The sequence below is a fragment of the Mesorhizobium sp. M0051 genome (assembly GCF_040323235.1).
In the GTDB taxonomy this organism is placed as follows: Bacteria; Pseudomonadota; Alphaproteobacteria; order Rhizobiales; family Rhizobiaceae; genus Mesorhizobium.
The window spans coordinates 1-115,343 of sequence record NZ_JAMYUT010000008.1; the positions used below are offsets into that span (position 1 = coordinate 1).

The 115,343-nt window shown below is 63.2% G+C and carries 99 protein-coding genes and 2 pseudogenes (1 of these 101 running past the window's edge); 57 read left to right on the forward strand and 44 right to left on the reverse strand.

All coding sequences use genetic code 11. From position 1 onward, the window contains the following. The first annotated feature begins 230 nt into the window (after positions 1-230). Together NKJ90_RS10200 and NKJ90_RS10205 are read left to right on the forward strand one after the other, a co-directional pair. A complete protein-coding gene (locus tag NKJ90_RS10200; protein WP_023760077.1) occupies positions 231-1,280 on the forward strand; it encodes a LacI family DNA-binding transcriptional regulator in 1,050 nt (349 codons plus the stop codon). Positions 1,281-1,374: 94 nt separating this feature from the next. Further along, entirely contained in the window at positions 1,375-1,584 is a 210-nt protein-coding gene (locus NKJ90_RS10205; protein WP_023760078.1) for a hypothetical protein, read from the forward strand. 50 nt (positions 1,585-1,634) lie between these two features. On the opposite strand, the gene NKJ90_RS10210 is transcribed toward NKJ90_RS10205, so the two are convergent. Continuing rightward, positions 1,635-2,861, reverse strand: a complete 1,227-nt coding sequence (locus NKJ90_RS10210) for an FAD-dependent oxidoreductase (protein ID WP_023760079.1) — start codon at positions 2,859-2,861, stop codon at positions 1,635-1,637. Between the two features lie 116 nt (positions 2,862-2,977). Next, positions 2,978-4,474 carry a glucosamine inositolphosphorylceramide transferase family protein gene (locus tag NKJ90_RS10215; RefSeq protein ID WP_023760080.1) on the reverse strand — a complete coding sequence of 499 codons (1,497 nt, stop codon included), beginning with the start codon at positions 4,472-4,474 and terminating at the stop codon, positions 2,978-2,980. 227 nt (positions 4,475-4,701) lie between these two features. Here NKJ90_RS10215 and NKJ90_RS10220 point away from each other — a divergent pair, with 227 nt between their 5' ends. Beyond that, a complete protein-coding gene (locus tag NKJ90_RS10220) occupies positions 4,702-6,795 on the forward strand; it encodes a GumC family protein (protein WP_031260448.1) in 2,094 nt (697 codons plus the stop codon). A gap of 1 nt (position 6,796) precedes the next feature. Further along, on the forward strand, positions 6,797-8,152 hold the full coding sequence (locus NKJ90_RS10225) for a VpsF family polysaccharide biosynthesis protein (protein ID WP_352486082.1): 1,356 nt from the start codon (positions 6,797-6,799) through the stop codon (positions 8,150-8,152). Here NKJ90_RS10225 and NKJ90_RS10230 read toward each other — a convergent pair. Together NKJ90_RS10230 and NKJ90_RS10235 are read right to left on the reverse strand one after the other, a co-directional pair. Beyond that, entirely contained in the window at positions 8,115-9,377 is a 1,263-nt protein-coding gene (locus tag NKJ90_RS10230) for a glycoside hydrolase family 5 protein (RefSeq protein WP_023760083.1), read from the reverse strand. The two genes, NKJ90_RS10225 and NKJ90_RS10230, sit on opposite strands and share 38 nt — an antisense overlap. Continuing rightward, a complete protein-coding gene (locus tag NKJ90_RS10235; protein WP_031260451.1) occupies positions 9,374-10,543 on the reverse strand; it encodes a DUF1972 domain-containing protein in 1,170 nt (389 codons plus the stop codon). Before NKJ90_RS10235 ends, NKJ90_RS10230 begins: the two co-directional genes overlap by 4 nt. A gap of 315 nt (positions 10,544-10,858) precedes the next feature. Between NKJ90_RS10235 and NKJ90_RS10240 the strand changes: the two genes are divergently transcribed. The 11 genes and pseudogenes from NKJ90_RS10240 to NKJ90_RS10290 all read left to right on the forward strand — a co-directional run bounded on the left by NKJ90_RS10240 (position 10,859) and on the right by NKJ90_RS10290 (position 23,515). Further along, positions 10,859-12,028 carry a glycosyltransferase gene (locus NKJ90_RS10240; protein WP_023760085.1) on the forward strand — a complete coding sequence of 390 codons (1,170 nt, stop codon included), beginning with the start codon at positions 10,859-10,861 and terminating at the stop codon, positions 12,026-12,028. Further along, entirely contained in the window at positions 12,025-13,332 is a 1,308-nt protein-coding gene (locus tag NKJ90_RS10245) for a lipopolysaccharide biosynthesis protein (protein WP_031260453.1), read from the forward strand. The genes NKJ90_RS10240 and NKJ90_RS10245 overlap by 4 nt, the downstream gene beginning before the upstream one ends. Positions 13,333-13,340: 8 nt before the next feature. Next, positions 13,341-14,558, forward strand: a complete 1,218-nt coding sequence (locus NKJ90_RS10250; protein WP_023760087.1) for a GNAT family N-acetyltransferase — start codon at positions 13,341-13,343, stop codon at positions 14,556-14,558. Between the two features lie 104 nt (positions 14,559-14,662). After that, positions 14,663-14,977 (forward strand): DUF6959 family protein, encoded by a 315-nt coding sequence (locus tag NKJ90_RS10255; RefSeq protein WP_023760088.1) that lies wholly within the window; start codon positions 14,663-14,665, stop codon positions 14,975-14,977. 117 nt (positions 14,978-15,094) lie between these two features. Further along, positions 15,095-15,319, forward strand: coding sequence for a hypothetical protein (locus NKJ90_RS10260; RefSeq protein ID WP_031260456.1), 225 nt, complete (start codon positions 15,095-15,097; stop codon positions 15,317-15,319). 112 nt (positions 15,320-15,431) lie between these two features. Then, positions 15,432-17,912 carry a DNA ligase D gene (gene ligD, locus NKJ90_RS10265; RefSeq protein ID WP_023760090.1) on the forward strand — a complete coding sequence of 827 codons (2,481 nt, stop codon included), beginning with the start codon at positions 15,432-15,434 and terminating at the stop codon, positions 17,910-17,912. A 439-nt stretch (positions 17,913-18,351) separates the two neighbouring features. Further along, positions 18,352-19,257 (forward strand): non-homologous end joining protein Ku, encoded by a 906-nt coding sequence (gene ku / locus NKJ90_RS10270; RefSeq protein WP_031260458.1) that lies wholly within the window; start codon positions 18,352-18,354, stop codon positions 19,255-19,257. Next, positions 19,254-20,372, forward strand: a pseudogene (locus tag NKJ90_RS10275) (tetratricopeptide repeat protein); the annotation flags it as partial. The gene ku and the pseudogene NKJ90_RS10275, both read left to right, overlap by 4 nt. Before the next feature lie 46 nt (positions 20,373-20,418). Further along, positions 20,419-21,063, forward strand: coding sequence for an alpha/beta hydrolase family protein (locus NKJ90_RS10280; RefSeq protein WP_023760093.1), 645 nt, complete (start codon positions 20,419-20,421; stop codon positions 21,061-21,063). Between the two features lie 6 nt (positions 21,064-21,069). After that, entirely contained in the window at positions 21,070-21,840 is a 771-nt protein-coding gene (locus tag NKJ90_RS10285) for an exodeoxyribonuclease III (protein WP_023760094.1), read from the forward strand. 1,372 nt (positions 21,841-23,212) lie between these two features. Beyond that, the gene (locus NKJ90_RS10290) at positions 23,213-23,515 is read left to right on the forward strand and encodes a DUF1236 domain-containing protein (protein WP_031260460.1); all 303 of its coding nucleotides are present in this window, start codon (positions 23,213-23,215) and stop codon (positions 23,513-23,515) included. Between the two features lie 195 nt (positions 23,516-23,710). On the opposite strand, the gene yghU is transcribed toward NKJ90_RS10290, so the two are convergent. After that, on the reverse strand, positions 23,711-24,577 hold the full coding sequence (gene yghU, locus NKJ90_RS10295; RefSeq protein WP_023760097.1) for a glutathione-dependent disulfide-bond oxidoreductase: 867 nt from the start codon (positions 24,575-24,577) through the stop codon (positions 23,711-23,713). Between the two features lie 227 nt (positions 24,578-24,804). Here yghU and NKJ90_RS10300 point away from each other — a divergent pair, with 227 nt between their 5' ends. The 4 genes from NKJ90_RS10300 to NKJ90_RS10320 all read left to right on the forward strand — a co-directional run bounded on the left by NKJ90_RS10300 (position 24,805) and on the right by NKJ90_RS10320 (position 28,871). After that, positions 24,805-25,710, forward strand: coding sequence for a S1C family serine protease (locus NKJ90_RS10300; protein WP_023760098.1), 906 nt, complete (start codon positions 24,805-24,807; stop codon positions 25,708-25,710). A 189-nt stretch (positions 25,711-25,899) separates the two neighbouring features. Next, a complete protein-coding gene (locus NKJ90_RS10305; protein ID WP_023760099.1) occupies positions 25,900-26,496 on the forward strand; it encodes a YdeI/OmpD-associated family protein in 597 nt (198 codons plus the stop codon). A gap of 326 nt (positions 26,497-26,822) precedes the next feature. After that, on the forward strand, positions 26,823-28,445 hold the full coding sequence (locus tag NKJ90_RS10315) for an ABC-F family ATP-binding cassette domain-containing protein (RefSeq protein ID WP_023760100.1): 1,623 nt from the start codon (positions 26,823-26,825) through the stop codon (positions 28,443-28,445). Positions 28,446-28,514: 69 nt separating this feature from the next. Continuing rightward, positions 28,515-28,871 (forward strand): hypothetical protein, encoded by a 357-nt coding sequence (locus NKJ90_RS10320; protein WP_031260462.1) that lies wholly within the window; start codon positions 28,515-28,517, stop codon positions 28,869-28,871. Between the two features lie 54 nt (positions 28,872-28,925). Here the strand turns inward: NKJ90_RS10320 and NKJ90_RS10325 are convergent, their stop codons facing one another. From NKJ90_RS10325 to NKJ90_RS10355, 7 genes are all read right to left on the reverse strand, one after another. After that, positions 28,926-29,171, reverse strand: a complete 246-nt coding sequence (locus NKJ90_RS10325; protein ID WP_031260464.1) for a MoaD/ThiS family protein — start codon at positions 29,169-29,171, stop codon at positions 28,926-28,928. Continuing rightward, positions 29,171-31,432 (reverse strand): xanthine dehydrogenase family protein molybdopterin-binding subunit, encoded by a 2,262-nt coding sequence (locus NKJ90_RS10330; RefSeq protein WP_352486083.1) that lies wholly within the window; start codon positions 31,430-31,432, stop codon positions 29,171-29,173. The genes NKJ90_RS10325 and NKJ90_RS10330 overlap by 1 nt, the downstream gene beginning before the upstream one ends. 2 nt (positions 31,433-31,434) lie before the next feature. Then, positions 31,435-31,911, reverse strand: coding sequence for a (2Fe-2S)-binding protein (locus tag NKJ90_RS10335; RefSeq protein ID WP_031260466.1), 477 nt, complete (start codon positions 31,909-31,911; stop codon positions 31,435-31,437). After that, entirely contained in the window at positions 31,911-32,771 is an 861-nt protein-coding gene (locus NKJ90_RS10340; RefSeq protein ID WP_023760104.1) for an FAD binding domain-containing protein, read from the reverse strand. The genes NKJ90_RS10335 and NKJ90_RS10340 overlap by 1 nt, the downstream gene beginning before the upstream one ends. A 386-nt stretch (positions 32,772-33,157) precedes the next feature. After that, positions 33,158-33,829, reverse strand: coding sequence for a hypothetical protein (locus NKJ90_RS10345; protein ID WP_245266681.1), 672 nt, complete (start codon positions 33,827-33,829; stop codon positions 33,158-33,160). 253 nt (positions 33,830-34,082) lie between these two features. Next, positions 34,083-36,716: a bifunctional diguanylate cyclase/phosphodiesterase gene (locus NKJ90_RS10350; protein ID WP_031260469.1), complete on the reverse strand. Its 2,634-nt coding sequence runs from the start codon at positions 36,714-36,716 to the stop codon at positions 34,083-34,085. Between the two features lie 153 nt (positions 36,717-36,869). Continuing rightward, positions 36,870-37,568: a response regulator transcription factor gene (locus NKJ90_RS10355; RefSeq protein ID WP_023760107.1), complete on the reverse strand. Its 699-nt coding sequence runs from the start codon at positions 37,566-37,568 to the stop codon at positions 36,870-36,872. Positions 37,569-38,406: 838 nt separating this feature from the next. Here NKJ90_RS10355 and NKJ90_RS10360 point away from each other — a divergent pair. The 3 genes from NKJ90_RS10360 to NKJ90_RS10370 all read left to right on the forward strand — a co-directional run bounded on the left by NKJ90_RS10360 (position 38,407) and on the right by NKJ90_RS10370 (position 44,252). After that, positions 38,407-40,923, forward strand: coding sequence for a hypothetical protein (locus NKJ90_RS10360; protein ID WP_352486084.1), 2,517 nt, complete (start codon positions 38,407-38,409; stop codon positions 40,921-40,923). 216 nt (positions 40,924-41,139) lie between these two features. Continuing rightward, the gene (locus tag NKJ90_RS10365) at positions 41,140-42,945 is read left to right on the forward strand and encodes a type I secretion system permease/ATPase (protein WP_050589546.1); all 1,806 of its coding nucleotides are present in this window, start codon (positions 41,140-41,142) and stop codon (positions 42,943-42,945) included. A gap of 11 nt (positions 42,946-42,956) precedes the next feature. Then, on the forward strand, positions 42,957-44,252 hold the full coding sequence (locus tag NKJ90_RS10370; RefSeq protein ID WP_050589545.1) for an HlyD family type I secretion periplasmic adaptor subunit: 1,296 nt from the start codon (positions 42,957-42,959) through the stop codon (positions 44,250-44,252). Positions 44,253-44,289: 37 nt separating this feature from the next. On the opposite strand, the gene NKJ90_RS10375 is transcribed toward NKJ90_RS10370, so the two are convergent. Next, positions 44,290-45,183, reverse strand: coding sequence for a LysR family transcriptional regulator (locus NKJ90_RS10375; RefSeq protein ID WP_023760111.1), 894 nt, complete (start codon positions 45,181-45,183; stop codon positions 44,290-44,292). A gap of 103 nt (positions 45,184-45,286) precedes the next feature. Between NKJ90_RS10375 and NKJ90_RS10380 the strand changes: the two genes are divergently transcribed. Together NKJ90_RS10380 and NKJ90_RS10385 are read left to right on the forward strand one after the other, a co-directional pair. Continuing rightward, a complete protein-coding gene (locus tag NKJ90_RS10380; RefSeq protein ID WP_023760112.1) occupies positions 45,287-46,027 on the forward strand; it encodes an SDR family oxidoreductase in 741 nt (246 codons plus the stop codon). Between the two features lie 69 nt (positions 46,028-46,096). Next, a complete protein-coding gene (locus NKJ90_RS10385) occupies positions 46,097-46,309 on the forward strand; it encodes a tautomerase family protein (protein WP_023760113.1) in 213 nt (70 codons plus the stop codon). Between the two features lie 273 nt (positions 46,310-46,582). Here NKJ90_RS10385 and NKJ90_RS10390 read toward each other — a convergent pair whose 3' ends face one another. After that, a complete protein-coding gene (locus tag NKJ90_RS10390) occupies positions 46,583-47,494 on the reverse strand; it encodes a transcriptional regulator GcvA (RefSeq protein ID WP_023760114.1) in 912 nt (303 codons plus the stop codon). A 216-nt stretch (positions 47,495-47,710) separates the two neighbouring features. On the opposite strand from NKJ90_RS10390, the gene NKJ90_RS10395 reads away from it, so the two are divergent. Further along, positions 47,711-47,893, forward strand: coding sequence for a YjiS-like domain-containing protein (locus NKJ90_RS10395; protein ID WP_023760116.1), 183 nt, complete (start codon positions 47,711-47,713; stop codon positions 47,891-47,893). Then, a complete protein-coding gene (locus NKJ90_RS10400; RefSeq protein WP_023760117.1) occupies positions 47,890-48,792 on the forward strand; it encodes an NmrA family NAD(P)-binding protein in 903 nt (300 codons plus the stop codon). Before NKJ90_RS10395 ends, NKJ90_RS10400 begins: the two co-directional genes overlap by 4 nt. Before the next feature lie 32 nt (positions 48,793-48,824). Here NKJ90_RS10400 and NKJ90_RS10405 read toward each other — a convergent pair whose 3' ends face one another. After that, positions 48,825-49,733 (reverse strand): hypothetical protein, encoded by a 909-nt coding sequence (locus NKJ90_RS10405; protein ID WP_245266685.1) that lies wholly within the window; start codon positions 49,731-49,733, stop codon positions 48,825-48,827. Positions 49,734-50,049: 316 nt separating this feature from the next. Here NKJ90_RS10405 and NKJ90_RS10410 point away from each other — a divergent pair, with 316 nt between their 5' ends. Beyond that, positions 50,050-50,331 carry a hypothetical protein gene (locus NKJ90_RS10410; RefSeq protein WP_023760119.1) on the forward strand — a complete coding sequence of 94 codons (282 nt, stop codon included), beginning with the start codon at positions 50,050-50,052 and terminating at the stop codon, positions 50,329-50,331. A gap of 535 nt (positions 50,332-50,866) precedes the next feature. Beyond that, positions 50,867-51,976, forward strand: coding sequence for a KamA family radical SAM protein (locus NKJ90_RS10415; RefSeq protein ID WP_023760120.1), 1,110 nt, complete (start codon positions 50,867-50,869; stop codon positions 51,974-51,976). A gap of 2 nt (positions 51,977-51,978) precedes the next feature. Here the strand turns inward: NKJ90_RS10415 and NKJ90_RS10420 are convergent, their stop codons facing one another. Genes NKJ90_RS10420 through NKJ90_RS10430 form a run of 3 tightly spaced genes read right to left on the reverse strand, consistent with a single transcriptional unit; the run spans position 51,979 to position 57,225 of the window. After that, positions 51,979-52,584 (reverse strand): 4'-phosphopantetheinyl transferase family protein, encoded by a 606-nt coding sequence (locus tag NKJ90_RS10420; protein WP_050589547.1) that lies wholly within the window; start codon positions 52,582-52,584, stop codon positions 51,979-51,981. Positions 52,585-52,631: 47 nt separating this feature from the next. Then, complete coding sequence (locus NKJ90_RS10425; RefSeq protein WP_023760122.1) at positions 52,632-53,135, reverse strand: GNAT family N-acetyltransferase; 504 nt, start codon at positions 53,133-53,135, stop codon at positions 52,632-52,634. Further along, positions 53,113-57,225 (reverse strand): Pls/PosA family non-ribosomal peptide synthetase, encoded by a 4,113-nt coding sequence (locus NKJ90_RS10430; protein ID WP_023760123.1) that lies wholly within the window; start codon positions 57,223-57,225, stop codon positions 53,113-53,115. The genes NKJ90_RS10425 and NKJ90_RS10430 overlap by 23 nt, the downstream gene beginning before the upstream one ends. Before the next feature lie 249 nt (positions 57,226-57,474). Between NKJ90_RS10430 and NKJ90_RS10435 the strand changes: the two genes are divergently transcribed. The 3 genes from NKJ90_RS10435 (at position 57,475) to NKJ90_RS10445 (ending at position 58,705) form a co-directional block, all read left to right on the forward strand. Further along, positions 57,475-58,098, forward strand: coding sequence for a BA14K family protein (locus NKJ90_RS10435; RefSeq protein WP_023760124.1), 624 nt, complete (start codon positions 57,475-57,477; stop codon positions 58,096-58,098). Positions 58,099-58,217: 119 nt separating this feature from the next. Further along, on the forward strand, positions 58,218-58,559 hold the full coding sequence (locus NKJ90_RS10440) for a DUF2934 domain-containing protein (RefSeq protein WP_023760125.1): 342 nt from the start codon (positions 58,218-58,220) through the stop codon (positions 58,557-58,559). Next, positions 58,556-58,705, forward strand: a complete 150-nt coding sequence (locus NKJ90_RS10445) for a hypothetical protein (RefSeq protein WP_010910556.1) — start codon at positions 58,556-58,558, stop codon at positions 58,703-58,705. Before NKJ90_RS10440 ends, NKJ90_RS10445 begins: the two co-directional genes overlap by 4 nt. A gap of 50 nt (positions 58,706-58,755) precedes the next feature. Here NKJ90_RS10445 and NKJ90_RS10450 read toward each other — a convergent pair whose 3' ends face one another. The 3 genes and pseudogenes from NKJ90_RS10450 to NKJ90_RS10460 form a co-directional block, all read right to left on the reverse strand. Continuing rightward, on the reverse strand, positions 58,756-60,618 hold the full coding sequence (locus NKJ90_RS10450; RefSeq protein ID WP_023760126.1) for a CHASE2 domain-containing protein: 1,863 nt from the start codon (positions 60,616-60,618) through the stop codon (positions 58,756-58,758). A gap of 6 nt (positions 60,619-60,624) precedes the next feature. Further along, the gene (locus NKJ90_RS10455; RefSeq protein ID WP_031260479.1) at positions 60,625-61,155 is read right to left on the reverse strand and encodes a FecR domain-containing protein; all 531 of its coding nucleotides are present in this window, start codon (positions 61,153-61,155) and stop codon (positions 60,625-60,627) included. 494 nt (positions 61,156-61,649) lie between these two features. Further along, positions 61,650-62,799 (reverse strand): annotated as a pseudogene (locus tag NKJ90_RS10460) (sulfite oxidase). A 351-nt stretch (positions 62,800-63,150) separates the two neighbouring features. Here NKJ90_RS10460 and NKJ90_RS10465 point away from each other — a divergent pair. Together NKJ90_RS10465 and NKJ90_RS10470 are read left to right on the forward strand one after the other, a co-directional pair. Further along, positions 63,151-63,303 carry a hypothetical protein gene (locus tag NKJ90_RS10465; protein WP_023760129.1) on the forward strand — a complete coding sequence of 51 codons (153 nt, stop codon included), beginning with the start codon at positions 63,151-63,153 and terminating at the stop codon, positions 63,301-63,303. A 14-nt stretch (positions 63,304-63,317) separates the two neighbouring features. Next, the gene (locus NKJ90_RS10470; RefSeq protein ID WP_198032236.1) at positions 63,318-63,494 is read left to right on the forward strand and encodes a hypothetical protein; all 177 of its coding nucleotides are present in this window, start codon (positions 63,318-63,320) and stop codon (positions 63,492-63,494) included. A 74-nt stretch (positions 63,495-63,568) separates the two neighbouring features. Here the strand turns inward: NKJ90_RS10470 and NKJ90_RS10475 are convergent, their stop codons facing one another. The 3 genes from NKJ90_RS10475 to NKJ90_RS10485 all read right to left on the reverse strand — a co-directional run bounded on the left by NKJ90_RS10475 (position 63,569) and on the right by NKJ90_RS10485 (position 66,581). Then, the gene (locus NKJ90_RS10475; protein ID WP_023760131.1) at positions 63,569-64,747 is read right to left on the reverse strand and encodes a PIN domain-containing protein; all 1,179 of its coding nucleotides are present in this window, start codon (positions 64,745-64,747) and stop codon (positions 63,569-63,571) included. Between the two features lie 110 nt (positions 64,748-64,857). After that, positions 64,858-65,787 (reverse strand): hypothetical protein, encoded by a 930-nt coding sequence (locus NKJ90_RS10480; protein ID WP_023760132.1) that lies wholly within the window; start codon positions 65,785-65,787, stop codon positions 64,858-64,860. Then, on the reverse strand, positions 65,784-66,581 hold the full coding sequence (locus NKJ90_RS10485; protein ID WP_023760133.1) for a HipA family kinase: 798 nt from the start codon (positions 66,579-66,581) through the stop codon (positions 65,784-65,786). The genes NKJ90_RS10480 and NKJ90_RS10485 overlap by 4 nt, the downstream gene beginning before the upstream one ends. Before the next feature lie 645 nt (positions 66,582-67,226). Between NKJ90_RS10485 and minC the strand changes: the two genes are divergently transcribed. The 4 genes from minC to NKJ90_RS10505 all read left to right on the forward strand — a co-directional run bounded on the left by minC (position 67,227) and on the right by NKJ90_RS10505 (position 71,088). Continuing rightward, entirely contained in the window at positions 67,227-68,039 is an 813-nt protein-coding gene (gene minC, locus NKJ90_RS10490) for a septum site-determining protein MinC (protein ID WP_023760134.1), read from the forward strand. A gap of 96 nt (positions 68,040-68,135) precedes the next feature. Next, complete coding sequence (minD, locus tag NKJ90_RS10495) at positions 68,136-68,951, forward strand: septum site-determining protein MinD (RefSeq protein ID WP_031260481.1); 816 nt, start codon at positions 68,136-68,138, stop codon at positions 68,949-68,951. Continuing rightward, complete coding sequence (gene minE / locus NKJ90_RS10500) at positions 68,948-69,220, forward strand: cell division topological specificity factor MinE (RefSeq protein WP_352486085.1); 273 nt, start codon at positions 68,948-68,950, stop codon at positions 69,218-69,220. The genes minD and minE overlap by 4 nt, the downstream gene beginning before the upstream one ends. Before the next feature lie 398 nt (positions 69,221-69,618). Next, positions 69,619-71,088 (forward strand): coiled-coil domain-containing protein, encoded by a 1,470-nt coding sequence (locus NKJ90_RS10505; protein ID WP_352486086.1) that lies wholly within the window; start codon positions 69,619-69,621, stop codon positions 71,086-71,088. Positions 71,089-71,197: 109 nt separating this feature from the next. On the opposite strand, the gene NKJ90_RS10510 is transcribed toward NKJ90_RS10505, so the two are convergent. Genes NKJ90_RS10510 through NKJ90_RS10525 form a run of 4 tightly spaced genes read right to left on the reverse strand, consistent with a single transcriptional unit; the run spans position 71,198 to position 76,303 of the window. Then, positions 71,198-72,982: an ABC transporter ATP-binding protein gene (locus NKJ90_RS10510; protein ID WP_023760138.1), complete on the reverse strand. Its 1,785-nt coding sequence runs from the start codon at positions 72,980-72,982 to the stop codon at positions 71,198-71,200. Positions 72,983-72,991: 9 nt separating this feature from the next. Further along, positions 72,992-74,029 (reverse strand): glycosyltransferase family 2 protein, encoded by a 1,038-nt coding sequence (locus NKJ90_RS10515; protein WP_023760139.1) that lies wholly within the window; start codon positions 74,027-74,029, stop codon positions 72,992-72,994. A 4-nt stretch (positions 74,030-74,033) separates the two neighbouring features. Beyond that, complete coding sequence (locus tag NKJ90_RS10520; RefSeq protein WP_352486087.1) at positions 74,034-75,140, reverse strand: glycosyltransferase family 2 protein; 1,107 nt, start codon at positions 75,138-75,140, stop codon at positions 74,034-74,036. Further along, positions 75,137-76,303 (reverse strand): acyltransferase family protein, encoded by a 1,167-nt coding sequence (locus NKJ90_RS10525; RefSeq protein ID WP_023760141.1) that lies wholly within the window; start codon positions 76,301-76,303, stop codon positions 75,137-75,139. The genes NKJ90_RS10520 and NKJ90_RS10525 overlap by 4 nt, the downstream gene beginning before the upstream one ends. Positions 76,304-76,927: 624 nt before the next feature. Between NKJ90_RS10525 and NKJ90_RS10530 the strand changes: the two genes are divergently transcribed. Then, on the forward strand, positions 76,928-77,809 hold the full coding sequence (locus tag NKJ90_RS10530) for an EamA family transporter (protein ID WP_023760143.1): 882 nt from the start codon (positions 76,928-76,930) through the stop codon (positions 77,807-77,809). A gap of 84 nt (positions 77,810-77,893) precedes the next feature. Here NKJ90_RS10530 and NKJ90_RS10535 read toward each other — a convergent pair whose 3' ends face one another. Both NKJ90_RS10535 and NKJ90_RS10540 read right to left on the reverse strand, forming a co-directional pair. Then, positions 77,894-81,985 carry an autotransporter outer membrane beta-barrel domain-containing protein gene (locus NKJ90_RS10535; protein WP_023760144.1) on the reverse strand — a complete coding sequence of 1,364 codons (4,092 nt, stop codon included), beginning with the start codon at positions 81,983-81,985 and terminating at the stop codon, positions 77,894-77,896. Between the two features lie 215 nt (positions 81,986-82,200). Further along, positions 82,201-83,046 carry an AraC family transcriptional regulator gene (locus NKJ90_RS10540; protein WP_245266687.1) on the reverse strand — a complete coding sequence of 282 codons (846 nt, stop codon included), beginning with the start codon at positions 83,044-83,046 and terminating at the stop codon, positions 82,201-82,203. A gap of 315 nt (positions 83,047-83,361) precedes the next feature. Here NKJ90_RS10540 and NKJ90_RS10545 point away from each other — a divergent pair, with 315 nt between their 5' ends. Then, positions 83,362-84,501 (forward strand): LuxR family transcriptional regulator, encoded by a 1,140-nt coding sequence (locus NKJ90_RS10545; protein WP_031260487.1) that lies wholly within the window; start codon positions 83,362-83,364, stop codon positions 84,499-84,501. A 185-nt stretch (positions 84,502-84,686) separates the two neighbouring features. On the opposite strand, the gene NKJ90_RS10550 is transcribed toward NKJ90_RS10545, so the two are convergent. Beyond that, positions 84,687-85,616, reverse strand: coding sequence for a LysR family transcriptional regulator (locus NKJ90_RS10550; RefSeq protein ID WP_023760148.1), 930 nt, complete (start codon positions 85,614-85,616; stop codon positions 84,687-84,689). Between the two features lie 97 nt (positions 85,617-85,713). Here NKJ90_RS10550 and NKJ90_RS10555 point away from each other — a divergent pair, with 97 nt between their 5' ends. Next, positions 85,714-86,727: a zinc-dependent alcohol dehydrogenase family protein gene (locus tag NKJ90_RS10555; protein ID WP_023760149.1), complete on the forward strand. Its 1,014-nt coding sequence runs from the start codon at positions 85,714-85,716 to the stop codon at positions 86,725-86,727. Between the two features lie 169 nt (positions 86,728-86,896). On the opposite strand, the gene NKJ90_RS10560 is transcribed toward NKJ90_RS10555, so the two are convergent. From NKJ90_RS10560 to NKJ90_RS10570, 3 genes are read right to left on the reverse strand one after another with little or no spacing between them, the layout of a single operon-like run. Beyond that, a complete protein-coding gene (locus NKJ90_RS10560) occupies positions 86,897-89,194 on the reverse strand; it encodes a xanthine dehydrogenase family protein molybdopterin-binding subunit (protein ID WP_023760150.1) in 2,298 nt (765 codons plus the stop codon). After that, entirely contained in the window at positions 89,191-90,174 is a 984-nt protein-coding gene (locus NKJ90_RS10565) for an FAD binding domain-containing protein (protein ID WP_352486088.1), read from the reverse strand. The genes NKJ90_RS10560 and NKJ90_RS10565 overlap by 4 nt, the downstream gene beginning before the upstream one ends. Continuing rightward, positions 90,171-90,650 carry a (2Fe-2S)-binding protein gene (locus NKJ90_RS10570; RefSeq protein ID WP_023760152.1) on the reverse strand — a complete coding sequence of 160 codons (480 nt, stop codon included), beginning with the start codon at positions 90,648-90,650 and terminating at the stop codon, positions 90,171-90,173. Before NKJ90_RS10570 ends, NKJ90_RS10565 begins: the two co-directional genes overlap by 4 nt. Before the next feature lie 377 nt (positions 90,651-91,027). On the opposite strand from NKJ90_RS10570, the gene NKJ90_RS10575 reads away from it, so the two are divergent. Continuing rightward, positions 91,028-91,648, forward strand: a complete 621-nt coding sequence (locus NKJ90_RS10575) for a TetR/AcrR family transcriptional regulator (protein WP_032908212.1) — start codon at positions 91,028-91,030, stop codon at positions 91,646-91,648. A 59-nt stretch (positions 91,649-91,707) separates the two neighbouring features. After that, positions 91,708-92,706 carry a bestrophin family protein gene (locus tag NKJ90_RS10580; RefSeq protein ID WP_352486089.1) on the forward strand — a complete coding sequence of 333 codons (999 nt, stop codon included), beginning with the start codon at positions 91,708-91,710 and terminating at the stop codon, positions 92,704-92,706. A gap of 91 nt (positions 92,707-92,797) precedes the next feature. Here NKJ90_RS10580 and NKJ90_RS10585 read toward each other — a convergent pair whose 3' ends face one another. The 4 genes from NKJ90_RS10585 to NKJ90_RS10600 all read right to left on the reverse strand — a co-directional run bounded on the left by NKJ90_RS10585 (position 92,798) and on the right by NKJ90_RS10600 (position 94,927). Further along, positions 92,798-93,028 carry a hypothetical protein gene (locus NKJ90_RS10585; RefSeq protein WP_023763191.1) on the reverse strand — a complete coding sequence of 77 codons (231 nt, stop codon included), beginning with the start codon at positions 93,026-93,028 and terminating at the stop codon, positions 92,798-92,800. Next, positions 93,029-93,301 (reverse strand): hypothetical protein, encoded by a 273-nt coding sequence (locus tag NKJ90_RS10590; protein WP_023763192.1) that lies wholly within the window; start codon positions 93,299-93,301, stop codon positions 93,029-93,031. A gap of 398 nt (positions 93,302-93,699) precedes the next feature. Next, positions 93,700-93,960: a hypothetical protein gene (locus tag NKJ90_RS10595; protein ID WP_023763193.1), complete on the reverse strand. Its 261-nt coding sequence runs from the start codon at positions 93,958-93,960 to the stop codon at positions 93,700-93,702. 214 nt (positions 93,961-94,174) lie between these two features. Continuing rightward, a complete protein-coding gene (locus NKJ90_RS10600; protein WP_023763194.1) occupies positions 94,175-94,927 on the reverse strand; it encodes a DUF899 domain-containing protein in 753 nt (250 codons plus the stop codon). Positions 94,928-95,219: 292 nt separating this feature from the next. Between NKJ90_RS10600 and NKJ90_RS10605 the strand changes: the two genes are divergently transcribed. The 3 genes from NKJ90_RS10605 (at position 95,220) to NKJ90_RS10615 (ending at position 98,192) form a co-directional block, all read left to right on the forward strand. Beyond that, a complete protein-coding gene (locus NKJ90_RS10605) occupies positions 95,220-96,440 on the forward strand; it encodes a helix-turn-helix domain-containing protein (RefSeq protein ID WP_352486090.1) in 1,221 nt (406 codons plus the stop codon). A gap of 123 nt (positions 96,441-96,563) precedes the next feature. Then, a complete protein-coding gene (locus tag NKJ90_RS10610; protein ID WP_023761101.1) occupies positions 96,564-97,196 on the forward strand; it encodes a Vgb family protein in 633 nt (210 codons plus the stop codon). 147 nt (positions 97,197-97,343) lie between these two features. After that, complete coding sequence (locus tag NKJ90_RS10615; RefSeq protein WP_023761100.1) at positions 97,344-98,192, forward strand: aldo/keto reductase; 849 nt, start codon at positions 97,344-97,346, stop codon at positions 98,190-98,192. An 88-nt stretch (positions 98,193-98,280) separates the two neighbouring features. Here the strand turns inward: NKJ90_RS10615 and NKJ90_RS10620 are convergent, their stop codons facing one another. Continuing rightward, a complete protein-coding gene (locus NKJ90_RS10620) occupies positions 98,281-98,586 on the reverse strand; it encodes a hypothetical protein (protein WP_023761099.1) in 306 nt (101 codons plus the stop codon). 409 nt (positions 98,587-98,995) lie between these two features. On the opposite strand from NKJ90_RS10620, the gene NKJ90_RS10625 reads away from it, so the two are divergent. Next, a complete protein-coding gene (locus NKJ90_RS10625; RefSeq protein ID WP_023761098.1) occupies positions 98,996-100,501 on the forward strand; it encodes a helicase HerA domain-containing protein in 1,506 nt (501 codons plus the stop codon). A gap of 115 nt (positions 100,502-100,616) precedes the next feature. Here the strand turns inward: NKJ90_RS10625 and NKJ90_RS10630 are convergent, their stop codons facing one another. Then, positions 100,617-101,051, reverse strand: coding sequence for a hypothetical protein (locus NKJ90_RS10630; protein ID WP_023761097.1), 435 nt, complete (start codon positions 101,049-101,051; stop codon positions 100,617-100,619). Positions 101,052-101,081: 30 nt separating this feature from the next. Continuing rightward, positions 101,082-101,471 carry a hypothetical protein gene (locus NKJ90_RS10635; RefSeq protein ID WP_023761096.1) on the reverse strand — a complete coding sequence of 130 codons (390 nt, stop codon included), beginning with the start codon at positions 101,469-101,471 and terminating at the stop codon, positions 101,082-101,084. Between the two features lie 750 nt (positions 101,472-102,221). Between NKJ90_RS10635 and NKJ90_RS10640 the strand changes: the two genes are divergently transcribed. Next, positions 102,222-103,310 carry a transporter substrate-binding domain-containing protein gene (locus tag NKJ90_RS10640; RefSeq protein WP_084025565.1) on the forward strand — a complete coding sequence of 363 codons (1,089 nt, stop codon included), beginning with the start codon at positions 102,222-102,224 and terminating at the stop codon, positions 103,308-103,310. 126 nt (positions 103,311-103,436) lie between these two features. On the opposite strand, the gene NKJ90_RS10645 is transcribed toward NKJ90_RS10640, so the two are convergent. From NKJ90_RS10645 to NKJ90_RS10655, 3 genes are all read right to left on the reverse strand, one after another. Beyond that, positions 103,437-104,327: a hypothetical protein gene (locus NKJ90_RS10645; RefSeq protein ID WP_031260715.1), complete on the reverse strand. Its 891-nt coding sequence runs from the start codon at positions 104,325-104,327 to the stop codon at positions 103,437-103,439. A 338-nt stretch (positions 104,328-104,665) separates the two neighbouring features. Continuing rightward, on the reverse strand, positions 104,666-104,944 hold the full coding sequence (locus NKJ90_RS10650; protein ID WP_023761093.1) for an usg protein: 279 nt from the start codon (positions 104,942-104,944) through the stop codon (positions 104,666-104,668). 23 nt (positions 104,945-104,967) lie between these two features. Next, a complete protein-coding gene (locus tag NKJ90_RS10655) occupies positions 104,968-105,312 on the reverse strand; it encodes a hypothetical protein (protein ID WP_023761092.1) in 345 nt (114 codons plus the stop codon). A gap of 350 nt (positions 105,313-105,662) precedes the next feature. Between NKJ90_RS10655 and NKJ90_RS10660 the strand changes: the two genes are divergently transcribed. The 10 genes from NKJ90_RS10660 to NKJ90_RS10705 form a co-directional block, all read left to right on the forward strand. Continuing rightward, a complete protein-coding gene (locus NKJ90_RS10660; RefSeq protein WP_023761091.1) occupies positions 105,663-105,977 on the forward strand; it encodes a co-chaperone GroES in 315 nt (104 codons plus the stop codon). Between the two features lie 57 nt (positions 105,978-106,034). Further along, entirely contained in the window at positions 106,035-107,666 is a 1,632-nt protein-coding gene (gene groL, locus NKJ90_RS10665; protein WP_023761090.1) for a chaperonin GroEL, read from the forward strand. 66 nt (positions 107,667-107,732) lie between these two features. Then, positions 107,733-107,957, forward strand: coding sequence for a hypothetical protein (locus tag NKJ90_RS10670; protein ID WP_023761089.1), 225 nt, complete (start codon positions 107,733-107,735; stop codon positions 107,955-107,957). A 75-nt stretch (positions 107,958-108,032) separates the two neighbouring features. Further along, a complete protein-coding gene (locus NKJ90_RS10675; RefSeq protein ID WP_348626174.1) occupies positions 108,033-108,752 on the forward strand; it encodes a DUF982 domain-containing protein in 720 nt (239 codons plus the stop codon). A gap of 281 nt (positions 108,753-109,033) precedes the next feature. Then, positions 109,034-109,918, forward strand: coding sequence for an AraC family transcriptional regulator (locus NKJ90_RS10680; protein WP_023761087.1), 885 nt, complete (start codon positions 109,034-109,036; stop codon positions 109,916-109,918). Positions 109,919-110,195: 277 nt separating this feature from the next. After that, complete coding sequence (locus tag NKJ90_RS10685; RefSeq protein ID WP_023761086.1) at positions 110,196-111,260, forward strand: ABC transporter substrate-binding protein; 1,065 nt, start codon at positions 110,196-110,198, stop codon at positions 111,258-111,260. 90 nt (positions 111,261-111,350) lie between these two features. Then, positions 111,351-112,184 carry an ATP-binding cassette domain-containing protein gene (locus tag NKJ90_RS10690; RefSeq protein WP_023761085.1) on the forward strand — a complete coding sequence of 278 codons (834 nt, stop codon included), beginning with the start codon at positions 111,351-111,353 and terminating at the stop codon, positions 112,182-112,184. Then, positions 112,181-113,440, forward strand: coding sequence for a sugar ABC transporter permease (locus tag NKJ90_RS10695; protein ID WP_023761084.1), 1,260 nt, complete (start codon positions 112,181-112,183; stop codon positions 113,438-113,440). The genes NKJ90_RS10690 and NKJ90_RS10695 overlap by 4 nt, the downstream gene beginning before the upstream one ends. 22 nt (positions 113,441-113,462) lie before the next feature. Further along, entirely contained in the window at positions 113,463-114,191 is a 729-nt protein-coding gene (locus NKJ90_RS10700; protein WP_023761083.1) for an SDR family oxidoreductase, read from the forward strand. Positions 114,192-114,304: 113 nt separating this feature from the next. Continuing rightward, on the forward strand, positions 114,305-115,343 hold the 5' portion of the coding sequence (locus NKJ90_RS10705; RefSeq protein ID WP_023761082.1) for an FGGY-family carbohydrate kinase. 563 nt of this gene lie beyond the right edge of the window; the window shows 1,039 of its 1,602 coding nt (coding positions 1-1,039); its start codon is at positions 114,305-114,307; its stop codon lies off the right edge, out of view.

Sequence of the window (115,343 nt, forward strand, 5' to 3'; positions counted from 1 at the left end):
GCCAGTTGCGGCGATGTGAATATGAGGTCGAGCGTGCGTGGCTCCGGCGCGCTGATGACCAGCGGCAAGGCATTGTTTGACATGACGATTCCTCCCGGCGATGATCTGGATCGCGCCTCTCTCGGGGGGAGTGTTACCTTGGATTAAACGATTTACAACCACGAAAAATCGATTTACTCCTATTGCAGCGGGCGAGAAATGCGTTTGCCCCCGCCTCGGGAAAAGAACCAATGGCGCATAGGCAGGCCCAGCAGCGGCGTCCGTCGATCCACGACGTGGCAAGCCGCGCCGGCGTGTCGGCCGCCACCGTCTCCAAGGTCATGGCCGGCGTCACCACGGTGAAGCCAGAGAATGCGCAGCGCGTCATCGATGCCGTCGAGCTGTTGGGCTACCGCATCGATCCGCTTGCCTCCGACCTGCGCCGGGCCAAGCGCCGCATCATTGGCGCGATCATGCCAGAGTTCGAAAGCGAGTTCTTCGGCCAGATGGTCACGCAGCTCGAGAGCTTCGCCGAGCAGCGCGGCTATACGCTGGTGGCGGCATCGAGCCGCGAATCCGAGGCGCGCGAAACCGAGATCCTGGCCCGCATGCATGACTGGCGGGTGGCCGGCGTGGTGCTGGCGCCGGTGCGCAACGAACATGGTCCGGCTGCCGCATTCATGAAGGCCAACGGCATGACCGGCGTGCTGATCGACCGCGTGCTGTCCGACGACGCCTTTGACACCGTGTCGGCCGACAGTGCGTCCGCTAGCGCTGAGGTCGCGCGCGAGCTGATCGGCAAGGACCATCGCCACATCCTGGTCGTCGGTCTGAGCGAACAGGCGGCGACGGGGCGCGCCCGCCTAGAGGGCTTTCGCGCCGCTGCACGGGCACTGGCGCCGGATGTTCGCATCGACGTCGTGCTTGCCGAAGCCGATGTCGAAACACTGCGGGCGCAATTGCGCGACTATTTTGCAAAAGGCGAACGGCCGACGGCGGTCTATTCGCTGTTCCTCAAGGGCACGCTGGTGGCGCTGTCCGAATTTCGCCGCCGCGGCTGGCACTGCCCCGACGACATTTCGCTGGTCGGCTTCGACGACGCCGAATGGATGCAGGTGACATGGCCGGCTATCGCCGCCGTGGTGCAGCCGGTGCGCCAGATCGCCGGCCACGCCATGGAGGCGCTGTTTGCCAGGATCGCGGGCGGGGAGGAGCCGCCGATCGCGCGGCTCGAACCTTGCAAGGTCTTGATGCGGGAATCCGTTGGCTCGCCAAGCTTGTCACAGCCAAAACCGACCTGAGCGGGGCCGCGCGGCCGGGTTTCGATGTCGGGAACGGACTTCAGTCTTGTTCGTTGAAGTGGCAATTCGAGTCAGCAGAACGAAGGAGAGAGCCATGGTCAGCGAAGCCGACCGCGATCCACTGCATCATACCCAGAAGATGCAGGCACGCCTGCAGGACACCATAGATCACCTTCGCGAGGACATCGGCAAGGTCGACGAGCCCAAATTCAAGGCGATGTTCGAAACCGCGGCAGAAGTCCTCGGCGGCCTGAAAAAGGCCTTCAGTGACTACGAACAAAAGAATGAGGCCGCCTGGCGCTGACTAACCGCTGGATGCTGTCGAGCTGTTTCAGCCTGGCGCTCACGGGTACTCTAGATGTTGTCGAGCGGAGGCAGGACGTCCAATCTAGGCTCCTCCGGAATAGCCTCAAGTGCCCGCTTCGGCGATAAATGTCTGATCTTGCGGCCAACTATCATCAGTCGGCGGGCAGTGTTGTTGCGCAGCCGGCGGATACGCCATCCCAATCCGGCCTCGGTGGAGATTGCCTTGGCGTAGAGGCTGGAGCGCATGGCGGTCGCGTCGGCGGCTATCTTGATCGGGTCGTCGTAGAACGTACAGATCTTGTCGACGCCCATGCCGGGCGTTTCCAGCCAAGCGGGGATGTGGGTCGACAGGCGATCGACATCGGTAGCCACCCGGCGGATGCCGTCACCTTGCGCCGGGCATGTGGTGGAGAACGCGTCGCCGATGAAGACGACGCCACTCCGGCGGTGGCCACTGGTGGTCGTCAGGCTGACCTGTCTCAATTCGACCGGGCTGGCGAGGGCGAAGTTGCCGCATTGCGCTGATATCTCGGGCATCAATTGCAGAAGCATTTGTTGCGGATCCGCGCGAAACGCTTGCGTCCACGCCTCGGCAACGGTCCGGTAGACAAACATGTTTGCCCGCATCCGGTTGCCGATCCGGAAGACGGTAAGAAAGGCAATGCGATGCCCAATGCGCCTGGGATAGAAGGTGAGGGAACGAGAACCGAATTCCTGCGGAGAGATCGCCAGATCGAATCCGATCGATAGCGAATGCGCCTTCGAATTCTCAACGCGCTCCACCCCGATGGCGCGGCGCACCGCTTCGCTGTAACCGGTGGCAACAACCAGCAGCCTGGCGTCGATGACGGTGCCGTTGGTGAGCACAAGGCGCTGCCGGTCCGGCCCAGTCGAGACCTCGGCGACCTTGCCCACAGTGAGCGGCACTTCAGGCGGCAGGGCCTCGCGCAGGCCGTTTACCAGTGGGCCGTAGGAGAACCCGAATTCCGAGTCCTGCTTGCGATTGAAGAACTGTCCGAGCCGGAAGACATGGATGTCGGTCGTCGGAGTGACAAGGGGCCTGATGACGGGACCGAGGCCGATCTTGTCGAATAATTGCATCTGTACCAAGCGGGTTTTCTCGGCCCGGAACTCGTCGTGATGGACGCGGTGCGGATCGATCAACGCCACCTTGCGCCCGGCCTTGCCCAGCACGGTTGCCAAAGTGGCGCCGGCCAGCCCGGCGCCAACGATCGCCACTTCGACTTCGGTTTGGCCAGCCTCTGCGGTACTCATTTCGCTGCCCTTTCCGGTAGCAACTTCAAGATTACAATACGTTAGAAAGATATCTTCCGGACCCGAATCAACCTCAAGCAACCGAAGCGCGTGTCTGGTAGTAACCAATGTTTAGGTTAATAGCGGACCCGTCGTTTCCAGCGTGGTGCGATCGCCGAACCATCGATGAATTCAAACCCGCCCGCCTCGTTGAGTGTGTGAAGTTTGCGCCCACTCCATAGCGCACCTGGATTTAAGATGGTTTCAACGACCTGCTCCATGCCGATCAAATCAAGGTGAGAAACGCGTGCGATGCCGAGAGCCGCGCCATAGCTCCTGCGGCAGTCCTGAACCGGGCGCAGCAGGTCGTTGCCCCGCTTGACCATGCGGCCGGCCGGCCGCGCCGAGGCGATGTCGATCAGCACGGGATTGTTCGGATGCGGCGTCCAGGGACCGCGAAAATCCGGCGCCGACCATAGATGCAGCGCGTCGGAGAAGGCGCCCCCGCTATCCCTGACGGTGGCGAACATCCACCAGGCGCCGCCATGCTCGACCAGGGTGGCGTCGCTGGCGACGACACCCGATAGAAGCGTCGCCTCCTTGACCCATCCGCCGGGAAAGGCGGTGGCCCGGTAAAGATCGACCGTGCCGTTGGCGCAGCTTTCCGGGATCATCCAGACCTCGCCGTCACGTTCGAAGACGAAGGGGTAGGAGAGATGGTAGGGCAGGTCGAGCACCGGTTCAGGGTGTCCGATCGGGCCGGCCGGACCGAAGGGCACGGCGGAGATGATGGCGCGGCCCAGCCGGTGGATATAGTCCTCGACGAACAGGGTCAGCTTGCCTTTGTAGAGGATCGGGAACGGGTCGGCATAGAAGCGGCTGCCGTCGTCCGGCAGCTCTCGCCAGCCCGATGCCGGATGCGCGCGCAGATCGAACAGATCGCGGCCGTTGGTTTGCCGCCAGCCGACCTTCCAGTGCGGCGCGTTGTAGCAAAGGTGGTAGATCTTCTGGACGATGCGCCGCGCCAGCGCCTTGCCGGCTCTTACGCCAAGCTTGCCGGCCGAGGGCATTGGCGGGGGATTGGGTTGCGCCGGCTCGGGCAGATCAGGCACGGATTTTGCCGTGCCTGTCATTGCAGCGACGATCAGGCTGACGGTGCGCGCCAGCATGTCCTGGAAGGAAGCGAGCGCGATGCCGCCATATTCGGTTCCCAGGCGCCCGGCGGCAATTGCAACGCCGTTCTCTTCGATACGGGCAAGCGGCGTGCGGCCGGCGAGGATCAAGGCCAGCAAAGCCGCTTCGCCGCTGGCGCGATCATAGGTGACGCGCCAGACCCGCACGCCATCCAACTCGACATCGCCGCAGAGGTCGACAACCAGATCGGGCGAAGCGGGCGCCTGCGTCCGGTAGGGAGCGAGTGCCGAAAACGGCACACGCTTCGCCAGCCCATCATGGGACAGCCCGTGTATCGCCGTTTCGAGTTGAAACAGCGCCGCGGCGCTGCGCGGGATGCCGCCGCCCGCAGGCTTGGCGTCGACGGACAGTTCGACATCGTCAAGCGCTGCGAGGCGTTCCAGCAATGCGATGTGAAAGGCGCGGACGCAGTCGCCGTCCAGGCGCAGGCTTACCTGCATGTTGGTGGCCCGACAAGGTTGCCGATCCGATCAAACTGTAGCCCCATCCAGTACATCTCCGCTCGCCGCGTAGCCAACACCCAGGTATGTATATTTTTAAGCAAACCGCGTGCCAAAATTCACATGACCTCTCAACATAATTAACAATCTTTTAACAGTTGGAGGAATAGCTAGCTTAGCGCCGCAATCTGAGCTTGCGGACTGATAGAGTATTGTCGGAGGCAGCCATGCAATCATCCCTGCCCATGGTTCCTCAGCAAAGCTCTCCGGATGCGGGACGGTCCGCGGGATCTTATGCGGCTTCGACTGTCGAACTCGGCGATCTGAAGCGCATCCTGGTGCGCCGCCGGTTCTGGATTTTCGGCACCGTCGCGCTGCTGACGCTGGTAGCTCTGCTCTACGGCCTTCTCACGCCAGCGCTTTATAGCTCGGCGGCGGAAATCCTCATCGATCCGCAGGACCTGCAGGTCATCACCAACGACGTCAATCCGAGCCGCATCTCACCCGACGGAGGCATCACGCAGGTCGAGAGCCAGGTCAGCGTGGTCCAGTCGACAGGCGTGCTGATGCGGGCGATCGCGGCGACGAACCTGACGCAGGATCCCGAATTCAACGGGCAGGGCTTGCTGTCGGGCCTGCTCGGTTCGGGATCGGCCGAAGGCGACAGGTCGGCGCAGACGCTCGACGCGCTACGCCGACGCCTGGCGGTGAAGCGGGCCGACAAGGTGCTGGTCCTCGACGTCATCGTCACCGCCAAGAGCGCCGACAAGGCCGCCCTTCTGGCCAATGCCATCGCCCAGGCCTATCTGGTCGACAAGGCCAGCGCGCGAGCGCAAATGGCCAAGGACGCTTCCGTGTCCATCACCGCGCGGCTGGACGAGCAGCGCAAACGCGTCCAGCAAGCCGAAAACGCCGTCGAGGCCTACAAGTCGGCCAACAATATGGTGATGGCGGCAGGCAATCTGGTCAGCGACCAGGAGCTGACCGAGATCAACACGCAGCTTTCGGCGGCGCAGAGCCGCACGGCGGCGCTGAAGGCGCAGGTCGACCAGATGCGCCGCAAGAGCGGTACGGCGGACGCAACCTCGGAAGCGATGCGCTCGGCGGTGATCTCGAGCCTGCGGGCGCAAGAGGCGACGTTGGTCGACCAGGTCTCGCAGCTCGGCACCGAACTGGGGCCGCGTCATCCCTCGCTGATCGCAGCCCAGCAGCAGCTGCGCGACACGCGCCAGCTCATTGCGCGCGAACTCGGCCGCATCGCCACCGCCACAGAGACCGACTACGAACGGGCGCTGGCCAACCAGCAGGCGCTGGAAGCCAAGGTCGCCGGTATGAAGAGCAAGTCGCTCGACACCGACCAGGCCTCCGTGCGGCTGCGCGAACTGCAGCGCGATCTCGAGGCGGTGCGGTCCGTCTATGCGAACTATCTCCAGCGCGCGCAGGAGACACGCGAGCAGATCAATGTCGACAGCACAAATGCGCGCATCATCTCCAATGCCATCCCGGCCCTGAAGAAGAGCTGGCCGCCTTTCTCGCTGCTGTTGTTCGGCGCGATCTTCGGCGGCCTAGGGCTCGGCACCGGTCTGGCGCTGATCGCCGAATATGCCTCTCCGACGGTGCTTTCCAGCGCCCAGATGCAGTCGGCCATCGAGGCGCCGGTGCTGGGCGTGGTGCCGGCAAAGTCAGGCCGTCGCAGGTGGCCGTTCGGCGGGAGTGCGGCCGTCTCCAGCCAGAAGACCGATGCCGTCGTCGGCCTCGCGCTGAGACGCATGTTCAGTTCGGGCCAGCGGCCGCCGGACTGGCCGCTGGTACCATCCATCCTGGTGACATCGTCGCCGGGCGAAGGCGCCCAGCGCAGCCGGGTGGCGCGATTGCTGGCCAATGTCGCGGCATCCAGGGGCAGCCGCGTGCTGTTCATCGATGCCAATGGCAGCGGCGGCCAGAAGGATCCGCAGCCGGGAGTCCTCGACGTTCTGCGCGGCGAGTATGCGTTCGAGGCCGTCAGTCACTACGCGGCCGGCAGCAACGTTGCGGTGCTCGGCAGGGGCCGTTCAAAGGCGGCCTTCCAGGAAGCGCATGGCATCTACTACGCGCAGCAAATGCTGGCCCACGCCAGCCGCAGCTTTGAGCTCGTCGTCATCGACGGCGGCGCGCTGGCCGACAATCTCAATGCCTCGCCGCTGGTTGCCATGGTCGACGAGATCGTGCTCGTCGCCACTCTGAACGCCACGCCGATGCGCGACGTTACCGCGACGTCGCAGGCCGTTTCCGTCATGGGGCGGTTGCCAACGGCCGCCTTGCTGGTCGACGAGGCGGCCTGACATGGCCACCCCTTGGGCCACCCCTTGGGCCACCAGTTGGAGCGGAAGCGCTTCGAACCATGGTGCTGCAGCGCGACGCGCCGGCACATCGGTCGATGCGCTGACGCGCTTCGGGCTGATCGCAGCGGTGGCGGTGCTGTTTGGCGTCTCGGGCGGCATGCTGTGGCTGGTGGGCTACAATTACGACGGCCTGTTCGGCAACCCGGCGACCAAGATCCACCCGTCCACCTATCTCATCGTGCTCTTGCTTGCCTGGCGCTCCTGCACATCAGGCAATCCGGTCGGCTATATCGTCCATATCGCCGACAGGCGGCCGGCCAGCGCGCTGATGGCCGCCATCTCGATCCTGCTGCTGTTCGTCGTCATCGCCAGGCAGCGTCCTGGCATGGCCGGCATGATCGATACGTTCGTGGCCGCGGCACTTCTGGTGCTGATACTCAGCGAGGACGACGAACGAACATTCGCCGGGCTGCAGACCGTCATTCACGTGGTCATGACGGCGAATGCGTTGCTTGCCCTTTTCGAGTTCGCGACCAAGACGCTGCTTTTCCCCTATCGCCTCGACGGCGTGGCGTTTACCACCGATCTGCGCTCGAGCGCGCTGCAGGGTCATCCGCTTGCCAATGCCATGGTGACAGCGATCTACGTGCTTGCGCTGCTCTCCGGCGCCAGATCCCTATCTATGCCTGTGCGGATAGGGTTGATCGGCCTCCAATGCGCGGCACTCGTCGCCTTCGGAGGCCGCACGGCTATGGTGACGACGATCGTGCTCGGCGGCTTCTATCTGTTTTTTCAGGGCATCACCAAATTGCGCCGGGGCCGCGTCAACCTGCTGGGTGCAGCACTGGGCTTCATGCTTGCCGCGCTGTTGCCGGTCGTCATCGTCGTGGCGGCATATTATGGCTTTTTCGACGCGCTGCTGGAGCGCTTCGTGTCGGACAGCGGCAGCGCCAATGCCCGCGTCGAGATGTTCGAGCTCTTCAAGTATCTGGAATGGCGCGACCTGATCGTTGGGCCGGATGTCGAACTGGTCGACAGCCTGCGCCGCATCAACGGTCTCGAACAGGGCATCGAGAACCCGATCATCCGCACGATCGTCTACCAGGGCGCCTTCTTCACCCTTTTGCTGACGTTTGGCTTCGTGCTGTTCTTGTTTGAGGTGGCGCGGCGCTGCCATCCCGGCATCTGGCTGCCGATGCTGGGCTGGATCATCCTGATCAACACCTCGGAAAGCGTCGCCTCGAAGACGACGCTGCTGACGAAGTTCGTGGTGCTGGCTTTGGTGCTGTACCGGCCGGCAAAGGCGATGGTGAGACCGGTCAGTCCGCCGGCATGGCCAAGCCAAGCGCCGCGATGATATCAGGGTCCAGCGCCCGCGTGGTGTCATCCATCATCCCCATGCCGTCGAAGAGATCCCAGAACGCCCAGCCAAAACCGAACGCCTCGGCGCTCTGCCTGACGTCGGCGATGTAGCGTGCCCGGTCCGGATTGGGTGCGGCGACATAGCGGGCGTCGGTGCGCAGCGCGCCGAACTCGCCCATGACGATGCGTTCCGGCGCTAGACCGTGGCCGTCGGCCCAGGCGCGAACCTCGCCAAGATATTTGTCGACGAACCAGCGGTCGGGACGGGCGTCGAAATAGACTTTCAGTACCCGCTCGGTTTCGGCATAGGCGGCCTGCTTGGCGTCTTCAGGGGTTTCGGTGTCCTGCGCCATGCGCGCCCTGACGGACACCAGCGTCTGTTCCAACGAGCCGGCGGATGCCGGCCATGGCACATTGTTGAGCGACCGGTAGACGGGTTCGCGCATCCACGGCGCGCCTTGATGGCTGAACAGATAGGGCTCGTAGAAGTGGAAGGTGAACAGGATCGGCTCGAACCGTGACAGCGGCGCCGGATCGAGAGCGGTCAGTCCGCTCACCATCGAGCCGCAACCGCCGGTGACGACCAGCGGCAGGGTCGCTGCCGAAGACCTTGCCGCGGTCAGAAGAGCGAGTTGGATCTGCGACCAGACGTTCGACGCGCAGGCCTGCGTCGGCTCGTTGACCGGCTCGAGCGCTATCCTGCCGGGTTGGAGCCGCTCGAGCCTGCCAGCAAGCTCGCTCACCAGCCCGCGATAGAGATCGAAGGCGGGTGCCGCGGTGCTGGAGATCATGCGGTCGGGGTTCCAGTAATGGGTGGCGCCATTGGCCTGGACGTTGACGATGATGCCGAGATCGGCATCGAGCGTGGCGGTGACGGCCGCGTCGAGCATGTCCAGCAACTGACCGCGCGTGGCGGTGTCGGCGGCCAGGAAGGGACCGGGATCGACCGGCAAACGGATGAAATCGAGCCCGGTCCTGCGCAGCCGACCAAGGTCGTCTGGGGTCGGCACCGGCCGCTGCGACTGGAAGGGCGGCCAGTCATAGTCGGTCCGCGGTGCGGGAAATTCGCGCGTCAGGGAGAACCACGGCCAGGCGTTGACGCCGCGCCGGAACTGCGGCGCGTCGGCGGCGCGAGCGGTAGGTAGGATCGGGAGCGAGCCAAGGGCGGCCGCCGTGGACAGCGCCGTCCGCAGCACCCGCCGGCGCGACCAGCCTGTCATGCGGTGCCGGCTGATGCGCGATTGGTCGCGATGGCGTCTGGGGCCGTGACACCGAGAAGCCGATAGGCTTCATTTTCATAAGCAGTCAGGACATCGTCCCAGCGGAAGGCTTCGCGGGCGCGCGCCCTCGCTGCATTGCCGCAGTTGCGGACCAGATCGTCATCGTCCAGCGCCTGCTGCATCCGTTCGGCGCAACTGTCCTTGTCGGTGAAGTAGATTGCCGCGGCACCCGCGGTCCACCTGTTATACGGATTGTCGTGCGCGATCACCATGTTGCCTGCAGCCAGCGCCTCGACCAGCGACGGGTTGGTGCCGCCTACCGTGTGGCCGTGCAGATAGGCGCGTGCGTGGTACCTCAGCGCCTTGACGGTCGCTTGGTCGTAAATGGCGCCCGGCAGAACCACCGAGCCGTTCGCCGCCTTGCGGATGGCGACATGATAGGGGATGTCGTCGGACAGCGTTCCCAGCACCACCAGCTTCATGTCGCGCTTGGCGGAGCAAAAGGCTCCGACGATCGGCAGTATGTTGTTGTCTGGCTCGATGCGCGCGATCGAGACCAGATAGCGCCCGGGCTCCAGGCCGAGCGCACGGACCGGCGCTTCCGGTGCCGATGTTACCGGATCGGCGCCATAGGCGATGGTGGCGATGGCACTGCGTGGCCGGCGCGTCGCCAAGTGATCGGCGATGGCGGGATGATCGGCCACCAGCCGATGCGAGGCCCAAGCGCCGATCCACTCGTTGAGCCAGAACCAGGCGCGTGCCGCCATGCCCCATTTGGGGCGCCGCCACTCGATGCCGTCCATATTGGTGAAGATCTTGCGCCGCTTCAGCCTGAGCCAGGTCAGGAACATTGCGCCATTGTAGCCGAGTACGAGGCAGACGCCCTGCCGCCCGGCGGCGTCGCGGACGCATTGCCAGTCGAATTCCAAGGTCGCACGCGGCCCTTTGGAGGCAACCTGGATGTGGATGAGCTCGATGCCGCGCCAGGTTTCGCTGCGCACCCGCTGGTCGATCCGCTCGACCTCGTCCTGGCAATAGACGGCGACCTTCCAGCCTCGCGCGACAAGAAACAGTGCCAGTCTTTCGGCAAAGGTTTCAAAGCCGCCATGGGCCGCGGGTATGCCGCGGGTCCCCAGGATCAGAATAGCAGGCGTCTCTGGTTTCATGGCCGGCGGCACTTTCAGGTCGTCTTCTATACACTGGTAATTGCTGAATTTTTTGGAAACAGACGGCAACTTCCCTGCCGTGTCCCTGTTTCAGCATTCTTGGGGAACGATCATCGCGCGGGGTTGTAAAAAAAACGTGTTGAACCCGGTCGTTTCATTCTCGGTCAACCCTTCTGTGCGTAACTGTATCGAAACGAAGCAGTGCCAGGGTCGTGCAGCCGGTAGTCGGCCTACTCAGCCCGGCATGATTCTTGCGGCAATGCCTCTGCACATTATCGCCAGCGCGATGGTTGTAGCACCTGGCGGGAAACAAAGATGCGGATTGCCTGCGTTCATCAGGGCTATGAACTCTATGGTTCGGACCGCAGCTTCGCGGAGAGCGTTGCTGCGTTGCGCGCAGCGTTTCCGTCGGCCGACATCGAGGTGGTTCTGCCGCGCGGTGGGCCGATCGTGCAGATTTTGGAAGCCCATGCCAGCCGGATCGTCTTCGAACCGCTCTGGGTGCTGAGGCGCCAGGCCATTGCGCGCCTTGCGACGGTAGAGATGGCGCGATTGCCGGTTGCCGTGTTCAGGGCGTGGCGGCGTCTCAGGGATTGCGACCTGGTTTACGTCAACACCTCGATCGTCGCCGACTATGCGTTGGCCGCGCGCCTTCTCCCTCGCAAGGCCGTCCTGCATATCCATGAAATCCCCGAAGGCGCAATGCGCAGGATACTCGTCGGCCTGATGCACTGGAGCCATGCGGATCTGATCTTCAATTCGCGCGCAACGCGCGCCGCGTTCGGCAAACCCAAGGCCGCGCGAACGCACGTCATCTACAACGGTGTTGCCGGGCCGGCGGCGGTCGAACCGACGACCTATGATGGCAAGCGCCCGTTGCGCGTGCTGCTGCTCGGCCGCATCAACAGGATCAAGGGGCAGGAGGTGCTGCTGGAGGCGATTGCCTCGATGCCGCCGGCGCTGCAGGCGAGGATCGAAGTGCGGCTGGTCGGCGGAGCCTTTGAAAGCACCGAGCGCGAGCGCGCGTTGGCCGAACTGGTAGAGACCATGGATCTCACCGGGCGCGTCAGCGTCTTGCCTTTCGTGCCTGACCCTTCGGAGCACTACCGTTGGGCCGATATCGTCACCGTGCCGTCGCGGCGTCCGGAATCGCTGGGGCGCGTCGCCATCGAGGCGATGGCCTATGGCCGCCCGCCGCTGGTATCGGCGATCGGCGGGCTGGTAGAAGTGGTCAGCGACGGCGAGACCGGCTGGCACGTTCCGCCCGGCGACGCAGGAGCTCTTGCGGTGAAACTGCAGGAGATCATCCTGCGGCCGCAGGCCTGGCGTAGGTTTGTCGCCGCCGGGCGCGCGCGCTACGAGACGATCTTCAGCGAGCCGGTCGCCGCGGCCGCGATCGCCGCGATCGCCGCCGACAAGCTGAGAACGACCATGGCGAGGCTGGACCGGGCGCGGGCAGCCCGCGAAGCGGAGACGAGGCCGTGACGGTTGCGTTCCCGAGCCATCTGGTTCGACGGCTCGTGCTGATGATCGGCGGCGAGGCGATGCAGAGCGGCTTTCATTTTGCCCTCAACATCGCGCTCTTGCACTTGCTATCGGCGCAGGGCTACGGCCTCTTCGCCATTGCCATGGTGATGGGCGGCGTCGGCTTGTCCTACATCAGGTCGCTCACCGCCGTTCCCGCCAGCATCTGGATGAGCAAAAGCACGAACAGCGCCGGCGTCGACGCCCATGACGTGGCCTTCGGAACGGCGGCGCTGATCGTGGCGTTGCTGATGGCCGTCGGCACGGCAATCTTGATGCATCTGCTCGGCGATCCAAGCGGAATTGCCGCAGGCTGCTTCGTCGGCGCGTGGTCGCTGCGCAGCCATATGCGCACGGCATTCTTCGCGCGTCGCCAGCAGGTGGTCGTTTCCATCAGCGATGCGGCTTTTACGATGGTCGGCACCTTCCTGACCGGGCTGACGATCTGGCTGGCCCAAGAGCCGCTGCAGATGGTGTTCTATGCACTTGCCGTGGCAAATGTGTTCGGCATTTTCGTCCTGGTTCGGCTGGCTCGGCGCACACTTCGCGTCAGCTTCCGTATGCCGACGCGGCGACGTTATATCAGGCTCTGGCACCAGCTGCGCTGGTCGGCATTCAGCGCGACCACAACCAACATCCAGGGTCAATGTCTGGCGCTGCTGGTTGCGGGCATTGCCGGGCCTGCCGCCTACGCACCGCTGGCGGCGGTCCTGGTGCTGTTTGCGCCGCTGCGCATCATCAGTCTTGCTTTCGTAAACATGACGCAGCCAGAACTGGCGAGGCTGATGCGGAACCACGAAACAGGCCGTGTTTGGGCGCAGGCAAAGATCTGGGCGATCGTCATGGGGCTAGGCGGCCTGGTTTATGGGTGCGCGATCATGTTCGTCCTGCCGACGATAAAATCCCAGGCCCTCCAGGATGCCTCGGTCGGCTTCATCGGGTTTTTCGTGATCGCGAATTTTGTCCCGATCATGCTCTACATCATGCCCCGCATCGTGCTTGAGATACTCGGCGATTTCCGGATCGTTGCGTTCACCACGATGGGCGGTGCGGTCGTCGGGCTAGTACTGATCGCGATCCTGCTGGCGATTGCGTCTCCGCCATGGGCGTTGGTGGGTTCAGCCGTCTCCGAGACCTTCGTGCTCGCGGCATCATGGTATTTTGCGCATCACCGCATATGGAATCTCGAGCATCCAGATGAGGCGCGTTACAGCCGATTGGGTTCGTGGCGGCGGGCAGTCCCGTTCGCAACGGCAAAACGATAGGAGAAGATATGGCAGGCCAGGCAGCGCAAAGTGCTGCGGCGACCGGCTTGTCCGAAGGGCAGGCTTCCAGTCCCGTAACCGTCGCCAACGATGCCTACTCGGCGCGGCTGCACACCAGCCTCGAAGCGGTCAAACCACTCTGGCTTCAATGCCAGGCAGATGGTGTTTGCACCGCCCATCAGCATTACGCGTGGGTCGAGGAGGTCGCCAAGCGGCTGATGCCCGCAGGCGCCGAACTGCTGGTCGTCGAGGTGGCTGACGCCGGAACTGGCGACCTTAAAATGCTCATGCCGCTGATGCGGAGTTCGAGGTTCGGACATCGGGTGATAGAATGGCTGAGCTGCGATGTCTGCGACTATTCAGCGCCGCTTTTGGCGGACGCGAGCCCGTGGACCACCCGGGGTGCCGAGGCGGCATGGGCGGCGGTGCGGTCCGTCCTGCCGCCCGCGGATCGGATCCATATCAGGGGAATTCCGCGCCAGTTGTACGGCGTGGCCAATCCATTGGCGATGCTGGCGGCCTCTCGCGATTCCAACCAGATCACATCCGGCCTCGTCCTGGACGGCGATCCGGAAACCCTGATCAAGCGCAATGGCAGGCCGTCCTTTGTCAAAACCTTCAACAAGGATTGGCGCCGGCTTGAGCGGCACGGCCAGACGGATCTGGTCGAGGCCGACACGCCGGCCCTGGTGTCGACTATCTTCGAGACGCTTGTCGAGATGCGGCTCAAGCGCTTTCGCCGATTGGGGCGTTTCGACCTGCTGGCGCAGCCGGCGGTTGTCGATTTCTATCGAGATGCCGCTCTTCAGGGCCTGTCAGACGGATCGGTGCGGGTCTTCGGATTGCGTACCGGTGAGGATTGGGTCGCCGCGCAGTACGCGCTGGTCCGACAAGGCACCTTGCATACGCTCGTGATCGGGATAGACCAAGACCTGGTGGGCAACGTCTCGGCCGGCGTTTTGATCATGGGTCGTTTGATGGTATGGGCGCGCCAGAAGGGCTTCGACTATTTCGACCTTTCGGTGGGTGGACAGTCCTACAAGGAACAGTTCGGCGCCGAGGGTTCCGTTCTGGCCGAGATCGACGAAACGCCGACTTTGCTCGGCAAGAGCGTGGCAGCCGTCGCTTCGCTTCGCGGACGGGCCGAGCGCACGGTGCGATCCAATCCGCGGCTGTTCACGACCGTTCAAAGCCTGGTGCGCGGCCTGCGCCGATTGAAGTCCTGAGGGCGGCTATCCTGCATGACCCCGGCGATGGCCGCTGGCGTGGCTGGCAAGCTTCGGGAGATTGGATCGTTGCGCTGATCGAGGCGAAAGAGGCCGAAAAGCCGGTGGTTCGTGGCCTGGTGCAAAAAGGTGAGTTGAAGCGGATGCGGATCGATAACATTGAGATTTATTCAGACGCAACAAATGCAGCAGTGATGCGGCATCCAGGGCGAGCCTTCCCCGGCGTTTTGATTCAGGGCGACACCCTACATTCGCTCGCGAAACAAGCAGACCTCATTTGCGCGGGAATTGGCATCGGCTCTGACGCATTCGAGGAAGCAGACGATCTCCGCGGAACACTTTGGGCTTTGGTCAATCATTACAAGGCGACTCTAGTCGCGCATTCGATGGACCTGCCATTCTCCTCAATTTCAAACTGACCAACTACCCGCCAACGCCTGAAATTGACAGGACTGCGCGTCTCCGTCATCCTTGAGCCCAGTCGCCAGGCCGCGGAAGCGGCCGCGTTAAGTGTCAGGGCGACCGAGGGCAGCGTCATGTTCAGTCCCGTCATCGGCCAGAACTCGAAGCGCGCAGCAGTTCGCAAGGCGCTCGATCGCCACAAGGTCTACATCACCGCGCAGAGCTTCTCCGCCGGCACCTACCAGGCCCGCGTTCTGGTCGACGGCGAGGCTTATTGGGTCGATGAATTCCGGTTGAGCCAGCTGCAGCAGGGGCTGTCACCGGCGGAACTGGAACTTGTACCGGCCACCGACGATTGAGAGCGTGACTTCCATCCGTTCGCACCGAGCCGGGAAATCCGAAATGCTGGTGGGACAGCACCCCCCTCTGTCCTGCCGGACATCTCCCCCGCAAGGGGGGAGATCGGCAGCTTTGCCGTCCCCCAAGCTCAAAACCTACCGCGCCAAGCGCGAATTCTCGAAGACGCCGGAACCTGCCGGTGGGCTCATTGCCAGCGAAGGCAACCGCTTCGTCGTCCACAAGCATCACGCCACCGCAGATCACTACGATCTGCGCCTGCAGGTCGGCGATGTGCTGAAGAGCTGGGCGGTGCCGCGCGGGCCTTCGCTCAATCCGGCCGACAAGCGCCTGGCGGTCGAGACCGAGGATCATCCGCTCGAATATATCGACTTCGAGGGTGTCATCCCCGAGGGTGAGTATGGCGGCGGGCCGATGATCGTCTGGGACACCGGCACCTGGGCGCCGATGGACGACGTCGAAAAGAGTTTCAAGACCGGTGCCTTCAAGTTCCGGCTGGCCGGCGAGAAGCTCAATGGCGGCTGGATGCTGACCCGGCTGAAGCCGAAGCCAGGCGAGGACCCCAGCAAGAAAAACTGGCTGCTGTTCAAGGAGCGTGATCTCGCTTCCGACACCGCGCTCGACATTCTCACAGCGCGGCCCGAAAGCGTCAAATCCGGGAAACGCATCGAGGAGCTCGTGGCGCCAGCGAAACCGGCCGCCAAACCCGCACCCAAGCAGGGTTCGCTGAAGCCTGGCATGCTGCCGGGCGCGTTCAAGGCCCCGGCACTTAGCCGCATCGAACCGCAACTGGCGACGCAGGTGCCAAAACCACCAGATGGCGAGGGCACCAAAGAGGCCTGGCTGCACGAGATCAAATTCGACGGCTACCGCACCATGGCGCATGTCACTGAGGGTGTGGTCAGGCTGATCACCCGTGGCGGCATCGACTGGACGAAACGCTATGGCGACTTGGCCAGTGCCTTCGCCAAGCTGCCATGCCGCGACGCCATCATCGACGGCGAGATCGTCGTGCTCGACGCCAAGGGCATCAGCCGCTTCGCGCTGCTGCAGGACGCGCTGGCCGAGGGCGCCGGCAGCAAGCTGCACTTCTACGCCTTCGACTTTCTCCATCTCGACGGCTGGGACCTTACCAAGGCGCCGCTGATCCGGCGCAAGGCACTGTTGGCGCAATTGCTGTCCGGCCTCGGCGCCAATTCCGCCATCCAGTTCTCCGACCATGTCGAGGGCTCCGGGCAGGGGCTCTACGACCAGGCGTCGGAACTCGGGCTGGAGGGCATCGTCTCCAAGCGCGCCAGCGCAACCTATCAGAGCGGCCGCACCAAGAGCTGGACCAAGACCAAGGCGCTGCAAAGCGATGACTTCGTCATTGCCGGCTACACCACATCGGATGCGGCCGAAGGTCTTGCAGCCCTCGGCCTGGCCGAATTCGAGGACGGTGAATTGCACTATCGCGGCAAGGTCGGCACCGGCTTCGATGCCGGCACCGCCGCTGAATTGCTCGCCAGGCTGGAGCCGCTCACGGCAGGAGCGAGGGCGCCGGAGGGGGCGCCGCGCGAAATCATGCGCGAGATGAACTGGGTGAAGCCGCTGCTCTCGGCCCGCATCCACTACGCCAACCGCACTTCGGACAATGCGTTGCGCCACGCGGTTTTTCGGGGCTTGCGCGATGTCGGCCTGTCGACGCCGGTGTCGTCAACACGCAAGCGATTGATCTCGGAAGCTGATCTCGCCACCATCTGGGTGACCAACCCGACGCGGCGGCTGTTCGGCAAGACCGGCCCGACAAAGCTCGACATCGCCGTCTATTACGCGCTGGTCGGCGACTTCATGCTGCCGCACATTCTCGGGCGGCCGGTGTCGCTGGTGCGCTGCCCGACCGGCCTGCCGAAGGACTGTTTCTTCCAGCGTCATGCCTTTACCGGCATGCCGCCCTCGGTGGTGACGTTCGAGGCGACCAACTCCGAGGGCGAGACCAAATCCTACCTCTCGGTCGAAGGCGCAAAAGGCTATCTGGCGCTGGCGCAGTTCGGCGTCGTCGAATTCCACACCTGGGGCACCCACCGCACCAGCCTCGACAGGCCCGACCAGATCGTTTTCGACCTCGATCCCGGCGAGGGGATTTCGTGGCGCGAGGTGATCGAGGCCGCCGTGCACATCAAAGGCGAGCTGGAGGGGCTGGGGCTGGTGCCCTTCGCCAAGACCTCCGGCGGCAGCGGCATCCACATCACCGTGCCGGTGACGGGCAAGCAGAACTGGAAGAAGCTGCACCAGGCGACCAGCGCCATAGCCACGCATCTGGCCGCCACCGCGCCCGACACCTTCACCACCACCATGGGCAAGGACAACCGCAAAAAGCGCATCTTCATCGACTATCACCGCAACGCGCGCGGCCACACCTCGGCGGCGCCCTATTCGCTGCGCGCCCGCACCAATCTGCCGGCCTCGACACCGGTGAGCTGGAGCGACCTCGAATCCATCGATGCGCCGCAGGACCTGAATTATTCCTCGCTGCCGGGACTGCTGGCGACGTCGGGGGATCCATGGGCGGAGATTGACGAGTTCGCGCGGGATTTGCCTACCTTGAAGAACTAAGTTCCTCGCCCCCATGAAATGGGGGAGAGGTGTCCGCGAAGCGGACGGAGAGGGGGCGGCGCCAGCGGTTGAAGATGGCTTCTCTGATCCAGCTTGGGATAGGGTTGCGCCATTCCCCCTCTCCGTCTCGGCTTCGCCGAGCCACCTCTCCCCCATTTCATGGGGGCGAGGAACCCAGGTCCGGCGAAGCCGAGCCCAGAGTCCATCGACGCTTCCGACAATTTGAATTATTCTCCACTCACGACCACAAAGACGTACCGGAACATTTCGTCAGGAATTTCCCTGTATCGTGCGGGGTCGGTGTAGGATTTCCGCAGCCTCGTTCGTCCTTCGGACGAAAAGCGCTGCAGAGAGTATGATCCCGAAAAGTGGGAACCGGTTTTCGGATAAGATCATGCTCAAGCTAAAAAGTCAGTGCATGACCGCGTAGGAGTGTTTCATGGCGCCCAGGGCAAGTTGGAAAGGTTACCTCAAACTCAGTCTGGTCAGCTGTCCGGTGCGACTATACCCCGCCACCAGTGCCAGCGAACGCATCTCGTTCAACCAGCTGCACAAGACGACCCATAACCGCATCAATATGAAGCCGGTCGACCCCGAACTCGGGCTCGTCGAGCGTTCTGACCTGGTCAAGGGTTACGAATACGAGGACAAGCAGTACATCATCATCGATGATGCCGACCTCGACGCGGTGCGCATCGAATCCAACCACACGATGAACATCGAGGCTTTCGTCGACGAGGGCGAGGTCGACGTCATCTATCAGGACGCGCCGTACTATCTGGCGCCCGATGGCGCGATGGCGGAAGAGACCTTCGCCGTGCTGCGCGAAGCCATGCGCAAATCCGGCAAGCTGGCGATCGCCCGCCTTGTGCTGTCCAGCAGGGAACGCGTGGTGACGATCGGCGCGCGCGAGAACGGCATGTTCGTGTGCACGTTGAGGAACCCGAACGAAGTGCGTGGCACGGCTGAATATTTTGGCAATATCCCGGCCGGCAAGCCCGATCCGGAAATGCTGCAGCTCGCCGAAGCCCTGATCAAGCAGAAGGAAACCACCTTCGATCCGAAGAACTACGAGGACCGCTATGAGATCGCCCTGATGGCGATGATCCGCGAGAAGCTGAAGGGCCACAAGCCGATCATCGCGGCGGCACCCGAGCGCGGCAATGTCATCAATCTGATGGATGCGCTGAAGGCGAGCCTTTCGCAATCGAAGCCGCCGGCCAAGTCGAAGAGCAAGGCCGACGAGGTTGCCAAGCCCGCCGCCAGGAAGGCGGCAGCGGGCGGCGCTGCTGAAAATCCGCTGAAGGCCAATCTGCTGAAGGCGGTCGGCAAGAGCAGGAAATGACGGCACCGGCCGTCCCGAGGGCCGTCTTCGGCACTGTCGGCGCGCTGGCGGCGTTTCCGCTCAGGCTGGCCGCGCGCGAAGTGGAACGCCAGCACGGCCAGTTGCGGCGTGGTATTACCCGGCGCACGACCCATGTCGTGTTCGGCCGCACGCTGCTCCCCAAGGCTGGATTGACGAAGAACGGCGACTCCGAGATCGAGCGCCGCGTCGCCGCCGAGCGCACAGCCGGGCGCGTACTCCTCAGCGAGAACGGTTTCCTGCGGCTACTCGGGCTGATGAAGGCGCCGGAAGCATCTTCGCTGTCGCGTCAATCGCTGATCGAGCAATCGCGGCTATCGGGCGCCGACCTCGACCTGCTCAGCCTGTTCGATGCGTTCGAGCATGACGCAGAACCGTACTCCTTCCGCGACCTGATCCTGGCGCGCAAATATGCCGGGCTCATCGCCGGTGGTGCGACATGGGGCGCGATCGCGCGCTCCGTCCATCGTTCCGGCCCGGTCGCTTCGCTCACCGCCAAGTCGCTCAATGTCGGCTCGCAGCACGGGCGCGCGGATGCGATCTACCTTGAGGACGGCCAGAGCGAACTCGACGGGCAGTTGCTGTTCGATCTCGGGACGGCCGGGGCGGAGGGCGACGACACGCTGGAAGAGCTGTTCGCCGAGGCCGAAGCGGCGGAGGAGGGGGGCGACCATGACGGGGCGGCCGCACTCTACCAGCGCTGCCTGACCATCGATCCGAGTGACGCGATTGCAGCCTTCAACCGCGCCAACTGCCTGCGCGCCGGCGGCCACGCGGCGGACGCCGCACACGATTATGCCCGGGCGATAAAGCTTGATCCGGCTTTCGTCGAGGCGTGGTTCAACCTCGCCGGACTGATGAGCGAGCAAGGCCGCGAGGCTTCGGCGCGAAGGCATTTGCAGAAGGCAATCGCACTGGACAAGACCTATGCCGATCCGGTGTTCAACCTGGCGAGGCTGGAATTCGACGCCGGCAATTTGCTGGAGGCGCGTAGGCTGTGGGTGCGATATCTCGACCTCGATGCAGATTCGGAATGGGCTGGGGTGGCGGCCAAAGGCGTGCAGTTCGTGGATATGCAGCTGGCGCGGACGGCAGGCCAGAGGGGGGTGCGAAGGAATTCGGCCTTTGTCGGAAGGCTGCCTCATGACCACCTTCCTCTTCGACGGCCACGACACCGCCTCCATCACCATCCTGCTCGCGCATGGCGCGGGCGCGTCGATGGATTCGCCGTCGATGACCGCCACCGCCAAAGCGCTGGCTGCAGTCGGCTTCCAGGTTGCGCGCTTCGAGTTTCACTATATGGCCGCGCGCCGCTATGGGCATCGCAAACCACCGCCGCGAGCCGAGACGGTGAACCCGGAATATATCAAGGCGATCGCCGACCTCAGGGCCAAGGGCGTGGCCGGCCCGCTGATCATCGGCGGCAAGTCGATGGGTGGGCGCGTCGCCTCGATGGTCGCGGACGAGATGCTTGCAAAGGGTGAGATCTCGGGCCTGCTGTGTCTCGGCTATCCCTTCCACCCGCCTGGTAAGCCAACGCAGCTGCGAACAAAACACCTCGCCGATCTGAAGACGCCAACGCTGATCTTCCAGGGCACGCGCGACGAATTCGGCACGAAGGATGAGGTTGCGACTTATGCGCTCTCCGACAGCATCGAGGTTGTCTGGCTGGAGGACGGCGACCACGACCTCAAGCCGCGAAAGAGCATCTCGGGCTTCTCCGCCGCCGATCATTTGAAAACGCTGGCGGAGACGGTGAAGGCGTGGTCGGGCCGGATCGTTGCCTGACCTTCGATGAAGATAGCCTCGTTCAACGTCAACAACATCAACAGCCGACTCGAGAACCTACTGGCGTGGCTGGCTGCCGCAAAACCCGATGTCGTCTGCCTGCAGGAGCTGAAGGCGCGCGACACCCAGTTTCCGCGCTCTGCTCTTGCCGCGGCCGGCTATGGCGCGGTGTGGAAGGGCGAGGCGACCTGGAACGGCGTCGCGATCCTGGCGCGGGGGTCGGAACCGGTGCTGACTCGCGATGTCCTGCCCGGTGATGATGCCGACAGACAGAGCCGCTACATCGAGGCGGCGGTGAATGGCATCATCATCGCTTGCCTCTATGCGCCGAACGGCAATCCGCAGCCCGGCCCGAAATTCGCCTACAAGCTGGCCTGGCACGCGCGACTGGAGGCGCATGCCGAACAGTTGCTCGACACCGGCCTGCCAGTGGTGCTGGCTGGCGACTACAACATCGTGCCCGAGCCGCGCGACATCTACGCCACCCACTCCTATGACGACAACGCGCTGGTGCAGCCGGAGAGCCGGGCTTCGTTCGCCGCGTTGCTCGAGCAGGGCTGGACGGACGCCCTGCGCAAGAAACACCCGAAGGAGACGCTCTACACCTTCTGGGACTATCGCCGGAACCGCTGGCCGCGCGATGCGGGCTTGAGGCTTGACCACATCCTGCTGTCGAAGAAACTGGCGCGGCGCCTGACGGCTGCCGGCATCGACCGCGACGTGCGCGGTGAGGATGGCGCCAGCGACCACGCGCCGGTGTGGGTGGAATTGAAGTAGGCGATTGGGTCCAAGCCTGTTGCGGCGGTGTCCCTCTTACCGGGGGCCGGCGTCCAATCTGGTGACGACGAAGGCGTTGGCCGGCGGCTGAGGCGGCAACGAATGTCTCGTGAGACCTGTCGCGCAACTGTGTTGCCCCGGCACCGCCGGCGCAAGACTTCGCGGATCGGACGAGAGCGCCAAGCGCCTGCCGTGGTCGACGCGGACGGGGGGGCGCATTGTTGGGATGCTGGGGCGCCCGCGTCAACCAGGGCGGCTCGTACCGCCGCATTAGCAGCATTGCATATTGCACGGCGGCCGAAACTTCCGCGAAAGCGGAATAGGCGGAGCTAAAGCGCGGATTCAGTGCCCAAATCCAGGCGCGCCTGAAGAACAGTCCGGCGTCGAGGCAGCGCGGTTGCGAGGGACGGGAAGGTGCTCGCGCTGCTTTGTGCCGCCTGGAGGAAAAATGACAAGCAGAAGAAAAAGTGGCCCGGCGGCCAGGTGCAAAGGGAGGCACGCCGGGCCCAGCCGACTTCTGGCGGTCGCCGGCCGACCCCTATATTCGCTGTCTCTAATATTAATGCAAGCCATGTCAGACCGGTGGAAAAGGCGGTCGAGCGTCAGAAGTCAATTGCACCGGCTGCGATCGACATCAGTGTGACGATCAGTGCGCTCCAGGCCGCCATTGCCAAGGTTCTTCCTGGGATGCGCCCTGGGTGTGCAAGCGGCGCCCGATGTTCCCTTGTCCGGGCTTGAAACGGTCACATCAGGCTTCTGCGTTTTCCTGTAGGACGAAGGTCTTGGCTGCCGGACGCAAAGGTCCAAGGGGGCCTGTTCGGTTCCGGCAATGTGCATTGGACGTTCTATTATTTTAGTCAAAACTGATATGATGGCTGGGCTAAAAACTTAGCCGGACAAGGGTCTTTCGCCAATAATTCGGGCATGGAAAGTGTGGTTTTGGCAAGATGCCTCTCATGAGGCTGGAAGACGCCTTGAGCTATCTCCGAGGCATCGGGATGCGCTTGTGGAGCCGACCGATCGGCTGAGTGGCGGCGCCGCCCAATCCGCTGCTCGATGGTCGGCCATCGGCCTGCGGTGCCTCATCTTCGATGCTCCGTTCACCGCGCATTCCACCTTGAAATGACTGGAGGCGAAACTCGGGGATGCCGACAAACAACAAGCTGATTCGCATTAATATCCGCCTCGGATACGCAATTTATCCACCAAGATTGAGAGCTATTCTGAGCCAATTACGAGCATCGTTCCAACAGCCATTGAATATTCTGGCCAACGTCATGATGCCTTCAATTCTGGAATTTGGAATGGAACCCCTGGCCCGCGGTGGAGTTTCCATCCAGGGCGGAGTTTCAGTTACCAATAGGAGATGGTCATGAGACTTTATCTTTCGAGCGCAGCGGCCGCAGTCGTCCTGATGGGCGGCATCGGTGCGGCGCTGGCGGAAAATGTCGTCATCGTCCAGCCGCAGCAGGAGACGGTCGTTCGCGAATACATCAAGAGGGAGCCGCTTGCGTCGGTGAACCTTCTGGGCGTCGAGCTCAAGCTCGGCTCGTCGGTGCCGGACACGGTCGAACTGCGTGAGGTACCCGACGTCAGATATCGCGTCGCCGTGATCAACCACCAGACGGTTCTGGTCGATCCCGAGACACGTCAAATCGTCGAGGTCCTGCGCTGAATGATGGTGCCGACAAAAGGTTGTCCGAGTCGCCTTGCCTTGGGAAAAGTCCGCCGCGACCTGGCAGTCGTGGCGGGCTCTGTTTCTGAGACCGGCCTTGCCTGACGGCCAATCTGTCCAGAGGTGGGGTGAAGCCGCCATCCTCCCCCATTGGGTCCCATTGGGGGAGAGAGATCGGCCCGTTGTCAGCCCAGCTTATTCCGCCGCCAGCCTGTCCTGCGTCTTCGTCTCGAAGTCGCTGGCGTCGTGGCGCTCGTGCAACTGCAGGGCCGGCTCGCCGAAGGCGCGGTTGACCATGCGGCCGCGCTTGACCGCCGGGCGTGTGTCGATCGCCTGGGCCCAGCGCTGCACATGCTTGTACTCGTGCACGGACAGGAACTCGGCGGAATCGTTGTACATGCGGCCAAGCGCCAACCCGCCATACCAGGGCCACACCGCCATGTCGGCGATAGAGTAGTCCTTGCCGCCGAGATATTCCGTCTCTGCCAGCCGGCGGTCGAGCACATCCATCTGGCGCTTCACCTCCATCGAGAAGCGGTCGATGGCGTATTCGAACTTTTCCGGTGCATAGGCATAGAAATGGCCGAAGCCGCCGCCCAGATACGGCGCCGAGCCCATCTGCCAGAACAGCCAGGACAGCACCTCGGCGCGGGCCGGCTGCTCGCTGGGAAGGAATTCGCCGAATTTTTCGGCGAGATAGACCAGGATCGAACCGGATTCGAAGACGCGCACCGGCGTCTTGCCGCTGCGGTCCATCAAGGCGGGAATCTTGGAGTTGGGGTTGATCTCGACGAAGCCGCTGCCGAACTGGTCGCCGTCGTTGATCCTGATCAGCCAGGCGTCATATTCAGCGCCCTTGTGGCCGCGCGCCAGAAGCTCCTCCAGCATGACCGTCACCTTGACGCCGTTCGGCGTCGCCAGCGAATAGAGCTGCAGCGGATGCCTGCCGACGGGCAGTTCCTTGTCATGCGTGGGGCCGGCGATCGGCCGGTTGATGCTGGCAAAGGCGCCGCCGCTGGGCTTGTTCCAGGTCCATACTTTCGGCGGGGTGTATTCGGTCATCTCGTGGCCTCGTGTTCGGGTGGCGTGTGGAAAGATTGCAGGTCCATGTAAAGCTAGGGCCGCGGATGGGGAAGTTCAACTTGCGTTGAACTATTGTTTTATGACGCCGCACCGAGCTTCTCCTGCATAAGGGATGAGGTCAGCACTACACCCCTTGCACCGTCTCCGGTGCGGCATAGGTATAGGGAATAACGCCACGCCAGAGCATTGCATCGCAGGACAAAAGCATGACCATCAATCCCAATCCGCGCTCGGTCGTTACCCTGCGGGCCACCGTTCCCGAAGACGCCTTTACGGCCGGGGCCCTCGGCACGCTCAGGGAAGGCAGCGGCGTCGTCATTCGCAATGACGGGCTCGTGTTGACCATCGGCTATCTCATCACCGAGGCGGAGGAAGTCTGGCTGACCACCCATGACGGCCGCGTCGTTCCCGCGCATGCGCTGGCCTATGACCAGGAATCGGGGTTCGGCCTGGTGCAGGCACTGGCACCACTCAGCCTGCCGGCGGTGGCGCTGGGCGATGCCGGCAAGGCGAAGGTCGGAGACGCCGTCGTGCTGACGGACGGCATCGGTCAGTCGGTGCAGGCAAGGATCGTCACTAAGCAGGAATTCGCCGGCTATTGGGAGTATCTGCTTGACGAGGCGATCTTTATTGCGCCGGCGCACCCGTCCTGGGGAGGGGCAGGGCTGTTCGGCTCCGACGGTTCGCTGCTCGGCATCGGTTCGCTGCGCCTGCAGATGAGCCGCAACGGCGAGGTCGCCGACATCAACATGGTCGTGCCGATCGATCTGTTGCCGCCGATTCTCGACGATCTGCTGACGCGCGGCCAGGTGGCCAAGCCGCCGCGCCCGTGGCTCGGCGCGTTGTCGGCCGAAAGCGACGGCAGAGTGGTGGTGATGAGCGTGACCGAAGGCGGACCGGCGGCCAAGGCCGGCCTGCGCGAGGGCGACATCATCTCCGACATTCGCGACGGCGCGGTCGACGGGCTGGCCGATTTCTACCGCAAACTGTGGGAGAGCGGCTCGGCGGGCGCCGAGATCCCGATGCGGGTGCTGCGTGACGGCCGCGAAACCTGGCTGCGCGTCAAGTCGGCAGACCGCGGCAGTTTTCTGAAAAAGCCGCAGTTGCAGTAGGCGCTTCGCAAAGATGTTCAGGGACAGAGGGGGACGCGAAGGAACGCCGTACGCGCCCCGACAAGTTTGCTGACGGAAACTGACAGCAATTCATGCCACGATGCTGGCCAATGACGATAGGCGCGATGCTGGAGGCCGGACCACAGTGAAAGCGATGGCGCGGACGGCACCGAACGGGCAGGCTGGCTGATGGCGCCGGTGAAGGTCGATCCCGACAAGGTCCGGGAGTTTCCGGATCCGGAAAGCTTCTACGCCTGGCTCGACAAGCATCATGGCACGGAAACCGAAGTGTGGATCAAGATGCACAAGGTGGGATCGGGATTGAAGTCGATCACGCCCAAGGAAGCCATCGACGTCGTTTTGTGCTTCGGCTGGATCGACGCGGTGCGCAAGGGGCTGGACGAGAAGAGCTTCCTGCAGCGCTACACGCCGCGCGGCAAGAAGAGCATCTGGAGCAAGATCAACATCGACAATGTCGCGCGGCTGGTCGCGGAGGGCCGCATGACCGAGCATGGGCTGAGGCAGGTCGAGGCGGCCAAGGCCGACGGGCGCTGGGCGCGCGCCTATGGCAGCGGCAAGCAGATGAAAATCCCCGATGACCTGCAAGCGGCGATCGACGCCGAGCCGGCAGCCAAGGAGATGCTTGAGAAACTCAGCGCGCAGAACCGCTTCGCGCTCGCCTTCCGCACCCACAACATGAAGACCGAGGCCGGCCGCAAGAAGAAGATCGAGACGTTTGTGGCAATGCTGAAGCGCGGCGAGACGATCTATCCGCAGCGGAAGTGAGCCCCTCAGGCGCCCGAGTGCGGATCGATGCCGTATGGATGCACGGGATAGCCAGGACCGATGGCGTCGCGCACGCGGCGGGTCCATGCGACGAAGGCCGGATAGTATCACCAAGTTCGTTAGTATCGCGATAGGTGTAAACGCTTCGGCGTAGATCGATGGATTGAGACGCCGGCGGGACAGCGCCCCCCTCTGGCCTGCCGGCCATCTCCCCCACGAGGGGGGAGATCGGCTGTATGCGGCGCTTGCGCCTCTTCCTCTGACGCTCGCCATCGCGTATGGCCCCGGGGAAAATCCTCCCAAGTTCCAATTCTCCCGGAAACCGCATGATCAGACTTGAAAGCATCAGCAAGCAGAACGGCCGTCAGCTCGTCTTCATCGAGGCGTCGGCGGCCCTGCAGAAGGGCGAGAAGGTCGGCCTGGTCGGCCCCAACGGCGCCGGCAAGACGACGCTGTTTCGCATGATTACCGGGCAGGAGCAGCCCGACGAGGGGCAGGTGCAGGTCGATCGAGGCGTCACCATCGGCTATTTCAGCCAGGATGTCGGCGACATGGAAGGCCACAGCGCTGTGGCCGAAGTGATGAACGGGGCAGGGCCGGTGAGCGAAGTCGCGGCAGAAATGGCCGCGCTCGAGGCCGCCATGGCCGATCCCGACCAGGCCGACCAGATGGACGAGATCATCGAAAAATATGGAGAGGCACAGCACCGCTTCGAGGAACTCGACGGCTATGCGCTGGACGGCCGCGCGCGGGAAGTGCTCGATGGTCTCGGCTTTTCCCAGGAGATGATGGACGGCGATGTCGGCAAGCTGTCTGGCGGCTGGAAGATGCGCGTGGCGCTGGCCCGCATTCTTCTGATGCGCCCCGACGCGATGCTGCTCGACGAGCCGAGCAACCATCTCGACCTGGAAAGCCTGATCTGGCTGGAATCCTTCCTGAAGAACTATGACGGCGCGCTCTTGATGACCTCGCACGACCGCGAGTTCATGAACCGCATCGTCAACAAGGTGGTGGAGATCGATGGCGGCTCGCTGACCGCCTATTCGGGAAACTACGAATTCTATCAGCAGCAGCGGGCCATCGCCGACAAGCAGCAGCAGGCACAGTTCGAGCGCCAGCAGGCGATGCTGGCCAAGGAGATCGCCTTCATCGAGCGCTTCAAGGCGCGCGCCTCGCATGCCGCGCAGGTGCAGAGCCGGGTGAAGAAGCTGGACAAGATCGACCGCGTCGAGCCGCCCAAGCGCCGCCAGACCGTGTCCTTCGATTTTCTGCCGGCGCCGCGCTGCGGCGAGGACGTGGTCACGCTGAAGAACGTCCATAAGGGTTATGGCACCCGCTCCATCTATGAGGGGCTCGACTTTCAGGTCCGCCGCCGCGAGCGCTGGTGCATCATGGGCGTCAATGGCGCCGGCAAGTCGACGCTGCTGAAACTGGTCGCCGGTGCTTCCGAGCCCGACAACGGCACGGTCGCGCGGGGGCCCAGTGTAAAAATGGGCTATTTCGCCCAGCATGCGATGGAAGTGCTGGAAGGCGAGCGCACCGTGTTCCAGACGCTGGAGGACGCGTTCCCCCAAGCCGGCCAGGCGCCGCTTCGGGCGCTCGCCGGCTGTTTCGGCTTTCCCGGCGACGAGATCGAGAAGAAGTGCCGCGTGCTGTCAGGCGGCGAAAAGGCGCGGCTGGTGATGGCGCTGATGCTGTTCGATCCGCCCAACCTTCTGGTGCTGGACGAGCCGACCAACCATCTCGACATCGCCACCAAGGAGATGCTGATCACCGCGCTGTCGCAGTATGAAGGCACCATGCTGTTCGTCTCGCACGACCGGCATTTTCTGGCAGCCCTTTCCAACCGCGTGCTGGAGCTGACGCCTGAAGGCATCCACACCTATGGCGGCGGCTATACGGAATATGTCGAGAGGACGGGGCAGGAGGCTCCTGGGCTGCGAGGCTAGGGCGACAGCGGCTATTTGTGGAAAGAAGGGCTCTGTGTACTCTTCACGATGCTTGGGAAAGGCTCCGGAATGAGAATTGCAATGTCCGTCGCATTGGCCGTGACCATGGCGGGGTGCGCGACCTCTCCGGTCGACTATGGCGCGTCGCTTTCGCAGCAAGACCAGAAATGGGCATCGCCCGAATGCCAGCAAGCCCGCCTGGCGGCGTCGGACTACGAGGTTCGCGAGAAAGAGCATCCGGGATGGGGCTTCGGCGTTTTGCTGGGCCCGTATTCAATGGGGCTCGTTGCAGCCATCAAGGAGCACGAGCAAAAGCAACGAAGACTGTTCGCCCGCGAGGTGCACCTGCAATGCTCAAGCCTCCCGCTGCCGAAGGAGTTGCAGGGCGATCTTAGCCCCGCGAGTGCTCAGACAAAATATCCGTAGCCACGACCGACAGGCCAGGTCCTGGTCGTCGACGACAGCGAGGCGATTGTCCGATTATCCCCCGGCAAGACGCGGCAGCAGGAAAATTTCGGAGCCTTTTGGCAATTCCTTCGACCACGTATCGCGATAGATCGTACCGTCGATGGCGACGGCGATGCCTTTGTCGATCAAGGGCTCGATGCCGGGATACTGTTCAGCCAGCTTCCTGAACAGCTCCCTTATGTCCTTGGCCTCGATCTCGACCTTGCTCTTGCCTCCGGCGATAGCACCTAGCGATCCCCAGAGCGTCACTTCGACCATCAGCCTGCCCGTTCCTCCAGCGCCGCCAGAATGCGCGGCGGCGACATCGGGATATGCGTCATCCGCACCCCGACCGCATTCGACACCGCATTGGCGATCGCAGCCAGGGGCGGCACGATCGATGTCTCGCCGACACCGCGCACCCCGTAAGGGTGGTTGGGGTTGGGGATTTCGAGGATTTGCGTGTCGATCATTGGCAGGTCCGAGCAGACCGGGATGCGATAGTCGAGGAAGCCGGGATTCTGGAGCCGCCCGTCCTTGCCGTAGATATACTCCTCGTTGAGCGCCCAGCCGATGCCTTGCGCGGCACCGCCCTGATACTGTCCCTCGACATAGGTCGGGTGCACCGCCTTGCCGGCATCTTGCACGACCGTGTAGCGCAGAACCCGTGTGGCGCCGGTCTCTGGATCGACCTCGATATCGCAGATATGGGTGGCGAAGGAAACGCCCGCGCCATCGGCGACGAGCTCGCTGTGGCCGGCGATCGGTCCGCCGGTCTTGCCCGACTCGACCGCGATCTCCTTCAGCGACAGCTTGCCGAGATTGCCATGCTTCTCGCCCTTGGCAACCGCGTGGCCCTTTTCCCAGACCACGTCGTCGACGGAAATGTCCCACATCTGCGCGGCGCGTTCCCGCAGGATCTTGATTGCATTGCGGGCGGCCGAAATCGTCGCCATGGACGACGAGAAGGTGCCCCGGCTGCCATCGGTCATGTCGTTATAACCGAGGCTGGACGTATCGGCGACGATCGCCTTGACTTGACTATAGTCGATGCCGAGCTCTTCCGCCGCGACCAGCGACAGCGACGCACGGGAACCACCCACATCGACCGTTCCGACGGCGAGCGATACCGAGCCGTCCATGCCGATGTTGAGGTCCGTGCAGGTCTGGCCGCCGAAGTTGAACCAGAAGCCGCAAGCCATGCCGCGGCCCTGGTTCCTGCCCAGCGGCGCCTTCATGTGCGGGTGGCTCTTCACCGCCTCGAGCGTCGGGCCGATGCCGATCGGGCCGTAGACCGGGCCGTAGGACGACCTCGTGCCTTCCTGTGCGGCGTTCCTGATCCGGAACTCGACCGGGTCCATGCCGACCTCCTTGGCCAGCTCGTCGATCGCGCTTTCCACCGCAAACGCCGCCATGGGCGCCGACGGCGCGCGATAGGCTGCGGTCTTTGGCCGGTTGACCAGCACCTCGTAGCCGACCGTGTTGACGTTCTCGAGCTTGTAGCAGGCAAACGCGGTCATGGCACCGATCTCGGCCCACATGCCCGAATAGGGGCCGCAGGAATAGCGCAGTGTCGCCTCGGCGGCAGTGATCGTGCCATCCTTGCGGGCGCCGATCTTGACGTCGATCGAGGTGGCGCTGGTCGGACCCGAGGCGCGGAACACCTCGTCGCGGGTCATCACCAGCTTGACCGGGCGGCCGGCCTTGCGCGACAGCGCCAAGGCGACCGGCTCGGCCCAGACATGGGTCTTGCCGCCGAAGCCGCCGCCGATCTCCGAGGAGGTGACGCGCAGCTTGGAAGCTTCCATGCCAAGGAGCTGCGCGCAGTGCTGGCGGTAGACGAAATGGCCTTGCGTGCAAACCCAAAGATCTGCAGTGCCGTCGGAGCTGACGCTCGCCACACAGGCATGCGGCTCGATATAGCCCTGGTGCGTCTGCTCGGTCTTGAACGAGCGCTCGACGATGAAATCGGCGTGGCCGAACCCTTGATGGACATCGCCGTGGCCAAACTGGCTTCGCTTGGCGACGTTGGACGGCTTTACCGGCTTTTCCTCCAGGCCCTCGGTGAAGATGGCGTCGTTGATGAGGGGAGCGGAGTGCTTCATTGCCTCGTCGACATCGGTTACATGCGGCAGAATCTCGTAGTCGACCTCGATCAGCTTCAGCGCCTGCCTGGCCGTGCGGGCATCCACGGCTGCGACCGCGGCCACCGCATGGCCGTCATAGAGCGCCTTCTTGCGCGCCATGCAGTTGTCGAGGATGTCGTACATGGCGGCATCGCCATTGGTGAGGTCGGGCAGGTCGGCCGCGGTGATCACCGCTTTCACGCCGGGAAGCTTCTCTGCCTTGGACGTGTCGATCTTCCTGATCGTGGCGTGCGCATGCGGGCTCCTCAGGACACGCCCGACCAACTGGCCGGCCATGTTGAAGTCCGCACCGTAGCGGGCGCGACCCGTCACCTTGTCGACGCCGTCGGGACGGATGGGGCGTGTACCGACAGAGGTAAAATTGCGACCGGAGTAACGCGGATCGAAATTCATGGTCAGGCTCCCTTCATCACGCTGGCGGCGTCCTGGACGGCGCGCACGATCTTGTCGTAGCCGGTGCAGCGGCACAGGTTCCCGGCGAGGCCGAAGCGGATTTCCTCCTCGGTCGGGTCGGGGTTCTTGGCCAGAAGGTCCTTCGCCGCAATCAGGAAGCCCGGCGTGCAGATGCCGCATTGCAGCGCCGCGTGCTCGAGGAACTTCTGCTGCAGCGGATGCAGTTTGTCGCCATGCGCCATCCCCTCGATGGTCTCGACGCGCCGGCCTTCAGCCTCCGCGCCGAGCACCAGGCATGAACACACCAGCCTGTTGTCAAGGATGATGCTGCAGGCGCCGCAGTCGCCGGTGCCGCAGCCTTCCTTGGCGCCCGTCAGCCCCAGGCGATCGCGCAGGACGTCGAGCAGCGTCTCGTCCGGCTGGCAAAGGTACTCGACGCTGTCGCCGTTGATCGTCGTTGAAACCGCAACTCCAGCCATCATTTGCCTCCTGCGCGTACGTAGGCGGTCGTGGCGGCCCGCTTGGCCAGCACGCCCGCAACTTTTCTTCTGAATTCGATGGTGCCGCGCTTGTCGTCGATCGGACGGCAGGCGCCCGAGCAGACCTTGGCGAGCCGCTCCAGCGTCGCTTCGTCCAGCTTGGAGCCGATGAGGACCTCTGCGGCCTCTTCGACCAGAAGCACCGTCGCCGCCACGGCGCCCAGCGCAACGCGAGCCGATTTGACGACACCGTGCTCATCGAGCGTCAAATTCACGCCGGCGCTGACCACCGCGATATCCATCTCGGTGCGTGGAATGAAACGCAGATACGCATCGCCCGAATGCGGCGCGCGTTTGTCGAGCAGGATCGCCTCGATGATCTCGCCTTTGGCCAGGGAGGTCTTGCCCGGCGCGGTCGGCACGCTCTGCACGGGAATCGTGCGCCTGCCCGCCGGCCCGACGACCGATGCCCTGGCGCCTGCCGCAACTAGCGCCGGCACGCTGTCGGCAGCCGGCGAGGCGTTGCAGAGATTGCCAGTGATCGTGCAGCGTCCCTGTACCTGTTTCGAGCCGATCAGCTTGGCCGCTTCGACGACGCCGGGCCACGCCTTCTTCAGGGCAGCGCTCTCTCCCAGGACGGCGCAGGGGACCGCGGCACCGATGCTGAAGCCTTCAGCCGTTTCGCGGATCTCGCTCAGGCCGTCGATCGCCTTGATGTCGACGATCAGGTCGGGTTCGACAAAACCGCCCTTCATCCTGACCAGGAGGTCGCTGCCTCCCGCGAGGATGGCGGCCGTGCCTGCCGAACCGGCCAATTGGCCAACGGCATCTTCGATTGAAAGCGGACGTATGTAGCGCATCGTCTCCCCTTGGTTATCGCAATCTCAGCGACCGTTATAAACGGTCTCCTCATAATGGCTATCCGGCTCCTCATCTGCGGCGATTGGGCCAGAGGGCGCAAATAGACCGAACTGGCATGCGGCCTGGGTGGCCGGAACCGGCTTTGAGGTGATTTTCGGGAAACTTCGGCTATGGATCAAGTGCGCTCTTTGGACCCGGAACGGCCTTAATCAGCCGGTCGATGCGGCAGTGTTAACCGCCAATTGCGCGTCAAAGGCACGTTTGTAGGTCGGACGATCGGTTTAACCTGCGCAGTCCCGTCAGAGGGTCGCCGGCGCTGAATGTGCCATCGTCGGCACCGCACGGAATTTCGAAGTTCGAACTGGCTGAATGCGTCCTTTGGATTCTAGCGCAGCAGCCCTTCCGCTTCGAACGTGTCCCAGCCTTCCAGCTTTGGCCGTGAAGCATCATCCTTTCCCGAGTTTCTGGTACCGCGGGCCTTGCCCTTCCGTTTTCCTGCTCGCGTCAGAGCGGCCTTGCCGGCCCCGCGCCGCCTGTTCTCGGAGGCTTCTCGCGCATCGTCCTCCCTCCAGGCCGCCGCCAGGTCACGATCGAGAATGTCCTCGATGTGCCGTAAATCGAAGACATGGAAGGTGACGGCGTTGGATCGCCCGCGCATCTTGACGGTGCGCGTGCCGACGCTTTTCAGGCGGCCATCCCTAAGCCACTTGTGACGTTCGCGGGAGGAGATTGTGAGAATGTCTTCAGCCTCCCGCGGAAGCACGGGCAGTGCTTCTATCCCTTCCAGGGTCCTGGAGATGATTGCCGAGGCGGCATCGAACGCATCCGTGTCGGTTTGCACCATACGCAACACAATGCGGCCCGTCTCAGCCTTGACAAACGTCCTCACCACCCACGGCAGACGGGCTCGAGTTTCACGTTCGATCCCTTTCAAGCGTAGGGATGAGCCAAGCGTTGCCGATGGCGGCAGCGTCCACTCGGCAACCAATGACGGGCCGGTACCTCGCTCGGATGTCCGATCAGGGGCGGTGAAGATTGCCGTGACGATGCCAGTCATCAACCTTCGAAAGGAACCGTGCTGCTTGTCTGCAGAGTCCATGTCTCATTTTCGCTCACCAAGGGTTCGTGGAACGACTGTTCGCACAGAAAACAACCGAAATCATGGTCAACAGTTCCCTGAGATCGCGGAGTCGAAGGCCGGTTCGGTTTCGTCGGCAGATTCAACCGCTGTACGGGTTCGATCGCGAGGCGGCTTGGACAGCGTTGTCGAGGATGCGCCATCGCTGACCCATGCCACCGGGTAGTGGCCGTCACCCTGCGGCCAGCCATTTGCGAGACTGGGCGAAGGTCTTGAACGCCTTGGCCTCCATCGGGCGGCCGAAAAAATAGCCCTGCAGGATATCGCAGCCGAGCTCTTTCAGGATGCGCGCGTGCTCCATCGTCTCGACGCCTTCGGCAACCACTTCGATGCCGAGCGATTTGCCGATCTCGATGATCGACGCCACCAGGTGACGCTGCGCCGTCGAGCCGGTGATGGGTGTGATCAACTGGCGATCGACCTTGAGGCGGCGCGGCTGCAACTTGAGCAGCGATACGATCGAGGCATGGCCGGTGCCGAAATCGTCGATCTCGATGTCGATGCCGAGATCCTTGATGTGTTCGATGTTCCAGGTGACCAGATCATCGTTCTCGTCGAGGAAGATGGATTCCACCAGCTCGAACGATACGGTTCCCGGCTTGATGGCGAGCGTGCGCAGGCCCTCGATCAGGTCCTTGTCCTCCAGGCGCGTGGCCGAGACGTTGACCGACACACGCGGGATATTGAGATGGCCGCGCGACCAACGCTCGAAATTCTCCAGTGCGTGCTTGAGGACGATGCGGTCGATCAGCGCCACGACATTGAGCTCTTCAGCCACCTTCAGATAGGCGTCGGGGGCCAGGATGCCGCGTTGCGGATGTTTCCAGCGCGACAACGCCTCGACGCCGACGATCTCGAGCGACTTGGCATCGAACTGCGGCTGGTAGTAGGCGATGAATTCGTTCCGCTCCAGTCCGCTCAGGATCTCATCGGCGGTCTGCTTGGTCCGCACGATCTCGCTCTGCAGTTCCTCATTGAAGAATTCGTGGCGGTTGCGCCCACGGCTTTTCGCCCGGTAAAGCGCGAGATCGGCGTTGACGAGCAACTGCTTCGTGTCGACGCCGCTGTCGGCGGCAATGCCGATGCTGACCCCGAAGCGGCAAGGATGGCCCTGATAATCGACGGGCTGGCGCATCTCCTCGATGATGCGGTCGGCGAGCGCCGAGAGCTCGTCGTCGTCGCGCTCATAGGTCACGACGACGAACTCGTCGCCGCCGATGCGCGCAACGAAATCGCCGGAGCCGGCATTTGCCTTGATGACCTTCGAGGCCTGCACCAGCATGGCATCGCCGGCTGCGTGGCCGAGCGTGTCGTTGATCTGCTTGAAGCGGTCGAGGTCCAGATGCAGCATCGCTGTGCGGCGGTCGGATTCGCCGGTATCGGCCAGCATCTCGTCGAGATAGCGGCGATTGGGTAGGCCGGTGAGCGAATCGTGCAGCGCCACATGCTCGATGCGCGCCTTGGCCAGCTCCAGCTCGTCGTTCTTGGATTCCGACAGCTGGCGCTCGCGGATGAGGGTCTCGGTGAGCAGCACGTCGCTGGTCACGTCCCATTCGGCGCCGATCATCTTGGGCGTGCCGCCAATGCCTTGGGAGTAGCTTGCGCGCGTGCGCACATGGCGGACGGTGCCATCGGGGCGCAGCAGCCGGTATTGCGAGGAGTAGAGGCCTTTTTTCGCCGCAGCTGAATCGAAATCGCGCTTTGCCCGCTCGATATCTTCGGGATGGATGGCCTGTGCCCAGTCTGTATAGCCGCGCGACCCTCCGTCGGCGGACTTGCCATAGATCTCGTTCACACGATCGTCCCACACCAGCTCGTTGGTGGTGAGGTCGTGCTCCCACACGCCGATGCCCGAGGCTTCCAGCGCCAGTTCCAGGCGACCGGACAGGCGCCTCAGCTCGGCGTCGTTTTTCTGCCTTTCGCCGAACAGCCGTCCGGCAATGAGGATCGGCAACACCACCAGCGCGCCGGCGAGCAACATCAGCGATCGCAAGGTCCACTCGTTCTTCGGAGCTGCCGGCCAGCCACCCTTTGGGATGGCCGAAATTCGCCAGGAACCTGAAGGCAGTTGCACATCGGCGGACACGGGGTTGCCGGCGACGACATTGTCGCCGCCGAAGAATCGCTCGCCGCCGCCGCCCAGTGCATCCTTGCCGATGAGTGCGATGTCGATGTCGAGATCCGCGTCAGTCAGTCCGCTCGCAGCGTAGAGCCGGTCGACATCGACCACTGCCGACACGATGCCCCAGAAGCGGGTGCCGCCGCCCGCAGTCGGCACGAAGACCGGGATGCGGCCGATGAAGGCGTTCCCGCCCTGCGCAAGTCTGACCGGGCCGGCGAGCACCAGCACGCGCTGGTCGCGCGCCCGCAGCGCCGCCATGCGTTGCGCCTCGTTCTTGCGGTAATCGAGCCCGATAGCCTTCTCGTTGCCTTCCATAGGATACATCAGCGAGATGACGAGGTCGGGCGCGCCGGCGATGTTGTGCAACTGCGATTTCTGCTCGAACAGGTTGCGCGCGAGCGAGGCAAATCTCTGCTGGCCCATATAGGGCTCCGTAACGATGGTCGAGACGAGCCCCTGAACAAGCTGAAGATTGCCGTTTATGTTGCCTTCGAGCTTGGCGCGGATGATGCTGACCTTGGCCAATACATCAGCGCGCGCCAGCTGATCGGAAACCCTTCTGTTCTGCTGGTCGGCAACGACGGCGCAGACCAGGAGCACGACAAAAGCGATCGCCGCCGGCAGGTTGGCGGACGAAAAAATGGCCCGTCTTACGTGGCCTAGACTGAATGCCGTTGTGGCCAATTCGACCCGAACACCCTTCCTGAACAACAGCCCCCGAACTGATCCTAGTAGCAAACGCTTAAATTTGCCCTTCCAGGCTGGCGGCAAATTTCAGCATCAACAGCCTGCGCCGGCATTGGGTCGCTGGCTGAACCTGTGCTTATGGTGGCGCGATTACATGTCGTCGCTGGCGGGGCTTTCGAGACTGGATTGGTCGCGAAAGCCGCTCGCAACAGCCAGTCCGATCTGGTCGGCGGCCAGCTGCAAAAGCTGCACGCGTGAGGCAACCTCCAATTTGCGATAGATGTTGTTCATATGGATTTTCAGTGTGCCTTTGGAGATACCGATATCGATCGCGATGCGTTCGTACGGCTTGTCCGCGGCAACCAGTCGGGTGATCTCCATCTCCCGCCTGGTCAGCCGCGACGACAGTTTCTGCCATTTGACCCGACGGAATGCTTCGTTGTGCAGGGCCTCGCCGACAATCTCGGCCGGCAGCCAGCGGCCGCCCGCGGCGACCTCGTGGATACATCTGAGCAGCGCCTCGACGGCGGTCTCCTTGAACACGATTCCGGCAACGCCAACCGCAACCGCGTCGTAGAGCTGCGCTTGCGAGGCACCGACCGTCAAAAGCACGCAAAGCGTGGCAAGGCCCTGCCTGCCGATTTCGGCGGCGATATCGAGACCGCTCAGTCCCGGCATGCTGATGTCGAGCACGGCGACATCAGGCACGTCGCGCCGGATCATGGCCATGGCGACGGTGCCGTCCTGCGCCGAACCGACCACCCGGAAACCGGGATCGCGGGCAATCAGGTCGGTCAGGCCGTGCAGCAGCAGCGGGTGGTCGTCCGCGATGAAAACCGTGGTGACCATGTTCAGCTCGCCAGCAGCCGGCCTTTGGTGTCACGGCCCCATGGTGCAACGCTGCCACCGATGGATGGCGGCCAAAGCGCTTGTTCGGTCATGCTTCTTCCCCCTTTGCGTGTCTTTACGACTCGCGAGTGACTGCTTCTTGACGAAAGCGAGCACCGACACGGCCCGCATCCCCCAAAGCGTGAGGCCATGCTGACAGAAGCGGCGCGACTGTGCAAAACATTAGCAACTGCTTAGTTAATTCTGACGCGGCACTTTCAGCAAGACGTGCAACGGCGGACTGAAAGAAGACGCTACTCCGGGATGCCGATGTTGGTCTTCATCTTAAAAAGACCCATCGGCATCATCAGGAAATTTTTGTAATTCCTATTGTGAAACCCAAATATGGAAAATAATTCAACCGGAATCGCGACGTTATTGTTGGCATCTCGACGAACTTTTCCGTAATTAACTTTACCCTCTGCCCTATAACCGGGGTTATATAGACGAACGCATTGCGACCTGCGAGATATGGTTTAGGGAATATTAACGTCCAGGTGATCGCTAGGATCGTTTGGGGGTTTTGGGGTTTTGGGGTGAGTGTAGCTGTCAGTCCGACGGTGGGCCAGTTCCGCCATACGGGAATAGCTGTGTCCGGTGAGCGGGAGGCGGTCTCCCCGCCGGCCGTTTCGCTGTTAAAATCTCCATTCAAAGCCGCTTTTGTCACGAACGACTACTCGCCGGCGAGGGTCGCGTTCCGCGGTCAGCAGGACGCCCGGCGACGCAAGAGGTTTGGGTAGTCGGCCGCCTTGCGCGGCCAGCAAGGGAACGCGCCTGACGGCGCAGGGGAGTTGAGAACATGACCGACATTGTGATTGATCTGTCCGGCGGAACCACCTCCGCGACATTGACCGACGGCACCATTTTTACGGCCGCACCACAAGGTGATGCCGGTACAGGCAACTATGACACGTTCCTTGTGCTTGGCGCACAGGACACGGAAAGTGGCTTCAACACCGATGGCTCTCCGCTGCCGCTGGATGACAAGCAGCAGGAGCATACGAACGCACTTCTGCTGAGCAGCATGCAGGTGGTGACCGTAGGCGGCCACGATTATTACGTGTTCAAGCTCGACGCCAACGAGCCGAACAGCGCGACGGGGTCGCTACTGTCCCTTGACTCGTTGAAGATCTATTCGGCGACGGATCCAAATATCACCGACCTATCGGTGCTTCAGAGCCAGCCGCCGCTCTATGACATGGACGGGAACGGCAATGTGACCGTTCAGTTGAATGCCGGCAAGGACGCGCCGGCAGGCAGCGGACAGGGTGATCTGTTCGTCTATATCCCAACCAGTTTCTTCACCGGCGCCGATAACTACATCTATCTGTATTCGGCCTTCGGCACTCCCAGTGGTTCGGACGGTGGTTTTGAGGAGTGGGGGGTTATCACCGGCGACAACCAGGCGCCAACGATTGCTATCGAAAAAACGGCCGATCCGACCTCGATCAATGAGGGTGTGGCCACCCAGATCACCTACACCTATGCGGTGACGAACACGAGCCTGGCCGGACCGGCCGACCCGCTGACGCTGACTTCGCTGGTCGACGACAATGCCACGCCGGGAAATCCGGGCGACGACATCGACCTGCTCAACGGCTTCGTAACCGGCAGCACGCACGGCACGCACTATGTGTCCGGCGACACCGACGGCGACTATCGGGTCGACAGCGACGAAATCTGGACATTCAACGCGACGGTCAGCATCGACGCGCACAATGCCGGCAGCATTGTCAACACGGTCGTGGTGCATGGCCATGACGACGACAGCCTCACCGACGTGACCGCCACTGACACGGCGACGGTGACAGTGAAAGATGTGGCGCCGTCGATCGCTATCGAAAAGACGGCCGACCCGATCTCGATCAACGAGGGCTCTGCCGCCGACGTCACCTACACCTATGAAGTGACGAACACGAGTGCGGCCGGTGCCGTCGATCCGCTGACATTGACCGCGCTGGTCGATGACAACGCCACGCCCGGCGATACCAGCGACGACATCGATCTGTTGGATGGCTTCGTGCAGGGCAGCGAGTACGGCACGTACTATGAATCCGGCGATACCGACGGCGACTTTCTCGTCGACAGCGACGAGAAATGGGTTTTCAAAGCAACAGTCGGAATTGCCGCGCACAATGCCGGCAGCATCGTCAATACGGTCGTGGTGCATGGCCATGACGACGACAGCCTCACCGACGTGACCGCCACCGACACCGCGATCGTGACGGTGAAAGATGTCGCGCCGTCGATCGCCATAGATAAGACCGTCGATGCCAATCATGATGGCATCTTCAATTCTTCCGAGACCGTTCAGTCAGGGGCGCAGAACGCCACTTATCATTACGCAATCACCAACACGAGCCCGGCCGGTGCTCTCGATCCGTTGACGCTGACCTCGCTCGTCGATGACAACGGCACGGCGAATACCGGCGACGACATCGATCTGCTCAATGGCTTCGTGGCCAACAGCTCGCACGGCACCCACTATGTATCCGGCGATACTAATGGCGACTATCTAGTCGACACCGGCGAGACCTGGCTCTTCACCGCGACCAGCGCCTTCAACCTGCTTCCAAATGCGGATTTTAGGACCAACACCGTCGAAGTCGCCGCTCATGACGATGACAGTCTGAACGAGGTCACAGCCCAGGATACCGCAACCGTATCGTCGTTCGCCGGCCCCGGGGTGCGCACGCCAGGGTTTTGGAGCAATCTCGGCAAGTCGTTCTGGGACGGGATTGACGGCGTCGGCAAAACCGGTCCGAACTTTGCCGACCACGAACTTCGGTATCAGGTCGATTCCAACAATGATGGAAACAAGAATGGCTCCGACAAGTCAGGCCTTCTGATCGGTGATTACGACAAGAACGGACTGACTGGTGCCGGGGAAGACACTTTCTTCATCTCCTATGCCGACGCCCTCAAGGTGATCGATGCATCCTCCAAGGATTTGCAAGATACGCGCTTTGTTCTTGCCCGCGACGCGGTGGCCACCTGGCTCAACTTCCTTGCCGGGAATCCTATCGGCGACGCTTCTAACGATCCCAACAGCCCTCAAAAATATCTCGACCAGGCGATCGACTGGCTGCAGGTGACGAATGGCGGGAACTCTTCCTCTCACTTCGAGGATTGGGGCAGCGGAAGCGCGGTGAAGGCGAGCAGCGCGGCCTGGAACGTCGGGCTGGATGCTGAATCCATCACCAACGGATCCGAACTTGCTGGGAACCTCATCCACCAGGAACTCGATTTCTACAACAACACCGGCATGACGTTCGAAGGGGCGATATTGCACATCTACGCCAATGATGGCGGCTGACGCCAGGAAGCGCTCGGCATGACACTGCTGATCAGATTTCTCAGGCTCATCCTCGGCACCGGCGTGTTTGTGCTCGTATTTGGCGGGGTGGAGCTGACACAGCCGGAAACCAGCACACGCTGGGCGGTTCTTGGGGGAACGCTCGGCGTGCTGCTTTTGCTCCATGTATGGAGCTCTCCTCGGCGCGGGACCGCTGACGATCCGCACCCGGCTCGAATGTCCGACGGCAAGCCACAGTCGGGGAGGGCAAAGCGGCAAGGCGCGCGACCCTCCGAGCTCGCGGCCGCATTGGCCGCGTGCCGTTCAGCCTTCGCGTCGGTCGCCCTGTTTAGCGGCGTGCTCAATGTGCTGATGCTCGCCGGCTCGCTCTACATGCTCGAGGTCTACGATCGCGTGCTGCCGAGCCGCAGCGTGCCGACGCTCATCGGCCTCAGCGTGCTCGTCGCCATCCTTTATGCCGGCCAGGGCGTGCTCGATTTCATCCGCGGCCGCATCCTGGTGCGCATAGGCGGGGCTCTCGACGAAGCGCTCGGCGCCCGTGTCTATTCCAGCGTCCTCAAGCTGCCGCTCAAGGTCGGGCGCAACGGCGACAGCATGCAGCCGGTGCGCGACCTCGACAGCGTGCGCGCCTTCCTGTCGGGCACCGGCCCGACCGCGCTGTTCGACCTGCCGTGGCTGCCGCTCTATCTGGCCATCATCTTCATGTTCCATGTGCTTCTCGGGCTGACCGCCCTGGTCGGGGCGATCGTGCTGGTGCTGTTGACCGTCTATGCCGAGCGGCTGACGCGCAAGCCGGTCACCTCCGGCACCCAGGCCGGCATCGTCCGCAACGGCCTGACCACGACCGGCAACCGCAACGCCGAAGTCATCGCGGCTCTTGGCATGGGCGGCAGGATGGCCAAGCGATGGGAAGAGGCCAACCGCGACTATCTCGCCGAGCAGCGCAGCGTCAGCGATATCGCCGGCGGCTTCGGCGCCGTATCCAAGGTGCTGCGCATGCTGCTGCAATCGGCCATGCTCGGCGTCGGCGCCTGGCTGGTGATCGAGCAGCAGGCGACCGCAGGCATCATCATCACCGCGTCGATTCTCAGTGGCCGAGCGCTGGCCCCCGTCGATCTGGTTATAGCCAACTGGAAGGGTTTCCTGACAGCCCGGCAAGGCTGGCAGCGGCTGACCAAGGTTCTCACCGTGGTACCCGCCGACGCCGAGCCGATGGCGATGCCGGCGCCGAGCCGCCACATTTTCATGCAGGGTGTCAGCATCGCGGCCCCCGGCACCCAGCGGCTCCTGGTGCAGGACGCCAGCTTTGCGCTTGAAGCGGGACATGCCGTCGGCATCATCGGCCAGAGCGGTTCGGGCAAGTCGACGCTGGTCAGGGCGCTCGTCGGTGCCTGGCTGCCCGCCGCCGGCAGGGTCCGGCTCGACGGCGCCGATCTCGACCAGTGGTCGCCGGAGGATCGCGGCCGCTTTGTCGGTTATCTGCCGCAGGACGTCGAGCTGTTTGCCGGCACGGTCGCCGAAAACATCGCCCGTTTCGAGCCCGACGCCGATCCCGCATTGGTCATTGCCGCCGCCAAGACGGCCGGCGCGCATGATCTCATCGTCGGCTTCCGCGACGGCTACGAGACACAGATCGGCGAACTCGGCGAGGCCGTTTCGGCCGGCCAGCGCCAGCGCATCGCGCTGGCCCGCGCGCTCTATCGCGATCCGTTCCTGGTGGTGCTCGACGAACCCAATTCCAACCTCGACGCCGAAGGCGAACAGGCGCTGTTCCAGGCGATCGTTTCGGTGCGTCAACGCGGCGGCATCGTCGCGCTCGTGGCGCATCGGCCAAGCGCGCTCGGGACGGTGGATTTCATCCTTGCCATGAATCAGGGCCGCGTCCAGGCGTTCGGCCTCAAGGACGAGGTTTTGGCCAAGCTGTTTCCACGGCCGCAACCCGCGGTGGCCGCCATGCCGAGGCTCAGGCTCGCCACTGAAGAGCCGGCGCCGCCGCTTGGCGCGGCGGCGGCAGGCGAGTGAGGGGAGGAACGATGCTCAGCCCCTCCCAGCACTCCATTCGGCGCTACATGCGTTTTGGCCTCATCGCGGTCGCGCTGCTGGTCGGCGGCGTCGGCGGTTGGGCTTCGCTGACGCGGATTTCGGGAGCGGTCATCGCGTCGGGGGTCCTCGTCGTCGATTCCCACGTCAAGGACGTGCAGCATTCGACAGGCGGCATCGTTGGCGAGATCGCCGCGCATGACGGCGACCGCGTCAAGCGCGGCGCGCTGCTTGTGCGCCTCGATCCCACCATGCCGGCGGCCAATCTCGCCGTTGTCACCAAGGCGCTTGATCAGTTGTCGGCGCGCGAGGCGCGCCTCGAAGCCGAACGCAAGGGCGCCGACACTATCGCCTTTCCGCAGGATCTTCTCAATCGCGGCAATGATCCGGTAATCGCCGAGATCATTGCCGGCGAGGAACAGGTCTTCGAGACGCGGCGGGCGGCCCGTTCCGGCCAGAAGAGCCAGCTGCAGGAGCGGGTCCTCCAATTGCAGAAGGAGATTGGTGGGGACACCGCCCAGGCGGATGCCAAATCGCAAGAAATCGCGCTCGTCGAGGAGGAACTGGCCAGCATACGCGCGCTGTGGAAAAAGCGGCTGATTTCGATCGATCGCCTGACCGCCATGGAGCGCGAGTCGGCACGGCTCGACGGCGAGCGCGGCCAATTGACGGCCGCCCTGGCGCAAGCCCAGGGCAAGATCGCCGAGATCAATCTGCAGATCATCCAGATCGATCTCGAGCTCAGCACCGACGTCAACAAGGATTTGCGCGAGATTGACGGCAAGGTCGGCGAACTGACGGAGCGCAAGATCGCCGCCGAGGACCAGCTCAGGCGCATCGACATCCGCGCGCCGCAGGACGGCGTCGTGCAGCAGTCCATCGCCCATACGATCGGCGGCGTCATTACCCCTGGGCAGACGATCATGCAGATCGTGCCCGACAGCGACAGCTTGACTGTCGAAGCCAAGATAGCGCCGAGCGACATCGACCAGCTCTGGGTCGGCCAGCCGGCGGCGCTGCGCTTCTCGGCCTTCAACCAGCGCACCACGCCGCAAATCAACGGCACGGTCGAACGGACCTCGCCGGATACGACCACCGACCAGCGCAGCGGCATCAGCTACTACACCGTTCGCATCGCGACCACGAGCTCCGAAGTCGCGCGGCTCGGCGAGGTCAAGCTCGTCCCCGGCATGCCGGTCGAATCCTTCATCAAGACTGCGGACCGGACCGTGATCTCCTACCTCGTCAAGCCGCTGCAGGACCAGATCAGCCGCGCCTTCAGGGAATGAGCGGACGCTCGGCAACGCCAACCCTTTGATCTTACCCCTACAGATCCGCTTCGGCGAAGATGCGCGAGGCCCAGTCGAGGAAGACGCGAAGGCGTGGCGAGAGTTGCCTGTTCTGTGGGTAAAGCGCCGACAGCGGCGTCGGCGAAGGCGGGTAGTCGGCCAGCACCTCGACGAGCATTCCGTCGGCGAGATCCTTCTCGAAGCGATAGCGCGGCGCCTGGATGAGGCCGAACCCAAGCCGCGCCAGATCGGCGGCGGTGTCGGAATTATTGGCGGCGACGCGGCCCGGCATCCGAACCTCAAGGGTCTTGCCGCCGACGGTGAATTCGAACGGAAGGGTCTCTCCGGTGCGCGACGAGATGAAGCCCACCGCCTGGTGACCGTCGAGCGCGTCGGGGGAGGCGGGTGTGCCGTGGCGTTCGAGATAGGCGGGGCTGGCGCAGGTGATCTCGCGTATGACAGCCAGGCGCCGCATGATCATGCCGCTGTCTGGCGGCTCGCCGACGCGGATCACGCAATCCACCCCCTCGCGCACGAGATCGACCAGCCGGTCGCTCTGGCCGATCTGCAGGTCGATCCTGACATAGCGGGCAAGGAACTCCGGCAGGCGCGGCAACAGGAATGTGCGGGTGAGCAGTGTGCTGGCGTCGATGCGCAGCAGCCCGAAGGGCTCGGCATTGCGGAAGGCGGCCTCGGCATCCTCGATCTCGGCCAGGATCGACAGGCAGCGCCGATAGTAGGCCTCGCCATCCTGCGTGGCGTTCACCTGCCGCGTCGTTCGCTCCAGCAGGCGTGCGCCGAGATGCTCTTCCAGCCGCCTGATCGCTTCCGTCGCGGTTGAACGCGGCAGGCCGAGATCGGCCGCGGCAGCGGTGAAGCTGCGCCGCTCCAGAACGCGAATGAAGAGCCGCATCGTGTCCAGCCGATCCATGGCTTTTGTTCGCAGTTTCCGAATAGTGATGTCAATAGGCGGGTGATTATCCGGAAGTTGGCGTGGCCTATGTCTGTGTCACCAACAACGCGGAGACACTTCCATGGCATCTGATCAACCCAGAACGGCGATCGTGACGGGCGGCTCCAAGGGCATCGGTGCCGCGATCGCACAGCGGCTCGCCCGCGACGGCATCGCCGTCGTCATCAACTATTCACGGGGCCGCGCGGAGGCTGAAGAGCTTGTCCGCACCATCAAGGCTGGCGACGGCAAGGCGATTGCCGTACAGGCCGATATCGCCGATCCGAACGGCATCGCGGCGCTGTTCGACGCCGGCGAGAAGGCGTTCGGCGGCATCGACATCCTCGTCAACAATGCCGGCATCATGAAGACGTCGCCGATCGCGCAGACCGACGATGCTTCGTTCGACACGCAGATCGCGATCAATCTCGGCGGCGTGTTTCGCGGCATGCGGGAAGGCGCGCGCCGGCTTCGCGACGGCGGCCGAATCGTCAATTTCTCAAGCAGCGTCGTCGGCCTCTACCAGCCGGGCTACGGCGTCTACGCCGCCACCAAGGCGGGCGTCGAGGCAATGACCCACATCCTGGCCAAGGAACTTGGCGCGCGTCGTGTCACGGTCAACGCGGTGGCGCCCGGACCGATCGAAACCGCCCTGTTCACGGACGGCAAGAGCAAGGCGCAGATAGAGGCCATCGGCAAGATGATCCCGCTCGGCCGGCTTGGCCAGCCCGACGACATTGCCGGGCTGGTCTCGTTCCTGGCCGGGCCGGACAGCGGCTGGGTCAACGGGCAAATCATCCGCGCCAATGGCGGCGTGGTCTGAGGCGGCAATCAGCCGGCTTGGCTCTATCCACAGCTTGAGTCCACCCTCGAAAGACCAAGGAAAACGATCATGCCATTCGCCAACTTCAAGATGCCGCAAGCGGCCCTTTCCAAGGCGCAGAAGGAAGACCTCGTCCATCGAACCACCCAGATGTTCGTCGACATTTTCGGCGAGGGCGTTCGCCCCTACACGATGGTGCTGGTGGAGGAGGTCGCCGACGGCGGCTATGGCCGGGCCGACGAAGTGTTCGTCGTGCCGGACGCCTATCGCGCCAAGGAGTAGCGCGGGGGCAAGCGACGGCTTCAATTCTCGCAAAACTGGGACGAGGAACCAGGTTCTTCAAGATCTGCGCCAGCACCCCCACCCGGACCTTCGGTCCGACCTCCACACAAGGGGGAGGTGGGGAGCCCAGCTTTTCCGCATCGTCGTAAGGCGCTGACCCACTGGCGTATACGCGCTTCCTCACCCTCCCCCTTGTGGGGAGGGTCGCTGCGAAGCAGCGGGGTGGGGGTCGGCGCGGCGCTGCTTGGGTCTCGCAGGCGCAAGCCTTCTGCCTCAATCGCTTTTGGTCATCCCGATCCAGTCGGCTGCCACTTCGGCGAACAGCCAGTCGCGAAACGCTCTGATCTTCTTCTGGCGCAGCGTGCCGTCAGGATAGACGACGTAATAGCGTGAGGCGGATTTCAGCGCGAGGTCGAAAGGCCGGACCAGCCGCCCCGCCGCCAGATCGGCCGAGACCAGCGCGCTTCGGCCGAGCAGCACGCCTTCACCGTGCACCGCGGCCTCGACGGCGAAGGTGGCGGAATCGAAGCGCACGCCGCGCTTGGGGTCGACATCGCCAACGCCGGCATGTTCGAGCCATGTCGCCCAGTCGATGCGAAAAGCGTCATGAATCAATTTGTGATGCCTGAGATCCCCGGGCAGGCGCAGCGGATGTTCACCTTGCAGCAGTTCCGGGCTGCAGACCGGGAAGACCTCTTCGTCGGCGAGAAATTCCGCGGTCACTCCGGTATAGCCGCCCTTGCCATAGCGGATGGCGATGTCGATGCCGTCGCTGACGAAATCGGAAAGCACGCCAGACGTGGAGAGCCGCACGTCGATGTCGGCATTGGCGCGGTGGAAGCGATGCAGCCTCGGCACCAGCCAGCGGCCCGCAAAACCGTCCGATGTGCTGACGTTCAGGATGCCCGCGGTGCGGTCGGGCGTGGCGGCGATGGTGGCGGCAGCGATCTGGTCCAGCGCTTTCCTGACTTCCAATGCGTAGGCCGCGCCGACAGGGGTCAGGCGCACGGACCGCGTCCCCCGATCGAAAAGCTGGATGCCCAGCCGGTCCTCGATGTTGCGGATGGCGCGGCTGACCGCGCCGTGGGTCACGTTGAGCTCGCCCGCCGCCTTCGAGAAACTCAGATGCCTCGCGGCGGCCTCGAAGGCTGGCAAGGCGGTGAGGGGCGGCAGTCTGCGCGGCATGATCCACCTGTGAGCGTTGCTCACAAATCCTGCACAAAGAGTCGTTTGTCGTCCAGCCCGGAAATGTCCAATCTATCGACGTAGCAGCGCATCCAGATCGGGTTTTCCATCTCGCCGCTGCGCTGAACGACCAGAAACAATGTGAGCGATCGTCATGCTCGTCCCCCGCGGACGGCGCCGGCACGCTTGGGCCCAGGCAAACACAGGAGACGGACAATGAACCCGACCTTCAACTCCATCAGCGCCGCGATGAGCGGTCTTGCCATCAGAATCTCGGCGGCCGTCGAGCGCCGCGGTTCGCTGCGCCGGGTGGCGCGCTTCTCGGACCATCGCCTGCGTGACATCGGTTTCGAGCGCGACTGGGACGGTTCCATCCTGCGCAATGGGAGGGCGATATGACCAGCACCCTTATCATCGGCGCGACGGGGCTTCTCGGCAGCGAGATGGCGAAGGCCAGTGCGCGCAATGGCGATCGCCTTCATGTCCTGGTCCGGCCTTCGACGGCGCGCAATGAAGAGCGGCTGCGCCCGCTCCGCGACCTCGGCGCCACGGTCCATGTCGGCGACCTCGACGACCATGGCAGCCTTGTCCGGGCCGCCGGCAAGGTGGATCGCGTCATCTCCTCGGTGCATGTGGATTCGGCCAGCGAGATGACGCTGGTGCGCGCGCTTAGGGATGCCGGCGTGTCCCGCTATGTGCCTTCCGCCGGCTTCGGCCTCGACTTTGCCGCCGCCGCCCCGGGTTCGATCCCGCCACTCGACCTCAAGCGGGACGTCTTCTCGGCGATCAAGGAGGCCGATCTGCCCTATACGGTGATCTACACCAACGGCTTCTTTTCGACCTGGGTGGCAACGCTGGGCGACTTGATGCGCTTCGGCTCGTCGCCTTTGCCTCCCGAAAAGGTGACGCTTTATGGCAACGGCAATGTGCCGGCGACATTCGTCAGCGAGAAGGACATTGCCGCCGTCACCTTGCGCGCGTTGAACGACCCCGGTGCCATCCGCAGCGAAATCCGGATCGCCCAGAACAAGATCACCCAGAACGAGATGATCGATCTGTGGCGCCGCGTGAGTGGACGGTCGCCGCGCATCTTGCAGCAGAGCGCCGACGAACTGGAGGCGATGATCGCGGTAGCTCCCGGCCTCGGCTTGCTGCGGGCGTTCTGGATACGCGGCGAGACAGCGCTTGAAACGGCCACGCCGGAAGCCGGGGCGCTCTATCCGGAGCTGACTTTCGAGACGATCGAGAGCGCGTATGTGGCGATGGCGGGCGCAAAGGGCCAACAGCGGCAGGGCTGAGCAGGCTCGGCGCCGACGCGCCGGGAAGTGGCCTACTTGCCGGCCATGTGATCGGCAAACTCCTGTGCCTGGGCGAGAAGTGCGGGGAAGACCGGCTCGCTCGGCAGGTGCTCGCCCAGGCAGGCGCGATAGTCGGCGTCCCCCTTTTCCCAGGCGACATTGGCGGCATCGTACGCCGTTTCGTCCTTGAGGTCCGAGGCCTGGTAAGCCTCCTGGAATTTCTGGGCGGCGGCGTCCGCCGACGTCCACACGGCGTCGCAGGCCGCGATCTTGGGTATAGGCGCTGCCGCGGGCGCCGAGGCGATCATGACGCTATTGCCCTTGACGAGCGTGACGATGACCTGCTGGTCGGGGTTCGGTCCTATGTCCTGCGCCCAGCCGCCGAGCCGCGCGAAGGCGATGTCTGCGCCTTCTGGCTTCTTCAGGGACAAGTCGAGAGTCCCCGTGAACACAGCGTCGCTGTTGATCGCCTGGGTGTAGAAAGCATCGAGCTTCAGCGCCGCATCGATGCTGGCGGGCAGTCTGAAGCTTTCGTCCAACTCGGCCGCCCTGGACTGGAGCCAGCGCTCGAGCAGCCCCCGCGTCGTTGCCACGAGGCTCGGGCCGTCATCGCTTTTGGCGTATCGCAAACCATCGAGCATGCCGAATCCGATATCGGCATCGCTCAGGCTTCCGAGATTGATCGTGCCGTTTGCCGGGAAATCGGCAACCGCCAAGGGGCCGAGGATGGTGGACAGACGCCCTTCGAGATCGGCCAACGCCTTCGTTCCGGCGGCATCGAGCGTTTCAACGGATTCGTTCGCGCTTGCCAGTGCCGCGATGGTGGAAATCGCCTTGTCACGTGCGGCGATATAGTCGTCCTCCGGCGAGGCCGCGAGAACCGTGCCGGTTGCGAGCGCAAAGATGATAGTCCAGACCAGCCGCATGACATAACCCCCCATAGGCGATCCACAGGCCGGGAGCCATCGAGCAGCTTTGCGGCAATTGCGCGGCAGCGACCGTGGAAGCCAAACATCCTGGTCCATCGGGGAGGCAATCGGCCCATTAACCATCGATTAACTATCAGGTCGCCTTTGAATCAAATTTGGCGGATACTGTTTTTTGGGCCGAACGAGGCTGCTCGAGGGACCTGGAAAGACAGCAATCATCAGCGTAGCGTGCCGCTTTCGGCCGCGCGGGGTACTCAAAAAAGAAGCGACGGACCACCGTCGCCTTGCGGGGAGGCGTCAGCATCATTTTTGGATGAGGAGCGCCAGAATGAAGATCGAAGACGCAGTGATGGCGGTGACAGCCGAGGCCAACGCGCTGCTATCTTGCCTCGGCCAGCCCGTCGTCGCCTACCACGTCACGGCAATCATGCGAGAGGCAGACCTGGAACACGCCAGGCAGATGCTGCTTGTCTTGATGCGGCGAAGCATCGAGGCGCTCGTCGATGACGGCCTCGAGACTATGGCGGCCGAACATTTTGTTTCACAGTTCCATGGTCGCGTTGGTTTGACCTGGAGGCTGCTCCACGCTTCGGATGGCGTGGCGCATTGAAGGGATGGCTTGAGGACCGATCAGGATGGTGGCACCTCCCTTGTCGGCCGAATATGCTGGAACAAGAGACTGCCGTGCCCGCGCCGTCAAGATTCTGGTGCTCGACCGATCCAGAGCCACCCGTGCCCCTGCAGCGCCGGTGTTGTTCGGCCCATGGCAGTCCTCCTCCCGAGGCGCCGCATCTCCCCTTGCGGCGCTATCGCCTGTGAGCTTGCCTGAAATTGCAGGCGTGGTCGATGCGGCGAAAGTTGGGGATGGGTAGGTTGGCGCTTGAACACCCCCCCTCTGCCCTGCCGGGCATCTCCCCCGCAAGGAGGGAGATCGGCGCTTCAATCACGGCGCTTGTCTTGCGACGTTGACGGTTGGCGAAAGCGATGGTGGCATCCAATCTCCCCCCTTGCGGGGGAGATGTCCGGCAGGACAGAGGGGGGTGTGAAGGATCGCGGCGCTGACAATCTGCGGCAAAGCATGTGGTTGACCTCACCAGCCATCCGCCCGATAGGTCCGCTCCAAGCATACCACCCGAGAAACCCCGATGCCGTCAGACACTAAACTCCACCCCGCGCCCGCCGCCGCCGACGCCGCCTGGCAGGCGGACGTCCGCGCCGGTGTCCGCCACGTCCGCGATCTCGCCTCCCTGCCGCTGTCGTCGGCCGAGCGTGCGGCGGCTCAAGCGGCTGCGGCGAACCACAAGGTGCGCGTTCCCAAAGCCTATCTCGACCTGATCGACTGGAACGATCCCGCCGATCCGATCCGGGCGCAGGTCATCCCCTCGCCCGACGAATTGATGGAGCAGGACGGCGAGCTCGACGATCCGATCGCCGACCATGAATTCAGCCCGGTGCCGCGGCTGACGCATCGCCATGCCGATCGGGTGCTGTTGTTCCCGACCTATCAATGCGCGGTCTATTGCCGGTTCTGCTTCCGCAAGGAATCGCTGACCGCGATCGGCAGGGGTTATACGCGCGAGGCGTTGGAGCCGGCGCTGGCCTATATATCAGACCATCCCGAAATCCGCGAGGTGATCCTGACTGGCGGCGATCCGCTCTCGCTGCCGGACAAGGCGCTGGCCGAAATCTTCGCGCGCATCGAGGCGATCCCGCATGTGCGGCTGTTGCGCATCCACACGCGCGTGCCGGTGGCACTGCCATCGCGCATCACGCCGGGGCTGGTTGCCGCCCTGCAGGGCCGGCTGATGGTCACAATCGTCACCCATTTCAACCACGCGCGTGAGATCACGCCCGCGACCGAGACAGCCTGCCGGACGATGCGCCACGCGGGTTTCGTGCTGCTCAACCAGAGCGTTCTGCTCAAGGGCGTCAACGACACGATCGAGGTGCTGGAAGAGCTCTGCCGCGAGCTGATGTATCGGCTCGGCGTCAAACCCTATTACCTGCACCACGGCGACCTCGCGCGCGGCATGGCGCACAGGCGCACGATGATTGCGCAGGGCCAGGCGCTGGCCGCGGCATTGCGCGCGCGGCTGTCGGGCATCTGCAACCCCGTCTATGTGCTCGACCTGCCGGAAGGCGGCGGCAAGGTGCCGATCGGGCCTTGTTATGTCGAGGGGCGGGACGGGGAGAGCTGGCGGTTGCGTGGGCTCGATGGCGAGGTGAGGGGGTACACGGAGGTGGTTGGCGAGTAGCGCTAACGCGTCTCGACAAACGCCAGCACGACCACGCGCGGGGCAACGCAGTATGCGAGGCTGACCTTGCGGCCCGTCTTCGTCGTCGCTTGGCCTGCGTTGAGATCCACAGTGATATCCTCATAGCCCAGCACCTCGCGATCGAGGGGATAGACGGCCTTGTAGACGGCTTCCTTGGCGCAAAAGAGGATGCGACCGGCAAGATGCCGGTCCGCTGCGTCCGTCCTATCGGCAGGGATTGTAACAAGTGCGAAGATCTCGTCCGGGAGCGGTTGCGCGGGCTCGACGTCGATGCCCAGCGAGGCGATATGGCCAATGGGCGCAACCGCCGCCACGGCCATGTCGTCGTCATGGGCCAGCGAGCCGGTGATCCCGTCGGGCCAGACCGGCGCGCCGGTTGGCGCGCGCGGGATGGCGACGCCGTTCATGCCAAGCTCCGCCAGCAGTCCGTGCGCAATCCAGCGCGCCGCACCGCTGGCCCGCCGCATGGCCGGCTGGCGCGCCGGGATAGAGCGCGCCTCTTCGGGCAGCAGATGGCCCTCGTCGCCGTCGCGTATCACTCGGCATCCGACCCGGACGCCGATGGGCGCAAGGGCAAGGGCGATCATCGCCTGCAGCAGTGATGTTTGCGCCAGCGCGATTTCAGAGGACCGCGTCACGATCGTTCGTCTGTGCCCGACAGGACCAGATCGGCGATCATTTCGCCGTCCTCGTCGAGCCCTTCTTCGACGAAGCCGGCGCTGCGATAAAGGTTTCGTGCAGCTTCATTGTCCGGTTCGTAGCAGATCGAAACGTGGCTGATGTGGCCGAGCCCAATGATTTCGTCCAGCACTTCGCGCAACGCGGCCTTGCCATAGCCTCTGCCCTGAGAGGCGCGGTCGATCATGAAGCGGTAGATGCGCGCCTCGTCGTCATTCCGCGGTGCATCGTACATGAGGAAACCGACGACACGATCGCCGGCCATTATGACGCGTGGCTGCGCGTCTTCGTCCGCTTCGGCTTCGTCGAGCGAGTCCGCATTGCTGGCGACGAAGTCGATCTGCTCCGGGGCGAGTTCCAGGGCCGCGACCAGGGCCCGGTTGGCCCCGGTCACGGAAACGAGACGGATGTCTGCGCTCTTCAAGCCGATGCCTTTTTCAAGCCGATGCCTTGGAGCCATCGTCGGTGACCGGCTCGACGAAGCGATGCAGCTTGGCCGGGTTGCCGCGCCAAATGGAATTGGGCTCCAGCTCTTCGCCCTTCATCACGAAGGAATCGACGTCGACCACCGAGCCTTCGCCCATCACCACGCCATAGTGGACAAAAGCGGAAGGACCGAGCGTGCAGCCCTTGCCGATGCGGATGAAGTCGGACTTGAACGCGCCTTCTTCCAGCGAATGGGCCTGGATGACGCAGCCCTCGTTGAGGGTGGCGTCGTCGCCGATCTCCACCAGCGAGCGCTCGGTCAAATTGCTGCCGCCGTCATAGACACGGCTGCCGACCTTGACGCCCAGCAGGCGCAGGATGACCGGCCGGAACGGCGTGCCGGCGAACAGGCGCACTATCGGCGAATCCGCGAGCTTCCAGTGGCGTTCGTGGCGCCAGAACGCGACGTCGTAGATCGTCGTCATCTGCGGCTTCAGCCTGCCAAAACCAAGGCTCGCCCGCTCGACCAGGATGTAGAACGGAATAGTGATCGCCGAGGTCAAAAGCACGGCGGCGAAGAGCGCGACCTCCGCCCATTCAGTGTAGTAGTTCAGGGCTCGATCCCAGATCGCCAGCGTGGCGAACAGCATGACCCACTGCGTTGCCACGAATAGAAGGATCGTCACCAGATTGTGGCGGTTCTTCAGGGGGATGCGCTGGCGCCGGTCGGCCTCGTCGACGCCGGCGATGAGTTCCTTGTCGCGGTTCACCATGCGCGGGATCTCAAACGCAGGCGAACCGAGAAGCCCGACATTCTCGCGCAACGGTCCGTCGATGGGGATCATCACTTTGGTGCCGAGCAGCACATTGTCGCCCGTGCGTCCGTCCGGCGGGTAGTAGATGTTGTTGCCGAGGTAGTTGCGTTCGCCGATCCGCGTCTGCTCGAGCCGGAAAGCCGAGGCGGACTTGTGCATGTTGATCATGAACAGCCCGTCCGACACCATGGTCTCGGTGCCGATCTCGCACAGAAGCGGGTTTTCGTGCTGCTGGTTGCTGCCGAAGTTGGAGCCGGTCTGCACCACCTTGTTGAGATTCCAGCCGATGGCCCTGATATAGTGCACGATTGCCGAGCTGTCGCCGAACAGCAGGCCAAGCACGCGGGAATTGCTCGAGAATTCGGCGACGGTCTGCAGCCAGTAGCGGAAGCCATACAGCGTGTAGGTTTGGCCTGGCTTCAGGATCAGGTTCGTCAGGCGCGGCACCAGCGTCGCTGTCAGAAAAGCCACGGCGATGTAGCCGAACAGCGTGACCGTGGTGCCGATCGCGACGATGCCGATCGTCTCCTGATAGTCGTCGCCGACATTCTCCCAGTAGCTGTGGAACAGCAGCGGCAAAGGGGTGACGATAGCAAACAGCCCGATCAGCTGAACCGCTTCGAAGAGGAAGCGCCGGATGTTAGAAGGATCGACATTGCGCACCTTGCAATAGTCCGCCGTGGTCGGCACGGCCGGCGATCCATGCCAGCGTTCGCCGTCCGGTATGCTCTGCCCGCGGTGCAGCGAGGATGAATGGCCGAGCTGGGCGCCATCCCCGATCCTGGTGTCGATGTCGAGCGTGGAGCCGACGCCCACGAAGGCATCGCGACCGATGGTCAGCGGCCCGGTATGGATATAGCCGGACTGGGCTCGATAGCCGAGGACCATGGATTCCTTGCGCAGAATGGTGTTGGCGCCGATGGAAACGAGATCGGTGCAGACGGGCACGGATTTCGATTCGATGACGGCGTTTTTCCCGAGTTTGGTGCCGAGAAGCTGCAGATAGAAGCTGTAGAGCGGGCTGCCCCGGAACAGCACGACGGGTGCGGTGCGGATCAATGTCTTGACGACCCAGAAGCGGAAGTAGCGCACGCCCCAGATCGGAAACGCCTCGGCCTTCCAGCGGCCGATGAGAACCCATTTGGCGACGACGGCAAAGCCCGACATGCCGAAGAACACACCGGCCGAGAGCGCCACGCAGCGCAGGTACAGCTGCAGCGGATCGTCGAGCGCGTCGTACATCCAGGTGAGGCCGCCATTGATCGCCCACAGGGCGACATAGCTGTAGAGCCCGTAGAACAGCAGCTGTGCGGCGCCGCAGGTCCAGTAGGCAAAATTCGATGCCCGGCGGGTGAGGACCGGCTCATTGGTGGCCGTGGTCATTTCCTCCGCAACGCGGAGATGCCGCGCCAGGCGCGCCACGGTCGGATAGAGATAGATGTCGCGCATCGAGGCCGTCGCCCATTCCTTCCTGGTGCGCACGCGCGCGCAGAAATGGGCCATCAGCAGCGAGTTGGCGCCGAGATCGTCGAAGAAATTGTCCTCGACGGACACCGCGTCGAATTTAAGCACCGCGGCCAGCGCGTCGGCCAGGAAACGCTCGTCGTCATTGCCGGGCGCCACCATCGCGCGATCGGCCGAAAGCCGGATGCTTGTCGGTTTTGGCAGCTGGCGCAGGTCCACCTTGTTGGAGACCGTCATCGGGATCGCAGGCAGCTCCTCCAGGTAGGACGGCACCATGTAATCCGGCAGCCGCCGCTTCATCGTCTGGGCGAGATCCGAGCGGGAAATCGCCGCTACGCCGGCCTTTGGCGCGTAATAGGCGACGAGTTCGACGCGGCCGGGCTCGATCTCCCAGGTGGTGACGGCGGCCTGCGCGATCTCGGGCTGGTCGAGCAGCACCGCCTCGATCTCGCCAAGCTCGATGCGGTAGCCACGGATCTTCACCTGGGTGTCGATGCGCCCGGCATATTCGATTTCGCCGCTATCGTTGATCCGGCCAAGATCGCCCGTCCGGTAGATGCGCTTCGACGGGTTGTTCGGCAGGCCGACGAAATCGGCGATGAATTTTTGTTCGGTAAGGTCCGGCCTGTTGAGATAGCCGACCGCGAGCCCGATGCCGGCGATCCCGATCTCGCCCAGTTCGCCGGGCTCGGCGAGCTGCGGCAGCGAAGCGTCAAGAATGACGATCGAATAGGTCGGCAGCGGCGCGCCTATGGTGACGGGGCTGTCCGGCGTCAGCGCACCCATGGTTGCGGTGACGGTCGCCTCGGTGGGGCCATAGGTGTTGAGGATCTGCCGTCCCGGCTTCGACCAGCGCACCACCAGATTGTGCGGGCAGGCCTCGCCGCCGACCAGCAGCGTGCGCAGGCTGGGCACGTCCGATGTCATCGACGACAGAAGCGTCGGGCTGCAGGCCATGCAGGTGATGTCGTGGTGGCGCAGGAAATCGGCGAGTTCCTCGCCCACCAGGGGCATCTGGCCAGGTGCCGGCACGACCGTCGCGCCGGCGACGAACGGCACCCAGATCTCTTCGGAAGAAAAGTCGAAGGCGATGGTCATGCCCTGATAGATGCGATCGCCCGGCCGGTAGCCGTAGGAGGCGGCGGCGACGCGGATGAAATTGACGAAGCTCTGGTGCTTGATAACGACGCCCTTGGGCCGGCCGGTGGTGCCGGACGTGTAGAGGATGTAGCAGGTGTCGTCCGAGGTCTTGGCATGCGGCTTCAGCGGCGCGTCGGACTGTTTGGAGATTTCGGCAGCCGCGCTGTCGATCAGCAGATGCGGAACCGGCAATTGGCCGGCGCGCGACGCATAGGCGGCGATGGTGACGATCAGGCTCACGTTGGCGTCTTCGATGATGAGCGTCATGCGCTCTTCGGGAAATGCCGTGGCCAGCGGCACGAAGGCGGCACCCGCCTTCACCACCGCGAGAAGTGCGACATAGGTCTCCGCCGAGCGGTCAAGGATGAGCCCGACCCGGTCGCCCGGCCGTACGCCGCGTTTGACCAGCAGGCGGGCGAACTGGTTGGCCCGCCTGTCCAGTTCCTGATAGGTCCAGGCCCGCCCGTCGGAAATCACCGCCGGCAAGGCGGCGAATGTCTGCGCGAGCTGTTCGAAGACCGTGTCGAGCCGCTCCCCGGGCAGGCCCTGCCGGGCAAAGTCGGCGCCCGTCAGGATCTGCCCGCGCGAGACTGTCGCGGGGGCCGTTCTGGCGTGTGCATCGACGCTTGTCAGTTCAGCTTCGGGCGGGCTGCCCGGTCTTGCTACGTCCAGTCCGGCGATATCGGCACCGTAATCCATGTCCATGCTTTCTCGTCCTGGTCGGCAAACGCCCGGCGCGGCCATTTTCCGGCCGCCGCGGCAGGCTTATGCCATCCGATTTTTTCGCCAGTTTTTCCGAACTGTTGAAATTTGTTTCTGGAGTGTGTCTGCGCTTGCTGGGGACTATCGGCCGCTGCGCGATCTTGTCCGTCGGGCGCCGGCGTCGCCCGAGCGTTTTTCTGGAACCAGCCTTGAGGCGCTGCATTTTATTAGCAGCGGCTCAAGGAGCTTGGCGTGAAAGCGGTGTTGGGACTGGTCTGCGGTTTCGTGTTGACGCTTGCGGTCTTCGGCAGCGGGCTGGGGTTCGCAGCCTGGCTGCTAGCCGCGAAGTCGCCGCGCCAGGCATCGGCCACCGTCAGCGTGGCGGAACTGTGGACCAAAAAAGCGCGGCCGGTGAACAAGGCGGACCAGAGCCTCGAGCGTCTGCCGGCCGAACAGTCCGCACCGGCGGACGTCCCCGCCAAGCCGCAGCCGCAGGAAGCGAAACCCGATCCGACCATGACTGGCACCGTCGCGCCCGTCGCGCCCGACGCGGCCGAACTGCCGCCGCCGCATCTCGCCTGGTGCTCCAGCCGCTACCGTTCGTACCGGGCCGACGACAACAGCTACATGTCCTATAGCGGGCAGCAACGCCCCTGCATCTCGCCCTATCTCGTCGTGGCCGATCGCACCGCCCAGCCAGGCGAGGGCTATGGCGGCGAAAACGGCACAGGATTGGGCGTCTACGCAACCGATGACGGCGGCGCCGAGCTTTCCGCCGACCATGTCGACTATTGCTTCAGCCGCTACCGCTCCTACCGGCCGGAAGACAACAGCTACCAGCCATACTCCGGCGGACCGAGGCGGCAATGCCAGTAGGCGTGGCCAGTGGGATCGCGGGCCCGCGCGCCAAAGGCCATTGCTCGATCCCATTATGCAATTTTCGGATCGTTCGGATCGGCACAACGTTTATCCCTGACCCAAGGAGGACCTGAGACATGGACCACGACCGGAACGACAGGATACGTGAGCGCGCATACCAGATCTGGGAACGAGAAGGCAGGATGCAGGGTGATCCCGAGCGGCACTGGCTCCAGGCCGAGGCCGAGATCGACCGCGAGGCAGCGCTGCCGCTGACCGCGGGCGATGCCGCGCCCGGCGAGATCGCCAGCACCGACGTGCTGGAAGTCGAGGCGCTGGCGGTGCGCACCGGCATATCGGGCGACGAGGCACAGGAACTGATCGACAGGCTTGGCCACGACCGCGCCGCCGTCGAACAAGCCGCGCGCATCCTGAGCGCCAAAAGGGGACGAAATCCTGGTGAGGGGCAGGCGAAATGATCCGGAAGCTCAAAGACGGAAAATACCGCCTCTATTCACGCAAGAAGGACGAAAAGACCGGCAAGCGGCGGAACCTGGGCACGTTCGACACGCGCGAGGCGGCGGAGAAGCATGAGAAGGAGGTGCAGTATTTCAAGCGGCATTGAGGGCGCCGCTGTTCGCAGGACAGGCAAGCCGCAGGCCTGCTGGCAACCCTCTACTGTAGCGTCCGTGCACTCTGCCAAAGCCAGATTGCGAGCGAGCCGGATCGCCCACGGATCTGTGTTTCCACAGGTCCTTTCAGGGTACCGGATTTGAACAACACGCACTCGCGGCCGGCGACATCAAGCATTATGTCACTCACCGCGACTTCAGCATTCTGGTCGGCCGCGATCTCCATCAAGCGACTGGCAACGTTGACTGTGTCACCTATGGCTGCGATGTGCTGACGGCCTTCGCTGCCGAGCCGAGAGGCTACGATTGTTCCGTGGTGGGCTCCAATCTTGAAGCCGAGCCGGGATGCAGTCGATGCAGGCAACGAGGCGAGCCAATCGTTGGTGCGCTTGGAGAGCCCCACACAACAGCGGGCGGCATTGAAGGCGTCATTCGGCGCTGGTTCCGGCAGACCGAACAGGATCATGGCTCCATCACCCATGAAATTCGTGACGACGCCACCGCAGCTCGTCACTTCTTCGCCGACCAACGCATGAAAACCGTTCAGGAGCTCGCGTGTGGCGACCGGTCCCAAGGATTCACTCAGTCCCGTGAAGCCGGACAGATCGATGAACAGGATGGCGGCGTCTCGCCGGACGGGCTCCGAGAGGAAGTCGCCATGCTTGGCCAGCCACTCCCCCATGCCTGGGGCTTCAACGCGTTGAAGCAATTGGCTCTGCGTTGCGAAAAATTGGGCTCGGCGCCTGCCCAGCCAAAGCTGCGCGGCCCCGAACAGGATGACCGGCGGAACGGCGGCGGTTATCGGCAGCGCGGCGCTCAGCCAGATGTGGTGCGAGAAAGCGGTCATGTTGACCACGAACCAGATCAGGACCACGCCGGCGATCGCCGCGAGGCCGCCGGCGTTTCGCCGCCATGCCAACAGCCCGACAAGAATCATTGGCAGCACCACTGCAAAGCCGGCATCCACAAGCCGAACATGCTGGTCTCGCACTATTCCGTCGCCGGCCATCAGATGAGCAATCGCCGTCGATATGACTTCGACGCCCGGGAGTATGGGATCGAACGGTGTCGGGAAAACATCGCCGGTGCCGGTTGCCGTTGCTCCGATCACAACAATTCGATCCCGGATCGTGCCGGGATCGAATTGGCCGTCCAGCACGGTCGCCGCGCTGATCGTGCGGATCGTGCCGCGGGGACCATAGAATGTCAGGGGCAGGATGTGACCAATGTCCGTCCGAATAGACCGTCCGCTTAGGGATAGATGATCGGCTGCGATTTCTGGATCCTCTCCTGCTGCCATGGCGGCAACACGCAAGGGGAAAGACACTTCCAGCCGATCTCCGGCCCGAAACAGCAACGGCACGAACCGGGGCGTTCCCGTCTTGTCGGTGGCCACGTTCACGACGCCGACAGCCGCGACATCCGAGAACGCTTTCAGGGGCCACAGGAACCGCTCGGCATTCGGCACGCCGGCGATGGGTCCTTCGCCCACCGTCCATTGTTTGCCTCCGGGGTAGACCGCCGCGGCTGCGATTACGCTTGCACCCCCGCTCAGCGAACGCGCGAGCGCCTCATCATTGTCTTTTGCCCCGGGATCGACCAGCAGCAGGTCGAGCGCAATGGCTTTCGGTCCAAGCCGCGCTATCGTATCGACAAGCCGGGCAAGCGTGGCGCGGTTGAGGGGATATGTACCCTCGTGCCGCACCGCGTCGTCGTCTATCGCGACAATGGTCATCAGCTCCGGTGGCTTTGCCGTTCCTCGAACAAGCGTTCGAAGATCGGTCATCGTTGCTTCGACGCGATCGAGAAACCACAAATTGCCGCGCCAGTGCGCGAAGCCCAGGCCGGCGCCCCAAAGACCCGCCAGGATGAGCGCGATCAGCGTCGGAAGCGCTCGCCTGCTCACAGCAGTTCACTGGCCGAAACGGGCCAGCAATGCGGAAACGCGCTTGGCGGGCCAGCGCTTGACGGTCAGTGGTCCTGTTCCGGCCGCGACGTCGACGCCTTCGCCCGGCGCCAGCACCACGCCGGCACTGGACGCCGGCCGGTTTACGGCGACGCGACCCCTGAGGACGAAAACAGACGTCTTGCCCTGGCCAACGTCGACCGCCCATTTGGTGCCGCGCGCCGCGGCGATCGCCTGCGGGGTGACAACCGCGAAGCCACCCGGGACCGAGCCGGCCGGAGCATCGAGCAGCAGCGCCTTGCGCCGCAACCTGAGCACATCGGCCCTGCCGTTTCGATCGCGGTCCACCAGCGTAAAACGAGCGCCACCTTCCACAATGATGGTAATTCCTTCCCGACATCTCAGAATCTGCCGGGACGAGCCGGCCACCGGCCTGAACGTACACCCTGCGTCCTGCGCCAGGGCGGCATCCATCCAGAAGACACCGATAAACAGGCCAGCCACAAGGCCACGGAAAAATCGACCTCTTGCGCTCATCAACGCCTCCTTGCTCTTGCGAAAATATGCGGCAAGAAAATCTTCCGCCGCCAGCCTGACAGCATGCTTGCGAACCGGCACTTGCAACCGCGATGCGCTGAGGGATGCCGACCGGCGATCCTAGCACGACAAACCTGCTCCGACACCAAGCCAGGCCCCGGCCGCGGTGCGAATGTCGAGGAACATCAGGCGGCGACCTTTCTGGTAGCCTTTCGATAGGAATTTATTCTTGACACCGTGAGGGCAGCTATGCTACATATTCGTCCATGGTATCGATCTGCGCCCGCTCGCCAGGACGGGTTTTTGCGTTTTTGCTTCATCAATCAACGCGGCGGCACCCTGACCCCTAGCCCGGATTCTTGCGCTGCTCTCTTCCTCTCCCCCGATCGACGGGGGAGAGGAAAGGCGCGAGATTTTCCCACCGATCACGCGCGGCCGGCTCGGCATGACAATTTCGCCTCTTCCCGACTCTCCTGCAGGCCTCCCGACTCTCCTCAAACGATCTTGACGCGCCGCGTGACTTGGCCATTGCTCTCCCAGTATGTGTGCTTCTTGGCAATCAAGGGATCGTCCATTGCTGGTTGAATTTGTCCCGTGGTGCTGATCGCGCGCGAGGTCACCGTGTGTTCTCCCGGCGAGGGGTTTGCCCAGGGCAGGGACCAGATTTTCCAGGCGTGTTCGGCCTCCTCGCTGTGGTCGATGGTCGCTGGCGTCCAAGGCGCTTGATCGATTTGCACTTCGACCCTGTCGATCGGTGCCCCCCAGGCCGCGCCGACGATGGCGTAGTCCGAGCCTTTCTTGGTGACCTTCGCGGGTGCCGACTTTAGCAGCGCTCGGCCCACCGAGGTCTCGGCCCATACGGTCTCGCCATTGTGGTCTTCCTCGCGGATGGTGACATAGTCACGGGCCATCAGAAGGCTCATGAACCTTGTGTCGCGAACCTCGATGCGCTTCAGCCACTTGACGTTGGCGATCCCGTACCAGCCCGGAGCAATGAGCCGCAGCGGGGAACCGTTGGCCGCCGGCAAGGCGGCGCCGTTCATTTCGTAGCAGAGAAGATTGTCCGGGCTCATCGCGTCGGCGAGCGACATGCTGCGCGCGAAATTCTGCTTCATCTTCACGTCGCGTATTGCGACCTCGCTTTCGTCAGTACCGAAAAAGACGACCTCGATGCCCTTCTCCAGCACGCCGGCTTCCTCGAGGATCGGCGCCAGCGGCGTCCCTGCCCAGCGGGCATTGCCGATGCCGCCGGTGAAAAAGGGAAAACCGTGGTTGCCCGAGCATTCCACCGTGAAAACCACCTCCTTGCGCGGCCGCGCCTTGATGTCGGCGAGCGACAGCTTCAGAGGCTTCTTGACCAGGCCCTCGATCTCCATGGACCATGTCTTCTCGTCGATCGTCGGTCGATTGAAATGCGAGATGCTGAAGAACTTGTCGTTTGGCGTTATCCAGCTATCCAGATCCTCCCAGACAAGCTGCGTCTTGATACCTTCCGGATTGGGGTTCTCGGTCGGCTGATCCAGCCACGGAACAACTTCCTCGCCCGCCTGTGCTGGAAAAGCGTAGGCGCGACGCGAGAGAGCAGCGATTGCGACAAGAGCCGCTTCCTTGAATAAGAAGTTCTCTGCGTTGAATGCTATGCATGTTGTTTACCTCCCAGTTGATCCGGAACAGGCTGCAACGTGCGATAGGCCGTAGCCTGATCACGGATAGGCGGCACAATGAAAGTCATGCCCAGCCGGAAGTATCCGGACAGGTCAGACAATCACCGACGCACCTCAAGCATGTGTTGGGCGAGACACTGGCATGCGTTTCGCAATCCAAGAGTGCGCCTTTGAAAAGGACGTGTCCACAACCTGGACGGGACATGACAATTTTGTGGCAGACCGATTTTCGTGCCAGGATCGTTGCCGCTCAGATCGCAACAGGCCGGCCGGGGGCTTCGGTGGGGCGCACGAGGGCGGAGGCGCCTAAGTTGCGCCGCCGGGATCGCCGGTGGCGCGTTCCGATGTGCTGGAGGTCGAGGCGCTGGCGATGCGCACCGGCATATCGGGCGACGAGGCGCTGGCGCTGATCGACCGGGTGGGCAGCCGCGGCAGTCGAGCAAGCCGCGCTCAGCCTCAAGGGCAAAAGGCAGCGAAGCCCTGATGAGGGACAAGCGAATGATCCGAAAACTGAAAGGCGGAAAATACCGCCTCTATTCGCGCAAGAAGGACGAAAAGATCGGCAAGCGTCGCAACCTGGAGGCGTCCGATATCCGCGAGGCGGCTGAGAAGCATGAGCGGGAGGTGCAGTATTTTAAGCGGGCATTGAGGGGGTGGCGGGCACGGCGGGGCTAAAGCAGTCAAGAATTGAAGAGTTACCCCTCGCGCACTCGACAGTTACTTACCCAAACCACCAAAGGCGCCGTCAATTAATTCTCGGTTCCTTCCCAACTCTCGTCATCCTCGAACACATCTACTTCGCCAAGGTCGACTTCGTGATCCCGGATATCTAAGTCGCTATCTTCGTAGATGATTTCTTCGCGTTCTGTACCTTGCTCGTACACTGATACCGTCATGGTAAGTCGGCCGTTTAGATTTTCATCAACCTCAACGGAGCGCGCTGCAATATTAATAGATTCTTTATCTACGCCATCCCAAATCGAAAAACTAAGTTCGATAGAAACTCGCGCAATCAATTGGAGTGGTAAGCTGACTACGACTTTTATTGTGCCGTCATCGCTGACGAGTTCGGTCTCGATGATGTCAACGTCGGAAGAGTCTGGCCATTCAAGAGCTTTGAGCTCAGCGCCCCAGGTCGATGCCTCCAACTCACCCCAGGTCGGATAGCCGAGTACCGTGAATTCGATCAGCTCAACGTTTTTTGCAATATGCTCTCGAACCTCTTCATGGCCGGCACCACCCTCCGTCATCCAAGACACAACAGCCTTCCGTAGGCCGGAAGGCGTGTTGTTCACGAGGTCAAGCGCTTTTTCGATTTCAGGCACAAGATAAAGCCGTTCTGAGTTTGCGCAGAAGGCTCGCCAGTCTCCGTCTTTAGATACGACCATAATGCCGATGTCACGGTCAGTCGCGGCGCGCTCCAACGCAAGCAAAGCCAATGCATCGGGAAATTCACTTTTCTTCCTGCCTGGTCCAAATGGCGGTCTATTCGAAAAATACTTCCCGAACAAGGCTGCCATATCGACCAATTTTGTATCATCGAGTACTTCGCAGCTTGTATCTTTTAAGAAGGTGTTAAAGCGCTCATTCATAGCTTCAGCAGGGGGCTGTCCACCGGAAATCTGCTCGATTAATTCATCTCGCGTCGGTTTCTCGGTTCCGAACGCGAAGAGCGCTTCACCGATACCTTTTTTCGCAGCCCGAATCGCTTCCTCAAGCGCCTTTTCAAGATGCCCGGTTACTTCTTTCACGACAGTGCTGGACAAAATGAAAGAAAGTGGCCGCTCTTTCAGGGCAGCAAGTGCTTGGAGCGGTGGGGAGTTAAGCTGTAAGCGCTTTTGATCGAATATACTTGTATCAATCGTGAGGGCTTCAATTTGTTCAGCCGCAAGGAGCGCCCGTATCTGATCATCTTCTAAAATTGGCATTGTTGATTTTTCCGACTGCAGATGGTGCCGCGTGGATGCGTCGAAGATCGTGACGGGAGTTGGTCGGGGCTAATGCGTTCACCTGGCTACCGTTGCGCATGGCCAAATGCTTAGGCAGCCATATTGTAAGAAATTATTCGCTCGCCGATTGCTGAGACACTATCCATTGCGAGAAGTCGAAGTTCCTCTTGGTCAGCTTGAGTTTCCAGAGCGTTTAACGCTTCCGCGATAGTATGTTGTTGCTGCTGAGTAACCTGAGGGTCATCTTGTGGAGGGCGATGAAGGATCATCTCGTGCGCCCGAGCAAATGTCGGAGTGGGCTCGCGATCTCTGTCAACTTTCAAATCCCACAGCCGTCGCTTAATCAGATAGACTGATTGAGTGATGGCGTGAGCTCGCAGGGTTCCAAAATTTGCGACTAATTTGGGCCCTGCAAAATCTACTACGATCTGATGGCTACCGCCTTTCATCCGTCGTGCTCGGCCTTGGCGAAGATCTGCGCTGAAATATCCACCGTATCCCGCCCGGTGCTCCTTCACATAGTCGCAAACTAGAAATGGCAGCCGATCGCCGCCACCACCACTTGCTGAGGCCGCAACGAGGTCGATGGGCTCGTCCACAGAATGAACCAAGGCTGTCCCTGGCGCTATATAGAGCGATGAAAGGGCCGCCATCCAACTTTGCGCGAGCGCTTCCAAGCTTATGCCTTCGCCTTCTTGGCTGGGGCCGAACACTATTCCCGACAACGGCGGATCGGGTTTCAACAACGCTTCGACGGATCGCATTGAAAGGTCACGCCGCAAATAGGTGGCAGCTAGCATAACGGCGTTCGCTGCGGCGCCAGCGTCGGCGCCATAAAGGCAGTTAAGCCTATGTAGGGCGTTAGCAACTTCCAAATGGAAGCCGTCAGCGTTTGCAACTGCCACGCCCACAACCAAGCGCTCCAGAGAGCCTGAAATAGGCTCTAGCAGGATAGGTGCCCAATACGCTTGGACGCTCCGCTCTAAGGAAGGGAAATGGGCTATTTCGAAATGGGTCATACGATCACCGGCAGACCAAGAGCCTTGCTTGCCCCGGGAGTAATCCTAGCCACGCGCCCCTCAATAAAGGCTTTCACGACCGTCACTTTCTCTGGTGGCAATAAATCCACTATCCGGCTTATTTTTGACACTTCGGTCGCATCGAACCCAGAAATGGACGCTTCCATCGCGGTCGCCTCTTGCTTTCTTGAGCCGCGCTGAGCTGCTGACAACATCGGCGTCATCCAGTCCTCCAGCCGACTCTTGAAGTCCTTTGCGGGGTCAAGATCGCCTTCACTCCACGCTGGGCCTGAGAATCCGTGGCCGTGATCGATGATCCACGCATCACCAGAACTGCCAAACAAGAGATTTCCGCAGTGGCGATCAACGTTGGCGATCCAGGTGTCGAATGCGTAGAGCTTCCCAAGGTTAGCCCACTTCGCCACTTCGGCCAGAAGCGTCATACGTCCAATCGTATCTGCCCCGGTTAACCGAAAGGTCAGGTTGGGCACTTTTACATTTGTGCTGACAAAAACTAGGCGAGATCCGTTTGGCAGTTCCGGAGCCTTGGTCACTGAAAGTATACCTGGGCGGACAAGTCCGATAAAGGCGTCGGGAATCGGTATGCCAACGTGTTTTGCGAGGCAGAAGGCGAGCAACTCGTTGCACAATTCTACCAAATGGAGGTCCTTTATAACGGCCTGCCTCACTTCTCCGCCGTCAACTAGGACTTGGCCACGATACGTCTCGTTGATGTTGCCTTCTTTGAAAGGAGACGCTCCAAGCAACACAGTTGCGAGTCGAATTTCGGTCATATTCCCTCAGCCTCTCGGGGGGTTGAATTTAGCAGCGGCACACGATTTAGGTTTTCGGCGCCCCGCAGCGTCCCTTGAGAACAGCGATCTCGATTGCCTCCCGACATGGACGCGACTGGCACACCAGAAAGACACTCAACGCATCACCCGTGGCAGCCTCGTTCTGCTGGCTTGATATGAGGGCAAGGCGCTGCCTTTCGGCCTCGGTGCAGGGGCCGGAATTTGGAATCCCTGTCTGGCGGTGTGGCGCATCCCGCGAGACTGGCCAGCACCGATATTATCAATACAGTACGTTTCACAATTCCCCCACTTTTCAATAAAACCTATCCGCCGACAACATTGCGCGGCGCGTGACATTGCACAAGTATTCGGCGAAGCGTCATACACGACTATTTTTGACAACCTGCGCTGATATCCGTCGCTCTGAACGGCCGTTGGGATTGTAAATGGCGTTGCTTGTGACAGGGCGATGATCGCGTTAAGGCGTACCTTGTGTGGCTGCCCGAGCGGCCGCGCATGCTTGCCGCGAGCGCCCGGCCCGAGCTGTCAGGAACCACCGTTTCGCCGCTCAACCACCCCTCCGCATTAACCATTCGTTAACCATTCCCTCGCTAGCGTTTACCTCTCAGTAAGGATTCGCCAGCCGTGACTTTTGCCGCTCCCCTCGAGGCCAAATCCATTCGCTTTCGTGCCCGTTCCTTCGTCGCTTTCACGCTGACTCCGGAAGATCCCTTGGCGGCCTGGCTGGAGGGGCTGGATCACTGGATCGGCAACTCGCCGGGCTATTTTTCCGGGCGGCCGGTGCTGCTGGATTTGAACACGCTGAAGCCGCAGCCCAGCGATATCGCGGGGCTGGTGGCGGAGCTTGGTACGCGCGGCATCCGCATCTATGCCATCGAGCTCGAAGGGGCTTCGCTGGGCGCCGAATTGCCGCCGGTGCTGGTCGGCGCCAAGGAGGCGACGACGGATGGCCTGCTGCCCGGCCGCAAGGCGCGGGAGGATGTTTCCGGCAGATCGGAGGGCAAGGCCGAGGGCAGGGCGCCTGAAGCCGGCCCGGACAACGACAAGGCCGGCAAGGCTGGCGCAAGCAAGGTGGACGAAAGCGAGCCTCAGCTTGCGCAGGAAGTTTCGGGCACGCTGATGATCAAGGCGCCGATCCGCTCCGGCCAGGCGATCGTGCATCCGCATGGCGATGTCATCGTGCTGGGATCGGTCGCGTCCGGCTCTGAGATCATCGCGGCGGGCTCGATCCATGTCTACGGCACGCTGCGCGGGCGCGCTTCGGCTGGTGCGCTGGGCAACAAGGGCGCGCGCATCTTCTGCCGCAAGAACGAGGCGGAGCTGCTGGCGATCGACGGCTGGTACGTCACCGCCGAGGAGATGGAAGGCATTTCGCGCGGCAAGCCGGTGCAGGCGTTTCTCGACGGAGAGGGCCTGCGCGTCGCGACGCTGAGCTGACATTCGATAATGGGACGGCCGTTGGCCGTGCTGACATTCGACAATGGGGCGGCCGTTGGCCGCCCGGCAAGAACACACAACAACGGAGGCTTTTTCATGGGCAAGGTAGTGGTGGTCACCTCGGGCAAGGGGGGCGTCGGCAAGACGACCTCGACGGCGGCCCTCGGGGCGGCCGTGGCCAAGACCGGCAAGAAGGTGGCGCTTGTCGATTTCGACGTCGGCCTGCGCAATCTCGACCTGATCATGGGCGCAGAGCGGCGCGTGGTGTTCGACCTCGTCAACGTCATCCAGGGCACGGCGAAACTCTCGCAGGCGCTGATCCGCGACAAGAGGGTGGATACCCTGTTCCTGCTGCCGGCCTCGCAGACGCGCGACAAGGATGCGCTGACCGAGCAGGGCGTCGGCGAAGTCATCGACAAGCTGCGCTCGGTGTTCGACTACGTGTTCTGCGACAGCCCGGCCGGTATCGAGCGCGGCGCGCAACTCGCCATGCGCTTTGCCGACGAGGCGGTCATCGTCACCAACCCGGAAGTGTCGTCCGTGCGCGATTCCGATCGCATCATCGGCCTGCTCGACGCCCGCACCATGAAGGCCGAGCAGGGCGAGCAGATCGCCAAGCACGTGCTGGTCACGCGCTATGACGCGGCACGCGCTTCGCGTGGCGAAATGCTGTCCATCGACGACGTGCTGGAAATCCTGTCGGTGCCGCTGCTCGGCATCATTCCCGAGAGCCAGGACGTGCTGCGCGCCTCCAACCTCGGTTCGCCGGTGACGCTTTCGGAGCCGCTCAACACCGCGGCCCGCGCCTATCTCGACGCCGCCAGGCGGCTCGAGGGCGAGGAATTGCCTGTTATCGTGCCCTTCGAACGCAAGGGTTTCCTCGATCGTCTTTTGGGAAGGAGGGCGGCATGAACCTGCTCGACATCTTCAAGCGGCGCTCCAGCGCGCCGGTGGCGCGCGAGCGGCTGCAAGTGCTGCTCGCCTACGAGCGCCGCAACCGCAGCCAGCCCGACCTCGTCTCCATCCTGCGCGAGGAGATCATGGCCGTCATCGCCAAGCACGTGCAGATCGACCAGGATTACATCCAGGTCTCGATGGACCGCGGCGAGACCATGTCGACGCTGGAAATCGACATCCAGATCCCCAACAAGAGCGCCGTGCCGCTGGCCATGGCGGGGTGACTTAGCAAGACTTGGGTTCCTCGCCCCCGCAAAGCGGGGGAGAGGTGCCTCGCGCAGCGAGGGGGAGAGGGGGCAGCGCGACGCTGGCAGGTTCCCTCTGAATTCATTGAAGTCGAGCCATCCCCCCGCTCCGTCTCGGGCTTCGCCCGAGCCACCTTGCCGGGGCGAGCCACGGGTCTCGCCCGTCCTTCGGACCCCCCACTCCGGGGGGCGAGGAACCCAAGTTCTGCAAGGCCAGCGCCGACACCCGCGCATTGTCGCTCGCGGCGCCCAAGCCCAAAATGTCCTGCATTAACCTTCGTTGCGACGGGGGCTTCCCCTACGCATTCGGCGGATGTAAGGATATATTAGGAATTTGTTAAGTTTCCAGTCGAGGTGTGCGTAAGGGGAGTTCGGCCATGAACTTCAGAGGCCTGATCAAGCGTGCTGAAGAGGTAGACAAAGCAGTTCAGGACCTGCAGGTCGTATTGGCGGATCAGGACCTGCAGATCGAATTGGCGGACGCGCTGGACGCAAGTCTGGATGCCGAAGAGCTGGCACCGCCAAAAAGCCAAGATGTCCCTACCGCGGACACTGACGACCCGCCACCCGAGGCCAATGCTGCAAACGCGGACAGTTCCGACGATACGGACAGTGCCGAAAACGGGCCACGACTGACGCCTCATACCCAGACCCGACTTGCCGCATTGAGTGCCTTTGAAGGGCTCTTCCATGACGCCAGGGATTATCTGGAGGAGATCAACGACAAGCTGTCGGAGATCGGGACCTCACACCATCTGACGCGCGAATTCCTCAACATCCTCCACAACGACATTCTTCGCGCCAACGAGCTGGAGCTTACAAATGCCAGCCTGGCCGCCGAACAAAGAACGCTGGCGGAAAAGCTGCACGACACGGTGAGAAAGCTGCGCGAGCGTGAGGGCGCCTTCGAAGTGCTGCAACAGCGCGAGACAAGCCTGGTTCAGGACAGGGAGGCGCTTCGTGCGGCGCTTGCCGCGACAAGGCTGGAACTCGTGGAGACAGCCAATGCGAACGCAAAACGCGAGGCGGAGTTCGGCGACATCGCCAAGCGGCTGACCGGCAGAACGGTCGAGGCCAACAGGCGCTTGCGCGAGAGCAAGATGCTGCGGGAAAAGCATGTCAAGCTGTCGATCGAGCTCGACAAGGCGCTGAAGCGGGAATCCCAGGCGCGCCACAGGCTCGACGAACTCTCGACGATCCATGCCAGCGAAGCAGCGCGGCTTGCCGAGTTGCTGGCCGCGCTCGGCAAGAGCGAGAAAGAGGAGATGCGGCTCCAGAAGTCGCTTGAGGCCGCGCAGGCGAAGCTGTCGGAAACCACCGAAGCGGCGCGCCTGATGGAAGGCGACAAGGAAGCCGAGCTGGCTCGCAGCCAGGCGGAAATACGCGGCTTGGGTTCGGAGATCCAGAACCTGCAGTCGCGACTGGAGCAAACCTCGAACGAGAACAGCGAGGCCGCCAGCGAGATCGCCAGGCTCAAGAGCGAATTGAACGACACCCTGGCCGAAAAGAAAATCGCCGATGAAAGGTTGTCCGCTCTCAACCATGAGAACGAAAACGACAAGCAGAGCCTTTCGAAAGTGAACGCCAATCTTTCACAGCTTGCGCTGCAACAGGCATCTGAACAGATACAGTTCGACGTCCAGAGGCAGGAATGCGAGGACCTCAAGGCCGAAATCGCCTCGCTCAATGCGCGGATCAAGGAATTGCTGCCTTACGAGCGGCTCCACAAGGCGACGAGCGCCAGGCCGCGCGAGGCCGAGGTGGTCGAGATTGGCGGCGTCGTGGCGGAGAAGGCACGTGCAGCGGGCAGGCGGCGCATCCGCAGAAATCTCCGCGCCTCGACGTAGCGCAATTCAAAGCGCGCCGGGTTGAAACGGATGCACGCGACGCGCTTCAAGCTCTTGTTTTGATGCATGTCATTGGCCCAAACCGCTCGGCACTTTGGGGTGACATGCATCAGTCGAGCGGTCCGTGCTGGTAAAGCTCGTCCATGCTGAGCGATGCGAGGGCGCCGAAAGGCGCCTGCTTTTTCACACGGCCGGCGCTCAGGATCACCACGTCGTCGCAGAACGAGATGGTGCTGTGATGGTGGCTGATGACGATAGTCGTGCGGCGGCCGGCTCTCGACTTCAGGGTCTCGACGATGGCCGCTTCCGACAGTCCGTCCACCGCATTGGTGGCTTCGTCCAGGATGAGGAGATCGGGATCGCGCACCAGCGCCCTGGCGAGCGCGATCCGCTGCCTCTGTCCCGCCGAGAGGTTGATGCCCCTGTAGCCAACGAGCGTATCGTAACCCTCAGGAAGCCGTTCGATGAATTCATGTGCTTCGGCCAGTCTTGCGGCGCGCTCGGCGTCGCCAGCCGTGGCTGCCTCCTGGCCGTAGATTATGTTTTCAAAAATGCTGCCATCGACCAGTTCCAGCTCCTGGCTGGCGAGGGCGATGTGCCGGCGCCACTGGCTGGCGTCGATCCGGTCGAGGTGTGATCCATCGACGAGAATCCTGCCGGTGTCCGGTTCCACGAAGCGGCAGAGGAGATTGACGATCGTCGTCTTGCCGGCGCCCGAGCGGCCGATCAGCGCCGTCGAGCGGCCACTGCGGATTTCGAACGTCGCCGAATGCAGCACCACTTCACGCCGGTCCGTGCCGGAATAGGTGAACGTCACATCATCGAACTTGATGCCTTGGTGCAACCCGTGGAACGGCCCGTCGCCTTGCGGCGGCCCGGGCTTGCCGGCGGGATCCAGCATCCACGCCACCTCCTCGAGCGATCCGCTCAGGCCCTGCAGCTGGCTCCACGACCCTTGCAGGGCCCGCATGTGCGGCTGCAGCCTGTAGAGCAGTATGACGAACGCGATGATCAGCGGAAAACTCACCTGCGCCAGCCAGGCGCCGATCACCACCGCCAGGAACAGAATGGCGTGGAGAACCTCCGTCAGCGGCGGCAACGCCCCCTGGCGCACTAGCAGTGCGAAAGAGGCGCGGCGAACCGCATCGGACGCCGTATCGAATATCGCCTTTTCCCGGCTCTCCTGTCCGAAAATGCGGATCAGGCGTCCGGCATGCACCAGGTGGAGCATCTGCGAGGCGAGGTGGCTGTTGCGCGAGGCGACGCTGCGGCTGGGCTCTTTCAGATTGGCCGAGAGGATGGCGTGCGCGATCTGGACGAGCGCCAGTCCGATCGTGACCAACAGCGTCATGCGCCACGAAAGAAGCAGCAGAAAAGCCAACAGGATGATGGCGGCCGATGCGCTGACGATGGCCGACAGCATGATCTGGATCGCATCCGACGCCCGCCAGGATTCGTTGGAGATGATGTTGAGCAGCCGTCCGGGACTCTGCCGCAGGAAGAATGGATAGCCGACCCGCAAGAGCTGCTCCGACAACGCGCTGCGGATCGAATGGCTCGCCTTGCCATAGATGAAGGTCGTGAGCAGCGTGTTGGCGAAGGCGAAAACGTTCTTCAGGATGATCGAGCCGAGGATGGCGATCGAAATGACAACAAGCCGGTCGCGCTCGCTCAAGCCCGATCCGACGTGCTGGAGGACCGCCGAGAACCCACCCATTCCCGGCGCCTCCCCGTGTCCCATGATGATACCCAGCAACGGGATGATCAGACCGATGCCGAAGCCTTCGAGGACGGCGCTGACCAGGCCGAGACCCACCACGGCCGGAAGCAGGCGCAGTTGCCGCTTTCCGAACGCCCGGAACAGCATCGGCAGGCTTGGCGGTAGCAACGGCATTATAGCGTTTCACCTCGCCTGGGCATTGGCTTGCTGGTCTTGCCGCAGCGGCTCGGCCTGCGGCCGTCTTGCCAGCAGAAGAACCGCGAATTTGGCCGCTCCGAGCAAATTCATGGCGACGATCGGCCAGTGCGGCAGATTGAGTTCACGATCGAAGACAGGCCCGCCCGCCAGTTCCCGCAATGCGCCTCTCGCCGCCCAGTAGAAATGACGAAGCAGCCAGGGCGCATGGAGAACATGTTTCAGGCAGAGCCCGCCATTGCCGAGACTGTAGTCGCGGTGAAGCTTTTCGATGGATCCGCGATCCCGCCGGCCGTGATGATGGAATATCGTCATATCAGGGACATACTCGACCGCGAAACCGAGCAACACCGCTCGCACAAGGTAATCGGTATCCTCCGCCGCCCGCAATGGCGCGCCCGCGCCGAAGCGTTCATCGAAATCGCCGATACGGGCCGCGACATCGCGGTGCATCGTCATGTTGCAGCCCAGTACAAAACCGCCGGGATGAACATCCGGCGTCAGCCGCTCGCGCACACGCGACCGCTTGATCGTGAACGGCAGATCCCTGGGATCGCCAAGCTCGACTCGGCCTCCCCGGATGAGCCATTTTTCCCCGGACGCATAATGTCGCTCCAGATCGCGCAAATAGTCGCAATCGACCGCGCAATCATCGTCGACGAAGACCAGCACGCGGCCGCGCGCGCGCCTCAGCCCGGCGTTGCGGGCAGCCGCCAATCCGGGGCGCGGCTCGCAAATGGCCGTGAAGGGAACATCCGACAGTTCGGCGATGCTGGCCAGGTGTTCGGCCGTGCGGTCGCTCGAACCGTTGTCGACAACCACGAGTTCAGCCGCGAAGCTGGCATAGGCGCGGCACGCGGCCTGCACCGACTTGATGCAGGCCTCGAGCACTGCGACACGGTTGCGCGTACAGATGATGAAGCTGACCTGCGGCGGCGAGCGTTCCGGGCGGGGAACGGCCGGAGCGACGCCAAGCGCAGCCGACGAACGATCGCGCTGCAGGGGCTGGTTGGCTTTGACGGTCATTCCTCTAACTCAACCGATAAGGTGCCAAAACCGCAGCAGCAGGAGCGGATTTGAAGAAGTATGCCAAGGCGTCTGCCTGCCTGCTGGCCGACAGCGAAGCAAGGCTGAGCCAGGGCGCCCAGGTGCCGGGACGCAGCGCATATTGCTCGCGGCGCCGGATGACGTTCCACTTCGCGGTCCGCGTCAGCAATTCGTGCGTCAGCGGGGGCTGCTTTTCGTCGGCGACGAGCTGGTAGAGAAAATAGAACAGGTTGAGCGCGCCGGCCTCGAAGCTTGGCCGGGTCGCGGCGGGCAGGGAGCAAATCTCCTCCTCCAGCTGGAGGATGAAGTTGGCCGCACGGGCAACCGTATCGTGGCTGACGGCATCGCCGATGTCGCGCAAGTCCTGCGTTGCTTCCGCGAGGCCCTCGCGCTCCAGGTTCTCGGCGACGATCCGCAAATGCGTCCTGCGCATCTCATTGATGTGCCGGCTGGTCACGCTTTCCTGATGGACGCGGTAGATGAGCAGGTTCTCGGGCATCATGGCCGCTGGGTAACGGCCGGCCAGCCGCCTGAAAAGATCGAAATCCTCGGCGTGCCTGTAGGCCTGGTCGTAGTGGAGATCATCGTCGTCGATGACCTCCCTGTTGTAGACGACCGTCGGATGCATGAAGATCGTGAAGAACTTTGCCAGTATAGGGATGCGGCCGAGCTGGAACACCGGATCGGGCTTGCCCCTGGCGATGCGGCCGCGGATCAACATGTCGACGCCGGCGCCGCAGAAGCCGAGTTCGGGCCGCCGCTCAAACAGCGCCACCTGGCGCGACAAGCGCCAGGGATAGGCGACATCGTCGGCGTCCATCCGCGCGACCAATTCGCCCCGGGCGAGCGCCAGCCCTTCGTTGAGCGTCGCGACGAGGCCACGGTTTTCGCGCGAGATGATCGAGATGCGGCTGTCGGCCTTCTGGTATCGCTCGAGGATCTCGAGGGAATTGTCGGTCGACCCGTCATCGATCGCGACGATCTCCAGGCGGCCGTAATCCTGCCGCAGGATGCTTCCCAGCGCGGCGGCGAGATAGGGCCCGGCATTGTAGACCGGCAGCAGCACGGAGACGAGCGGCGCGGCGGTCATCGCGTCACATCCGTTCGCTGGATGTCGAGCGATTGGCGGCCATCGGGCGATCCGCCGGGCGCGATCGCGAGCCAGCCGGTATGGCCGGCCTGCGCGGCACGAGCGCGCGCGACGTAGGGGAAGTGGTGCTTCAGGCTGTTGAGCGGCCTTTCGAAAACCACCCAGGAAATCCAGGCCACGACGATCGTGGCGGCACTCGCTACCACGAAGCGCCCTGGCCCGTGCTCCGAGACATTGAGCGGAATCCAGGGCTGCGACTTGACGGCGAGCGACAGCAAGATCGGGTGATAGAGATAGACGCCGTAGCTGATACGGCCTAGGCCGAGCAGCGGCGGCAATTCGGCAAGCTTGCCGAGGCGGCCGCCAAGGCCGCGCGAACAGGCGGCGACAATGGCCATCAGTGGCACCAGGGGCAGGACTTGCCGCACCAGCCAATGGGCCCATTCCAGCATCGGATCGGCAGGCGCCGGGACAAACCACTCGATCATCAGGAATGCCGCCGCGAAGGCAGGCCAGCCCAGTCGCATCCATTGCGGCAGGCCGGCGCCCCTGGACCGCCAGCAGGCAAGCAGCGCCCCCGACGCCAGCGCATCCATGGATGCCGGCGGCAGCAGGTCGCGTGCCAGCGCTGGAGTGGCGGTGACCGGCCAGTAGAAGCGATAGGCCAGCGACAGCGCGATGACGCCGATACAGATCGTCTCGAAGCGCCTGCGTGGGGCGAGCAGGACGACCAGTGGCCAGGCAAGGTAGAACTGCTCCTCGATGCTCAGGCTCCAAAAATGGCACAGCACCCAGGGTGTCCAGTCATTGCGCAGCGCATACCAGAAATTCGACAGATAAAGCGCGTGCCAGACCAGCGATCCTCTGGACTGGTCCAGGTCGACCAGCCAGACGAAACCCAGGACTGCAAAATAGGGCGGGAATATCCGCAGCGCGCGCCTGATGTAGAAGGAGCGCAGCGCGGGGCCGGTCTCGAATTCGGCGGCCGAACGCGCTTCCAGGAGCAGGCGCGTGATCAGGAAGCCGCTCAGCACGAAGAACAGCCGCACGCCGATATGGCCCCAAAATGAAGATCCTCCCGCCGCGAAGAAATGGGAATACATGACCATCGTCACGGCGACGGCCCTGAGTGCATCGAGCTGGATGTCGCGGGCGTTTCTCATCGGCGGCTTCCGCCGGCGCGATGTCCGCGATGAAGCCGACTGCTGGTCGGCTCGATCGGCAGGGTGCCGGCATCGCCGATCCCACGCTTTGCAACTCCGGCCCGGCCGGGCTCGAAATCGAGGTAGGGACAACTCAAGTTGGCCAAGCTGGCGGTTCCTCCACGGCCTGTGTCCAGTCGCAAAAAGTCCCCCAGGAGATGGATCGGCTATGCCATTGTGCAGCGCAACACAAAAAATTTACCCAGCTGAAACACTTCGGTGAGTAGGCGCCAGATCATCGACAAAACGGCCAGATACCCACGTTTCGGCGACTTTTTCCAGCAATTCAGCTTGCTTGCGCGGCTTGCGCGCTGCAGCATGGTTGCCATTTTAATCGGTTGGTTGCACGGCCCGTCCGCCGTATTTCAGCGACGATGGCTCGCCTGCCTGTGTGAAGCGGGCCGCGCCTTGGCAATTGCGGCCCTATCTCACACCCCCTCAAACACCACCGTCTGCTCCAGCCCGAACGATCCGCTGTCCTGCCCCATCAAGCCGCCGGCGCTGCCTCACGACAGGCGGGCCGGTTCCCCGTATTTCCTGTTCCGTTAGGCGAGTTTGCGACGGGCGGCAGGGAGGACGAACCAAATGACATCGACGTCAATTGCCCGTCGCGAGGCGGCGTCCCTGCCCATCGCGGCGCTGATGGGCGCCATGGTGTCGATCCAGATTGGCGCCACCTTCGCCAAGGGCTTGTTCCCGCTGATCGGCGCGCAGGGCACGACGACGCTGCGGCTCGTCGTGGGCGCGCTGATGCTGATCGCGGTGCTGCGGCCCTGGCAAATGTGGCCCTCGCGCGCCACCATGCCGTGGTTGGTCGCCTATGGCGTGACGCTGTGTGCGCTCAACCTTCTGTTCTATGCCGCGCTCGCCACCATCCCGCTCGGCATAGCGGTAGCGCTGGAATTTTCCGGACCGCTGCTGGTGGCCACGCTGGCGTCGCGGCGCGCCAGCGACTTTGCCTGGATCGTGCTGGCGGTGGCCGGCATCGTGCTGTTGTCGCCGTTCGTTCATTCACTCGCACCGCTCGACCCGACCGGAGTGATGCTGGCGCTGGCGGCGGGCGGATTCTGGGCCCTCTATATCGTGCTCGCCCAGAAGGCGGGCGCGGAGCTCGGCACCCGCACCACGGCCTACGGAATGGCGATCGCCGCCGTGCTTGTGCTGCCCTTCGGCGCGGCGCAAGCGGGAACCGCGCTGCTCGCGCCATCGATCCTGGGCAGTGCCTTGCTCGTCGGCCTGTTTTCCAGCGCATTGCCGTTCTTTCTGGAAATGGTGGCGCTGACTCGAATGCCGGCCCGCATCTATGGCACGCTGACCTGCCTGGAGCCGGGGCTGGGCGCGCTGGCCGGCTTCCTGTTCCTGCACGAGAGCCTGACCACCACGCAATGCGCCGGGATCGCAGCCGTCATTGCCGCGGCTTTCGGTACTGCGCTTACATCGCAGCCGCCGGTGCCGTCGCCGGAGTAGGGGCGACGGACCGTAAAGGCTCATGCCGCGAGTGCTTCTCCGGCGCCTCCGCCGTTCGAGAATTGCCCCCATCCTTCGCGTCGGTCAGAACCTCAAGCCGAGATTGACCTTCGCACCCTGATCGACCGTGCCGCCGCCGAACTGTCCGGTGTAGGAGAGCTTCAGCGTGGCATTGGCCGACATGTTCAGGTCGAGGCCAGCCTCGACCACTGCTGCGTCCCTGGCGACAGGCACGCCGGCGATGGTGAAGAGATCGCCGCCGGCGAAGGCGAAGCTTGAGGTCGGGATGTCATCACCAAAGGCATGGCGCCAGCCGAGCATGCCGCGCGCCGTGGCCTTGATCTCGCCGAGGCCCAAATCGGTGGAAGCACGCAGGCCGAGCGTTGTGAAGGTTGCATCGGTGGTTGAGCCGGCACTGGTCAGCGCCGCCGCACCGCCGGTTTCGGTAAAGCCGTCGGTGTGCACGCTGACATAGGCGAGGTTGGCGAAAGGTTCGAACTTGAAGTGCCCGGCATCGGCCTTGTAGGCGAGTTCGCCGAACGCTTGCGCCGTGCCGGCATCGTAGTCGGCCGACAGCCCGTCCGCGAAACCATTGAAAGCGACGGCGCGTTTTGTCGAGAGGCTGTTCCAGCTGTAGGCCGCACCGGTGCGGAAGGCGATGGCGCCCAAATCGGTGCCGCCATAGAGGCCGAGATGATAGCTGTCGTTCTTGCCCGATGAATTGCGGTCATCGGCGTCGAAGGACGAATGGCTGTAGCCGCCGAGCAGGCCGACGCGCCAGGTGCCGAGCTGGGTGTCGGCGCCGGCCAGCAGGCCGCCCGTCGAGCGGTCGAAGGCGGCGGCGTTGCCGTCGCTGTCGGTATTGCCCCAGGAACCAAAAGCCTGGCCCCAGACGGCGAAACGGTCGGTGTCGGCGGCGACCATTTCAGGCCCGCCTTCGCCATAGGCCATGACGGGCAGGGCAGGAGTGCTGCCGGCATCGCCGAAGGCGGCGCTGATGCGGCTGGTGGCGGCGTCGCGGATGAAACGGCTGTCCTCCAGCAACATGCCCTTGGCCGAGGCATGGATCTCGCCGGAGAGCTGGTCGAAGGCATCTTGCGCGGCGGCTTCGCTCGGCAAGGCAAAGATAGCATCAAACAGCGGATTGCCGCTGCCAAGGCTTTCGGCGCCGGTGCCGGTGGCGATCTGGTTGGGCGTCAGGCCGACCGAGGCGAAGGTCTTCTGGACGACATCGAGGTAGACGTGGTTGGCGTCGTAGCTGTCGACCAGGCCGAGGAAAGCCGTCCCGGTGTTGCCGCCAAACGTATATGTCCCGGTGACGCCGCCATCGGCTTGCAGCACCGTGTAATGCGTGCCCCCCACATAGGGTGCGCCGTCGAGTTTGACCACGTCGATCAGCGCGCCGCTGTCGATCGTTGCGGCGCCCGCCGCATGGAGGAAGTCGGACGTGCCGGTCGAGGTCAGTTCGACCAGGTAGATCGAGCCCGCCGCCTGGTCGACATTGCCCGCGACATTGAGCGTGCCGATCGAATTGCCCGGTGCGATGATGCCGCCCGACTGTGCCACGATGCCGCCCACCGTGCCGTTGCCGCCCAGCATGCCGCCGGTGATGGTCACAAGCGAACTCGCCAGCGATCCGTTCACGGCCAGCCGTCCGCCGCTCACATTGGTGGCGCCGGTGAAGCCGCTCGAATTGCCTGTCAGGTTGGTATTGCCGGCGATCTGGTTGATCGTCCCCAGCCCGCTGATGCCGGCATCGAACGCATAATTTGTATTGGTATGGTTGAAATTGAGCGCACCGGTGCCGAGGCCGAACTGGAACGTGGCCGAGCCGAGGACACCGGCGCCCGTCGCCGCGGCGCCTGCCGCGCCGCCAATGTTCACTGTGCCGGTGGACCCGGCCTGATCAGCGATGAGCAAGTTTCCGGCAACCGTAACCGCACCATCATTGGCGACGGTCAGGGTGCCAGCGCCGTCGATGCCGACGTAAAGGTCCGCACCGTTCGTCCACTTCGACCCCGTGCCATCAACCTTGACAGTCCCGATATCACCGCCATTTGTCCCAATCTTGCCATTGGTGTCGGTGATCTCGCCGCCATTGGTGACGGACACCGTGCCGACGCTTAAAACCGATAAATCGCCGCTGTTTAACCACTTGGACCCAGAACCGTCGACTGTTGCCAATGCGCTGGACCCACCGTAGTATCCGACAAGCCCGTTGACATCGGACACCAGGCCGCCATTGCTGATGGCAAGGACACCGTCTCCGGCCACTCCCAAGATCAAACTGCTGGCGACGGTCCAATTCGAGCCGACGCCATCAATGGTGGCCGTGCCGGTCGTTCCCGGACCACTGCCGACACTGCCGCTGCTGCTGGTGACCGTGCCGCCTTGGGTAATGGCGAGGGTGCCATTGCCGTCTACCTCAAGATAGCCGCTGTTGGTCCAGGTCGATCCCGGGCCATCCACAGTTACCGCGCCTGAGGAATCTGTATCAACCGCAACAAGTCCATTGACGTCAGACACAGCACCGCCGTTTGAGACATGGAGCGTGCCGGCGCCGCCCTTACCAATATACAGATCGCCGCTATTGGTCCAGGTCGAGCCGGCACCGTCGACGAACACCGTGCCGGCCGAGTCCGCCGTGTAGCCAACGAAACCCGAGCCATTGCTGACCGCGCCGCCGTTCGAGATCGTCAGCGCGCCCGTGCCAAAACCTCCGACATAGAGGTCGCCGCTGTTCGTCCACTTCGATCCCGCACCGCCGACCGCCACCGTGCCGGCCGAGTCGGCAGCGTAGCCAAGATAGCCCCCGCCATTGCTGGCCGTGCCGCCGTTCGAGATCGTCAGGCTACCTGTATCGAAACCGCCAATGAACAGATCCGAACTGTTCGTCCACTTCGATCCGGCACCATCGACCGTCACCGTGCCGGTCGAGTTGTAGCCCACATAGCCCTTGGCGCTGCTGACCGCACCGCCATTCGAAATCGTCAGCTTGCCCGTGCCACCACCGCCTACGAACAGATCCGAACTGTTCGTCCACTTCGAACCCGCGCCATCGACCGCCACCGTGCCGACGGAATCCACACCATAGCCAACGAAGCCCAGATCACTGTTGACCGCGCCGCCATTGGTGATCGCCAGAGCGCCGGTGCCCTGCTCGCCGACGAACAGGGCGGAACTGTTGGTCCAGGTCGAGCCGGCACCGTCGACGAACACAATGCCGGTCGAGCCCACCGCGTTGCCGACATGGGCCAAGTCATCGCTGACCGCGCCGCCTTGGTCGATCACAAGAAAGCCTTTGCCGGAATCGCCGACGGTCAAGGACCCGCTATTGGCCCAGGTCGAGCCGGCGCCAGCGACTATCACCTGGCTGTTTGAATCGGTGCTGTAGCCCATTATGCCATCAGCATTGCTAACCACACCGCCGTTCTTGATTACCAGCTCGCCGTCGCCATCATGGCCGACATAGAGCGCTCCATTGTTTGTCCAGGTCGCATCATCGATCGTCACCGAGCCGGTCGAACCTGAATATCGGCCAATATAGGCGCTGTCGCTGCTGACCTTGCCGCCGTTGGAAACCGTTACCGCGCCAACGCCGGAACCGCCGACCGTGAGGCTATCACTGTTAAGCCACATCGAGCCGGCGCCGTCGATCTTTACGACTCCTTGAGCGTTGCTGCCGCCGGCAACAATACCAACAACATCCGTCACGACACCGCCATTGAGGATATCGAGCGTAGCCAGCCCGAAACTACCAACCACCAGACTGCTGCTGCTGGTCCACGAGGAACCCGCATTTACGGTGACGTCAGAAGTCGAGTTATCCCCCCAGGATAAGAATGCTCGGCCGCTCGTCAACGTACCGTTCGAAATGACAAGGCTGCCGTCCGAAGAACCTGTAAAGCCAAGGTAAATATCGTCCGCAAAAGCGCTGCCAGCGTTGATAGCAGTCGGATTCGGTGTCGTTGTGCTGATATATACAATATCGGCCGCCGTCGGCACCGACCCAGCGCTCCAGTTTCCGGCCGTAAACCAATCCGTGGAGGTGGTGCCGAACCAGATATCGGCGGCGGTGGCGGCGATTGGCTGGCCAAGACCGACCAGAGCGGTCGACGTCAGCGCCAGATACTTCAACGCCTTTGCCTTGCGGCCTCCAAATGTGTTCTGCGGCATCCAAACCCCTGACATGATAGTCGTTTCACCCTGAGGCTGACATGTCATTGGAGCCCAGCTGTTGTCTTGGGCAGGACCGCAATGGAATTGGACTGGAGCGAAGTGCCGTGCTTTTTCCGCGCACTGTGGCAGTTTGGCGCCATCGATCGCCGCGGGATCTCGGCTTTTGACGGAGAGGGATTCGGAAATCGCGTCGTGTTTCCGGTATCCGGATTCTACCTGGCGCTCGTTGGCGTGTAGCCGAAGCGGCGGCGAAAGCAGCGGTTGAAATACGACACATCGCTGAAGCCACTGATCATGGCGATTTCGCTGACGCGCATCTCGCTATTCTGTCTCTGCGAAAGCAGCTTATGAGCGCGCTGCAGGCGAAGTTCGAGAATGCGCTCGGAAAAGCTGATGCCGGTCTCCTGCAGGAGATCTTGAACATAGCGCGCGGACAGGCCGAGTTCTTGCGCGACGCCCTGCGCCGAGATGCCGGGGTTGGAAAAATTCTCGGCAATCTTTGCCAGCACCGCCTGCAGCCTGGCTGCTGGCAGCCCGCGCAAGCCGGCCAGTTCGGCGGGCTCACCCTTGGCGCCTGTCACCAGGCCGATCAGATCGACGATTGTCTGCGTCGCGTGCGCTATCAAATCGGGCGAGACGAGAGGGCGGCCGGTTTCAAGAAGTTGGCAATAACGCTTGAGAAAATCGAGAGCTTCGTTCTCGGCGCCGATCTTCAACGCCAGCCTGTCGTCGATCTGCGGGAAGGCCTGGGTGAGGACTGCACGGGGGACCACCACGTTTGTCCACACATTGCTGTCGGAACCGTGCATTTTCAGCGCTTCCGATGCCGTCACCAGGACCGCTTCACCCTGTCCGACACCATAGTCGCGGCCGACCTGTGCGCCGGTCAGCAGCGTGTCGGATTTGTTGATCAGCAGGAGATAACCGTCGTTGCCGTCATCGGCGATATTGCTTGCCTTCCTCGTTGCATGCTTGATCGTTCCGGACATCTGGCCAAGAACCAGTGACCCGACAGCCGTGGCTTCGATCGCGGCTTCGAAAGGCAGGTTGTCCGACATGCCGTATTCGACCGACCATATCTCCGCGAGGTGGATGTCTTGCCAGAGGGAAAATCGATCGCGATCACTGAGATGCGAGGGCAATTGAGCCGATGAAAACACCGTCTTTTGTGGCAATTGTGTACCCGATATATTTGCGTTCTCTAATATAGCGAGCGCGATGCTTTCCATTTCAAGAATAACCAGCGACAATGGCCGCCTGGTGTCAACTGATCGAATTTATATCCTTAATCGAGTTCAACCACGCGTGGCGTCACCCAAAAGTGTGACTTCGCGAAATCCTCCGAAGCGAGATCGGGGCGTGCAGGAGGCATGATGGAGAGGCTGAGCAGCGACGTCCTTTCCTCGATTATCGGCGATATCTACGATTGCGTTTTGAACCCCGACGGGTGGGCCGGGGTAATGACCCGGATCACAGAGGCGGTCGACGCGGCCTACACCACCATCGCGCTTGCCAGCACTGCCGGCAATCGTGGCCGCTTCGCGGCTCAATCGCCCTGGGATCCCGTGCAAATGCGCGTGCTCCAGGAGGACTATGATTTTGACGCAATTCCCGGACTGAAGGCCGCGATCGTCGGCGACATCGACACGCCTGTTGCGACGCTGTCGCATATGAGCGAAGCCGAACTCCAGGAGACGCCATTTTTCCAGAATTGGGCCAAACCGCAGGGATTGCGCGAGGCCTGCATCACCAAATTCGTTCATACGCCGGACCGGATCGGGCTCATGGGTTGCACCACGCGGGCCAGCAGGGAGGTCATCTCAATCGAGGAACAGCGTTTCCTGGCATTGCTCTCGCCGCATCTGCGCCGCGCTTCGATGATTGGAGACCTGCTCGATCAGGCCCGCGTTACCGCCAACCTTTATCGCCAAGCGCTCGACCATCTCGCTGTGCCCGTCGTTCTTACCGGCGCCAACGGAAAAATCCTCCATGCCAATGGGGCGGCCGATCGAATGTTTTCGGCGCAAGGCCCCATTCTTTCCAGGAACGGCCTGCTCCAGGCGCAGAACCTGGTGACAGCCCGCGCCCTGCTGGAGGCAATCGCCAGTGCCGCGAGCGAGGACGCTTCGCTCGGCTCCCGCGGCATAGGCCTGCCCATTTCGGCTCCCGGTCAGCCGCCCGCCGTCGCCTATGTATTGCCGCTGACCGAGGGAACCGCGCGCGCGGCTTTCCGGCCGGCATGTGCCGCTGTCTTCGTTTCGACCACGACGTCTTCTTCTCCACTTCCGGAAGCCGTTCTCACCGCGCTGTTCGACCTGACGCCCGCGGAGGCGCGGGTTCTGCTGCGCATCGGCAGCGGATTGTCCGCGTCGAAGAGCGCGCTGGCGCTCGGCATCGGCGAAAACACCTTGAAGACCCACCTCAACCGAATCTTCGCCAAAACCAGCACGAGACGCCAAGCCGATCTCGTCAAGCTCGTTTCGGACATAGGCACGCCGCTTGCACCTCAGTGATGGCGCCCATATCGGCGCCGGTTAGCCAAATGGTGCGATCCGGACAGGAGACCGGATAGAACTGGTCGCGCTCGAACGCCACCCGTACCTGCCGATCTGCTCGACGTTGCGCAATGCGGCAAGGGTACTGCGCCTGCACCGGACGGCGCCCCCTTCTGCCTGCCGGCCAATCACTTTGCCAACTCTCACCGCCGCCAGGGCGGTTCCGGCGCGAAGCGCTTGCCGATCCAGTCGGCAAAGGCGCGGGTCTTGGCGGCTTGTCCCTTGGCTGAGGGCGTGACGACATAGATCGCGCCTTCGTCGGCCAGCGTCCAATCCTCCAGGATTGGCACCAGCCGTCCGTCGGCGAGTTCGCGGCCGACCAGCCAGTCCGTGCTCATCATCAGGCCGACGCCTTGCACGGCGGCATCGACCAACACCTCGGCATCATCGGTGACCAACGGGCCGGACACCTCGACGCGCACGCTTCGGCCCTCGCGGTTGGTCATCTCCCAGGCTGGAAAGGTCTGAAAACCGCTGAAGCCCAGGCAGGAATGTTCGAGCAACCCCTGCGGGGTCTCCGGCCTGCCCCTTCGGGCGAGATAGGAGGGGGCGGCGCAGAGCAGTCGCCGCCGTGTCGCCACCTTGCGGGCCACCAGGCGGGAATCCTCCAGAGCGCCGAGCCGCACGGCGACATCAAAATTCTCGGCGACCAGATCGGCGAAGCGGTTGGAGAATTCGGCCTCGATGCGGACATCGGGAAACTCGGCAAGGAATTGCGGCAGCAGCGGCCCGATCCACATGCGCCCGAACGTGCCGGGCAGCGCCAGCCTGAGCAGGCCGCGTGGGCCTCCGCCGGCATGCGCCGACGCGGCAGCCTCGGCCTCGTCCACGGAGGCGAGGATGGCGCGCACCCGCACCATGAATTCGGCACCCGCCTCGGTCAGCGACACGCTGCGCGTCGTGCGATGGAGCAGCCTGACGCCGAGCCGCTCCTCCAGCGACTGCAGGCGCCGTGACAGGATGGTCGAGTCGCGCCCGACACGCGCCGCCGCCCTGGTGAAGGAACGGGCCTCCGCGATGGCCGCGAAAGCAGCCATTTCGGCAAGGGTCAACGGTTCGCGAGATTGCTGCATAGATTACAGTACTCAAATGTAAAAAGCAGGGATTATCCAGAAATACCGCAGCAGCTAGATGCACTCAAGCCATCAATCGTCCCACAGGAGTGAAACCATGAAAGCCATCGAGCTGAGCCAACCCAGGCTGGACGCCTTCCGCGCCGCCACCATTGCCACCCCCGAACCGCAGCGCGGCGAGGTGCTGATCCGCCAGCGTGCGGCGAGCCTCAATTTCGTCGATGTCGCGGTCGCGAGCGGCAACTATCCCGGACCGAGCTTTCCGCTCATCCCGGTCGCCGACGGCGCCGGCGAGATCGTCGCGCTGGGCGAGGGGGTTACGGGATTCGCAGCCGGCGATCGCGTCGTCGCCCATGCCAAGCCCCGCTGGATCGGCGGCCGGCCGCGGCCCTACGAGATGAGGCAGATGCGCGGCATCTCGCTGCCGGGGTCGCTGGCCGAATATGTCGCGCTGCCTGCAAATTCGGTCGTGCCGGTGCCGGCGCATCTCTCCTTCGAGGCGGCGTCGACGCTGCCGATCGCCGGCACCACCGCCTGGAACGCGATCCGCGCCGCCGATGTCGGGCCGGGCTCGGTCGTCGTGCTGCTCGGCACCGGCGGCGTCTCGATCTTCACCCAGCAGCTTGCGAAAGCTGCCGGCGCCACCGTCATCATCACCTCGTCGTCGGACGAGAAGCTGGAGCGGGCGAAGGCACTGGGCGCAGATCATCTCATCAACTACCGCGCGACGCCTGACTGGGACGGCAAGGTGCTGGAACTGACGGGCGGCCTCGGCGCCGACCTCGTCGTCGAGACCGGCGGCACGGCAACCTTTGCCCGCGCCATCAACGCCACCGCGCCCGGCGGCACGCTGTTCACCATCGGCTTCGTCACCGGCGCCGAGGCCACGATCAATCTGCTGCCGATCATCATCAAGGCGCTGAAAGTGGTCGGCAACAACACCGGATCGGTGTCCGACCTACGCGACGCCGTCCGCGCCATCGGTGCGGCCAGGATCGACCCGGTCGTCGACAAGGTGTTTTCACAGAATGAAGCGGCCGAAGCCTACGCCCACATGGCCGCCGGCGGCTTGCACTTCGGCAAGCTGGTGTTCGGGTTGGAGTGGTGGTGAAGCGGATAATCTCCCCCCTCGAGGGGGAGATGTCGCCGAAGGCGACAGAGGGGGTCGTCTCGCGTGAAGCGCCAACCTGATCTGCTGCATTGGGCCGAGCCCAGTCGAACCGACCCTCTCTGGCCTGCCGGCCATCTCCCCCTCAAGGGGGGAGATCACGCTCTCACCCTCAGATCAGCTTCTCCAGCGTGATCGGCAAATCCCGAACCCGCTTGCCCGTCGCATGAAACACCGCGTTGGCGATCGCGGGGGCGACGCCGACGATGGCCAGTTCACCGACACCCTTGCCGCCGAGCACCGAGGAATGCAGGTCGGGGATGCCGACCGAGATTACCTCGATGTCGGGAATGTCGGCATTGGTCGGCACCAGATAATCGGCGAGGTTGTTGTTTACGATGCGGCCATGGCGGCGGTCGACGATGCCTTCTTCGAGCAGCGCCTGGCCGATGCCCATGATGATGCCGCCCTTCCACTGGCTTTCGGCGAGCTTCGGGTTGTAGAGCCGGCCGGAATCCAGCGCCGACACCACGCGTGACACCCGCACCGTGCCGAAATCCTCATCGACGCGCACCTCGATGAAATGCGCGCACCAGGAGTGGCGGGAATAGTCGCCTTCGGTGTGCGGCAACGCCATGGCGATGGTGGTGTAGTTCTTGTAGCGATCCTCTGGCGTCGAATTGGCCGGCATGGTGTCGCCGGTGGCCTCGATGTGGTCGCGGCCGACGCTTTTGAGCAGCTCGGAGATCGAGACATCAGGCCCGTCGCCGCGTGGCGACGACATACGGCCGTTGGCGACAACCAAAGTGTTGGCCTGCAGCGTGTGGAAGGGTGAGCGTGGATCGCTGATCGCCAGCCCGATCAACTGGTCGAGCGCCGAGGTCGCCGCCTTATGGACCGCACCGGTCATCACGCCGGCCAGCCGCGAGCCGCCGGCGACGCCGGCGCGGGGCAAGCGCGAATCGCCGAGCTTCACCACGACATGGTCGGCCGGCACCCCGACCGTCTCGGCGGCGGTCTGCACCAAGATGGTGTAGGTGCCCTGGCCCATGTCGATCGAGGAGCTTTCGACCTCGACCGAGCCGTCGGCCAGGATGCGCACGATCGCCTCGCCATAGGCGCGCCGCACGGGATAGGTGCCCGCCGCAACGCCCCAGCCGATCAGCTGATTGCCGTCGCGCATGGAGCGCGGTTCGGGCGTGCGCCTGGACCAGCCGAAGCGTTCCGCGCCAGCGGCAAAGGCCTCGCGCAACTGCCTGGTCGACCAGGCTTTTTTCGCTTCCGGATCCTGTTCGGCATAGTTCCTAAGCCGGATCTCCAGCGGATCGATGCCGACCTCGTAAGCGAGCTCGTCTATGGCGCTTTCGATGCCGAAGGCAGAGGGGTTTTCGCCCGGCGCGCGCATGGGGCCAGGCACTACAGAATTCACCCGCACGACATTCTGCTTGGACGAGAAATTCGGCGTCGCGTACATGATCGAGGTGACCGATCCGAGCGGCTCGACCCACATGCCGTCGATGGATGTTTCATTGACGCCGCGATGCACGATCGACTGGATTTTTCCTTGCCGGTCGGCGCCGATCGTTACCGTCTGGCGCGTCGCGGCGCGGCCGCCGTAACCGGTGAAGGTCTGCGGCCGCGTCATCACCAGCCGCACCGGCCGGCCGAGCATTTTGGCGGCACATGCCGCCACCGCGCCATGGCTGAGCGCCAGTGCCTTGGAGCCGAAGCCGCCGCCAATATAGGGCGAGACCAAGCGCACATTCTCGAACGGCACGCCGAACCATTCGGCATAGGTGCGCGCCATACCGTCCAGCCACTGGCTCGGCTCCCATACGGTGAGGCGGTCGCTCTCCCAGCGGGCGATCAGGCCATGCGGCTCCATCGGCGCCTGGTATTCGCGCGGCGTGTTGTAGGCGGCGCAGATGCGCACTGGGGCCGAGGCGAAAGCGGCTTGCGCGTCGCCCCATTCCTTGGTCATGGCGTCGATCGGGATGCCGTCGCCGGCCTTGGCGTCGCTAAGGTCGACGATGGCGTGCGTCTCGTCATAGCTGACCTTGATGAGGGCTGCCGCGGCGACCGCCTGCTCGAAGGTTTCGGCGACGACAGCGGCGACATGCTGGCCCGAAAAGGTGATGTCGCGCGCCAGCGGGCAATAGGGCTTGTCGGGCGGCGGCGTGCCGAACCAGTCCGAGGCGGTCCTCAGGCTGATGATGGTGTCCGGCGTCAGCACTTGCAGCACGCCGGGTGCTGCTTCAGCCGCATTGGCGTTGATCTCGCGCACCTTGCCCGAGGCAATCGTGCTTTCGACCAACACGGCGTAGGCGAGGCCTTCGAGCTGCCGCTCGACGGCGTATTTGGCTGTGCCGGTGATCTTGGCCGGGCCGTCGACGCGCGACAGACGGCCGCCGACGACTTCCGCCAGCGCGCCGTCGGATGCATCACCATGTCTGATGTTGTGAACGGTCATGCCGTCTCTCCCATTTTGAGGATGGCGCGCGCGACAACGCGCGGCGCCAGTTCAAGCTTGTAATGGTTGGCGCCATGGTCGACGGCGCCTTCGATCGCGAGCAGGCTGGCAGCGCGAACCGCATCTGGTTCCAGCATCTTGCCCTTCAGCGCATCCTCCACGGCTCGCGCCCGACAAGGTTTGGTCGCGACGCCGCCTAGCGCGACGCGCAGGTCACGGATGGTGCGCCCATCGGCTTCGAACTCGATGCCGATGGCGGCACTCGCCGCGGCGAACTCATAGGATTGCCGATCGCGGATCTTGAGATAGGTCGAACGCCGCGCAGAGGCCGAGCCGGGGATCTCGATGGCGGTGATCATCTCGCCCGGTTCGATCGCGTGTTCCTTGTTCGGCGTCGTTCCGGGCAAGAGGAAAAAATCGTCCACCGGGACCTGGCGATCGCCGAGATGCACGATCGCATCGAAGGCGACCAGCGCCACGGCGAGGTCACCCGGATACATGGCGATGCAGGCTTCGCTGGTGCCGAGCACCGCATGGCCCCGTGTGACACCGCCGATGGCCGAACAGCCGCTCCCGGGTTCCCGCTTGTTGCAGGCGGGGAAATTCGCCGGATCGCGGAAGTAAGGACAGCGCGTGCGCTGCATCAGATTGCCGCCGATAGTCGCCATGTTGCGGATCTGTGCGGAAGCCGCCTGCCACAGCGCTTCCGAGACGGCTGGGAAGCGGCTCTTGATGCCGTCGTGGTCGGCGACGTGGCTCATCTTGGCGAGCGCGCCGATGGTGGCTCCGCTCTCGCTGAGCTCGATGCCGTTCAGCCCCTTGAGATGGGTGATGTCGACCAGTGTCTCGGGCTCGGCGACGCCGCATTTGGCGAGGTCGATGAGCGTGGTGCCGCCCGCGAACAGCATGGCGCCGGGTAGGGCGGCCGCCTGTCTTGCCGCATCGACCGAGCCGGCGCGCAGATAGGAAAAATCCCTCATGATGCGACCTCCAATGCAGCCTGGCGAACGGCGGCGACAATGTGCGGATAAGCGCCGCAGCGGCAGAGATTGCCGGCCATGTATTCGCGGATCTCGTCATCGGAGCCGGCATGGCCCTCGCGGATGCAGGCCACCGCCGACATGATCTGGCCTGGCGTGCAATAGCCGCACTGGAAGGCATCCTGTTCGAGGAAGGCAGCCTGCACGGGATGCGGTTCGCCCTCACGTGCAAGCCCCTCTATGGTGGTGACGGTGCGACCCTCGACTTGCGCGGCCAGCGTCAGGCAGGCCAGCACGCGCTCGCCGTCGACATGCACGGTGCAGGCGCCGCACTGGCCGTGGTCGCAGCCTTTCTTGGTGCCGGTCAGGCCGAGCCGGTCGCGCAAGGCGTCGAGCAACGTGACTCGCGGCTCGAGTTGCAACTCGTGATGGTGGCCGTTGATATCGAGATGGACGGGAATTGTTGTCTTGGTCATGGGCGTCTGGCTCCAGTTGCTTGACGCGGATGGGGATGAATTGGTGTTGGGTCGGGCGAGGGCAAGGGCGCGAAGGGCGTGATCTCCCCCCTTGAGGGGGAGATGGCCGGCAGGCCAGAGGGGGTCGCCGGACGTAAAGCGCTAACTTCCATCTGCCGCAGGAGGTCGCGCCCAGTCGAGCCGACCCCCTCTGTCGCCTTCGGCGACATCTCCCCCTCGAGGGGGGAGATTACACGCTCGGCATTTTGCAGACGTGACATACCGGTTCCCCTGATTATATGATAAAGGTGCTCCACTAAAACGGAGGTGCCTCCGTTTATTACTTGGGGGCTGACCCGGATGGGTTCAAGCCCTATATTTCGGTAGTGGAGAAAAAAGTGGCCGTGGAGCCGTCCGTCATCGTTAAAGAGAAGGCCGAAGGCACGGAGGCAAAGCCGTTGCGCGCCGACGCACAGCGCAACCGCGACCGGCTGGTCGAGGTGGCGGCAGCCGTCTTTGCGGAGCACGGTATCGATGCCTCGCTGGAAGAGATAGCGCGCCAGGCCGGCGTCGGCATCGGGACCCTCTACCGACATTTTCCGACGCGCGAGCACCTTGTCGAAGTGGTCTACCGGCGCGAGGTGGAGGCGCTGTGCGCGGCCGCCGGCGAGCTCGCCGAAAAACACCCGTCCGATGTGGCGCTGGAACAGTGGATGCAGCGCTTCGTCGATTACATCGCCACCAAGCGCGGCCTGGCGACCAGCCTGCGCATCCTGCTCAACACCAATTCGACGCTGTTTTCCGACACGTCTGGCCGGGTCTCGCAGGCGCTTCGGCAACTGGTCGAAGCCGCGGTGGCCGACGGCACCATTCGCGGCGACGTCGACGCGTCCGACGTGCTGCACGCGCTGTCCGGCATCTACTCGGCGCCCGATACGCCGGAATGGCGCGACCGTTCGCGCCGGCTGGTCAAGCTCTTGATGGACGGGTTGCGGTTCGGAGCTGTAAAGGGACGGTGAGAGCGGCCGGATTCCGACCGCGCGGCAACCAGACCTGTCCATGATTTGAGGGGCATGAGATGTATGTAGGCCGTTCCTACAAGTTGATAGATTTCGCGCTATGGTCGCGGCGCAGCGTCATCTACATGGTGGTCGTGAGCGGGCTGGCTGTCGCCGCCTACCGTCTACCGGGGATTGCCGGCTTCTCGGTGCCATGGCCGGTGGTGCTCGTGCTCGGCACCACCGTATCACTCGTTGCCGGGTTCAAGAATTCGCAGGTGTTCACCCGCAGCAGTGACGCGCTGCAGGCCTTTACGCAAATCACGGCGAGCAGCCGGTTGTGGTCCAATTTCTGCAGGGACTTCATCGATGCGCCGACGGCAAAGCAGCTCATCTACCGCCATATCGCCTGGATGACGGCGTTGCGCTTCGCCCTACGCCGGCCGATGCCGTGGGAATCCATGGCGCGGGCCGCCAATGTCGAATACCGGCGTCGCTACCGCATCCATGAGGATGCGAGTTCGATCGCCGAGGAACTGCGTCCGTTGTTGGCCGAACAGGCCGAGGACGTCCTGAAGTCGCCTCAGCCGGCGATAGCGCTTTTGGAAATGCAGTCGGTCCAGGTCAATGCGTTGCTCAAGGACGCAAAAATTCCTCCGCAGGTCTATGTCGAACTTATCAAGCTGATCCGCGATTTCCATGATCAGCAGGCGCGCTGCGATCGTATCAAGAACAATCCCTATCCAAGGCAATACGCCATCGTCAGTTCCATGTTCGTCATGATCTTTTGCACCCTGTTGCCGTTCGGGGTGGTTCCGGTCTTTGCCGACATGGGCAAACTGGGCGGCATGCTCGGCCCGATCGCGATCTGGCTGACGATCCCGTTCAGCACGCTCCTGGGCTGGGCCTATATGTCGCTCGACCAGGTCGGCGAAAGCAGCGCCAATCCCTTCGAGGGCAATGCCAACGATGTTCCGATCTCGCAGATCTGCCGCGACATCGAGATCGAGTTGCGCAGCGGGCTTGGGGAGGTTGATCTTCCCAAGCCCTGGCTGCCGATCAATGACATCGCGACCTGAAGCGCTTCGTTGCGGCAATCCATGTGATGCGCAATGCCGACAAGCTCAGGCACCTGCGTTAGGCTGTTACCGGGCAAGGAAACAGGAGCCGTCAGGACGCGTCCGCTCCTTTGACGGAAAAAAATTGAAGCACGCCCGGCAGCCCGCTCGCTTCCATCTCGCCATGCTCTTCGAATATCAGGCCGGAGCCGACCACCGCCAAGTCCTTCCAGGTGGACAGCGCGGCGCGTGATCGGCGCTCGCCCCGGCAATTCCGCAGCGCGGCAGCTCGCGGCGGCCGCCAACGTTGCAAATCCCGCAAGCCCTGGAGCGAACGACTCAACTAGCCTTTCGCTTCGACCAGGATCACCAGCGACTCCGGCGCTACGCCATCATAGGCCATCGCATCGGCTGCTGCCTTACTCTGCATCAAAGCGGCCATCTTATCCATGTCCGGAACGTCCATCATCACGGCCACGTGTTTCGGGTTCTGCGGATCGACGAAAGTGCGGATGTTGGTGATCCCAAGCGAGCCGAAAAGCTCCTTACGCTTGGGTGAACTGAGCCAGTGCTTGCTGTCTTTCGTGATGTTGTGATGGCCGATAACGGTTGGCATGGCGTCCTCCCTGGTTTTACGCAATTCTCAAGGGAAAGCGCTATGCGCTTTTTCCCGGGATTTGCTTCAGGTGATGCCTGCGGTCGATGTCGCCCGCCTGATGCTGCGATCCACCTGTACCAGCCAGTGAGCGCCGTTTCTCTTGGACTGTCAATTAGCTTCTGCTGATGGATAGTGGGTGTCCTGTCGTCCCGCCGTCGGAGTTGCTGGCGCCTCAAACTTCGAGGCACACCTTGCCGAAATGCTTCCGGGATTCGTAGTGCGTGAACACGGCGGCGATGCTGGTCCGCCCGGCTGCCGATGGAGATCCCGCCGCCCGGCGCTCTCAGCCTGACCAGTCTTATTGTCTTTCTCCGATGTGTGAGGTGTCTAAAATTCGGGGCGGCGCGATAGACCTATCAGGCTTGCCGGCCGGAGATCACCCGCAGCCAAGGCGCCAGATGGAAGGCGCTCATGAGGAGATACATCGCCGCCATTCCGGTGAGCGGCGAAGAGCCCATGCACAGCATGGCCGCATCGCCGCTGAAGATGCAGGTAAGCAGCGCCATGACGGCGAAGGTCGGGGCTGCGGCAAGGCATAGCCAATCGGCGATGCCGAGGGTGGACGCATTGATGTTTTCGGGGATCGCTCCACTGGTGGCTATATGGATATCGAGCATGGTCTTTTTCCCTGATGGTTGTGCCGTACCGAGGGCAGAACTTGGGTTCCTCGCCCCACGAGAGTGGGGAGAGGTGGCCCGGCGGAGCCGACACGGAGAGGGGGGACAGCGCCCTACGAAAGCCCCTCTCCGGCCGCTACGCGGCCACCTCTCCCCGCCTTGGCGGGGCGAGGAACCCAAGCTGGGGCATGCGCCGAGCGCTCTCGCCAGATCCTTACTGGCCGTCCTTGTCCCGGAACGCGGCTTCGCCGGCGGCCGACACTTGTTCCCATGTCTTGTCGGGCCCGGCGTCGTAATTGTCGTGCCAGTTCCACCAGGAGTAGAGCGGGGTCTGCGGATAGCCTTCGGGCGAGTCCTCCCAGATCTCCTGGCGGCCAAGCGGCGTCGCGTCGAGATAGCTCCAGACGGTGCCCATCGCCTCGTCTCCGCGGCTGTTGATGAAGTAGGTGCGGAACACCTTGTCGCCATCGCGGATGAAGACGTTGTGGCCGTGCCATTCGTCGACACCGAAGTCTTTGTCGAAACTGTCGGTGATGGTGTACCAGGGCATCTCCCAGCCCATCCGCTGCTTCAGCCGGGCAATGTCGGCCTGCGGGGCGCGCGAGGCGTAGGCGAGCGTGGTGTTGCGGGCGTTGAGATGGGCGAGGTGGCCGACCTGGTCGGCGCCGAGCGAACAACCGCGGCAGGCATGCTCGGGCCAACCGTACACGCCGGGCTCGAAGAAGGCGCGGTAGACGATCAACTGCCGACGGCCTTCGAACAGATCGAGCAGGCTCGCCTTGCCATTCGGCCCCTCGAACACATAGGCCTTGTCGACTTCCATCCACGGCATGCGCCGGCGCTCGGCGGCCAAAGCATCCTTGGCGCGCAGCGTGGCCTTCTCCTTCACCAGCATCTGTTCGCGGGCGGCTTCCCAATCCTGTCTAGAAACGATCGGCGGGGTCTTCATTGCGGTCTGCTTGGTCATTGGTCGTCTCCTTTGCCAGTCTGTTGTCGCGCCGTTGCGACGTGTGGTTGCTTGCTGTCAGGCAGAATAGGTCGGTCAAGCGCGGGGGTGGGAGTTACAAGTGTGACGGGATTTGAAAGAGCCGGCCCGCCGCAGCAGGGGTGGCGCATCCGCTCAGTGCCCTCGACAGTGTCGTTCATCGCGTGGTTTTCCCTTGTTGTGCCGCTGCCGATACGGCTTGCTGGTTGGCGGCCGTGACTTAAATTAGGGCGTGCAACACAGGGGTGGGAGTTACAAGTGTGACGGGATTTGAATGGACTCGCTGATCACCGCGGCGGCACTGGCGCTGGCCGGCGGCGATCCGCTCGGCGCGCTGGATCGTGTCGCCTTGCGCGAAGATCCGCCGGCGCTGGCGCTGCGCGGCATTGCCATGGCGCAGCTCGGCGATCTCGATCGCGCCAAGGCGCTGCTGCGGCGGGCCGCGCGTGGCTTCGGCCCGAAAGAGGCGGTGGCGCGCGCCAGATGCGTCGTCGCCGAGGCCGAGATCGCACTGGTGTCGCGTGATCTGGGATGGCCGGACAAGGCGCTCGACGCGGCGCGCGCAACGCTGGAAAAGCACGGCGACCGGCTGAACGCCGCGCATGCCGGCCACCTCAAGGTACGGCGCCTGCTCTTGATCGGCCGTCTCGACGAGGCCGAAGACGTGCTGGCCGGGCTCGACCCGGCGCCGCTGCCGCCGGCCGCGCGAGCCGCGCACGAGCTTGCCGTCGCCGGCATCGCGATGCGGCGCCTGAAAACGAAGCGGGCGCGCAGGGCATTGGAGTGGGCCCGCCATGCCGCCCGCCGGGCCGGCATTACGGGCCTGATCGCAGAGGTCGACAGCGCATTCCTGGCGCTGGACACGCCGGCGGCGCGGCTGATCGCTGGTGGCGAGCAGCGCCCCTTGCTGCTCGAGGACGTCGAGGCGTTGCAGGCGTCGCCGGCGCTGGTGGTCGATAGCTTCCGCTATGTCGTGCGCCAGCAGGAAGCAACCGTCTCGCTGGCCACGCGCCCGGTGCTGTTTGCGCTGGCACGCACACTCGCCGAAGCCTGGCCTGGCGATGTGTCGCGGGCGAGACTGATCGCCGAAGCCTTCGGCGGCAGGCACGCCGATGAATCGCATCGGGCGCGGCTGCGGGTCGAGATCGGCCGGCTGCGCGTCGAACTGCGGGGGCTGGCCGATATCGGCGCGACCAGCCAAGGCTTCGCACTGGCGCCGCGCCACGAGCGTGAGGTGCTGGTGCTGGCGCGGCCCATCGAGGAGCGGCACGCTGCGGTGCTGGCCTTCCTTGCCGATGGTGAAGCCTGGGCGACCTCTGCGCTGGCACTGGCGCTTGGTATCGGCCAGCGCAGCGTGCAGCGGGCGCTGGAGCAGCTTGGCGAGGCGGGCAAGGTGCAGTTTTTCGGACATGGGCGGGCGCGCCGCTGGATGACGCCGCCGGTGGCTGGATTCACGACGACCTTGTTACTCCCGTCCCCGCTGTCGAACGGCTAAGGTGTGTTGATATTCAGGTGAGGCCGGCCTGCAAATAGTGGCTTCCTGCGCTTCCGGTGCTCACGTTCGACACACCTTCGAACATGACCGGCGGGATGACGACCAAACATTGAGGATCAAGACATGAGACATTCAGCGGCCGAAGTCCTGCACGAGTACGGGCCTTTTCCCGGTGTGGAAAGGGTGCATGGAGTGAGCTTTGACGGCAACAATGTCTGGTTTGCCTCGGGCGAGAGGCTGAACGCCTTCGATCCGGAAAGCGGGCAGGCGCTGCGCTCGATCGATGTCGCGGCACATGCCGGCACCGCCTATGACGGCCGGCATTTCTTCCAGCTTGCCAACGACCTGATACAGAAGATCGACCCTGATACCGGCCAGGTGCTGGCGACCATTCCGGCGCCGGGCGGCGGCGGCGACTCGGGGCTGACCTGGGCCGAAGGGACGCTTTGGGTAGGGCAATACCGCGAGCGCAAGATCCACCAGATCGACCCTGAGACCGGGGCAATCCTGCGCACCATTGAATCCAACCGTTTCGTCACCGGGGTGACCTGGGTCGATGGCGAGCTGTGGCACGCCACCTGGGAAGGCGACCAGAGCGATTTGCGCCGCGTCGACCCGCAATCAGGCAAGGTTTTGGAGAAGCTCGACATGCCGGCCGGCATGGGCGTCTCGGGACTGGAATCCGATGGCGGCGACCGGCTCTTCTGCGGCAGCACCTCTGCCGGGGTGGTGCGGGCGGTGCGCCGGCCGCGGTGAGGCCGAATCCTTCGACGCAAAGATCAGGACCGCAGATCGCACGTGGCAAATTTGTCCCCTGCCGACTGGCCGCCGCTCTCTAGCGAACCTAGATAGGGCGGGCACCGGGCGAACCGCCCGGACCATCTTTGCAAAGGATCCCCCACCATGCCTGAACAGCCCACCATGCCTGGAAAAATTGCGTTGAACGACGGTTCCGCCATTCCCCAACTCGGCCTTGGAGTGTGGCAGGTCGATCAGGACATCACGGCGCAAGTGGTGGGTTGGGGGATCGAGGCCAGCTATCGTCTAATCGACACCGCCGAGGGCTACCGGAACGAGGAGGGGGTCGGAGAGGCGATCCGCAGCGCCGGCGTGCCGAGGGGCGACCTCTTCATCACCTCCAAGCTGCGCAACGGTGCGCACCAGCGCGATGCGGCGCTGCGCGCCTTCGACGAGACGATGGACAAGCTCGCTATCGAGCAGATCGACCTGTTCCTGATCCACTGGCCGGTGCCCAGCCAGGACAAGTACGTCGAGGCCTGGAAGACGCTGGTCGAGCTCAGGCAGTCCGGCCGCATCAAGTCGATCGGCGTTTCGAATTTCAACCAGGACCATCTCGAGCGGATCATCGGCGAGACCGGCGTGACGCCTGTCGTCAACCAGATCGAGCTGCATCCCCAGTTCCAGCAGCGCGGTATCAGGGACTTCCATGCCAGGCATGACATCCGCATCGAAAGCTGGAGCCCGCTGGGCAGCGGTCGGCTGCTGAACGATCCGATCATTGCCGGCATCGCCCGAAAGCATGGCAAGTCCGCGGCTCAGACAATCATCCGCTGGCATCTTCAGGAGGGGCTGATCGTCATTCCAAAATCGATCCACCAGGACCGCATCGCCGCCAATTTCGACGTCTTCGATTTCGAGCTGGATGCGCAGGATCTGCAGACGATCCGCGGCATGGATTCAACCTCCGGCCGCACCGGGCCGAACCCCGCCACGGCCGCGTTTTTGTTCTGAGGGGAGCCGACCGTGAAGCTGCCAATCTCCCCCGCAAGGGTGGAGATCGGCTAATCTCCAGCTGCAGCGATTGGGTACGGCCAGTTCTTCAAATCCCCGAGCCATCCAACTGCTGGGCGTCTTCGCCTTCCCACGGCGCCGGCATGGATGCACGGCTGAGGTTGGCTGTCGGCAGCGGCATCCAGCATTTCAGTTCAGGTTCGGCGTATTCGATGACGCGCCCGGGCGACGAGTCCGATGCGCGCCAGCCTTCCGAGGCGAACTGGTCGGCGCGCGACCAATAGGCGAGATCGACTTCAGCCGGCCCCTGTTCGGATGGGCGCACCGTGACCAGGATCCGGCTGCCATCCCTCGGCGCCGTCGACATGTGGCGCCACCGTTCGGGTTCGTCCATCACAATTCCTCCTCGCACCTGTAGCGTTGGGTGGAGTGTCGCCTCGCGGTCCGAAGGGGTCAACCCAAAGTTTGCGCCATAAAGCGGTCCGGCATGATGTCAGAACAGGATTGGACCAGGCGAAATTGGCGACCGACATATACTGTGAAAGAAACTTGAAGACGTCGGTCGCCAGGGGCGGGGTTGGGACGCACCACGTTGGGGACGCGATGCGAGGTCAGGCTAGGCGGATGCCTGATATCTGCAATCGGAACACCCGCCTATGGTGAACGACTGGTTACTATCCACAGGGTCTGCCCGACGGATCGCGTCTGGGCGGCTGTGCGCAACGCGGAACTGGCGGCCATGCGCGCTCGACGGGCTGTGACCCAGTTGATAAGCCCGTCTGCGAAAGGAGCCTTGAGTCGAAATGACCGTTGCGATCGAGATGGGACACACGACAGCGGGCGCCCCGGCGAACCTGGATCTCGAGGAATTGCTGGCCACCCGGCTTTTGGTGCAGGGCAATTCGGGCTCCGGCAAATCGCATCTCTTGCGGCGGCTCCTGGAGCAGAGCGCGCCCTGGGTGCAGCAGACCATCATCGACCCCGAAGGCGACTTCGTCTCGCTGGGCGACCGTTACGGCCATCTGGTCATCGATGCCGAGCAGCACACCGAGCGTGGCCTGCAGGCGGCTGGCGAGCGGGCGCGCATCCATCGCGTTTCCACCGTGCTCAATCTCGAAGGGCTCGATGCCGAGAACCAGATGCGGCGCGCCGCCGCCTTCCTCGGCGGGCTGTTCGAGGTCGCCCGCGACCACTGGTACCCGATGCTGGTCGTCGTGGACGAGGCGCAGCTGTTCGCACCGGCGGTAGCCGGCGAGGTGTCGGACGAAGCGCGCAAACTTTCGCTTGGCGCGATGACCAATTTGATGTGCCGCGGCCGCAAGCGCGGGCTTGCCGGCATCATCGCCACCCAGCGGCTGGCCAAGCTCGCCAAGAACGTCGCCGCCGAGGCGTCCAATTTCCTCATGGGCCGCACCTTCCTCGATATCGACATGGCGCGCGCCGCCGATCTCCTGGGCATGGAGCGGCGCCAGGCGGAGGCGTTTCGCGACCTGGAGCGCGGGCAGTTCATGGCGCTGGGGCCAGCGCTGTCGCGCCGTCCGCTGGGGCTTCGCATCGGCCCGACCGACACCAGCCCTCGCAACGGAACGCCGCGGCTGATGGCGATGCCGGAGGCGGCGCTGGAGGATGCTCGCGCGATCATCCTGGCCGCCCCGCCCCCAGAGGCCGTGCGCGCGCCGCGCCGGACGGCGTCGCCGGACCTGCTCGATCAGCTGATGGCGGCCAAATCGGCAGCGCTGGAAATCCGCCCCGAGCCGGTGGAGCCGCAAATCAGCGCCGAAGACCTGGCGGAGCGCCGTGAGCGCGTGGATCGTGTGCTGCGCGCCATCCTGGCGCAGCCCGACGCGGGTTTTCGCGTCATCGGGGTGCTCTATCAGGAATTCGTCGTGCGCTGCCGCATCGAAGGCCTCGCCTCGGTCGTGCCCGACCTGCCGGAGTTCCGACGCATGCTGACGCGCGCCCGCGCCGGCCTCGGCTCCGACATGGCGGCAGGCGACGACGCCTGGCAGGATGTCTCGGTGCGTGCCTCGCTGCTGCCCGACGACATGCAAGGCGTGTTCATGATGATCGCGCGTGCGGCGAAGGAAGGCTGGCCGTGCCCAAGCGACGCCGCGATTGCCCGCGCTTACGGTTCCCACTCGCTGCGCCGCGCCCGACGCCTCTTGACCTATATCGAGGAGCAAGGCCTCATCGTCTGCCAGCTCGACGGCGTCGGCCGGCGGACCGTGACGCTGGTCGAACTCGCCTGGGCAACCGCGCCGGGCGACCCGAATGCCGAGGAGGTGGAGCAGGGGAGCCTGGCGCTGTGAGGGGACGGCCCATCAAAACAAGAAGATGGAGCTGCGTTTCCCTGAACCGATGCACCTTGATCGGCTTCTGCATGATCGATGGCCTGAAAATCATTCGCGGCAATACCGGCGACTATCACTTTCGTTCCGTAACTGTCTTGGCAAAACACTTTGCTAGATCTTGTGGCACTCCGAGCTTCTTTGCCCAGGATACCAATTCAGGTTTTTCCGATGGAACCGCATATCCGCCCCATACTTCGCGAAACCGCCTTTTTCCATTGACTGTCTGGAAGAACATCATGCCATCATCGGCCACGGGCGTAGAAAAATAAACGGCGCTCCATTTCCCGCTTTCCAGAATCGTTTGGAATTTCACCTGGGCGGGTTTGACCTTGTTGGTCATCGCCGATGCAACGAGAGGGCCAAACTCTTGTTCGCGCGCCTTCGTCACATCGACCTTTACGCCGTGGCAGTCGCTATTCGCGGCGAAAGCGGACGTCAGCATCATTCCAAGCCCCGCGAGGCCGATCACAACGATCTTGGCACGTCGATGGCTGTCGAATTCAGACATAATCGGCCTCCTTGTTGGCCGCGAGGCCTATCAATTGGAATCGTCATCGTCCGATGAGCTGTCATCGGCTGGCGTGTCGACCTCGCAGCCGATGCCGTGGCATCCCTGGTAATTGCCCTGCGTATCGAAATTCGGATTGCCTTGCTTATCGTACTGCGGCCTGTCGTCGATGCTTTGATCGCCATCATCAGGGTCGTCGACCTTGCATCCCAGCCCATGGCAGCCGATGTAGCGGCCACGCATATCGAAGTTCGGATTGCCGTTCCTGTCGTATTGCGGCCGGTCATCGATCTTCCGATTTTTTTGCTGAGGCCGATCGACCAGGCAGCCGTTTCCGCGACAGCCATCGTAGTCATCGGTGGTGCATCCGGCGACCGCCACCAAGGCAGTGGCGATGATCGCGTAGACCGCGAATTTCATGGTTCATTCCTCGACTGGCTGGCGGCTGCGGGTGTCCGTCAAATGTGTGGCTCGACGACCGAGAGCAGCCTGGGATGGGAGATGGTCCACAGCCTCAAAAGAAGAGCGGGCAGGATCGAGCTCACGGGAGGCCGCATCAGCGGATGTCGATTTCCCCTTTCCATGCTTAGCGCCCGTCCGCCCAAGCATGCAGCAATCACCGGATGCTGTTGCCAAAAAAGCTGCATCCGAAGTCGGCCTGTGGCAAGAAAAAAGCGCCATAGCGCGGGTTGAATTTTGCAAATGCTTAATAATATGGAAAATAGTCTGGAATTCGTGATGATGTCTTAGCAGATACTGAAATGACGTTATCAAAAAATCATGGCAACATATGAATATAACTTATTTCTGTAATCCATATCGCTTCGCAAATATATCGCATTGTTGTTTAAAATCCATACCAAAATGAAAATGGCGTATTACTTAATGACTTCTTTTTGGATAGGGAATGGCCTGATGTGTTGTAAAGCCTGTTTTCGTTACTGGCCAGGCCGTTGCATGCATCCGAAAGAAAAGCCGCCGGCACGAAAGGTTGTTTTCCGAGCTGCCGCATGCCGCAAAACAGCCGATCGGACCGTTCTGCACGTGCCCGGCAACACCGCGCGAGGGCCGGTCGCCGCTCTTCCATGGACGCGCCAGGCTTTCCGGTTTCTGGCGAAATTCCCTTGCCTTCCTCGACCGGGTTGAGATGCCAACAAGGAAAGGATCGCCATGCGGACCTGGTGCAGGCTAGCCGGCTCCTTCATTCTGCTCCTGACGTTGTTGTGGCCGCAAGTTGCAGCCGAGGCGCAACAGCCTTCCGAGCCCTTGAACGTCGGCCTCTTTGTCAACCCTCCCTTCGTCATGAAAGACAAGGGGCAGTTCACCGGCATGGCGGTCGATCTTTGGGAGGGCCTCGCGGCTAAACTCGGCCGCCAGTATCGCTACGTCCAGTTCGACACCATTCGCGATCTGGTTCTGGCGACCGCTTCCGGCAAAGTCGACGTAGCGGTCACAAATTTGACGATCAATCAATCCCGGGCCGAACTGCTCGACTTCACCCAGCCCTGGTTCGACGGCGGCATGCGGATCATGATCAGCACGGATCAGGGAAAGGGCTTCGGCAACCTGATCGCGGGTCTTGGCGACGCCGGCTTCCTAAAAGCTTATGCCTGGATAGCCCTGATCATTGTCGCTGCCACGGTCCTGCTCACCTTCTTCGATCGCCGGTTCGACGAGGCTTTCCCCAAGCGATGGCGCGACGGCTTTGCCGAGAGCTTCTATTCAGTGATGTCGGTCGCGACATCCGGCAAGTCGCCTTCGCGAAAGAACCTGTTCGGCTGGGTCGGCCGTATCTGGCAGGGGCTATGGCTGGTCTGTGGTATCGCTGTCCTTGCCTATGTCACCTCGTCGGTGACGAGCGTGATGACCACCCTTTCCCTCACAAACAAGATCAATGGCCTCGCCGATCTGACCGACAGGCCGGTCGGTGTGCTGACGGGCACCGTCGAGGAGGATTTTGCCCGGCAACAGGGGCTGCAAACTCTCACCTACGCTGGGCTCGATCGCGCCGTCGAAGGTCTTGTGAATGGCAACGTCGCTGCAATCATCGCCGATGCCCCCGTTCTCGAATACCACGCCTACACCCATCCCGATCTACCGGTGAAGGTGGTCGGGCCGCTGTTCGAACCTGACAAGTACGGCTTCGCGCTTCCGCGACAGAGCCTCCTGACCCGCCCCCTGACGATAGAAGTGCTTGGCGCTCATGATGCGGGCGAGATCGATGATCTGCGGACCAAGTATTTTGGGTCTGCTCAATGATGTTTGGGTGTCAATCGGCGGTGAGATTTGGCTCCCGCCCCATCGCTCAACCGAAACCGACTATTTCGACTTGCGGCCAAGGCCCATGGAGATTTCACGCCGAGGCGACGGGCGCCGCGACGAGACTCAGCCCGTGAACGCTTTGAATGTGTCCTTGGAGGTCAGCATCACCTCGCCCTTGAACGAGATCGAGAAATCACCAAGCTGATACTGGCCTTGGTCATTCTTCACCAGAATATCGCCATCAATCTTGTTGAAGCCACTCTCGATACCTTTGATGATCCTGTCGACGTAGCGTAGGTCGATCTTGACAGAGAGTATATCGTTCTTGGTCATCTGTTGCGCGAGACGTTGGAGCTTCGGGTCGTCGCCGATACTTTGCAGAAGCGTCTCAACGACCTCGGGACTGATGCGCGCCAACGCCGCGTTCAGAGCCGGCAATGCCTTCTCCAGGCTGAACAATGAATCGGAAGTCATCCTGCCTGCGTCGGCGTAGTTAAGGCTTTGGTTGCTGATCGCCTTGTTCGCCTGCGCCTGCGGGCTGCGGTCGGCGGCAGCCCCCATCTCGTCCTCGACAGCCCAAATATAGTCATGCTCGTCCATTGCCATCACCGTTTCCCGCGTCTCGCCGGCAGGGATGAAATAGCGCGCAACGGTGGAGTCTTCGTGCCGGCGGTCCGCCTCGACCATCGAGATGATGAAGCGCGTATACTCGGCATAGAGTTCGCCATAATTGGCCTTGCCGGCCAGCATGTAGGGGTCGTCCGCCGTAGTCGTAGAAGCCGCGCCGATGGACGAAGTCGCCGGCACATCGGTCTTGGAGGTCTGGCCGAAGCCGCTGAACGGATCGTATTCGATGCCGTCCTCGTTGCCGGTCGCGCCCGGACGAATGACCGGGGCCTCGGTCCGCAGCGCTGTGCCCGCTTTGACGAAGGTCGGCTGGCCGGCGCCGGCAAAACCGCTTCTGGCCGACATCAGCTTCTGTATCGTGAAGGTTAGGTCCGAGGTGATCTGCATCGAGCGATCCTTGAATTTCACATGCCTTGGGGTGCAATACACAGAATGAAGCACGGCAGTTAAACAATGGTTGAAGTGGAGTCCGGCAAAAATAGTTATCCTGGCGCCAAAATCGTTTGTGAAATATAATTCACCAGCAACTAATATAGTTGCTTAAGTCATGAAGGCGAAGAACCTTTGAAGCCGATTCTTCGGCCACCGCCATGCTCAGTCATTGGACTGTCGATAGTCCAAGTGATCTGAGCATAGAGCGAAGCCTCAGGCCGGGACGCTCGCGCGGCGATGCTGGGGTCGTTTATCGGCTCCCGTGAGCGCGGCGCTCGAGCCGTGCGAATCGCTTACTGGATGGCGATGATGCCGTCGATGGCCCGCCATTCCGAAGGCCGGATCAGCCGGTGGTGGGCCACCCGAACCGAATGCAGCGGGCCCTCGAGTTCGCGCTCCCAGTAGGATAAAAACCCGTGGAGTTCGGGAAAGTCGGGGGCAAGGTCGTAGTCCTGCCAGACATAGAGCTGAAGCAAGCTCGGATGGTCGGGCAGGCGATAGTGAATCTCTGCCGTGGTCAGGCCATAGCCTTCCATCTGGAGGCGGAATTCCTTGCTGACGCTTGCGACCATTCGTTTCTCCTTTCTGTCGGATATCAGGCGCCCAGCCTGTCGAAGAGATGAGGGAACTCGCCGGGCTCATGAGGTGGCGCCGAGGCGTCGCCGTCGAGCTTGAACAGCGCGTCCATGATCTGGTCGAACGACACTGGTTGGCTGGCGCCCGGCGGTTGGCGCAGTGCCGGCATGGAATAGACGGCGCAGGCATCCGACGCCCAGGAAGACAGGATGGCACGCTTTTCCCACAGGTCGAGCGTGTCGTCGCTCAGCACCTCTTCGGGATGGTTGAAGTGGCTGGCCGGCTGGAGCAGGCGGTCAAGCGCGTAGTCGGATGTTTCGGCGGCCGGGGTGGAAGTGATCGGTGAATAAGCCTGTCGTTCCATCGATATGCTCCGTCTGCGAACAACTCCTTAGGAGGGTAAGCGGTTCCGGCGCCCGCGATGGCGCCGGCGGGGAGATAATTTGTTGGGTGGTGGCGGAAGATTCAAGCGGCGGCCCGTCCTCGCGGAATAAGGGCGTCCTCGCGGAATAAGCCTGCGTTAACAGGCTTTTGGCACTCGCAGTGCCCGAGTGCCAAATTTTTTTGGCCGGGCTCTTGAAACCGCAAACCGGCAAACTAGCTCGATATGCGCGCGCGATGCTGCAAAGGGTCGCAGCGTCCCCGTGCCGGTCCGATATGGTCGGTCCGGCGCGGAGGAGCCGTAGAAATTTGTTTGTCCAAAAGGAGAACGAAATGGCGTTCCGTCCATTGCATGACCGTATCCTGGTCCGCCGCGTCGAAGCCGAGGAAAAGACGGCGGGCGGCATCATCATTCCCGACACGGCAAAGGAAAAGCCGCAGGAAGGCGAGGTGCTCGCCACGGGTCCCGGCGCGCGCGACGACAGCGGCAAGCTGACCGAACTCGACGTCAAGGTCGGCGACCGCATCCTGTTCGGCAAATGGTCGGGCACCGAGATCCGGCTCGACGGCCAGGATTTGCTCATCATGAAGGAAAGCGACGTGATGGGCGTGATCGAGCAGGCCGAGCAAGTGAAGAAGGCTGCATGACGGCTCCTTCCAGATCCAACCAGTCAACGAATGCTGCCTAGATGAAGGAGTGATCCAATGGCTGCCAAAGAGGTGAAATTCCATACCGAAGCGCGCGAGAAGATGCTGCGCGGCGTCGACATCCTCGCCAACGCGGTGAAGGTGACACTCGGCCCCAAGGGGCGCAACGTCGTCATCGACAAGTCATTCGGCGCGCCGCGCATCACCAAGGACGGCGTCACTGTCGCCAAGGAGATCGAGCTTGAGGACAAGTTCGAGAACATGGGCGCGCAGATGGTGCGTGAGGTGGCCTCCAAGACCAGCGACATTGCCGGCGACGGCACCACGACGGCGACCGTTCTGGCGCAGGCCATCGTCCAGGAAGGCGCGAAGGCCGTTGCCGCCGGCATGAACCCGATGGATTTGAAGCGCGGCATCGACAAGGCGGTCGACGCGATCGTCGCCGAGCTGAAGGCCAATGCCCGCAACGTGACCAGGAACGACGAAATCGCGCAGGTCGGCACCATCTCGGCCAATGGCGATGCCGAGATCGGCCGCTTCCTCGCCCAGGCGATGGAAAAGGTCGGCAATGAAGGGGTGATCACGGTCGAGGAAGCCAAGACCGCCGAGACTGAACTCGAAGTTGTCGAAGGCATGCAGTTCGACCGCGGCTATCTCTCGCCCTATTTCATCACCAACCAGGACAAGATGCGCGTGGAGCTCGAGGAGCCCTATGTGCTGATCCACGAGAAGAAGCTCTCCAACCTGCAGGCGATGCTGCCCGTGCTCGAAGCCGCGGTGCAGTCTTCCAAGCCGCTGCTGATCATCGCCGAGGACGTCGAGGGCGAGGCGCTGGCGACGCTGGTCGTCAACAAGCTGCGCGGCGGCCTGAAGGTCGCGGCCGTCAAGGCGCCAGGCTTCGGCGACCGCCGCAAGGCCATGCTGGAAGACATCGCCATTCTCACCGGCGGCACCGCGATCAGCGAGGATCTCGGCATCAAGCTGGAGAATGTCACGCTGCAGATGCTTGGTCGCGCCAAGAAGGTGGTGATCGAGAAGGAGAACACCACCATTGTCGATGGTGTCGGGCGCAAGGAAGAGATCCAGGGCCGCATTGCCCAGATCAAGGCTCAGATCGAGGAGACCACCTCCGACTACGACCGCGAGAAGCTGCAGGAGCGGCTGGCCAAGCTCGCCGGCGGCGTCGCGGTGATCCGGGTCGGCGGCTCGACCGAGGTCGAGGTCAGGGAGCGCAAAGATCGCGTCGACGACGCGCTGCACGCGACCCGCGCTGCGGTGGAGGAGGGCGTGCTGCCCGGCGGCGGCGTCGCGTTGCTGAGGGCCGCCAAGGCGCTCGATGCCGTGCAGACCGACAATGCGGATCAGCGAACCGGGGTCGAGATCGTTCGCCGCGCCATAGAAACGCCGGTCCGCCAGATCGCCGAGAATGCAGGCGCGGAGGGGTCGATCATCGTCGGCAAGCTGCGCGAGAGGAACGAGTTCGGCTGGGGTTGGAACGCCCAGACCAACGAATTCGGCGATCTCTACAGCCAGGGCGTGATCGACCCGGCGAAAGTGGTACGCGCAGCTCTTCAGGACGCGGCATCAGTCGCCGGCCTGCTCGTCACGACCGAAGCGATGGTAGCCGAGAAGCCGAAGAAGGAAGCCGCCACCCCGGCCATGCCGGCCGGCGCCGGTATGGACTTCTGAGGTCGCGGCCAATCCGCCCGCTCCCCACGGGGAGCGGGCATCAGTCGGAAAAAAGTGGAGGTATACATGGATGCAATGGCTGGCCTCGGAGCCGTACCGGCGCCGACGCATCAGGCAAAGGAATTCCTGGCCTACGAGACTGAATGCAGGAGCGCACTGCAGCCGCTGCTGGCGGGGCTGCTCGACATGGCCGAAGCCGCCGGCTGGAACCGGCGTACCGCGGCGTCGACGCTGATGTTCCTTGCCGCGCAGCAGGTGTCGGCCGCTGCCAAGGCGTCCGCCGGCGGCTGAACTGGCGAGCGCTGTTTAGCGATCTTCGTCCTGTTGCATGCGACGGAAAACATTTGCTGTTGTGGAGGTGGAGATGTGATTGCGGGCCGGTTGCGTGAATGCCTGAAAATACTGAGATGGGAGGCGGGCGACCTGGCGGCCGAACTTGGCCGTCCGCAAAGCGAGGTCGCATCCTGGCTTGATGGCCGCAATCCGTCTCCGCTTGCCGTCGTCGCTTGGCTGGAGGCGCTGGTGAAGGCGCACAGGGCGCTGCCGGCGCCGGGCCGATGCGTTCCGTCGCTCGGCGCGGCCAGTGTCGGGCCGGCCAAGCTCGAACTGACCGGATCGAGCTTGCCAGGACCGAACTGGGCGGCGATCCGGGCGCGATCGGCGGCACCGAAACGGCTATTCAATCCTCGATACAAGACGTCCAGCCCCACCCACCCTAGCCCCGGCGGGCAGCGCTCTTCGGTCTTCGGTCCGCCGCAGGTCCTGCACAATCGAGAGGAGGCACGAGCCATGAATCATGGGCAGTTCAAGGAACCGGTCACCCTTCTGGTCGGAATGGGTTTTCCGAGGAAGATCGACAGCGTGATGGAAGCCTATGCCCTGCTGCAGGATTGGCCGGCCGCCAGCCGCAATGGCGCCCATGCCGTCGCGCTCAACGCTTGCAGGGCCGGCATCGCCGGTGAGATCGATGCGGAGACGGTGCGGGCCACCCTGGTCACCTTCGCGCGCCGCAACGACATACTTGTGCCGGATATGGCGTCGCCGCCGGCAGCGGTAGCGAATGGTGCGCAGCACGAGGTGAGCTGACGACGACGCATGGCCGCTCGGGCGTTGCCAATGGTTCGAAGAAACCGCCCAACCATGGGCTCCGGGTTCCTTGGCGCTTTGCAGCCGGAGCCATCTTTCCCGACAGCCGTTCTCTTTGACCACAAAAACGTCAAAAAAGTATCGGTCAGATGGACAGACCGTGGTGGCGGCGGCAGGGATTGCCGCCTAAGCTTTGATCACTGCAGAGAGCGGCATACGCGGCCTGCGGAGAGGGCGCTGTAACTGGTCGCATGACTGGACCGGTGCCGGGAGGAACGGGCATGAATCCGGACTTGGAAGTCGTCCAGATCAGACGCGGTGAGTCGTTCAAGGCGTGGGCTCACGGCTATCCCTTCCGCACCGTGCGTTGGCACTTCCATCCTGAATACGAGATCCACCTGGTTGTCGCCACCACCGGCCGCTACTTCGTCGGCGACTTTATCGGCGAGTTCGAGCCGGGCAATCTAGTGCTCACCGGCCCCAATCTGCCGCACAACTGGGTTAGCGACGTACCGCCGGGCGAAACTGTGCCGCTGCGCGGACGTGTCGTCCAGTTCTCGGAAGCATTCATCGCCGAATCGACGGCGGCCCTTCCCGAACTTGCCGCCTGCGCCGGTATCCTGGAAATCAGCCGTCGCGGCGCGCTGTTCTCGCCGGCGACGGCCGAGCTTGCCGCGCCGCTGCTTGCCGAACTGGTCGAGGCGCAGGGCGTGCGCCGCCTCTCGCTGTTCATGGGCGTGCTCGATATCCTGAGCCGTGCCAGCGATGTGCGCACCCTGACCAGCGCCGGTTATCTTCCCGATCCGTCAGGTTTCATGTCGGCAGGCATCAACAAGGCGCTGGCCTACATCAATGGTCATTTGACCGAGCCGTTCAGCGAAGGCGACCTTGCCGAAATCGCCGGGCGTAGCCCCAGCGCATTTTCGCGCAGCTTCCGTCGCCACACCGGCATGGCGCTGGTGGAATATGTCAACCGGCTGCGCATCAACCTCGCCTGCCAGCTGTTGATGAGCGAGGGCCAGATGTCGATCACCGAGATCTGCTACGCCGCTGGCTACAACAATATCTCGAACTTCAACCGCCGGTTCCTGGCGCAGAAGGGCATGTCGCCTTCGCGTTTCCGGGTATTGCTGGCGGAAAACATCAATGCGGAGATTGCCGCCTAACAGGGAGGAACCGGGAGGAGCCGAGACTTAGGGAAGGAATGACGCGGGATGCGCTCGAGGCGTCCCGTGCTGGAGATCGCTTGTCCTGAAATCCAGCAACTGTGGCTGATCGTCTTCGATCATGCCCAGGAGGATGCGTTAACGGCTGGCTGGGGATCGAGCAGATCCGCCAGAGGGGCGCGGGTCGCACTCCTCGCAACAGTCGGACTTGAAGTCAAGCTTGGCGCCATGTGGCGATCAGGTTTCGTGAAACCATTTTTGAAACGGAGACATTCGAATGACCAGATTTGCTTGGAAATCGACCGGTGCGGCAGCGCTCGCACTCTCTCTCCTCGGTGGCACGGCTGCCTTTGCCGAGCCGGTCACCGACGCCACCGTGGCCTTCCTGATGCCCGACCAGGCCTCGACCCGCTACGAGCAGCATGATTATCCTGGCTTCGCCGCCGAGATGAAGAAGCTGTGCCCTGGCTGCAAAGTGCTCTACCAGAACGCCGATGCCGACGCCTCGCGCCAGCAGCAGCAGTTCAACTCGGTGATCTCGCAAGGCGCCAAGGCGATCGTGCTCGACCCGGTCGACTCGACCGCCGCAGCCTCGCTGGTCAAGCTGGCGCAGAGCCAGGGCATCAAGGTCATCGCCTATGACCGGCCGATCCCGACAGCACCGGCCGACTTCTATGTCTCGTTCAACAATGAAGGCATCGGCAAGGCCATCGCCGACTCGCTGGTCGAGCACCTGAAGGCGCTCAAGGTCGATCCGGCGACCGGCGGCGTACTGCAGATCAACGGCTCGCCGACCGACGCGGCGGCCGGCCTGATCAAGAAGGGCATCCACGAAGGTCTCGACAACAGCGGCTACCAAATCCTGGCCGAATACGACACGCCGGAATGGGCTCCGCCGAAGGCGCAGCAATGGGCCGGCGGCCAGATCACCCGCTTCGGCCCGAAGATCCTCGGCGTGGTCGCGGCCAATGACGGCACCGGTGGCGGCGCCATCGCGGCCTTCAAGGCCGCCGGCGTCGATCCGGTGCCGCCGGTTACCGGCAATGACGCGACGATCGCGGCACTGCAGCTGATCATCGCCGGCGACCAGTACAACACCATCTCCAAGCCGAGCGAGATCGTGGCGGCGGCTGCCGCCAACGTCGCCATCAAGCTGCTTTCGGGCGAGAAGCCGAAGGCCGAGATGACGCTGTACGACACGCCCTCGCAGCTGTTCACGCCGGCGGTGGTGACGCAGGAAAACCTGAAAGCCGAGATCATCGACAAGAAGATCAACACCGCGGCCGAACTCTGCGTCGATCGTTACGCGGAAGGCTGCAAGAAGCTGGGCATCGGGGACTGACCGCGACCCTTGCCCGCTCCGCTGTCTGGCCACCCTGGCGGTGGCCAGACAGCGCTCGATCCTTGAACCGGTCTTTGAAAGGTCTCTGGCATGATTGACACCCCGAACGGACCGGTTCCGACAGGCGAGCTGGTGCTCAGCCTGCGCGGCATTTCGAAGCATTTCGGCGCCGTCTCGGCGCTCACCGACATCGATCTCGATGTCCATGCCGGCGAGGTGGTGGCCCTGGTCGGCGACAATGGCGCCGGTAAGTCGACGTTGGTCAAGATTCTTGCCGGCGTGCATCAGCCGAGCTCGGGCACGATCAGCTATCGCGGCAAGCAGGTGACGCTGGCCGACCCGAGTGCGGCGCTGACGCTCGGCATCGCCACCGTGTTCCAGGATCTGGCGCTATGCGAGAACCTCGACATCGTCGCCAACATCTTCCTCGGCCGCGAACTCAGCCCGCTGCGGCTGGACGAGGTGGCGATGGAAGTCCGCGCCTGGACGCTGCTCAACGAGCTGTCGGCGCGCATCCCCAGTGTCCGCGAAGTCGTTGCCTCACTGTCGGGCGGCCAGCGCCAGACGGTGGCGATCGCCCGCTCGCTGCTGCTCGAACCCAAGCTTATCCTGCTTGACGAGCCGACGGCGGCGCTCGGTGTGGCGCAGACGGCGGAAGTGCTCAATCTGATCGAGCGGGTGCGCGACCGCGGCCTCGGCGTCGTCATCATCAGCCACAATATGGAAGACGTGCGCGCTGTCGCCGACCGCATCGTCGTGCTGCGGCTCGGTCGCAACAACGGCATCTTCTCCCCCGATGCCTCGAACCAGGAACTGGTCAGCGCCATCACCGGCGCGTCGAACAATTCGGTGTCGCGACGCGCCGAGCGCAGACAGTCCCAGCAAACTCCCCGGCAGGACCAGACCCAGGAGCCACGCCCATGAACCGCGACGTGCAACAAGCTGCCCCAGTCGCACCGCAGCTCGACCGCGCCGACGTGCGCGTCAAGCACGAGGCCGGCTTAAGCGGCGCCATCCGCAGGTTCTTCGACCGGGTCCGCTCCGGCGATCTCGGCTCGTTGCCGGTCATCGTCGGGCTGGTCATCATCTGGACGGTGTTCGCCAGCATCAACCCTATCTTCCTGTCGAGCAGCAATTTGGTCAACCTGCTGTTCGATTGCTCGACAGTCGGCGTCATCTCGCTCGGCATCGTCTGCGTTTTGATGGTTGGCGAGATCGACCTGTCGGTCGGTTCGATCAGCGGCTTTGCCTCGGCGATGGTCGGCACGCTGTGGGTCAACCAGGGCTGGCCGGTGGCGCTCGCCATTCTCGCCGCTATCGCCGTCGGCGGCTTCATCGGCGCGCTCTATGCGCTGCTGTTCAACCGGCTCGGCATGCCGAGCTTCGTCTCGACATTGGCCGGCCTGCTGGCGGTGCTTGGACTGCAGCTCTACATCCTCGGCTCGACCGGTTCGATCAACCTGCCTTACGGCTCGAACCTGGTGAATTTCGGCCAGCTGCTGGTGATGCCTAAATTCTTGTCGTTCGGGCTGGCGGCCGTTCCCGGCATCGTCATGCTGATCACCGGCCTGCGCACGGTTGCGCGCCGCCGCGCCGCCAACCTGTCGGCACGTTCGACGAGCGGTCTCATCACGCGTGCGGTCGTCATCACGGTCATTCTCGAACTCATCGTCTTCTATCTCAACCAGGCGCGCGGCATTCCGTGGATGTTCGGTCTGTTCGTCGGCCTTGTCATATCAATGCATTACGCGCTGACGCGGACCAAATGGGGCCGTTCGATGTCGGCGGTCGGCGGCAACCGCGAGGCGGCACGGCGCGCCGGCATCAATGTGCGGCTGATCTATTCGAGCGCCTTCGTGCTGTGCTCGATGCTTGCGGCTTTCGGCGGCGTGCTGTCGGCGGCCCGCCTTGCCTCGGCCAGCCAGCAGGCAGGCACCGGCGACGTCAACCTCAACGCCATCGCGGCCGCCGTCATCGGCGGCACCAGCCTGTTCGGCGGCCGCGGCAGCGCCTATTCGGCACTGCTCGGCATCATCGTCATCCAGTCGATCGCCAGCGGCCTGACGCTGCTCGATCTGTCCTCGTCGCTTCGGTACATGATCACCGGCGCCGTGCTTGCCATCGCAGTCATCGTCGACTCGCTGGCACGCCGCTCGCGTGTCTCGCATGGCCGGGCCTGAACCCATCAACAGGAAGCAAGACATGAGCGAAGAACTGTCCGGAAAAGTTGCCGCCGTCACCGGCGCGGCATCAGGCATCGGTCTCGAATGCGCCAGGCATATGCTGGCGGCCGGCGCCACCGTCGTGCTGGTAGACCGCGCCGAGGCGACGCTGAACAAACTGTGCGCCGAGCTTGGCCCCAAGGCGATCCCGCTGGTGATCGACCTGGTGCAGCCGGCGAGTGTCGCCACCATGATGCCGCGGATCCTGGAGAAGGCCGGCCAGCTCGACATCTTCCATGCCAATGCCGGCGCCTATGTCGGCGGCGAGGTGGCGACCGGAGATCCCGACGTCTGGGATCGCATGCTCAACCTCAACATCAATGCCTGCTTCCGTTCGATACAGGCGGTGCTGCCGCACATGATCGAACGCAAGACCGGCGACATCATCGTCACCAGTTCGATCGCCGGGCTGGTCCCTGTGGTCTGGGAGCCGATCTACACGGCCTCCAAGCATGCCGTGCAGGCCTTCGTCCACACGGTGCGCCGGCAGGTCGCCAAGCACGGGCTACGCATCGGTGCGGTGGCGCCGGGCCCAGTGGTGACGGCACTGGTAGACGACTGGCCGAAGGCCAAGCTCGAGGAAGAGCTCGCCGCCGGCGGCCTGATGCAGCCGCGCGAAGTGGCCGAGGCCGTCATGTTCATGCTGACCCGGCCAAGAAACGTGACGATCCGGGATCTGGTGATTTTGCCGCAGAGCAATGATCTCTAAGTGAGTAGCGAATAGGGAGTAGCGAATAGGGAAGAATCCAACGACTTACCTATTCGCTATTCGCTATTCGCTATTCGCTATTCGCCGTTCGCTAAACCAAAGGTTTCTCCCCCATGTCCCACTATCTCGGCATCGACGTCGGCACCGGCAGCGCGCGGGCCGGGGTGTTCGACCACACGGGAAACCTGCTTGCCTCGGCCAAGCAGGATATCGAGGTCTGGCGCGAGGCCGGCGATATTGTCGAGCAGTCGAGCGATGACATCTGGCGGGCGGTGTGCATCGTCGTCCGCGCGGCCGTCGCGCAATCGGGTGTAGCGCCCGAGGCGATCGACGGCATCGGCTTCGATGCCACCTGTTCGCTGGTGGTGCTGGGCGAGGGCGGCGTGCCGTTGCCGGTTGGCCCGTCCGGCAATGCCGAACGCAACATCATCGTCTGGATGGATCATCGTGCGGTCGAGCAGACGCGCCGCATCAACCGCAGCGGCGAAGCGGTGCTGAATTATGTCGGCGGCGTCATCTCGCCGGAGATGGAAACGCCGAAACTCCTGTGGCTGGCCGAAAACCTGCCCGCCACCTTCAATGCCGCCTGGCAGTTCCTGGACCTCGCCGACTTCCTTACCTGGCGTGCGACCGGCAGCCTTGCGCGCTCGGTCTGCACGGTGACCTGCAAATGGACGTATCTGGCGCATGAGAGCCGCTGGGACGAGGCCTATTTCCGCAAGATCGGCCTGGGCGCGCTTGCCGATGAGGGGTTCGCCCGCATCGGCACCGAGATCGTACCGGCAGGTGCCGCACTCGGTGGTGGACTGACCGCGCAGGCAGCAGCGGACCTTGGGCTTATCGGCGGTACCGCGGTGGCGGCAGGCCTGATCGACGCGCATGCCGGCGGCGTCGGCACGGTCGGCGCGCGCGGCGCGTTCGGCAGCGTTCTGTCGCGCATGGCCTATGTCTTCGGCACCTCGGCCTGCACCATGTCGTCGACCGCCGAACCGGCCTTCGTCGACGGCGTCTGGGGTCCGTATTTCTCGGCCATGGTGCCGGGCCTGTGGCTGAACGAGGGCGGCCAATCGGCGGCGGGTGCGGCCATCGACCATCTGGTGCGCATGCACCCGGCAAGCGGCGAAGCCACGGCGAGGGCGCAGGCCGACGGCC

Coding starts and splice junctions, on each gene's coding strand:
- NKJ90_RS10200 (WP_023760077.1), top strand. CDS start 231: ATGGCGCATAGGCAGGCCCAGCAGCGGCGTCCGTCGATCCACGACGTG.
- NKJ90_RS10205 (WP_023760078.1), top strand. CDS start 1,375: ATGGTCAGCGAAGCCGACCGCGATCCACTGCATCATACCCAGAAGATG.
- NKJ90_RS10210 (WP_023760079.1), bottom strand. CDS start 2,861: ATGAGTACCGCAGAGGCTGGCCAAACCGAAGTCGAAGTGGCGATCGTT.
- NKJ90_RS10215 (WP_023760080.1), bottom strand. CDS start 4,474: ATGCAGGTAAGCCTGCGCCTGGACGGCGACTGCGTCCGCGCCTTTCAC.
- NKJ90_RS10220 (WP_031260448.1), top strand. CDS start 4,702: ATGCAATCATCCCTGCCCATGGTTCCTCAGCAAAGCTCTCCGGATGCG.
- NKJ90_RS10225 (WP_352486082.1), top strand. CDS start 6,797: ATGGCCACCCCTTGGGCCACCCCTTGGGCCACCAGTTGGAGCGGAAGC.
- NKJ90_RS10230 (WP_023760083.1), bottom strand. CDS start 9,377: ATGACAGGCTGGTCGCGCCGGCGGGTGCTGCGGACGGCGCTGTCCACG.
- NKJ90_RS10235 (WP_031260451.1), bottom strand. CDS start 10,543: ATGAAACCAGAGACGCCTGCTATTCTGATCCTGGGGACCCGCGGCATA.
- NKJ90_RS10240 (WP_023760085.1), top strand. CDS start 10,859: ATGCGGATTGCCTGCGTTCATCAGGGCTATGAACTCTATGGTTCGGAC.
- NKJ90_RS10250 (WP_023760087.1), top strand. CDS start 13,341: ATGGCAGGCCAGGCAGCGCAAAGTGCTGCGGCGACCGGCTTGTCCGAA.
- NKJ90_RS10260 (WP_031260456.1), top strand. CDS start 15,095: ATGTTCAGTCCCGTCATCGGCCAGAACTCGAAGCGCGCAGCAGTTCGC.
- ku (WP_031260458.1), top strand. CDS start 18,352: ATGGCGCCCAGGGCAAGTTGGAAAGGTTACCTCAAACTCAGTCTGGTC.
- NKJ90_RS10280 (WP_023760093.1), top strand. CDS start 20,419: ATGACCACCTTCCTCTTCGACGGCCACGACACCGCCTCCATCACCATC.
- NKJ90_RS10285 (WP_023760094.1), top strand. CDS start 21,070: ATGAAGATAGCCTCGTTCAACGTCAACAACATCAACAGCCGACTCGAG.
- NKJ90_RS10290 (WP_031260460.1), top strand. CDS start 23,213: ATGAGACTTTATCTTTCGAGCGCAGCGGCCGCAGTCGTCCTGATGGGC.
- yghU (WP_023760097.1), bottom strand. CDS start 24,577: ATGACCGAATACACCCCGCCGAAAGTATGGACCTGGAACAAGCCCAGC.
- NKJ90_RS10300 (WP_023760098.1), top strand. CDS start 24,805: ATGACCATCAATCCCAATCCGCGCTCGGTCGTTACCCTGCGGGCCACC.
- NKJ90_RS10305 (WP_023760099.1), top strand. CDS start 25,900: ATGGCGCCGGTGAAGGTCGATCCCGACAAGGTCCGGGAGTTTCCGGAT.
- NKJ90_RS10315 (WP_023760100.1), top strand. CDS start 26,823: ATGATCAGACTTGAAAGCATCAGCAAGCAGAACGGCCGTCAGCTCGTC.
- NKJ90_RS10320 (WP_031260462.1), top strand. CDS start 28,515: ATGAGAATTGCAATGTCCGTCGCATTGGCCGTGACCATGGCGGGGTGC.
- NKJ90_RS10325 (WP_031260464.1), bottom strand. CDS start 29,171: ATGGTCGAAGTGACGCTCTGGGGATCGCTAGGTGCTATCGCCGGAGGC.
- NKJ90_RS10330 (WP_352486083.1), bottom strand. CDS start 31,432: ATGAATTTCGATCCGCGTTACTCCGGTCGCAATTTTACCTCTGTCGGT.
- NKJ90_RS10335 (WP_031260466.1), bottom strand. CDS start 31,911: ATGGCTGGAGTTGCGGTTTCAACGACGATCAACGGCGACAGCGTCGAG.
- NKJ90_RS10340 (WP_023760104.1), bottom strand. CDS start 32,771: ATGCGCTACATACGTCCGCTTTCAATCGAAGATGCCGTTGGCCAATTG.
- NKJ90_RS10345 (WP_245266681.1), bottom strand. CDS start 33,829: ATGACTGGCATCGTCACGGCAATCTTCACCGCCCCTGATCGGACATCC.
- NKJ90_RS10355 (WP_023760107.1), bottom strand. CDS start 37,568: ATGGTCACCACGGTTTTCATCGCGGACGACCACCCGCTGCTGCTGCAC.
- NKJ90_RS10360 (WP_352486084.1), top strand. CDS start 38,407: ATGACCGACATTGTGATTGATCTGTCCGGCGGAACCACCTCCGCGACA.
- NKJ90_RS10365 (WP_050589546.1), top strand. CDS start 41,140: ATGTCCGACGGCAAGCCACAGTCGGGGAGGGCAAAGCGGCAAGGCGCG.
- NKJ90_RS10370 (WP_050589545.1), top strand. CDS start 42,957: ATGCTCAGCCCCTCCCAGCACTCCATTCGGCGCTACATGCGTTTTGGC.
- NKJ90_RS10375 (WP_023760111.1), bottom strand. CDS start 45,183: ATGGATCGGCTGGACACGATGCGGCTCTTCATTCGCGTTCTGGAGCGG.
- NKJ90_RS10380 (WP_023760112.1), top strand. CDS start 45,287: ATGGCATCTGATCAACCCAGAACGGCGATCGTGACGGGCGGCTCCAAG.
- NKJ90_RS10385 (WP_023760113.1), top strand. CDS start 46,097: ATGCCATTCGCCAACTTCAAGATGCCGCAAGCGGCCCTTTCCAAGGCG.
- NKJ90_RS10390 (WP_023760114.1), bottom strand. CDS start 47,494: ATGCCGCGCAGACTGCCGCCCCTCACCGCCTTGCCAGCCTTCGAGGCC.
- NKJ90_RS10395 (WP_023760116.1), top strand. CDS start 47,711: ATGAACCCGACCTTCAACTCCATCAGCGCCGCGATGAGCGGTCTTGCC.
- NKJ90_RS10400 (WP_023760117.1), top strand. CDS start 47,890: ATGACCAGCACCCTTATCATCGGCGCGACGGGGCTTCTCGGCAGCGAG.
- NKJ90_RS10405 (WP_245266685.1), bottom strand. CDS start 49,733: ATGGGGGGTTATGTCATGCGGCTGGTCTGGACTATCATCTTTGCGCTC.
- NKJ90_RS10410 (WP_023760119.1), top strand. CDS start 50,050: ATGAAGATCGAAGACGCAGTGATGGCGGTGACAGCCGAGGCCAACGCG.
- NKJ90_RS10415 (WP_023760120.1), top strand. CDS start 50,867: ATGCCGTCAGACACTAAACTCCACCCCGCGCCCGCCGCCGCCGACGCC.
- NKJ90_RS10420 (WP_050589547.1), bottom strand. CDS start 52,584: ATGATCGCCCTTGCCCTTGCGCCCATCGGCGTCCGGGTCGGATGCCGA.
- NKJ90_RS10425 (WP_023760122.1), bottom strand. CDS start 53,135: ATGGCTCCAAGGCATCGGCTTGAAAAAGGCATCGGCTTGAAGAGCGCA.
- NKJ90_RS10430 (WP_023760123.1), bottom strand. CDS start 57,225: ATGGACATGGATTACGGTGCCGATATCGCCGGACTGGACGTAGCAAGA.
- NKJ90_RS10440 (WP_023760125.1), top strand. CDS start 58,218: ATGGACCACGACCGGAACGACAGGATACGTGAGCGCGCATACCAGATC.
- NKJ90_RS10445 (WP_010910556.1), top strand. CDS start 58,556: ATGATCCGGAAGCTCAAAGACGGAAAATACCGCCTCTATTCACGCAAG.
- NKJ90_RS10455 (WP_031260479.1), bottom strand. CDS start 61,155: ATGAGCGCAAGAGGTCGATTTTTCCGTGGCCTTGTGGCTGGCCTGTTT.
- NKJ90_RS10470 (WP_198032236.1), top strand. CDS start 63,318: ATGATCCGAAAACTGAAAGGCGGAAAATACCGCCTCTATTCGCGCAAG.
- NKJ90_RS10475 (WP_023760131.1), bottom strand. CDS start 64,747: ATGCCAATTTTAGAAGATGATCAGATACGGGCGCTCCTTGCGGCTGAA.
- NKJ90_RS10480 (WP_023760132.1), bottom strand. CDS start 65,787: ATGACCCATTTCGAAATAGCCCATTTCCCTTCCTTAGAGCGGAGCGTC.
- NKJ90_RS10485 (WP_023760133.1), bottom strand. CDS start 66,581: ATGACCGAAATTCGACTCGCAACTGTGTTGCTTGGAGCGTCTCCTTTC.
- minD (WP_031260481.1), top strand. CDS start 68,136: ATGGGCAAGGTAGTGGTGGTCACCTCGGGCAAGGGGGGCGTCGGCAAG.
- minE (WP_352486085.1), top strand. CDS start 68,948: ATGAACCTGCTCGACATCTTCAAGCGGCGCTCCAGCGCGCCGGTGGCG.
- NKJ90_RS10505 (WP_352486086.1), top strand. CDS start 69,619: ATGAACTTCAGAGGCCTGATCAAGCGTGCTGAAGAGGTAGACAAAGCA.
- NKJ90_RS10510 (WP_023760138.1), bottom strand. CDS start 72,982: ATGCCGTTGCTACCGCCAAGCCTGCCGATGCTGTTCCGGGCGTTCGGA.
- NKJ90_RS10515 (WP_023760139.1), bottom strand. CDS start 74,029: ATGACCGTCAAAGCCAACCAGCCCCTGCAGCGCGATCGTTCGTCGGCT.
- NKJ90_RS10520 (WP_352486087.1), bottom strand. CDS start 75,140: ATGACCGCCGCGCCGCTCGTCTCCGTGCTGCTGCCGGTCTACAATGCC.
- NKJ90_RS10525 (WP_023760141.1), bottom strand. CDS start 76,303: ATGAGAAACGCCCGCGACATCCAGCTCGATGCACTCAGGGCCGTCGCC.
- NKJ90_RS10530 (WP_023760143.1), top strand. CDS start 76,928: ATGACATCGACGTCAATTGCCCGTCGCGAGGCGGCGTCCCTGCCCATC.
- NKJ90_RS10535 (WP_023760144.1), bottom strand. CDS start 81,985: ATGCCGCAGAACACATTTGGAGGCCGCAAGGCAAAGGCGTTGAAGTAT.
- NKJ90_RS10540 (WP_245266687.1), bottom strand. CDS start 83,046: ATGTCGGACAACCTGCCTTTCGAAGCCGCGATCGAAGCCACGGCTGTC.
- NKJ90_RS10545 (WP_031260487.1), top strand. CDS start 83,362: ATGGAGAGGCTGAGCAGCGACGTCCTTTCCTCGATTATCGGCGATATC.
- NKJ90_RS10550 (WP_023760148.1), bottom strand. CDS start 85,616: ATGCAGCAATCTCGCGAACCGTTGACCCTTGCCGAAATGGCTGCTTTC.
- NKJ90_RS10555 (WP_023760149.1), top strand. CDS start 85,714: ATGAAAGCCATCGAGCTGAGCCAACCCAGGCTGGACGCCTTCCGCGCC.
- NKJ90_RS10560 (WP_023760150.1), bottom strand. CDS start 89,194: ATGACCGTTCACAACATCAGACATGGTGATGCATCCGACGGCGCGCTG.
- NKJ90_RS10565 (WP_352486088.1), bottom strand. CDS start 90,174: ATGAGGGATTTTTCCTATCTGCGCGCCGGCTCGGTCGATGCGGCAAGA.
- NKJ90_RS10570 (WP_023760152.1), bottom strand. CDS start 90,650: ATGACCAAGACAACAATTCCCGTCCATCTCGATATCAACGGCCACCAT.
- NKJ90_RS10580 (WP_352486089.1), top strand. CDS start 91,708: ATGTATGTAGGCCGTTCCTACAAGTTGATAGATTTCGCGCTATGGTCG.
- NKJ90_RS10590 (WP_023763192.1), bottom strand. CDS start 93,301: ATGCCAACCGTTATCGGCCATCACAACATCACGAAAGACAGCAAGCAC.
- NKJ90_RS10595 (WP_023763193.1), bottom strand. CDS start 93,960: ATGCTCGATATCCATATAGCCACCAGTGGAGCGATCCCCGAAAACATC.
- NKJ90_RS10600 (WP_023763194.1), bottom strand. CDS start 94,927: ATGACCAAGCAGACCGCAATGAAGACCCCGCCGATCGTTTCTAGACAG.
- NKJ90_RS10605 (WP_352486090.1), top strand. CDS start 95,220: ATGGACTCGCTGATCACCGCGGCGGCACTGGCGCTGGCCGGCGGCGAT.
- NKJ90_RS10610 (WP_023761101.1), top strand. CDS start 96,564: ATGAGACATTCAGCGGCCGAAGTCCTGCACGAGTACGGGCCTTTTCCC.
- NKJ90_RS10615 (WP_023761100.1), top strand. CDS start 97,344: ATGCCTGAACAGCCCACCATGCCTGGAAAAATTGCGTTGAACGACGGT.
- NKJ90_RS10620 (WP_023761099.1), bottom strand. CDS start 98,586: ATGGACGAACCCGAACGGTGGCGCCACATGTCGACGGCGCCGAGGGAT.
- NKJ90_RS10625 (WP_023761098.1), top strand. CDS start 98,996: ATGACCGTTGCGATCGAGATGGGACACACGACAGCGGGCGCCCCGGCG.
- NKJ90_RS10630 (WP_023761097.1), bottom strand. CDS start 101,051: ATGTCTGAATTCGACAGCCATCGACGTGCCAAGATCGTTGTGATCGGC.
- NKJ90_RS10635 (WP_023761096.1), bottom strand. CDS start 101,471: ATGAAATTCGCGGTCTACGCGATCATCGCCACTGCCTTGGTGGCGGTC.
- NKJ90_RS10640 (WP_084025565.1), top strand. CDS start 102,222: ATGCGGACCTGGTGCAGGCTAGCCGGCTCCTTCATTCTGCTCCTGACG.
- NKJ90_RS10645 (WP_031260715.1), bottom strand. CDS start 104,327: ATGCAGATCACCTCGGACCTAACCTTCACGATACAGAAGCTGATGTCG.
- NKJ90_RS10650 (WP_023761093.1), bottom strand. CDS start 104,944: ATGGTCGCAAGCGTCAGCAAGGAATTCCGCCTCCAGATGGAAGGCTAT.
- NKJ90_RS10655 (WP_023761092.1), bottom strand. CDS start 105,312: ATGGAACGACAGGCTTATTCACCGATCACTTCCACCCCGGCCGCCGAA.
- NKJ90_RS10660 (WP_023761091.1), top strand. CDS start 105,663: ATGGCGTTCCGTCCATTGCATGACCGTATCCTGGTCCGCCGCGTCGAA.
- groL (WP_023761090.1), top strand. CDS start 106,035: ATGGCTGCCAAAGAGGTGAAATTCCATACCGAAGCGCGCGAGAAGATG.
- NKJ90_RS10670 (WP_023761089.1), top strand. CDS start 107,733: ATGGATGCAATGGCTGGCCTCGGAGCCGTACCGGCGCCGACGCATCAG.
- NKJ90_RS10680 (WP_023761087.1), top strand. CDS start 109,034: ATGAATCCGGACTTGGAAGTCGTCCAGATCAGACGCGGTGAGTCGTTC.
- NKJ90_RS10685 (WP_023761086.1), top strand. CDS start 110,196: ATGACCAGATTTGCTTGGAAATCGACCGGTGCGGCAGCGCTCGCACTC.
- NKJ90_RS10690 (WP_023761085.1), top strand. CDS start 111,351: ATGATTGACACCCCGAACGGACCGGTTCCGACAGGCGAGCTGGTGCTC.
- NKJ90_RS10695 (WP_023761084.1), top strand. CDS start 112,181: ATGAACCGCGACGTGCAACAAGCTGCCCCAGTCGCACCGCAGCTCGAC.
- NKJ90_RS10700 (WP_023761083.1), top strand. CDS start 113,463: ATGAGCGAAGAACTGTCCGGAAAAGTTGCCGCCGTCACCGGCGCGGCA.